Genomic DNA, 110988 nt, shown 5'->3' with positions numbered 1-110988 from the left:
ACGGTACTCCGATGCGGCGGTGGCCCCGGTCTCAGACAACATCGCCCAGGCCCGGGAGCGCCTGAAATTTCTTGACACCGCCGCAACGACGGCACAGCAGAAGCTCACGGAGCCCGACCCGGGCGCCACGGCCGTCGCTATCCGCGCGGCCGAAGAAAGCCTGCACCAGACCAACGTGCTGGTTGACGCCATCGGCAAGCTCTCGCGCGACCTTGACGCAGCCCGGACCAATTTCGACCGCGCGGTGGACGACGCCGCCCAGGACCTTGCCCAGGCCAAGGCCACCATGGCGGCCGGGCAGCACACCGACCTCGCCGGTCCCGTCGCAGGCGTCGAGGCGGTCCTGAACCAGGCGCAACAGCAACTACAGTCAGGAAGGATCGACCCGATCGCCGCGCTGCAGCGCATGGAAGCGGCGCGCGAAGGCCTGGATCGGGCCCTCTCCGGGATCAGGAACCAAAAGGTCCAGGCGCGGCGCGCCGGGCAGGCCCTCCAGCAGGCCGTCATGAATGCACAGGCCCGGACCTCGGCTGCCTCGGACTATATTGCCGCCCGCCGCGCCGGCGTCGGGCCCGAGGCCAGGACGCGCTTGGCTGAGGCGCGACGCAATCTGGACACCGCGCTCTCCATCCAGCAGACGGATCCTGAAACGGCCCTGAACTACGCGCAGCAGGCCGGCGCCCTGGCGTCCCGCGCGGCAGAGCTCGCCCGGTCGGATGTGCAGGGTTTCGGCGGCCTGGACAACCGCGGTTACGGCGGCGGCATGTTCGGTGGCCGCGGGTGCGGAGGCGGTCTCGGCGGGGCCGTTCTGGGCGGGATTCTGATCGGCTCGATCCTGGGCGGCGGACGCGGCGGCGATTCCGGTAACGGCGACGGCCGGGATGGAGACGCCGGGAGCGGCGGCAGTTTCTGATCCGTCATGTCCTGGTTCATTTCGGCCCGTGGACCCCGGTAGCGCCCCGTGCGCGGTCACTGCCAGCCCCGGCGCCGAGGCAGGCGCACGCGGTCACGTGACCCTTTCCGTAGGCATGGCCAGGGTGACCCAGTCGTGCAATCCGCCTCGGTAATACGCCAGCGCGGAGGCCGGATACCCGGTTTCAATCAGCGTCCGGACAGCCTCCGGAGACTGCGGACACTGCGGGCCGTTACAGAAGAACACGCTCAGCCTGGAAGGGTCGAGTTGATCCCTGAATTCCAGGATCCGGTCATGGGGGAAGTTGACTGCGCCTGGAATCGTGATCCCGGCCCTGGAACCAGGTACGCGGCTGTCGACCAGGACCGCGCCGCCGCCGAGCAACTCCAAGATTTCGAGCTCACCGAGAGTGACCACCCCTGGCGCGCATTGCAGCGGCTGCAGCTCTCCCCATGTCGTGTCCACCATCACCAGATCCGGTTCGCCGTCAACCACCCGGGGGACGCTGGCCGGATCCTGAGAACGGATTCTGGAGGTTCGTTTCATCACGGCTGGTTCGAGTCCCATGAGCCCAGCCTAACGCCGCCGGGTCCGCGGAGGCCGCCGCCCTCGATCCGCCGGGCTCCCACTCGGCAGGGAGCTGGCTGGATGCACGAACGAACAGATCAGATGCAGCCCCGGAGCCGCTGTGAGACGGGCGGCCGTACGGACCAGATGCTCCGAAATATCCCAGCCTGCGCCCAGCACAACCGGCCCGTCCGGCCAGCTCTCAGCAGGAGATTCAGGAAGCCCGGATGGTCCATCGACTGCCCCTCGCCGCGGCCGCACACATGCCTGAACGGCGCCCATGGCCATCAGGATAGCCACCCGTGACGGGTGGCTTCGTTCGCGGGTGAATCACAGCTCAAAATGGCTGTTTTGCCGGGGCCTGTACATTTGGCTGAACCGCCACCCTTCGTTCGGCTCCGCCCATGTCTCTGGGCTGTTTCATGAGATTGAGACAGTCCGACGCAACCAACGTGCCTTGCAACGGAGAAGTGCGCTGACCAGCAGAAATGCCAGTGGAGGGAAGATAATCCGCCCTGACACCAATTCCGCCCTCCGGACTGCCACGCTCCGCCGGGACCCGCTCTCCACGTACTGGCTTCTGGAAAACATCAGCGACTCCGACGAAACAACCGAATAAGAGTGAACGGCCGACCCATCAACGATGAAAATTGGGAAGGAATCCGAACGGAATTCACGCTACCCTCCCTGGAACTGGTCCACCGCCGGCTCTCCGAACTAATGGAAGACCCCGAACCTGTCATGCGACAGCTCGTCCGCGTCTTCTTGCGGATGCCACGGACGCGCTCGCGCCATTCCGGCTGCCGACAGGAAGGACCAGGAAGATTTGATCCCCAAGCCGCAGCAGGACATGCCGTTCCAGGCGCTCCCGGCCATGAATAAGTACGCAGCAACACCGCTGCCCGAACCAGGAGGAGGAACAACCCCAACCACAGCAACGGCCACCAACAAAAAAGGCCCCCGAAAATAAGTGGACAGTTTGTGCACACTCAGCTGCCCACAAGCCCCTGACCAGGGAAAACACGTGCCCGAGGTGGGACTCGAACCGGGTTCCAGCCCTTGCAAACACTGGGATCCCGCGGAAACATTGCCAATCCGGCCCGGTCCGGCACCGGTACGGCCCGGTCCCTTACCCAAAGTGTGGACACTGTCCACACCCACTTCTCCCCAGCAAAGGCCTCCCCCAAACAGCCGTACGCCCGCATCGACAGGCGCGGCGCTTCTTTGCCTGAAAACTTGATCCTGCCGGGGAAGATCACCCGCAGCTGCAACCTGGTCCTGGCCGCGCCCGTTACTGACTCCAGGGCACGCGCGCACGGCGCGCTGAGTCTCCAGGGTCCGCATAACGATTCCACCTCCCGTCATCCCCTTTATGGTCCGATCGGCCGACAGCCCCATGACCCGCCGAAAAGCCGGTTATACCCCGTTCAGGCGTGCCGCCCCGGCTATTGCCGAGCTTCCAAGATCGCTCTTCTTCAAAGCCTGCCGGGCTTCAAGGGCATCGGCCCACGCATCGGTCGTGCTGACGGCGGCCCAGTTTGAGTTCAACAGCGTGAGCAGCGTGGTGTGCACCGTTTTCGCGTCGGCGAACCCGGCGTCATTTGCGAGGTTGATGGCCCCGGTGGCATCTGAAAGAACTTCGGTATTGAAGCCGAGGAACTCCGCTTCAACAGCCGAGGCAAGGATGCAGTTGTTGCTCATGTAGCCCACGAGGGTGACAGTGTCGATGTCATGCCCGCGAAGCCACCCGGCGAGGTCTGTGTCAGCGTAAACGGAGCCGTACTGCTTGATGACACCCTTCCATGTATCGGTCCTGCGGCGTTCGACGTCGGGGTGAAGTTCAAATTCCGGTGTGCCCGGAGCGAAGACCGGTGCGCCTTCACCTGCACTGTGTTGTACGGCCGCGACGGGGATGCCCGCAGCGGCCGCAGCGTCCAGAGCCCGCACGATCATCGCTAAAGACTCCTGGTGCGGCGGGTACTGGATCTCGAGAGGTCCAGAGAAGTACTGCTGCTGGACGTCGATGAGGATGAGGGCGCGACGGAGGGTGCTCATGATGTTCTCCCTGATAGTGGATAGCTGGCCGCCTAACGGCGACCCTTCCATCTTCCGCAATCCACAACGGGGCTGGTACTTGATTCGTGCTTCCTTTCGAGGATGCGCCACAATGCTCTGAAAGGACCCGGCCATGACACGATTCGGAATCTCGCAGGCCAAAATTTGGGGTGCGGCGCTGTTCGAATCCGGGCTTAGTGCGCTAGCTGTACTCAGCCAGGACGTTGGTTACAGCTAGCCACGGGCGTCGGTGTCGCCATCCTGATATTTGGCGGCAACGTCGTACGCACGCTGCCTGCGGATCTGCAGGCTAAGGGCCGGATCCTCCAGGTCGCGCTGTTCTGGATTGTAGCGCCTTGGCTAGTACACACGGGGCTGCATATAACCAACGCCGAGGGTGACTTCGGCCGGCTGGCCGCCATTGAATACGGATTCCACGTCACAACGTACTGTGCGGGAATCGTCGCCGCGGTCATGGTCGCACGAATCGTGCATGAGCTTGTCGGTGCGAAGCGGGCCGCCGGCCCCGACCTGACGGTCTCGCCGCACTGAGACTAATTTCCTTGGCGATGGCCAGTGATGGGACAGCACGCGGCGCCACCGCTCCAGACGTCTCATATCTCGAGCTTTTCGAAGCACCTGGGCGGGGGCTATTGTGAAATAAGCCACACCTTCACGCGTCCGGGTAACCTCTGGCAGGCGGGCAGCGGCCGTGTCCTGCAGGTGCCCTACCGGCCCCTCACAGGATATTCCCTTAAACGACTTCGGCACAGGACCCGATCGCTCCGGGCGCCCATGCGGCAGCCCATCCGGGAGGTGGTGCGGGATGGAAAGGCAAGAAGCGAGGGCCGACGACTTGCCTGCATTCCCGGTGCGGGGATTCGGGTTCTGGATTCCGGCACTGGTGTTGCCGCTGCTGCTATTGGGGGCAGCAGTAACAGTTTTCCTGCTGGGTTCGGGGGCAGTCGCCGTCATCCTCGGCGGCACACTGCTCCTAGGGGCGGTCTCGTCAGTCGCGTTCTATTCCGCGGGCGTCCGGCGCCGGCGCAGTGCCCGACGCCGACCCGGCGCGACGGATGCGACTAGCCACCGCAACCATCCCGATTAGTGTGATGTAAATCACTCATGCCTGTGCGTGACGAATTCCCTAACGGCGACGTCTCATTCCTGTAGGCATCCAGCCGGGTGCTGAATAACGATGGTTTTGAATACTTTTCCAGGAGTGATTCTTTTGACTACACAGCCCCAGAGCAAGACGCCTGCTGACCTGCCGACCGCATCGGCGTCCACCCCCGTGAATACCAATTCGGGTAAGGACGGCCGTGGAGCGACCACGATTGCCGACGGTGTGGTCGCGAAGATCGCCGGTATTGCCGCGAAGGACATCCCGGGGGTGCATGCCCTCGGCGGTGGTGCAGCCCGGATGATGGGTTCTCTGCGCGATGCGGTGGGACAGAAGGACCTGACGCAGGGTGTCTCCGTGGAGGTCGGGCAGACTCAGGTCGCTGTCGATATCACTTTGGTAGTGGAGTACCCGCATCCGCTGCAGAAGGTCGCCGATGATGTCCGCGACGCCGTTTTTGGCGCTGTTGAGGATCTGGTGGGCATGGAAGTCACCGAAGTGAACATCACGGTCACCGACATTCACATCCCGTCCGAAGATGAAGATGACTCGGACGCTGAAAAGGCCGCCGCATCCACCCGCGAAGGCCGCGTCTCGTGACCCCAATGTTCGCCGGCATCGCGATCGGGGCAACCCTGGCGATCACGGCTCTGGCCTTCGGTTTTTGGGGCTTACTGCTAGTGGCCCTCTTTATGGCCATCGGCGCGGTCCTGGGCCGCAGCGCGGAAGGCCGGCTGGATCTGGGCGGAGTCCTCGACGCGCTTCGCGGCAATCGCTCCTCCTCATGAGCGCCAGCACCATCGAGCCCCGGCAAAAAGTCCGCGCAGCTCCTCGGGCGGGGCGCCGCGCTGGCCACACTAGAATCACATCGGCCGCCTTGCACCACACGATTGGGGCCATCACGGCGGATGCCTTCGGGATTCCGCCCCGGGCGGTCACAGCCCGTGTCCACGATGACCGGGGACACCTCAGCGTCACGGTCGCAGTGGCATTGCCGATGCCGTCCCTGACTGAGGCTGCCCGGAACCCCCTCGCTGTCACGTCATCCGGCGGGACCTTGTACGAGCGCGCCGAACGTGCAAGGACCGATATTCTGGCCCGGGCGCTGGCCATAGCGGGAACATCTGTCGCTCGGGTCGACATACGCCTCACAGGCCTTCTTCGAGAGAAAAAGGAGGCCACTCTCCGATGAGCACGAACCTGCAGATCCGCCGGATTGCACGCCGGGAGACCCGCCGGTCCCGGGCGCTGGCATCAATAATCACCGCGGCCGCCCTGATTCTCGGCCTGCTCTGGCTAAGCGCCGAAGCCGTCCTCTCGCTGACCGGTAACGCGGCCCTGCTGGCCGCACCGGGACAGATCGGGCAGTGGATGGCAACCCTGGCGGCCAACACCCTCCCGGCCGGGCTCGTCGCCGCCGGGGCGGGTCTGATCCTGACAGGCCTCCTCTACCTGGTTCTGGCGTTGGGCCCGGGCCGCCGGTCCCGCCACATTATGGCCAGTAACCGGGCCGCCGTCGTTGTCGATGACGATGTCATTGCTGCCTCGGTATCCCGCAGCGCGCGTACCGCCGCCGACCTGGCCCCAGAACAGGTCACCACCACCGTCGGCGGGCGCACCGTGGAGGTGGTCATTCACCCGAGTTCCGGCATCAAGGCCGACGCGGCAGCCGCCGACCTTGCGGTCCGTGAGGAAATCGCCCGGTACGGCCTCCCCGCCGCACCCCGGATCACGGTCCGGACCAGCACGGAAGGGGCGCTGGGAATATGAACGCCACGCACCGCGGCATGAACAGGTTACTCCTTGGGCTTCTCGGTCTAGTTCTGGTGGGCGTGGGCGCGCTCATCGGCGCCGCGGGCCTGAACACGTCCATCGCCGAGGGCTGGAACACCACCGGCGCAACACTGCTCGCAGATCTCAGCAACGCGCTTGCCAGCGCACCGATCCCCGGCGCGTCCAGCAGCTGGTGGACCATAGCGGTCCTCGCTCTGGCACTGGTCGTGATGGCACTCCTTCTTGGCTGGATCGCCTCACAAGGCGGCGGGCGTACCAACAGGGCCGGACGACGCGAAGATCCGGAGCACCACGGCACCACCACCGTGGAGACCTCACTTGCCTCCGCGGCGGTCCGAAAAGCAACCGTCGGCGATGACCGGATCATCGCAGCGACCGTCAGCACCTGGAAAGCAAAGCGCGCCGACGGTCTCAAACTGACACTCCAAGCCCGCAAGGGTGTCTCGCCCCGGGACTTGGCCGATGCCGGTGAAGAACTCATCTCCGGGCTCGACAATCTACTTGGGGACCGAGGCCCGGTCCTGATCCGCATAACCACCGGACTGCGCTCCACCCTGTCAGGCACCGACCGCGTCCGTTGAGCCGTTGGGGGAACCAACGTTCTCCTGATCACGGATAACCAGTCCTCCGCACTCACCCAACACATCGAAAGGACACCCCCATGGGCATCGACGACAAAGCAGAAATCAGCGTTCAACACCACCTCGGCGCCGCCAAAGAAGGTACCGGCAAAGTCACTGACGACAGGCAGCTGGAACGGGAGGGCCAAAAGGATCAGGCCGCCGCAGGGATGAAGGAAGCCGGTGAGAAAGCCAAGGATGCCGCCGCCGACGTCGGCGAGAATATCAGGAATGCCGCCCGCAAACTCAAAGACGGCTTCAGCAAGTAACCCGCGGTGCCGAACTCCCGTCCCGGCCCGGCTGTTACCCCAACGACCTGCAGCTCTGACAAGGCAGAGAACTTGACTACTCTCGACACCATCGCCGAAGCCCTCGCCGAAGGCAGCGACGAGCTGTTGGCCCGGCGGGCCGGCGACGGCGACATGGACGCATTCGAGCTCTTGGCACGAAGGCACGGGACAATAATGCGCGCCTACGCCCGCCGAGTCCTGGGCTCGACGACAGAGGCCGATGACGTCGTCCAGGAAGCCCTGATCCAGGCCTGGAACCAGATCGGCGGGCTCCGCGACGCGTCCGCCGCTCGTCCCTGGCTGCTGCGGATCACAGGCAACCTGGCTGTTGACGTCCTCCGCCGCCGCAAATCCCACGCCACAATCGAACACACCCCAGACCTAGCCGACCCCGCGCCGGGGCCCGAGTCCTCCGCCATCACAATAACCGGCACGCAAGCCCTCGAACGCGCGCTGGCCGCGCTGCCGGAAGAGCAACGACGATGTTGGGTGCTGCGCGAACTGGGGGGGCAAACATATGAGGACATCGCCCAAACCCTCAACATCAGCCAAGCCGCCGTCCGCGGACGGCTGGCCAGAGCGCGGACCACACTGGCCCAGAAAATGGAGGACTGGCGATGAACGACACGACCGACACCGGCTGCGGACGCACCATCGAAGACCTCAGCGACTACCTCGACAAAGGCACGTCCGATGATGTTGAACACATCAGCACCTGCCCACAGTGCCAGGCCGGGTTGGCCGGGCTTCGCAGGCTCCAGGCCTTTACCCGGGACCTTCTCGCCGAAGATCTCGCCGAGGCAGCCCGGGACGACTCGCCCTGGCTGGAAAACATCCTCGCCAACCTTGGCCTGGAGATTAAGGCTGGGCGCAGCATCCCCGTCGCACCCGGGCTCGCCGGCGACGTGCTGTTCCAGACAGAAGGAGCCCTGACTGGCCTCGTACGCTCCGTCGGCGACACGGTCGAAGGCGTCATGATCGGCAAATGCCGCTTTGCCGGCGCCGTCACCACCCCTCGAGCGCCGATCATCGTGAACGTCGATGTATCAGCCAGGTATGGCTACCGCCTCCCCGAACTCGCAGCGACCCTGCGCACGGAACTTTCCGCAGCCCTGGCCACACACTCCGAACTGAACATCGCCGCGCTGAACATCACCATCACCGAACTCCGTCCCCCCTCCCCGCCCGGAACGAAAGGACGGGACGATGACCGACACCGCCCGCCTCAGTAAACTGATCATGTCCCTGGAAGGGGTCCACACCCTCTACCCAGCAGACCCGGCCTGGAAATACCTGGCGCGCCGAGTCCAGGAGGCATTGGCCCCGGCACCCGGTGATCCGGCCACGGACCGTGTGTTCGTCAGCACCGAAGGTACCTCGACAACCGCCAGGGTCCGGGTCGGAGCGGACGGCACTGTCCCGGCCACCGACCTCGCCCGCAACATCGCCGAGATCCTCCGCACCAGCCTCGCTGACAACCCGAGGGGAAGCACCGTGAACGTCGTTGTGGAAATCAGTTCCATCCGGTACGTGCCGTGCGGGACAGGACCGACGACGTGACACGCCGGCCAGCGCCCGGCCCTTCCGTCGCCGGGAGCGGCAGACAGCCCACCCCGGCAGCGCGCTGCGCACTCCCTGACGGCACCGTCCACTGGCCACCACATCAGCCCACGGCCTCGACCGATATCCCGTCGAGGCAACGATCCATGGATCGTTGCCTCGACGCGTTTGTCTTTCTAGACACCCCATCGGACACCGTCCACGTCGAGATAGCGGGCAACCTCACCAAAGTCTCCCGGGGAGCGCTGATAAGTATTGCCTGCAGAATCCGGCAGATTCGGCCTACAGCCCACATCCTGGTCCGCTTGGGCCATGCCACGTTCGTGGAGTCAGCGGCCCTTGCCGGACTGCGCACAGACCTGGAAGCCGCATGCAACGACCCCGGAGCATTACCTGTCCGGGGCCGGGGCATCTCTCTGGACATACGCTCCCGGGAACGCAACCCATCATTGTCCGCACGGTCCGCGGTCAGCCCGGGCGGCGGCCACCGCACCCGCCTGAACGACTTCACCGACAATGAACTTCTCACGGCAAGCGACTTTGTCTTCAGTTGGCTTGATGACGAAAGCGGATGCCCCGGCACCAACGTGGCCGACATGCTCGCCCACTATGAGTTCATCGGGCAGGAGATGTCCGGCCGATCCGGGGCCGCCGATCCCGACGTGCCGGAAACGGCGGACCCGGCACGGCACAGGGATGATAGGTGATCGTAGTTGGCCAGCAACGAATTTGACGGCCGACGCGCAAGGACTAGCTGTGTCCGGGCCCGCCCCAACGCGCCAGGGCAACGGCGGCGAGCAGCTGGTGGCGACGAGATCGGCTAGTGGGTCTACCGGGCCGATAAATCCACTTGCCGCAGTGCCAGGACGCGGTGGGGATGCCCCGCCGATCACAGCCGGTGGGCGCAGGATCCTGATTCTTCCTGGGTCGGCAGGTAGTTCTGGGCCGCTTCGGTAACCTGGTCTCTAGCCGGGGGCGCGTTCTGGGCGTGGGCCTTGATCCTAGGCGCTTCTTCTTCGGCCTTGTTCAAGTACTGTTCCCAGCGAGCGGACATCGGTTTGACCAACCCGCCGCCGACGGGTGCCTGAACAACGGGCCATCCCTTCCACCCCCATCATGTCTTCTACCCGCCACGCAGGAGTCTGTCCTGTTGGGATTTCGCGGCGTCGACGGCGGCCTGGGCGACCAGGCCGCCTGACATCACCGCAAGACCGCCCCGCTACGGCCCGCACTAGCCGGTCTCCGGCGCTCCCATCGTCTGCCGGCAGGCGACCCTGACTTTGGCGACGAGGGGCGAGTCTGTCATGTCGTTGCTGTAGATCAGGCTGACGCGGGAGATGGCGCTGGTGTCCTCGATGTCCAGGTAGGCCAGGCCGGGGATGGCGAAGGCACGGAGCGATTCCGGGACGACTGCGATGCCCAGGTGGGCGGCGACGAGCCCGAGGATGGTGGGGAACTGGACGGCTTGCTGGGCGAGATCGAAGTCAACGTCGGCGGCGTGGAGCAAGGCGGCGATGTGGTCGAAAAGCCGCGAGATCCGGTCCCGCGGGAAGGCAATGAACCTCTCCCCCTTCAGTTCTCCGAGCCCGACTGAGGTGCGGGTCGCCAGGGGGTGGTCTGTCGGGACGGCAACTACGAGGCGTTCGTTTTGCAGGAGTGTGGTGCCCAGGCCCGGCACGGTCCGGACTTCCCGGGCGATTCCGGCGTCCAGGGCGCCGGCGGTGATGAGCTCGATCTGGGCGTCGGTGGTTTCCTCGCGGAGCTCGAGGTCGATGCCGGGCCAGTGGGACCGGAGTTCCCGGACCACGGGTGGAAGTGCCGAAATGGCCGCCGAGGAGACGAAGCCGAGACGCAGTTTGCCGATTTCGCCGTCGCGGGCCTGCCGGAGGGCCGCGGTCATGGCGCCGTACTGGCTGAGGACTTTACGAGCGTGCTTCAGGAGCAGTTCGCCGTCGGCGGTGAGCTGCACGTTGCGGGAGTTGCGCACGAACAGCTGGGTCTTGCATTCCTCTTCGAGTTTGCGGATCTGCTGGCTCAGCGGCGGCTGGGCCATGTGCAGCCGCTCGGCGGCTCGGTTGAAGTGCAGTTCTTCGGCCACTGCGACGAAAAGCTCCAGGCGACGAAGGTTCATACGAACAAGACTAAGTGAGTATTGATGGGAGTCAAATAGATACTTCTTTGGGCCGGGTTTCGGGTTTACCGTTGATCGTGAGGACAGTCACAGATCAACAAACACTAAGAGGTTCGAGAATGCCCGTCATGACCAAGCTCGCCAGCAGCTTTATCAACGGTAGTTGGGTTGAAGGGACCGGGGACACGACGTCCCGGTTCAACCCCTCGGCGCCGGAGGAAGCGGTCACAACGTATCACCAGGCCGGTTCCGCGGAGCTCGCGCAGGCGATCCAGGCTGCTGCTGACGCCGCACCGGCATGGGACAGGCTGGGGATTCTGGCCCGGGGCCGGATTCTGTCGGCGGCGGCGGCACTGATCCGGGAACGGGCCGAGGAGATAGCCCGCGTCATGACGGCCGAGCACGGCAAGACCCTGGCGGAGTCCAGGATGGAGGTCGACGCGTCCGCCGACACGTTCGAGTACCACGCAGGCTCTGCCAGGAACCCTGTCGGCACCGAATACCCTTCCAGCCACCCCGAGGAGCGGATCCTGACCGTGCGGCGCCCGCTGGGGATCGTCGGGGTGATCACGCCGTGGAATTTCCCGCTGCAGATCCCGGCCTGGAAGATCGCACCGGCACTGCTGCACGGCAACACGGTGGTCTGGAAGTCCGCCAGCAACACCCCCGGAGTGTCCGTCCTGCTGATGGACATCCTGGCCGCGGCCGGTGTGCCGGCCGGCGTTGCGAACCTGCTCCTTGGCCCGGGTCCGCTGGGCTCTGAACTCGTTTCCCATCCGTCCGTGGCGGGCGTGACGTTTACCGGGTCCGTTCCGGTGGGCCACCACATTCGCGGGATTGTCTGTGGACGCGGCGCGAAACTGCAGATGGAACTCGGCGGACACAACGCCACTCTCGTCCTGCCCGACGCCGACGTCGAACTGGCCGCGTCCAGCGCCGTCAACGCCGCGATGGGCTCCACCGGCCAGAAGTGCACGGCCACCCGGCGGATCATCCTCGTCGGCGACGGACACGAGGCGTTCCTGGCCAGGGTGAAGGAGAAAGTCTCCGCACTTGTCCTGGGCCCGGGCACTGACCCGTCGGTGCAGATCGGCCCCGTAGTTTCCGGCTCCGCCCGCGATGAAATCAACGCCGCGATCGAGACGGCCATCACCGAAGGCGGGGAAATCCTCGCTCAGGCCACCGCTCCCGCCGGGGACGGGCACTACGTCCTGCCCACCGTGCTGACCGGGCCGGAGTCGATGACGATCTGCCACGAAGAGGTCTTCGGCCCCGTGGTCACCATTCTCCGCGCCGCAACACTGGACGAAGCCATCGCCTTGGCCAACAACACCGAGTTCGGCCTCACGGCCGCGGTCTTTACCAGCGATGAGCGCGCCGCCCGGCAGTGCGTGACCTATCTGGACGCCGGCCTCGTCAAGGTCAATGCGCCCTCGACCGGTTCCGAACTGCATGCACCCTTCGGCGGAATGAAGGATTCAACCTTTGCCGGCCCCCGGGAACAGAACAGTACCGTCGCCGCGGCCTTCTTTACCCACGAAAAGACCGCATATCTCCGTCTGGCACCCGCGAAGGCATGATCATGACACTGCAGGACGAACGAACCGCACACGGGCTCCGGACCCCGGAGGAAGTACTCTCCGGCACCGACATGAACGGTGCCTGGTCCACCCGGCACAGCTTTGCCCGCACCATGCTCCGCCGCGCCGCAGCCCGGAAGTGGTCCGTGTCCAGGACCCGCCTGGATCTCGACGCCGACGCCCGGGGCACCGCCGTCTACACCGTGGACGCCGAAGGCCGGCAGCTGACCTTCATCGCTTTCTGCCGCACGCTGGAGGAAAGCGAACGCACCGACCGGGTCATCGCGGCTGCCTGGGACGTGACCGCGGCCCTCATTGAAGGGGACCTCACGCCGGAGCGCGAAGCTGAACTGCGGCGCAATGTTCCCGTCCAGGAACGCGGCCGCGTCGATCCGGACACCATCGTCCTGACCCGGGCGAACCGCAGCGCACGCTTCTTTGACTACGTCAGCGACTGTTTGGCCGCCGGGTCCCAGCCCGACGTCGACGCCATCGGCCCCAGCCCGTACCTAATCCGCAGCACCGCGTTCTACGGGAACGGAAAATTCGGGCTCAAGGAATTCACGGACATCCCCGCCGACCACCCGCTGGCCGTACCCTACCGGTCCCAGATGCTCACCGCCTGGCTGCTGCGAGAACTCAGCATGGACATGGTTGAACACGTCGCCCGCGCCAAAGCCTCGGCGGCTGGCACCACCGCGGTCCCGCTGGACGCGGCGTGGAGCCGTTACCTGGGACTGGGCAACGCCACCGGACTGGGCATGGTCCCATTCGTGATCAACCACCCGGACTATCTGGACGCCTGGTGCCGGCTGCGGGAAATTCCGCTCGCCGCCGGGCTCGGCCGGGACTACGCACCCGGGCATCCCGATCTTGCCCGCGTCGCGGAGCTTCTGGTTAAGGCTGACCGCCACCTGGAAGAGAAACACGCACTGAACACCGCCCCCTTCCTGCCCACCGATGCGATCCGACCCCAGGTCCAGCAGCTCCTGGAAGAGCTGCGGACCCACATGGCCGCCGCGACGGAACCCGCCCCGGTCCTGGCCCGCCTGCACGAGAAAGCCGCAAGCCTCAGCCCGGAAGCCCGGGGGATCTTTGCCTCCATCGTCATCGAACTCCGTACCGACTTCGACGAGGACGCCGAGTCCCTGCTCAGAGTTGACGGCGCCGCACCCTTCGACGCGGCCATGCCCTGCCGGGAACTGAGGCAGTTGCTGGAGACCAATTACGCCTGGGCCCGCGGCTACGACTTCAACGATCCGGAGAGGACGCGTTATTACTGGTTCTCTTCCGCAGCCAACGAAGAGCCCCGCCGGGACCTGCGCGCAGCCCGGCCCGAAGGTGCCGCCGAGCACGGCACGGACATCGCCCGCCGCATCAATGCCCTCACCGCGGACCTGGAACGGTTTCCGGCACATCAGAGCATCGCGGAGTTCCTCCTGGCCCACCCCGGGCACCGGTTCGCCGCGTCCCGGGTCCAGCAGACCCGCCCCTACCTCTACGGGGAGCTGCAGGACAACCTCATCGACGGTGGATTCCTGCCCCTGAGCACCCAGCGCTTTCAGCTGGCCAGCTACGGGATGAACAACTTCAGCCCGCAGTCAACGGACTGGCTGCGCGTGACCTTGTTCAGCGGAGCCCCCCGCGCGGTGGACATCAACCACGGAACGGACGAGGACGACTGGCTCTTCCCGACAGCGCCGAAGGAGCAGGGAAAATGAGCCTGCACCAGCAGCTGACCGTCGTGGACGGCCTGCAGATCAGCAACTGGAGCCGCCCCGTCCTGGAAGAACTGCGCACCGGGGGCGTCAGCGCGGTCAACGCGACCTGCGCCGTCTGGGAAAACGCCGCGGACACCCTCCGGTCCGTCGGCCAGTGGCTGGAGCTCGTCAACCGCAACCCGGACCTGGCATTCCTGGCCTCAACCGGGGCAGACATTGAAACCGCGAAGGAGCAGAACAAGATCGCCGTGTTCCTCGGGTTCCAGAATGCCAGCCCCTTCGAAGATGACTACCGCTACGTTGAACTCTTCCACCGGCTCGGGGTCCGGATTGCGCAGCTGACCTACAACAACCAGAACCTGATCGGCGGCGGATGCTTCGAAGCCGACGACGCCGGCCTGACCCGCTACGGGCGGGTAATTGTGGAAGAAATGAACCGGGTCGGCATGCTCATCGACCTCTCCCACGTCGGATACCGGACCAGCCGCGAGGCCATCGAAGCATCCTCGGTGCCGGTCTCCATCACCCATTCAAACCCGCTCTGGTTTTTTGATACGCCCCGGAACAAACCCCACGACGTCATCCAGCCGCTCGTGGACCGCGGCGGCGTCATCGGCTGCTGCCTCTACCCCACCGTCAGCGGCGGCGAACACGTCACCCTCGAAAGCTTCTGCACGATGGTGGCACGCATGGTGGACCAATACGGGCCCACCAGCATCGGTATCGGCAGCGACTGCACCCGCGGCTGGGACCAGGAATTCGTCGGCTGGCTCCGCAACGGCCGCTGGCAACCGACCGATCCGCAGAACACGCCGACCTGGCCCCAATGGCCGGACTGGTTCACCGGCCCCCTGGACTTTCCCCGGCTCACCGACGGCCTCGCAGCAGCAGGCCTCACCGACCACACCATCACAGCCGTGATGGGCGGGAACTGGGCCCGGCTCTTCACCCAAGTCATGGACACCACAAAGGAACACGCGCATGTCTGACACCATCACCGGTCCAGCCCTGGACGGGCAGCAGACGGACAGAACCACCACCGTCCAGCCCCGCGAAATCAAAGAAGCGGCCTTCCGGTCCCTCTGCGCGGCCGGCGCGGACCCCCTCGAGGCCCAGGAAGGAGCCCTCGCAGTCCTCCGCGCCGAAGCCGAAGCACACGCCGGTCTCCGCCTCCTGAAAGAACTGCTGGACGCGGACTGGAGAACACCCCTCCGGCCGGCGACGGCCCGGGACACGTCCTGGGTGGGAGGCACCCTGCGCGAGCTTGACTGCGCCGGACAGCCTCCCCTGCGGACCGCACTCCAGCTCCTCGACCTCGCCGCGGACGCCCCGGCCGGAGAAGTATCCGTGACCCGCACATCTGATGCCCGCATCCCGGGACTGCTCTGGAATGACCTGGTGCTGAGGCACACCGCCTCCCTGGGCCGCCGGATCATCATCGCCACCGCCCACGCCGGCGCGGCACCGGATGACGGAGACGCCACCGACTACCTCACCGTCACCGAGGGGGAGCTTTCGGCCACCCAGGCCCTGGCATCGGAGGCAGTCGCGGTCCTTATTCCGCAAACCGCCGGGGACAGCACCGTCGTCATGGCGCTACCCGAACGGGTCCACACGAACCCGGAAACAACCTTCATCGCGCCCAAACCGCTGACAATGTGGGAGAAAGAATGGCAGAGCATGTACCAGATGTCCCGGAAGTACCTGGTGCCGGACGCATGAGCGCGATCACCAGGACCCAGTTCACCGATGGTCAACCGCGTCCCTACTCCGCCTCCGCTGCAACTGGCGGCATCATCTACCTGTGCGGGCAGATACCGGCCCGGGAAGACGGCACCGTCCCGGCCGACATCGCAGGCCAGGTCACCCAGGCCTTCGACAACCTCGAAGCCGCCCTGGAACACGCCGGGTCAACCCTGTCCCACCTGCTCAAGCTCACGGTCTTCCTGGCCGACCTTGACGAATTTGATGACTACAACGCCGCCTACCTCACCAGGCTCAGCGGCCACCCCCTGCCTCCCAGGACCACCGTGCAGGTTGCGCGGTTCCGAGGCGAAAAACGCATCGAGATCGATGCGGTCGCAGCCGTAACAGCCTGACCGACCACGGCCACGGATCTGTTGGGTTACCAACGTCGTTTTCCCTCATCCCAGATCGGAACCACCATGCTTTCCCACGCACCAGCACCTGCACCTCAAATGACCATCGATTCAGCGCCGCTGAACTCCTTCCACAAACGCCTCACCCTCTTCAGCTCAGGGGGCCCGTTCCTCGACGGGTACATCCTGGCCATCATCGGCATTGCCCTGGTCCAGATCATCCCGGCCTGGCAGATGAATGACTGGTGGAACGGCCTCATCGGCGCCTCCGCCCTGATCGGGGTCTTCCTCGGCGGCCTGATCTTCGGCAACATCACCGACAAAATCGGCCGCAAGCTTATGTACACGATCGACCTCATGGCCATCATCGTGTTCTCCATCGCCCAGTTCTTCGTCCAGGAACCCTGGCAGCTGTTCCTCCTGCGGCTGCTCATCGGCATCGCCGTCGGCGCCGACTATCCCATCGCGACATCCCTGGTCGCCGAATTCGTGCCCAAGAACTGGCGTGCCCGGCTCCTCGGCGGCCTGAACGCCATGTGGTTCGTCGGCGCCACCGTCGCCGCCTTCGTCGGCTACTGGCTCCTCTCCTTTGACGACGGATGGCGCTGGATGCTTGCCTCCTCCGCCGTGCCCGCCGTCCTAATCCTCATCGCCCGGGCCACCATCCCCGAGTCCCCCCACTGGCTCGTCGGCAAAGGCCGGCACCAGGAAGCGCTGGAGATCCTGAAGAAAACCATCGGCGAGGGCGCCACCCTGGACGGCATCACCGCCCATGACCCCAACGCGGCCAAACTCAGCACCGCCAAGGCCTTCAAACTGGTTCTGACCGGCGGCTACCTGCACCGGGTCATCTTCATCTCCATCTTCTGGACCTGCACCATCGTGACCCTGTTCTCCATCTACGCCTTCGGACCCCAGATCCTGGCCCTGTTCAACCTCCAGTCCGGCGACGAAGCCAACATCGGCTACGGCCTGATCAACCTCTTCTTCCTCGTCGGCAACGTCGCCGCCCTCCTCGTCGTGGACAAGCTCGGCCGCAGGCCCGTCCTGATCTGGGGCTTCATCCTCTCCGGCGTCGGCCTGCTGTTCCTGGCGATCTTCCCCACCGCGCCCTTGGGCCTGATCGCACTGGCCTTCGCCTTCTACGCCATCTTCAACGGCGGCCCCTCGATCCTGGAATGGATCTACCCCAACGAACTCTTCCCCACCAAAGTCCGGGCAACCGCCGTCGGACTGTGCACCGGCACCAGCCGCATCGGCGCCGCCATCGGCACCTTCGCCACCCCGCTGGCCCTGACCCACCTCGGGCTCTCCGGAACGATGTGGATCGCCGCTGGCATCGCGCTGCTCGGCGCGGCCGTCAGCTTCTTCATGGCCCCCGAAACCAAAGGCCAGAACCTCGAACAAGCAGCCGCCCTCCACCCCTGACACCACCTACCAAACACAGCGAGCGGGAGCGACTGTCCATCCGAGGCCATGCCGCTCCCGCCACCGCGTGAGACGACCCCGCCCCCAGCTTTACCCCGGCGTTCCAGGGAAAGGGGCCGGGACTGTTTCGGGCCGCAGAGCCACGCCAGCCCCATCATGGTCATCTCCAGGCAATGTCGAACCGTGACAGGGTCCTCAGTTCCGCAGCGAGTCCGGCATTTTTCCGGAAGTCCTGCCCGAGGTACGGTCCAGTCCCCGGGTCAGGATCAGGTGTTCCCGGAGTACGGCGATGTGGTCATCCGGGTGGACAGTGAGTAGGCTGCGCAGGGTGGCCTTGACAGAGGCGTTTTGGGGGTCGGGGTCGGTCAGGACCGCTTGGATGATGTCCCGGGCCTGGTCGTGCAGCGACATGGCCGTGTCGTTTTCAGGTCCTTGGGGTCGGGGTGCCGTTCCGGTCCTGGGACCCTGGGGCTGTTTAGAGTTCATCGGCTCGTCCTTTGCTTGCGAGCGTTCGTTATCGGGACCTGCTGGCAAGGCCTTGCTTCGTCCAGCACAGACACCCACGGGACCGTGCATGCGCGTGCAGAACGCATCGGCGGCTGCGGGTCTTCGGGATGATTGGTTTCCCAAGATACTGGCTGGCCGGGAGTTTCGCTTTGGAATAGCGGCGCAGCAGGGCCCTCACCGGTTCGGGCTTTGATCCTTTTTCGGACGTACCAGGCTGCCACCGCGGCCGTGAGGACGGCCAGCAGCGCGATGGTTACTGTGGGTCCGAAGGTTTTGGCGGCCGTAAGGTAGGCGTTTCCGGCGAAGTATCCGGCGAGGACCACCGCGGCCCCCCAGATGGTGCCGCCGGCGGTGTTGAAGGCCAGGAAGCGGCGGTAGGGCATGTGGGAGAGCCCGGCGAGGGCGGGCATAACGGCACGGAAGAACGCTGTAAACCGTCCGAGGAACACGGCGGATCCTCCCTTGCGGGCGAGCAGTTCCCGTGCCCGGTCCAGTTGGGTCCGTCGTTTTTGGAGTAAGGGAATCTGCAGGATCCGGGACCCGAAGTGGTGGCCGATCTGGTAGCCGACGGTGTCTCCGATGATGGCTGCGGCTATGACGAGGACCAGGACCAGCCAGAGCTGGAGATGGTTCTGGCTGGCCAGGACCCCGCCGAGGACGGCTGCCGTTTCGCCGGGCAGGATGAAACCGATGAACAGGGCGTCTTCGGCGAAGACCAGGGCAGTAATGATTAGGTAGGCGGGCAGGGGCCCGGCGTTGCGGACAGCGTCGATGATCCAGGTCATGACTTGACCTTCTGCTGCCGGTCCGCCGGGCGCATCGATCCATTACCGGCGGTCGGGCCCGGGCTAATAGGGATCTGCATGGTGGTGCCTCCTGCGGGTTCGTATCGGTACTACCAGCATGGATGCTGACGCCTGAGGGGATCCTGAGGCGTGTCCCTAGACCGGTGCGTGGCCCCGGCGGGCGCCCGTCTTAGTCGATTTTTTCGCCGGTGCCTTTGGCTTTGGTGGCGGTCGCGGTGGCCGGGGCGAGTCCGGGTGCGGCTGCTTCTACGCTGATTTTTACTTCATTGGTGGAGGTGCGGTAGAGGCTGTATTTGTTTTCCGGGTAGTGACCGGGGCCGGTGCCGTTGTCGAAATACACTGTGGCGGAGGTATCCGGTGCCAGGGTCAGTCCGTCGAGTTTCTGGTAGTAGGACTCCGTCTGTCCGGTGCCGGCATCCTTCATGGTGTAGTAAACCTCCAGGCCGCCAAGCGGCGCGGCGGTGGAGTTGCTCAGGGTGAATTGAAGCCGGTCCGGAACTGCTGCGTTGGTCTGCGGGTCGGTGTTGTCTTCGGCCTTGGCCTTGCTGATGGTCAGTCCGGGGGCGGTCCCGGTAGCGGTGATGGGGTTTTTCGTGACGGGCAGCACGGTGGCCGCGGGAGCCGCTGATGAGGGCTGGGCCGATGGTGTGCCGGCCCCGGAGGTCCCCTGCCAGATCAGGATCCCGGCCACGGCGGCGATGACGAACAGTGCCAGGGGGAGAATTTTCTTAAGGGTGAGCGTCTTCATGGTTTTAGACCTTTCGGAGGAGTTTGTCCCGGGTGCCGGCCAGGAGTGCTGCGGTGACTGCCGCGGCGAATCCGGCGAGGAGCCAGAGGGTGTGGTTGAAGGTCCCTGCCCACACAAATGCCGGGGACTGTTGGTTGTATTGGTTTTTGATGCCGAGCCAGGCGAACAGGGGGCGTTCGTATTGTTTGGTCAGGGAGGTTTGTTCGATGAGGTCCCGGGATGTTTCGTAGCCGGTGAAGTTGGCCATGACGGCGTGTTCGTGGGCTTTGTCGATTTGGAGGCTGGCGAACAGGCCGCCGGGGATCTGGTTATCCGGGTCCATGGTGTCGCCGATTTGCGGGATGATCAGGACCACGACGAGCCAGAGGACCAGGGCAAGGATCAGCCCTGTACCCGGGGCCCGGGTGAGGGCGGCCAAGGCCAGCGCCGCGAGCGACCACAGGGTGAGGTAGATGGTGGTGTGCGCTGCGGCAATGATCAGCCGGATCAAGTCTGTTCCTGTCAGGGGTGCGTTGCCGGCAATCAGCAGGGTCGCGGTGATGACGGCGAACAGGGCTGTGGTGACGGCGGTCCAGATGATGAGGGCGGCCAGGATTTTTCCGGCGGCGAAGCTGTACCGGCCTAGCGGACGGGTGAAGAGCAGTTCCAGGGTCCCGTTGTTCTTTTCCTTAGCGATCAGTCCATAACCGAGGATCACGGCGAAGAGGCTCCCGACGATTTCCAGGTACTCCATGCCCGCCCGGAGCATCTGCAGCGGGAAGAGATCCGGCGGGGGGGCATTGACGGCACCGCCGCTGGCTTTGAGGGCCTGAAGGTAGCTGGTGTAGTCGGCAGTTTTGGTCCGGAAGTCTGCGGCCGCGACCAGGACGGAGAGCACGACGACAACGGCCAGGAAGGCGATGAGCAGCTGCACGGAGCGGTTGCGGGAGAGGTCCCGGAGTTCCTTCCCGCAGAGCGTGATAAGGCTAGTCATGAAGTTCCTTTCGCATACTGGTCCGCCCGGTCAGGACGACCGCGCTGATACCGGCCGCGAGGAAGGCCAGGATCACCGTGATCCCGCCGGCCATGGTGCCGGTGGCCTGGGGGTCCTTCAGCAGGATTGCGGCGACGTGTTTGAATTGCTCCCCGAGGGACAAGGGACCGGTGAGGGATCCGGTGAGTGCGAAGATCCCGGACTGCGGGGCTGCGGGCGGTGTCACGGGGTTCAGCAGCGAGACGGGGTGCGCGGCGGTACCGAGCAGCGGCAACACAAAGATGATGACACTCCAGATCACGATGGGGACCAGCAGTGCGGAGGTGTAGCTGGATGCGTGGATCCCGCTGAGCATGCCCAGTGCCACGAAGAAGAGCAGGAAAAGCCATGCCACGCCGAAAAGCGCGAGGAGTCGGAGCAGCTGATCGAATGCGGGGATGGTTCCGGTGACTGCGCTGATGCAGGCCGCGCTGATCAGGGCCGAGGACCCCAGCACCGCGAGGAGCCCCAGACTGATGCCGGTCATTTTCGCCGACAGGTACCCGGCCGGGGACAGGCGCCGGGTAAGGACCAGATCGACCGTCCGGGCACGCCGGTCACGCATCGCGGACTGGACGCCGGTCACGATGGCCAGCAGAGCCCCAATCAGGAGGATGTAAATGACGGTGTTGCGGGCGTAGTAGAGCGGCGGGACATTTCCGAACGGATTAGGGGCACTCGTGAGGCCCTGGCCGGCCGCTGAGTTATAGACCTCGGTAACGGTTGCTTTCGCGGCCGAGCCGATAAACGCAGCGGATGCGGTCATGCCGATGAAGATGACGAGGAGCAGTTGGGGCAGGCGTTCACGGCCGGCGCTGCGCAGTTCATGCCCGACGGTGGCAGCCCACGGGCTCATGAGGGGGTGCCTGCTTCGATGTGGAGGTAAATGTCTTCCAGCGACGCCTGGTCCGGGAAAGCCCCCAGCGTGGCCGCGACGGAGTTCTGGTAGATCAGCCGTCCTGAGCTAAGGATCCCGATGCTGGTACAGGTCTTGGTCACTTCTGCCAGGAGGTGGGTATTCATAAACACGGTCATCCCCAGCGACTGGTTGAGACTGATGATGATCTCCCGCAGTTTGGCCACACCCTGCGGGTCCAGCCCGGAGGTCGGTTCGTCCAGGAACAGCACCTTCGGTTCGTGCAGGATGGCCTGAGCGATCCCGGCCCGTTGACGCATCCCTTTGCTAAACGTGGACATCCGCTCCTGGCCGTGGCCGGTGAAGTCCACGGCCTCCAGTGCCGCCGCGATCCGGGCAGCGGGATCAGGAACCCCGGAGAGCCGGGCGAAGAACATCAGGTTCTCCGCCAGCGTGAGGTTGTCGTAGAACTGGACATTCTCCGGAAGGTATCCGATCGACCGGCGCACCAGATCTGCGCCGGTGGTGACGTCATGGCCCGCTATCCGTGCCGTGCCGGATGAGGCCGGAAGCAGCGTGGTCAGGATGTTCACGGTGGTGGTTTTTCCCGCCCCGTTGTGTCCGAGCAGGCCGAAGATCTCACCGCGGGGAACCTCGAGGCTCAGGGCCTCAAGGGCCTGTTTCGATCCGTAGGTCTTAGCCAGCATGCTGGTTTGAATTGCCATGTCCGTCATGCTTTGAAACCTATGCTCCAGTCGATAAGAGAACCCTGAGGATGCGTCGGTCATCGGATTCCCGGTCTTAGCCGCTCAGCCCCAGGATCGGCGCGAGCCAGTCCATGGCCGGGGCCAGAGACTGCCGCGGTACCTCCCAGGAGTGTCCCTGACCGGGCACCAGTGCGGTCGTGACGTCCATGCCGGCCTTGGCCGCCGCGTCAGCGACCCGGGCCTGGTAGCCAGAGAACGTCCCGTCCTGCGCCCCGGCGGCAAGGTAAATCCTGCTGTGGGCGTAGTGCCGGGCCGCCAGCACCTTCAGGGGCACCACCGCGTCAAAGGCGGCCGTGTTGCCGCCGAACGCCTGCCCGATGGTCGCTGCCCGGTCGGGACCCAGGGCCGGCTCCGCTTCGCCGCTGAGGTCGATCGCTGATGGGTAGACATTCGCGTGCAGGGACGCCATCTGCAGGGCGCAGGTCCCACCAAACGAGAAACCGCCGATCGCCCACCGGGCGGGGTCCGGATCCACCCTCAGAGTGGCCTTGATCCAAGCCGGGACATCGGTAGAGAGGTACGTGTCGGCCTTGGCGATCCGGGAATCCATGCACATGGTGTTGCCGTTCGCCGAGCCGTTGACATCGGGGATGACCACGACGGGCGCGAGCCCGTCGTGTGTTGCGGCAAAAGCATCCATGGCCGTTGCTACCGCGCCGGCGGTGATCCAGTCGGCCGGGGAGCCGGGCTGGCCTGCGACCAGGACCAGGACAGGCAGCGCCGGCCGGGACGCGTCCTGGTAAGCCGGCGGGAGGTAGACGTAGGCATTGCCGGCGGCGAAGCCGGACACCGCACCCGGGATCTGCACCGAGTTGACCGTCCCGGCCGCCGGGAGTCCCGCGGGTTTCACCCACGTCCTCGCCAACGGCCCCGCCTTCGGGCCGGGCGCAGGCTGGAGCGCGGTCTGGGGCCCCACTCGGGCGCCTTCCGGAAGCGTCTGGATGGCTGCGGTACTGGCCCCGGTCAGGTCCCTGAGAGTCCGGTAGGCGCCGAAGTAGGCATTCACCTGCAACGCGGCACCCAGAATCAGCACTGCCATGGCCACCGGTGCCAGTGCTCTGCGGCGCCAGCCGGTTCCGGCCAGGTTCAAACCCGCCAACAGCACAGCCAGGCACGCGATGCCGATCCACGCGGTAACGGGCCACGGCAGCTCCTGGGCTGATACGGCGGCCACGTGGACCAGAAACCAGCCTGTCCCCAATGCCAGCAGGGCCGCGGCGGCGACCGCCGCGGCTATCTTCATCCACCAACTCCGCCCGCGGCGGATGAGGAGGTATAGTCCTGCCGCCGCTGCCGCGGACCCGACACTGAGGGGAACAACCCCGGTGAGCAGATCCAACCCGGAAAGAGCGTTCATGCCTTAATCCTTCGAACTGCCGGGGCTCCCGGACGCTGGAGTTGATAACGGACGCTGGTGCTGTTGCCCGGGCGCCGGAAAACCCGCGAAGCGGGGTGCTTCGCGGGTCCCGGTACGTCGGCGGCGCTGTGTTGTCGGCCGGTCCTTTCCTCAGGTCCGCCTGCGCGGCGGCGCTACGGGGAACCCGGGGCGTCGCCGGGATCGGTGTGGTCACCGGTCTGTTCGACGTTCGGGCCGGTGTCACCGGGGGCTTCGGGGGCGTCTGTCGTTTCGGTACCCTCGACAGCCCCCGGGGCATCCGCAGCGTCACCGGCTGTGGGGGTGTCGACAGCACCTGGTACGTCGGCCGTGTCGCCCGGAGTGGGCGTGTCCGCCGTGACGGACTGGGTGGTGGTCGGCGTCGGGGTTGCAGCGTTAGCGGCCCCAAGCCCCAGCCCGGCCATGCCGAGGACTCCTGCACTGACGATGACGATCTTGGTCTTGGTTTTCAGGTCTTTGACGTTCATGTCCGGCTCCTTTCCTAGCGGACTCTTGGGTCCGCCGGCGCCTCCCGGTGCGGGTGGCTCTGGATCCAGTGTGGTCCGTGGAGGCTGAGAGGAGACTTAGCGTGCTTGAGGCCTGGCTGAGACAGGCCCCGGGGGCGGGGTTTGTTTTCTGCCCGTTGCCGGGCCCATCCTTGGAACATGGATGCTGCTCAGGGTTTGGCGCGCTGGCGCCGTGCACGATGGGGTGTGCGCAAGCGCGCGACCGCGACCGCGGTACTGGTCGTCGCGGCGGCACTGGCAGTGGGCGGGATCGTCCTGCTCGTCCTGCTCCAGAGCTCCCTTGTGGCGTCAACGGAAACGACGGCACGGCAGCAAAGCTTGGACGTCATCGCACAGATTTCCGGCCAGGACGTCGGTGAGGCCGGCCAGTACATCGCCTCGACCGCCCACACCGGACAGTACGTCCAAATCCTCGCGCCGGGAGGTTCTGTTTTCGCCTCATCGATACCTGCAGCGGCCGCGGCCCCGTTAACTTCCCTTCGTCCCGGGGCCGGACAGACCCTGACCCAGGACGTTTCCGGGCTGCCGAGCCTGCGTGACGATGATGATTTCCTGATCGTGGCGACCGGCGTCGATGTCGGCGGCAGGCTCTACACGGTGGTCGTCGCTGCGACCGTCCAAGTCCAGGCCGACACCGTTTCCACAGTGGCCTGGTTCATCCTCGGCGCCACCCCGGCGCTGCTGGCGGTTGTGGGCATTTCCGTCTGGGTGCTGGTGGGACGGTCACTGCGGCAAGTGGAACGCATCCGTGGCCAGGTCGCGGGGATCAGTGCCCGGAGCCTGGACGGGCGCGTGGACGTGCCGCCGACCGCCGATGAGATCCAGGCCCTAGCCGAGACGATGAACATGATGCTGGGTAGGCTGCAGGCCTCGGACCAGGAACAACGCCGCTTCGTTTCCGACGCCAGCCACGAACTGCGCAGCCCGCTGGCGACCCTCAGCGCCGGGGTGGAGATCGCCGCCGCAGACACCTCCGGGGCCACCTGGGAGCAAATGAAAAACATCCTGGCAGGGGAAACAGCCCGCATGCGTTACCTGGTGGAGGATCTGCTGACCCTGGCCAAAACCAACGACGGCGGCCTCCGGATTGAGACCACAGACGTAGATCTTGATGATGTCCTGAATGAGGAAGTCCGCCGGCTGCGTTCCACCACTACCCGCCTGATCGAGGTCACCCTTGAGCCCGTCAGGGTCGCCGGAGACCCGCGGCGGCTGGGCCAGGTCATTCGCAACGTCCTGGACAACGCCGACCGGCACGCCGTCTCCCGGATCAGCATTAGGCTGCTCAACACTACCGACGGGGCGCTCGTCACGATCGATAACGACGGGCCGCCGGTGCCGGTGGGGGAACGGACGCGGATCTTCGAGCGGTTTGTCCGGCTTGATCAAAGCCGGTCCCGTGAAAGCGGCGGCAGCGGCCTCGGCTTGGCCATCGCCGCGGGAATCATGGCAGCCCACCACGGCTGGATCCGCACAGGTGAAACCCCCGACGGCGGATGCCGGTTCGAGTTGGGCTTCACGCCGGCCCCCGCCACAGCCCGCCAACCAGGGGCGCCGAACCATGCAGTGGACCCGCGCCTGGCCGAAGCGCCGTAAAGACGCCGCGCCCGGCTGCTCAAGGCGTCGAAAACCTGGCACAGGTCAGTTGCTGCCTCATCGGATGCAGCGGATGCGGCCTTCCGGCGCGGGAAGCCACAGTGGTTCCTCAGTTCACCTACGGAAAGGTGGTCCGTTTGAACTGTCGTAGCGCATCCAGCACCACACTGGCGATCATCCTCGCTTTGACCCTCGGCTTGGGTTCGGCGTCAGCGGCGGAGCACGGCAAAACGACGGGAACCGCCGCCAGCGCAGCCAGGCCCCGGGACCGGGCACGGCGGGCAGAGGTAAGGTCGGCCCGGATCTGGATTTTCTCACCGGGTACCCCCAGGAACTCCACACTGACGAGCGAAAGATCGAAGCGGAACGCGAATTCGGGGAAGCCGTTCCGCGCACGCTATGGCGATTCCACACCGGCAGCGCTTAATGTTCCGGCCGAACACCACTGGCCGCCGGGTGCCCGAAGCAGGAGCCGGTCGCGGACGTTCTTTATGCGGGCGGCCGGTCGGCGGTAAGTTTGTAGCCCATTCCCCGCATGGTGGTAAGGGTCTGCAGCCCGAACGGGGTATCAATTTTCCGCCGCAGATAGCCAATATAGACCTCTACGACGTTCTCACCGCCCTCGAACGCCGGGTCCCAGACGTTGTCGAGGATCTGGGACTTTGACACGACCTGGTCGTGGCTGCGCATCAGGTAGTGCAACAGACCGTACTCCCGGGCGGTCAGTTCGATGGTGGAGCCGCGACGGCGCACATTGCGGCTGCCCGGATCCAGGGTGAGGGACCCGAGAGTCAGTGTGACGGGCCGTACCGGGGCGCCGCGGCGGACCAGGGCACGGATCCTGGCGACCAGGACGATGAAGCTGAAGGGTTTAGTCAGGTAGTCATCGGCTCCCAGATCGAATGCGTCCGTCTGGTCGTATTCGCCGTCTTTGGCCGTCAGCATCAGAACAGGGGTCCAGATCAGGCGTTCACGCAGTTCCTTGAGGACGTCGTACCCGTTTTTGAGCGGAAGCATAAGATCCAGCAGGATCACGTCGTACGGGTTCTCCGTCGCTGCCCACAGGCCGCTGACCCCGTCGGCGGTGACGTCGACGACGAAGCCCTCATTAGTGAGTCCGCGTCGAATGGTCTCCGCCAGTGTCGTTTCATCCTCGACCAGCAAGATCCGCATGATGGTCCCCTTTCGTTGATAACCGCAGTATCCCCGACGCAGCTTGAGCGGCGCCTGAGAAACGGCGGTGATCCTCTCAGCTTTCTCTCAGAGCCGCTGCTCCATGCTGGTGGGCATAAGGCCCGCAACGACCAGCTCACTGTCAGGACAACATGATGGATTCATCCTCCGAACACCCGAACACGATCTTCCCCGGGCTGCGGTCCTGGTGGTGGGCGACGGCCGCGCTCTCCATTTTCGCGACCACGACCGCGGCCGGGATGGCCGCGAAGTCCTTCGGGCCCCTGGCCCCGGAGCTGGGCCTGGACATCTTCCTGAGTCATGGGAGGAACAGTGCCTTGACTGCGCTCAGTGAGGCCATTCACTACGGACTTGGACCGGCCGGTGCCCTGGCGCTGGTGCTGATGATCTGCGGGTACCTGCTCTGGTACCGCCGTCGACCGGTTCAGGCGCTGGCCTTCGGCTCCGTTGTTGCTGTCGGGTGGCTGGCCGCAACAGCCGGAAAGATCTTGGTCAGCCGTTCCCGGCCGCCTGCCGACGCGACCGGAGCGCTGATCGCCGAAACGGGCAACAACAGCTTCCCTTCCGGACACACGGCCTTCGCAGTCTCCCTGGCGCTGGCCGCCGTGCTGGTCCTCGCCCACGGAACCGGGCAGCGCCTGACAGTACTTGCCGCAGGCTCCCTTTTCGCAACCGTTGTGGCGTTCTCCCGGATGTACCTCGGGGTGCATTACCTTAGCGACGTCATCGGATCCGTCCTGATCAGCAGTGCGGCGATCCTGGCTTGGCTGCCGGTCTGGAACAAAGTCATCGCGCCGCGGATCTCCGGAATTGGCCTGATTCGCGGATTCGATGCAAAGACGCTGGATCGGCGGCGACGCCACAGGACCAGCAACCATGCGGGATAGCCTCGGGCAATTTCCGTTCCCTCCGCATCTGCTCAAAGGAATTCCCGTGCCAGTGCCACCGCCGGATCCCGGAACCGTGCCCCACCAAGGGCGTTGGCTGTCCCGGATCGAAATTCTGCGCCGTGCCCCGGTTACAGCGGGTTTTGTCCTGGTCTTTTGGGCCGCCGGAGCTCTGACATCCACCATCATCACCGGCCCGGCCGGCACCTTGCGTCCCAACGTGGCAGCAACAGCGCACTCACTGCCCGGCCGCTGGTGGGCGCTTCTGAGTTCCGGGCTGTGGGCGCAGAACCTGACCGGGTACCTGCTGGGAAGCGCAGTTGTGCTCGTAGTCGGGCTGGCACTCGAATACCGGATGGGAAGCCTCAGGTTCGCCGTAGCGGCCCTGGGCAGCCAGATACTCGGAATTAGTGCAGCTCTCGCGTTCCTCACGGTTGCACATCAGATCATGGGGACCTGGACTCAGGAAATGAGCGGGCACCTCTTCCTTGGTCCCACTGCACTCATGACCGGGGCCATTATGGCGGGGACGGCGATGATGCCGACCCTGTGGCGGCGGCGGGTCCGCCTCGTCGTCTTCGCCCTGCTGGTACTCCTGGCCCTCTACAGCGGCGGGTTCGCGGACCTGGTCCGCCTCAGCGCCGCAGGTGCCGGGGCGCTCCTGGGCCCGGTCCTGTGTGGGAGGGCGCCCCGTTTCGTCCGCCCCGTCAGCTCCCGGCATGAGGGCCGGGTCCTCATCGCGCTGCTGGTGGCCGTGTCGGCCGTCGGGCCCGTCGTCGCCGGCCTGACGCCGCACGCCGCGGGACCGCTATCGGTGCTGCGTTTCCTGTTCACCAACATTCAGCCCGTGGACCCGGCGACACTCCAAGTCCTGTGCGCCGACCCGGGACAAGCGAAGGAATGCGCCGGCGCGCAACTGCAGCTGCGCGCCGGCGCCGGCGCAATTTTCATGGCGGTCCTGCCATCTTTTCTCTTACTGATCCTCGCAGACGGTTTACGCCGAGGACGCCGCTTCGCCTGGGCCGCCGCCGTGCTGGTTCAGCTGGGTTTGTCCGTGCTGGCCGGAATCACCATCGCAGGGGTGCTGTATCCGGGAGCACCGGGCACCGTGGCGCCCGAAGGGATCGGCGCCATCGAAACTGCCGGGTACACGCACCCTCTCGCGCTGGTGCTGCCGCTACTCCTGCCCGCGGTGCTGACGCTGGTGCTGCTGATCTTCCGCGGGCTTTTTCCGGTGTCGGCCCCTGCCGGAACCTACCGACGGCTCGCGGTCAGCACCGGGAAGACAGCAGCCGTCCTTGCCTCCGTCTACCTGTTGGCCGGAATCCTCCTGGCTCCCAGCATCACACCCGTCCCGGGACCCAGGGAACTGCTCGCAGATATACCGGATAGGTTTCTGCCGCTGGGATACATGCTCGATCTTGCCCCGGCGTTCGTTCCCCAGGGCGCCGCTGCAACCGTTCTCTATGAAGGAGTCGGCATTGTCTTCTGGGCTGTCACCGCAATCATGACCTTAAAAACCTTCCTGCGCCCGGCCCCAACACAGCACCACTCCGGTACCGGACTCGCACGAGAAATACTGAAAGCCAACCACGGTGGCAACTTGTCCTGGATGACGACCTGGCCAGGGAATATGTACTGGTTCTCCTCCACCGGTGAAAGTTTCATCGCCTATCGTGTCATCGCTGGGGTTGCCCTGGCCCTGGGCGGCCCGGTCGGACCCGTGACCCCTCGCCATGCCACGTTCGAGGAGTTCACCCGTTTTTGCAGTGGGCAAGGCTGGACCCCGTGCTTCTACTCCGTCCCCCTGGATCTGCGCGACCACGCCGCGTCCCTGGGCTGGGGCTCAGTGCAGGTCGCCCAGGAAACGATCCTGCCGCTTGATGCGGTGTCCTTTAAAGGAAAGAAATTCCAGGACGTCCGAACCGCGATGAATAACGCCGCCAAAGCCGGGATCAGTGCCGAATGGACCACATACCGGACCGCATCGTTCTCGGTACTGGCACAGATCCAGGAGATCTCGGAAGAATGGGTCGCCGACAAGAAAATGCCCGAAATGGGATTCACCCTCGGAAGCCTGGACGAACTCAACGACCCCGAGGTCCGACTGCTGGTTGCCGTCGGCACTGACCACATGGTCCACGCCGTCGCCTCTTGGCTGCCCGTCTACAACAACGGCACCATCGAAGGCTGGACCCTGGACTTCATGCGGCGCCGCACCAACGGATTCCGTGCCGGCATCGAATTCCTTATCGCTTCCGCCTCACTCAGCCTCAAAAACGAAGGATACGGGTTCATCAGCCTCTCTGGAGCGCCGCTGGCCCGGCACAACGAACCACCACAGCGCGGACCAGCTTCGGCAAGCAACCAGAGCTCCGGCAGCCTGGACCGGCTCCTCGACCGGCTCGGCGCGACCCTGGAACCTGTCTACGGGTTCAGGTCCCTGCTGGCATTCAAAGCAAAATTCCAGCCCCGCTACGAACCCCTCTACATGCTCTACCCTGACGCAGCCGCACTGCCCGCCATTGCCAACGCCATCACCCGCGCCTACCTCCCCACTGTCAACCTCGCAGAAACCCTAACCCTGGCCCGGCGCCTGCTAAGTGCACCCAAACAACCCCGCACCCGAGTCAGTAGACCGTACCGTCACCCGCCATCCCAGCCCGAAACGCCGGTGAAGAAAAGCGAATAACAACTTGACCCTGCCCATCACGGTCTCGGAGGTTGCCCGCCGCGCCGACGTCAACCCCGGGCTGGTCCGGTCGGAACTACTCATGCAAGAAATCAGAAACTCCAAAGCCCTACTCACCAGCGGGGCGCATCCAAGGAGACGGACTCAACCGGCGATTCGCTCAGCGGACGTGAGCTCCTGCGCCAGTAAGACCACCACCTCCGCCCCGAGATTCGTCAATACCGGGCGGATCGCGAACTCATGGTCGAGCAGATCGACGGGACGGACGCCGACTCACAGCCCTCCCCGCCGACCCTGTCGAACAGATCTCTAGTTCCGGATCGGGGCAGGACCGGCGCCGGAGTGCCGGCGCTGCCCGAACCCGCTCCTCGTTCCTAGCTCCCGGGCACGACGGGTTCGGGGAGGTAGACCTTCCCGCCGGATTCGCGGAACTCGTCGGATTTAGCGTTCATTCCGGCGATGGCTTCCTGTTCGGACATGCCTCCGAACTGGTCGCGGATGTCCTGGGAGAGCCGCATGGAGCAGAACTTGGGTCCGCACATGGAGCAGAAGTGCGCGGTCTTCGCCGGCTCGGCGGGCAACGTCTCGTCATGGAAGGATTCGGCTGTTTCCGGGTCCAGGGAAAGTGCGAACTGGTCCCGCCAGCGGAACTCGAACCGTGCTTTTGACAGGGCGTCGTCGCGTTCGTGGGCTCCTGGGTGTCCTTTGGCGAGGTCGGCGGCGTGGGCCGCGATTTTGTAGGTGATGACGCCGGTCTTGACGTCATCCTTGTTCGGCAACCCGAGGTGTTCCTTGGGCGTGACGTAGCAGAGCATTGCGGTGCCGTAGCGGGCGATTTCGGTGGCGCCGATGGCCGAGGTGATGTGGTCATAGCCTGGGGCGATGTCGGTCACCAACGGGCCGAGGGTGTAGAAGGGGGCGCCGTCGCAGAGTTCCTGCTGTCGCTCGACGTTTTCGCGGACGAGGTGGAAGGGGATGTGCCCGGGGCCTTCGACCATGACCTGCACGTCGTACTTCCAGGCCCGCTTGGTGAGTTCGGCGAGGGTGTCCAGTTCGGCGAACTGGGCGGCGTCGTTGGCATCCGCGGTCGCGCCGGGCCGCAGGCCATCACCCAGGGAAAAGGCGACGTCGTACTTGGCGAAGATCTCGCACAGTTCGTCGAAGTGTGTGTAGAGGAAGTTCTCCTGGTGGTGGGCCAGGCACCAGCCGGCCATGATCGACCCGCCGCGGGAGACGATACCGGTCACCCGGTTGGCGGTCAGGGGGACGTACCGCAGCAGCACCCCGGCGTGGACGGTCATATAGTCCACGCCCTGCTCGCATTGTTCGATCACGGTGTCCCGATAGATTTCCCAGGTCAGGTCATTGGCCTCACCGTTGACCTTCTCCAGTGCCTGATAGATCGGTACTGTCCCAATCGGGACCGGAGCGTTGCGGATGATCCATTCACGGGTGGTGTGGATGTCATCGCCGGTGGAGAGGTCCATCACGGTGTCGGCGCCCCATCGGGCGGCCCACTGCAGTTTGTCCACTTCCTCAGCGATGGAGGAGGTGACCGCGGAGTTGCCGATGTTGGCGTTGATCTTCACGAGGAAGGCCTTGCCGATGATCATCGGTTCGGATTCGGGGTGGTTGATGTTGTTGGGAATGATGGCCCGACCTGCGGCAACTTCGCCGCGCACCAGCTCAACGTCGCAGTTTTCCCGCACTGCCACAAACCGCATCTCGGGAGTGATGACGCCCTGGCGGGCGTAGCGCATCTGGGTAACGGTCTTACCCTCGAGGGCGCGGCGGGGAACCGGCTGCGCGCCTTTCCATTCAGCAGAAGCGGCACCCCGTCGCACGGCGGATTTACCGTCGTCGAGCAGGTTCCGTTCCCGGCCGCCGTAGGGCTCGGTGTCGCCCCTGGATTCTATCCATTCGGACCGGAACGGCTCCAGGCCGATCACAGGATCGCTTCCGGGCCCGGCCGTCCGGTAGACCGTGAACGGTGGATTCTTCGTCCCGTTCGGAGAGTCCTCCAGAGCAATCTCCGTGACAGGGACCCTAATGCCATTTTCGGGGTCTCGGGCGTACGCGAGCGAATGTGAATTCATGGAGCTCATCAGTGGTTTCCTACTTCCTTCGCCGGCATGACCCGGACAGGTTCAACGGTCGCAGACTGCATCAGCCCGATCTCAGCCCTTGCAAGGGCACCCGTGTGGATGGAAAAATCGTAGCACCCCAGCGTGCCCGTTCTACCGCTCTGGATGATCCCGGGTATCCCCCGGACGGCAGCCATTATCGGAAGCAGGCCCTCCAGCAACGCAGTGCACGCCGAATCACCGGAAGCTGAGACTCCTGTCGGCAGCTGCCGAGGATGATGCGCTCCTCTGGCCAGCCGGCAGTCCTCCGAACGCACAGCATTCGAAATGATGCAGACGCCTGCACTGTTGATCCGTGCCGGGGCAGCGAGGGCGAGAGGGTGCGAGGACGATGTCGGTAACCTGTGAGGACGGAGGTCGGCTGGATCGATGAAGTCGTACTCAACGAGGCCTGCTGCATCCGTGTGGAGGCCTAGCTGGTCACGAGGCGCAGCATGAGAGTTTGGAGACATCGGTGGTGAAGGACTGGGCGGCGATCTTGATTCCTTCGGCCATTGTGAGGTACGCGCTCCATAGGTTCGCCACCTGCTCCACAGTCATTCCAGCTTCCATGATGAAGACCCCGGCCGCGGCCAGGTCACCGGCGTCCTTGGCGACGGCGGTCATTCCCACGATCCGTCCGTTGTCCGCGTCGGCGACAATTTGGATGAAGCCTCGGGTGTCCCTGTTCACCAAGGCTCTGGGGACGAATGCCAGGGGAAGCACCCGGCATTCGCACCGGATACCGGCTGCGTCGACCTCACGGCCGGCGTTGTTGAAGGCGTTCTCCACCAACAGGGAGCCGTGGGCGGCTGCGACGTAGACGAATTCGGGGTGTCCGGTCCCTTCCCCGGCGGCCCAGATCCGTTCGTGGGAGCTGGCTAGGATGTTCTGCAAGAGGATTTCGCCCCGGTGCCCGGTTTTGCCGCCGACCGTGGCCAGGTTCAGTCCGTTCGTGACCGGCCGGCGTCCGGTGGCGACGAGCAGTCTGGCGGCCCGGAATTCCTGCTGCCCGCCTGAGACGATCGCGGTCGCGATGATCCCGCCGGTGGCCGGGTCCGTGCGCACCGAGGACACGGCCGCCCGGCGGACGACCCGGATACCTTCGTCGGCGAAGACGCCCATCAGGGCCTGGGAGGCGTCGGGTTCCTCGGCCGAGGCCAGACTCTGCTGCGTCGACAGTATGGAGGGACTCGTCTGCATACATGAGGACGGCAAATTGCGGCATTGACCTCGAAGCCGCCGCCGGTATCCTCGCTGTCGAGGCTTATCACGCCGGAATCATCAGAACCACCCTCTACGCTCGTGATCTGCAGGTACCAGCCCAAGCGATCTCCGACGCCCGGGACAGCCTCGATGGATCAACTGATCTCGATCAGGGTATTGGCACTAAAGACACCGCCAACCTTGTCCCGACCGACGCAAACGGCATCGCTTTCAGCCGCAGCCCGGGGCAGGTCCTGAACATCGCCTACCTCACCGCCAAAGCAGAAAGAGAAGGCGGGTTCTTCCCCAAGGGGGTAAACGGCGAGATCAACCGGAGCGCAGCCAGCGCCTGACCCACCCCACACCCATACAGAAACGGATGGACCACGGCAAGCGGGCACCCCGGGGGCTGCCCGCCGGCCGTGGTCGGGGCAGAAAGGCCCATGCGCCGGCGGGCCTCACCGGGCTGATCCGCTTCCCGCCAGGCACATGGTGCGCGGCTGACCCGTTGCGCCAAGGGCTAGAGATTCCCCAGTTCGGAGCCGGGCGTTGCCAGGTCCGCGCGGGCTTCGGTCTCCGCGGCAAGCTTGACCGTCCGCCGTTCCCGGCGGCGATCATTAAGCAGGCAGAGCCCGATGGCCGTGAAGAACAACACCAGCATGGGCACGGCAAGATAGAACATACTCGTGGCATCCGCGCCCGGCGCGGCCATGGCGGCAAACAGACACACGAGGAACACAGTGATCCGCCAGCTCTTGAGGAGTTGGGCGCCCTTGACCAGCCCGGCCAGGTTCAGGCCGAACAGGACCACAGGGAGCAGGAACGCGATGCCGAACGCGAGGAGCAGGCGCAGGACGAAGGACAGGTAGATCTGGGCGCTGATGAAGTTGGAGCCCCCGGCGGGAGTGAAATCCGTCAACACCCGCACGGCGTTCGGCAGCACGAGCCAGGCCAGGGCCACGCCGCCGAGGAACAGCGGCACGGCTGCCGCGACGAACGACAAGGCGAGCCGGCGTTCCTTCTTATGCAGGCCCGGGACGATGAACGCCCAGAGCTGGTAGAGCCAGACCGGACTGGCGAGGATCAGGCCCAGGAACACGGATACTTGGATCAACAGGTCGAAGGAGCTCGCCACGCCGTCGAAGTTCAGCGTGGCCTGCCGGCCCTCATGTTCGTTCAGATCCCGGATCGGCTTGATGAGCGCCGTAAGAAAGGGCTGGTATACGAGGAAGCCGACGACGGTCCCCAGCACGACGGCGACCGCAGCCTTGAAAAGCCGGTTCCGCAACTCCTTGAGGTGGTCCAAGAGCGCCATCCGCCCCTCAGGGTTGGATCGGCTGCTCTTACCGGCTGCCATGGTGTCTTAGGCGCGGGTCGGCGGCGGTACGTCGGTTCCGTCTCCGGTACGGCTTTCGACCCCCGTGGACTTCGGGTGGTTCACGGTCCGGCCCTCGACGGGTTCGGCGTCCGCGGCGTTCTTCTCAGGAGGGCCCTCCTCCTTCATCTCGCGGACTTCGGACTTGAAGATACGCATCGATTGGCCCAGGCTCCTGGCCATTCCCGGCAGCTTCGGTGCAGCAAAAAGCACCAGAACTAGAACGATGATGATGATCAGATGCCAGCCCTCAAGCCTCATGACGGAAGTCCTTTCCTGTCACTGAATTCTACGTCGAACTGAGTTCGGTGTCGCGTCGATACCGGACCGCCCGGCCCCCGGTCATGCGCACTCCTCAGACGGTGCAATCCCCGAGTTTCTGGCATCTGCTGTCGGTCATGGAGCCCGGGCACGGCGATACTTTGCTGCCGATCGGACGCTTAGCGATCCCCAAGACGGCCCAGCAATTCGTTAGCCCATCGTTGAACAGCCCTATAACAAGCGAGCGCATCCCAACAGAACTGTCCGAATGCGCGTTCCTGCCCTTGTTGTTGATGCTGGCCCCCATGAGGACACAGCCGTAGCATGCTCCCGGATCAGCCGCTTAATATGCCTCCCCATGGAGAAACCAAAAACCCGAGGCAGTTCAATTAGCCGGGACAGGTGATCTCCGATCTTGGCGCCAAGAGGCCATCATCCAGATCCTCCTCCAAGAATGACAACCCGGTGAGCGGAGCCCGAATTCGAGCAACCCGGCAAACTGGCTCGCGCAGCGAGTCCCTACGCGAAATTAATCATGGCCCCTGCGTGGACCTTTTGTGTGACCCCCCGATCATCATTGCGGCATACGCGGCAGCGTCCAATTGTTCATCGCTCAAGCCACGCCCTCTGGGCGAACTAGACCCCCTGCATGCCGCCTAGGCGGCATGCGCCCCCGAACACCCCGGCAGCTCCGGAACCAAAGACGAAGTCGCTCCGGACGTCACCCATTTCGGTCCGGCTCCCAGACCCCTGCTCCGAACTTGCGCCGAGTCCTGTGGACCGCCCCGGCCAACATCTGCCCCTGTACCCTGAAGACGGCTGATCTCCCCCGAACCCGGCGCGCAGGCCGTTCGGCGGCGGCTGACCAAGCTGTCGGATGTCGAGAAATGCCCGTGACGCCGCCGGGATCATCCACGATCCGACCCTGGTCCGGCTTCCCCGCCTGCGCATGCTCTGCGCGGACTGCTTGGTGACGCCCTGCGCGCTGAGAACGAGAACCCCTGACCCATCCCAGCCGCACCCGAAGCCAGACCACGTTTAGCGAGCTCTCCCGGATGATGGGGGCACGCCATTTCGCGAGCACTATTCGTGAGTCTCGACGGGCTCTGGCGTAGAGGCCGGTCGGAGCGCATAATCGTCACGTGCTGACCTTGACCCTCGTCAGCACGGGATGGGTATGCGAGGGCGCTTCGTGGGCGGACAGGGTGAGTGGATTGTCAACAAGCCAGGCACTGGACGATGTGGTCAAGGTCGCGAGGGAGCACGCCGAGAGGGTGGACACCGACGGGGTATATCCTCTTGAAGCGGTCGCAGAGTTGCGGGCCGGCGGACTCCTGGGACTGGTGCTGCCGGTCGAGGTTGGCGGTGCCGGTGCCGGGCCGGAGGTATTCACCGAGACGGTCAGTGCTCTGGCAGAGGCGTGCGGTTCAACAGCCATGATCTATCTGATGCATGCCGCCGCCGCAGTTACGATTGCGGCCGCGCCGCCCCCTGATCTGCCGGACCTGCTTGCAGGGATGGCGCGCGGGACGACGCTGGGCACCCTCGCCTTCAGTGAGCGGGGATCCCGGTCGCATTTTTGGGCCCCCGTGTCGATCGCTACCGCCAGCGGGTCGACTGTCGTGTTGCGCGCTGACAAGAGTTGGGTGACTTCGGCCGCTCACGCCGATGTCTATGTGGTCTCGACCGGCACGCCCTCGGGCGTGCCGGGTGAGGTGGATCTGTACGCCCTTCCCGCCGGCACGCAGGGTGTGGACGTCGCCGGTCCCTGGCGGGGGCTCGGGCTGCGCGGCAACGACTCCGCACCGATGACTATCAACGCTGGCATTCCGGTCGGGTACCGACTGGGCGGGCCGGCGACGGGCTTCGCGCGCATGATGGAGACGGTGCTGCCGTGGTTCAACCTCGGCAACGCGGCGGTCTCGCTGGGTCTGGCATCTGCCGCTACCCGGGCCGCTGTCGAACACGTTGGAGTTTCCCGACTCGAACATCTGGGCCATTCACTGGCTGGGTTGCCAACGATCCGGGCCCAGATCGCCCGAATGGCCATCAGCCTGGCAGTGCAGCGTGCTTATTTGGCCCAAGCAGCCGGCACCGTCGCGTCTCCCGGGGAAGACACGCTGCTGCATGTCCTTGGGGTCAAAGCCTCGGCCAATGATGCTGCACTCGAAATCACCGACGCGGCAATGCGGGTCTGCGGGGGTGCGGCGTTCTCCAAGCACCTGCCCATCGAGCGGGCCTTCCGTGATGCGCGGGCGGGCTCGGTCATGGCGCCGACGGCGGATGCGCTCTACGACTTCTATGGTAGGGCCCTCACTGGCCTGCCGCTGTTCTCAGGAGGCTGAACCATGTCCGAGCAGTTACTGGTGGGCGCTGTGGCCTACACCCCGAACGTAGTGCCCATCTGGGAAGGCATCCGCGAATACTTCAAGGACTCGCCGGCACCGATGGACTTTGTCTTGTTCTCCAACTATGGACGCCAGGTCCAGGCGCTGCGCGCCGGACAGGTCGACATCATCTGGAACACCAATCTGGCCTATGTGCGTACGGTCATGCAGACCGGGGGGCGGGCCCGCGCCCTGGCGATGCGCGACACCGACACACGGTTCGCGACCGTGTTCGTCGCCCGCGCCGGTAGCGGACTCTCCGGCCCGGACGCCCTCGCCGGTCAGCGGCTGGCCTTGGGGTCCGCGGACTCGGCCCAGGCCGCCATTCTGCCGCTGTACTATCTGGCCCGGGCAGGCCTGGACCTCACCTTGCTGGAGGTGACGCGGTTCAATAGTGACATCGGCAAGCACGGTGACACCGGGCGCAGCGAGCTGGACGCCATCGACGCCGTGCTCGCCGGCGAAGCCGACGTCGCGGCCATCGGAATCACCACCTGGGAAGGCATCGGCGGCGCTGAACTGATGCCGGAGGCACTGGAGGCGGTCTGGCAGACCGAACCGTATTGCCATTGCATGTTCACCGCCTTAGACACCCTGCCCGCAGAACGCCACGAGCCATGGGTCAGCACGTTGCTGGCTATGGACTGGGAGCGGCCCGAACACCGACGGATCCTCGAGCTTGAGGGGTTGAGGCGCTGGGTCCGGCCCGAACTGGACGGCTACGCCGGGCTGTTCGCCGCCGTCGAGGAACAGGGGGTGACCAAGTGGTGGTGATCTTGGACCTGGTGCGTGTAGTGGGGTCCCTGGCCGAGGGCGCCACCGGCGCGGTGGCTGTTGGCTCCGCAAGCGAGTTTGACGTGGTCCAACGCTGGTGTGAACGAACGGGCAACACCCTCATCACGACGTCGTGGACTGACGTCGGGCCCGGCACCGTCATCGTGCGTCGCGGTCGGCTGCCCGACCCGGCATTGACGCTGGGACCGGACCGACTTCCCGGGGCCCGGCTCTGGCTGTATACGAATTTCCACTGCAACCTGGCCTGTGACTACTGCTGTGTCGCATCTTCACCCAAGGCCGAGCGCCGGGAGCTCGGCGTCGAACGGATCGCCCGCCTGGTCCGGGAGGGCGCAGACTGGGGCGTCCAGGAGGTCTATCTCACCGGCGGCGAACCGTTTCTGCTGCCTGACATTGCCCGGATAGTCACAGACTGCGTCCGGCTGCTTCCAACCACCTTGCTGACAAACGGCATGCTGTTCCGCGGGCCCGGGCTTCGTTCCTTGCAGGCGATGCCGAGGGAGCACTTCGCCCTGCAGATCAGCCTGGACTCCCCCACCCCGGAGATCCACGACGGTCACCGCGGCGCCGGCAGCTGGGCCCGCGCGGTGGCCGGCGTCGGCGTCGCGCTTAGCGAAGGTTTCCGAGTCCGGGTGGCTGCCACGATCGCTTCGCCCCACGCGACCGATCTCGCCGCCCTGCACGATTTTCTCGACGGGCTCGGCATCCCGCTGACCGACCAGGTCATTCGACCGGTCGCGCAGCAGGGTGCCGCCGACACCGGAGTGCAGTTCAGCCGCGAAACACTGGTCCCCGAAGTCACCGTCACCGCGGACGGGGTGTACTGGCATCCGGTCGCAGCGACAGATGACCACGCCCTGGTCAGCACACAGATCGAACCCCTGGGACCGGCGCTCAGCGAGGTCTACCGGCTCTTCGCCGAACACTGGGTTGCAGCAGGCGCCGCCGCCAAACTTTTCCCCTGCGCGTAGGACGGCCGCCAGTGTCCGAACCTGCTCAGCTGACCGAACTCAATCCGCGCGCGCTCGTGCACCCCGCGACCCACCCAACGCACGCCGACCGAAATGCTTTTCGGCTCGCCCAGGACACTCCTGAGGTCTAACATGAATCCATGAAGCCCAACGACGAGGTGCTTGTCGTTTATCTGTACGTCAGTTGCGGGGAATCGCCCGGCGGCCCCGTCCCCTTCAGCGGCACCCACATGAGGGAAAACAGTAAGGTCTCCGACCGTGTCTGATCTACCCGCGACCACAACGCCGGCCGGCCAGACCGCCGCCGAAGGAATCGACTCCGGGCGTTCCGCCCGAGCCGTCATCGCCGGACTGCGAATCGCCGTAGCCCTGTTGTGGATCCAAAACGTCAGTTGGAAGATCCCCCCCGACTTCGGCCGCAACGACCACACTGGTCTCTTCCAATTCACCAGCTACGCCCTCGAGCACCCGGTCTTCCCGCCTTTCTCCTGGCTGATCCAGTACGTTGTCTTACCGAACTTCACATTGTTCGGCTACGCCACACTGCTGGTCGAGTTCAGCCTCGGCGCGTTCCTCATCGTCGGCCTTCTCACCCGCTTCTGGGCAGCGATTGGCATCATCCAGACCCTGGCGATTACCCTGTCCGTCCTGAACGCACCCAACGAATGGCACTGGTCCTACTACCTCATGCTCGCCGTGCACGCCGTGCTGCTCGCCACGGCCGCCGGCAGATCCGCAGGGCTCGACGGCCTGCTCCGTCCGCACTGGCGCACCTCGTCAAACCGCCTGGCCAAGTGGGCGCTGAGGGCATCATGACCGGTCACCGCGATATCTCCCGGGCCCGGCTGGAACCGGAAACCCGACGACGTTCAGTGGCGCTCAGTGCCGTTACCGCGGCAAGTGCCGTCTTCGCACTCATCGACTACGACCCGCTCAAACTGGTGCCTGTCAATCCGGCACAGGCCGTGACCCTTCTCGTTCTTGCCCTCATCGCTTTAACCGGCACCTTGCTCCGGCTGCGCGCCCTGCTGTTCGGCGTCGGTGCAGTAATGATCGTCGTAGGTCTCCTCCGCCTCATCACGTACGGAGAGTGGTTCGAGCAGACAGCCGGCAGCGTCGGGACTGCAGCACTGCTGACCGGACTCGGCATGGCCTTCATCGGTATCATGCTCGCCGGTGACCAAACACCACCTGAGCGACGAGCAACGCCCACCGGGCCGGACTAGTAGCTGTGGCCGGCGGAGCCTTGAAAGTCCCGACGCGAGTCCCGCCATACGTGGACCGGCCAGGGACCGAACCACTTCGGCGTACCTGGACCCCGGGCCCCCCGGAGTCATCGACATGACCGGCCTCTACAGGTGCCGGGCCATCGAGCTTCCGGTGGTGTGCGCCCCATGGACGGTCAAGTCCACGGTGGCCGGGCCAGCTCTGGGCACAAGCAAGGTTTTGCTCGAAATGTCGGCACAGCTAGGGGCAGCAGCGGCCGCAGCTGCTGCCCGGCCCGTCAGCACTCTTCCCGGCTTCGAGGAACAGCAATGAGGCCAACGCTGCAGCTGCGGGTGGCGGTCTTCGCCAAGGAGTGCCGGCCTGGCCGGGTGAAGACCCGGTTGTCTCCGCCGTTGACGCCTGATCAGGCCGCCGACCTGGCACAACGCAGCCTCAGCAGGACCCTCGATACCATCAGGGTCTTGCCTGTAAGCGAACGGCTGCTGGTGATGGACGGGACACCGAGCGCCCGGGATGCCGCAGGATTCGCGGTTATGGCCCAGACCGGCGGCCCGCTAGATGAACGGCTCGCTGCAATCTGCGACGAAACCACCGGCCCGTTGCTGATAGTTGGCATGGACACACCCCAGATTTCAGCGGCGCATCTTGCCCCGCTACTCATGGACTGGTCTGCCGCGACTCCCCAACACGATGCCTGGCTGGGACCGGCCGAGGACGGCGGCTTCTGGGCGCTGGCCCTCCGCCGGCCTGAGGGCGCGCTGGTCCGTGGAGTGCCGATGTCCACGGATAAGACCGGATCGGAACAGCTCTCCCGGCTGGCGGCGGGCGGACTCTCAGTGGGGCTGCTAGCTGTTCTGAGGGACATGGACCGCATCAATGATGCACGGGAGATCGCCGCGGAAATCCCGGGCACCGAGTTCGCAGCCGCGGTGGCGGCCGCGATCAAAAAAATACTAGTCATGGGCCGCCGTGACAAGCCCGCGGACCGGGTTACATTCCCCGGGCCGGCCCAAGTGCAGCATCGAACGCCGGCGCCGGGTTCAGGCTCGCGGACACTTTGACGGCGAAGCAGGTACGCAGGAGAGCCCGCGTCCCTGCGGGGGTCGCGGAACGCTCCGGGCGTGTTGACCTTGCGCATCGGGTCGTGCGACTTATTCCGTGCCGTTGTCCTGCGCTTCGAGATGCATGGCCATGGCTTCAGCGGCCTGGTTCCAGCGTGCTGTCAGGGCCTGTCTGCTGAGCGGTTCGAACAGGCTGGTCAGTACTTTTTCGACTGCATCGTATGCGGCGTCTTTGGCCCGTTCCTGCGCCGCCGGGCTGTAGTATTTCATGCCCTTTGTTCGACGCCGCAGCCCAAAAGGATGCCCGGCTTGGTCACCCCAGGTCAATCCCCGGGAGTCCCTACCCTGCGCATCCCCGGTCCCTTACAGGGTTGTCCGGCGGGGCCGAGTTCAGCGCCCCCGACTTTGAAGCCCAGGGCAGGGCCGGCGAACCACTCATCGCTCCCAGCTCGCACCTGCGCCTGGCGCATCCCTCGCACAACAACGGGGTGCGGATGCTCCGCCGCGGGTACAACTACACGGACGACTCCGACGGGCCGGGTCACCTGGACGCCGGCCTCTTCTTCATCGCCTTCGTCAAGGATCCCCGCACCCACTACGTGCCCATGCAGCTCGCGATGGCCCGGAATGACACCTTGGCGGTGGAATACCTGGAACACACCGGCTCCGGGCTGTTCGCTGTCCCGCCGGGAGTCCAGCCCGGCGGGTAAGTCGGTGGGGGTCTCTTCGCGATCTGACGCAGCACCGCCTTCACCGATGCGCCTGCCTGACAACGCCCCGGCCCACTCCGCCCGGGCGCCGGGTCGCGGGTTCAACGCCGCCGGCAACGCGGAACCAGGAAGCGGAGGCGCGGATTCCACGCCGCCGGCAACGCGGAACCAGGAAGCGGAGGCGCGGCGACGAGCAGCCGTCCGGCTGTTTCGGGGGCTTCCCCGGCGGGAGCAGGGTCTGGTTCGCCGCAGCCGGGGTCTCCTTCTGCTGTTTCGGGTGCGGGCACGGCGGGTTCCCCGTCGGCTGCGGCGTTGATGGTGTGCGGGGAGGAAACCCGGGCAAATATCGTCCGGATCCTGGCGATGTCATCCGCCCCCGGCACGACCGATTCCTGGGTCGACAATCTGTATACCTGCACCTATGCCCTGACTCAAGGGTCCTTCGTGCTGTCTGTGAAGGAAGCCGCGGACCCGGATGCTGCACACGCGTATGTTCGGGATCTGCAGCGGAGCACGGATGCGGCCGCCCCGATCGAGGGGCTGGCGAATCTGGGGTTCCCGGCCTTCCAAACGCCAACGTCCGCAGCCTTCGTTAAGGACAACTTCGTCCTGACGGTGGACGCGGCGGCCCTGCCGGAAACGCTGGGACCAAACCAGGTCACCCGCGCCGCATTCGCTTACCAGGTCGCCACCACGGTACTGGCCTGCTGGTCCGAATATGTCCTACACAACTGGCAGAAACAGAACCCCAGGGGTTTCCGGAGGTGTGTTTGAGCTGGTGGGTGCCCTGTTCCGAGGCGGAAAAGTATTTCTTTATCCCTCCCATCCGTGACGTGGAGCACAACGAACCGTTAGAGTCACCACCATGGGCGTGACCATCAGGGGAGCGTCCATTTCCGATGGAGGAAAAAGTCATGAAGAAATCCGCTTTCCTGATCGCCCCGGCCCTGGCCTTGGGCGCCCTCGCACTCTCCACCAGCCCGGCCCTCGCCGCGGACAACACGAACTATCAGGCGAACCTTGCCGCGATCAACGGCAGCAACGCCACAGGCACGGTGATGATCACCGTCAGTGGCGACCAGGCCACAGTGACCGAAAAAGTCTCCGGGCTAGCTGCCATGTTCAACGGCAGCCCCTACCCGCACGTCCAGCACATCCATATCGGTGCGAAGGGTACCTGCCCTGACATGTCCGCTGACACCAACAAAGACGGAGTGATTAGCACCACCGAAGGCGCCCCCGCTTACGGTGGCATCGGCACGACCCTGTCCACCAGCGGAGACACGAGCCCCGCAGCCGGTACCGACCTGAAGGTTGCCGGGATGGGTGCCTCCTACACCTATAACAGGACCTTCACCCTGGACGCCAAAACCGCTGATGCCCTCAAGGCCGGCACCGCCGTCGTCGTCGTCCACGGCCTGGACCCGGCCACCTTGTCCGACGCAGCGCAGAAGGCCCCCAGCGACCTCGTGCCCTCCCTGCCCCTGGCCGCCACGTCACCTGCCCTGTGCGGAACCCTGAAAGCCATGCCCGCAGGGGCCCCCGGCACCGGCATCACCACGCCCGCCCCTGCCGGCCCTGATCTCGGTCTGCTGGCCGCAGGTGGCGGCCTCGTCATGGCCGCCGGCGGCGCGTACGCAATCCGCCGCAAAATGGCAGCCTAGGGTCTGGGAAGACTCGGGGAACAAGCAGGGAACTGATGGGATCTGAAAACAGCCGCCGCCGTGGACGCTTCAGCGCGTCCGCGGTGGCCGCGCTGCTCCTGGCCGGCGGCATCACCACCATCGGGCTGGGACTCCACGCCGAACCACCCGCACCGGGGCCAACGACCAGCGTGTCCTTGCCGTCGCCGTCACCTGGCGCTGCCACTGCTGCGGCAGCACCCATTCCGGACCCGCTGACCGCACCGGCCCCGCCTAACCCGTCTTCCGTGGCTGTTCCGTCCGCGCCGGACACGGCTCTGCCCGCGTCCGCGCCGGATCGGGTTGAGGTCCCCTCCATCGGCGTGAACGCGGCCCTGACCCCTGTGGGCAAGCAGGCCAACGGGGAAGTTCAGACCCCGTCCGGGGAACCGGGCTCACCCGGTGGCTGGTACCAGGACTCGCCCACCCCGGGCCAGACGGGGTCCGCGGTCATCCTCGGCCACGTCAACACCACCAGCAGCGATGTGGGGCTGTTCTACCGGCTCCATGAGCTCACCCCGGGCCAGACCATCACCGTCACCCGCGCGGACCACACCGCCGCGGTCTTCACGGTGGACAAAGTCGATGTCTACCACAAATCAACTTTCCCGACCGTGGAGGTCTACCAGAACGCGGACCGGCCCGAAGTCCGGCTGATCACCTGCGGCGGGTACGACCCCACCACGCGGGAGTACCTGGACAACACCGTCGTCTACGCCCACCTGACCTCCAGCCACCCCGCCTGAATCCGGAACCACTGCCCCTGCTTCCACCAGGAGCGCCCGTCAGCTCCCTGAAAGGGAACAATCATGAAGGCGACAAAAATCCCTCAACGTCTTACCGTTGCCCTGATCGGCGCGGCCACCGTCATCGGTGCCAGCGCCTGCGGGACCACCCAAGGAGCGCCCAGCTCATCACCTGGGTCTCCGACGTCAATGCCTTCCTCGTCCGCTTCCATGGACCCCGGAATGGGAGCTTCGCCGATGACACCGTCAACGGGAGCCCCAAACGCGTCCACCGGGACGGCGGCTGACGTGACGATCCATATCAAGTCCTTTGCCTATACCGGCCCGGACAGCGTCCCGGCCGGGGCGAGCGTGACGGTGATGAACATGGACTCTCAAGCCCACACCGTCACCGCTGAGGACGGTTCCTTCGACGCGGTCGTCAAAGCCGGGACCAGCACCACTTTCACCGCCCCCGCCAAGGCAGGCACCTACGCCTACCACTGCACCTACCACTCCAACATGCAAGGAACCCTGACCGTCAAATGAGCCAGGACCACACCCCAACCCACGGCGCCCGAGCCCCGGAGCCGGGCCGCCGCGGCCTTGGCAGCGTTGCGGGTCTCGTCCTGCGGGTCCTTGCAGCGGCCGCTCTCTTTGTGGACGCCATCGTGCACGCCCGCCTAGCAACGGGCTACCAGTCCGCCGCCCCGGAAGGCTTCGGGGAGGGCAACCTCTTCCTCGCCGAAGCCGGCGCTGCGGCAGCAGCCGGACTCTACGTCCTGGCCCGTGGCAGCCGCCCCGCCTGGCTCCTTGCCCTACTCACTGCCGGCGGAGGGCTGGCCGTCCTGCTGCTCTACCGCTACATCGATGTTCCGGCGTTCGGGCCGTTCCCGGCCATGTATGAACCCGTCTGGTTTTTCGATAAGACCCTCACCGCCCTCGCCCAGGGCGCCGCGGCCCTCCTCGCCGCCACCGCCCTGATCCTGGACCGGCGATCCCGGCCGAAAACTGTCTCCGGTACGTCCGCCACCACCGGCAGAGACACTCCCTGACCCCGACAATTCCTGTTTAGTGGAGCACGTGGAGATAGAAAGTGCCATGCACTCCCTGGACCAATGTCCTGGAGGTTACCGACATCCTCCTCAGCTTCCTTGCCAAGTACCTCGACAGAAAACGGAGAAGAAAAATGACCGGATCGAACACGTCAGAGCGCGCGCAGCAGTTGAAAGCGCTGCATGAGGCCCCGGAGATCCTGCGGGTTGTCAACGTCTGGGATGCCATCAGCGCGTCCACGGTCGCGGCGCTGCCGGAGACCAAGGCAATCGCGACCGCCGGCCACTCCATCGCCGCCGCGTACGGCTACGCGGACGGGACGATGCCCCTGGAGATGGCGCTGGCAGGGGTCAAAACAATCGTGGACGCCGTTGATCTTCCCGTCACGGCCGATCTTGATGATGGTTACGAGAACCCGGCCGAGACGATTCGCAGGGCTATCGCGCTCGGCGTCGTCGGCGCCAACGTGGAAGACCGGCTTCGGCCCTTCGATGAAGCCGTCGCCCGCGTGCACGCCGTCATGGCAGCTGCCCAGGCCGAGGGCATAGCCTTTCAGCTGAACGCCCGCACCGACGCGATCGCGAGGGGCGGTGACCGGCCTATCAAAGACAGCATCGATGACGCCATCACCCGGGGCCGCGCATACCTGGACGCCGGTGCCGCGCTGGTGTTCGTCCCGGGAGCACTGACCCGCGAGGTCATCGAGCCGCTGGTCGAGGGACTCGGGCGCGGAAAGCTATCAGTGATCGGCGCACCCGGTGCCCTGCCGGCAGCCGAGCTGCAGTTACTTGGGGTGGCCCGTGTCTCCTATGGCCCCTTCACCCAGCGTGTCGCCCTGCGCGCAATCCGCGACCTCGCCACCGATCTGTACTCGACCGGTGTCATTCCCGCCGACACCCCGCCCCTGAATTAGCTACACGACCACCCATCGGCTCGGCCGCATGAATCTGGTGCGTGTCATCGCAGCGCTTCATGCGGTCTACGCCGACCAAAGACCCGGTCATTCTGTGTCTCATGAACCCGCAACATACCCCGGTGTATCCCCGTGCCCGTCCCGGACCGGAAGTGCAAAGGCGAGTGGTTTTTCGGTCTGCGGTGAGCAGTCCTTAATTGGGCAAGAAGAACTCCAACGCGATACCGTCCGGGTCTTTGAAGTTCAGTGCCGTGCCATACGGGGCATCTACGGGTCCGCTGTGGATCACGCCGATGTTATCCAGATGCGCGGCCCATTCGAGGAGTTCCTCTGCGCTGGCCACGGAAAAACCCGCATGGTCCAGACCTGGATTGCGCTCATTGAAGCGGCCCTCCCCGGAAGCTGCGCGATGCTCTGTGAGTCCCAGTGACGCCCCTCCACCAAGATCGAATTTACTTCGAACAAACGGCCCATCGAGCATCGTCCCGGTGGGCGATGTACCCCATAGGCGGGAGTAGAAGGCGACGCTGACCTCGAGGTCGGTCACGGTAAGAGCGAGGTGGTCAATGGCAGGCGACGCGGGCATCAGGACTCCTAGTGGGGAAGGCGGGGAAGAGTCCGCCGAGGTATAAGCCCACATCGTCTCACAGGTCCTGCGGACGCCGCTTTCAACCCGGCGGACACAAATCCCCGCGACGCACCCCCGCCGCAACGGCTGCAGGTCGCTGATTTATGAGCGTCGGCCTTTGATGGGGCGCAGGTATCCAGCGAGTACGGATCTATCCTCTATTTCGTAGCCCCGATGGCCCCAGACAGAAGCGACCCTAACGCGGGATACTTTACATTTTCACATTCCCCGAACTTCAAGTCACACGTCCCCTAACGATCGCCCAAGTTCAGTGGGACCGTGCAGGCTTTCGCCACTCGTGGTTAGCGCCTGGGACGACATCGGCGGCCACTGCCTCTGCGGCCACCGCCGCCTGCGGCTCTGGATCGATCCTGCGGCCGAATTTCTCTTCCGCTGCAGTCTCGGTGCCGGGGCTTTCAGTCGACTACTAACGAATTTCTTCTGGATCGAATTGAGCCTGGCTTCGTTTCTTGCGGCGGGACTGGTGGAGATAACGGTATATCTCGCTCGACACGCTGGGCGGTGAGCGTGGCGGGGTGGAAGCTCGATATGGCCGCGAGACGGGAGGCTGTGCCGAGTAAAAAACCGGTGACAGGTAAACAGAAACAACGAGGCCGACACCGCACGCGAACTGGTCAGGATGGCGAAGAAACGGGGCTTAATTTGAACGTGTGCGACTGAGGGTGGGCCTGTGGGGCCTAGGTGCTCCTGGAGGTGGCCGCTACCCGGTTGCTGTCGGTTTCGAAGCGGGAGAGCAGCCGCAATAGGTCGTGGCGGTCTTCCTCGTTCCAGTCGCTGAAATTACATCGATCAGGGTGTTGCCCGAATGCCGTAGCGCGGCGCCGGCCCGTTTCTCGGCCGTGGCGAGCCTGATCAGCGAGGCGCGCATATCCCTTGGGTCGTCTGATCTTTCAACCAGTCCTGCTTCTTGGAGGCGTGCGGTGCTTGTGGAGATGTTGGAGGCGCCTGTGACCATTCGCTCTGCCAGGGCCGACGGGCGTTGGGGGTCGGAGTTGTTCAGCATGCTGAGCCGTGTCAGGGCTCCGGCGTCCAGTGCCGCGTATCGCAGGATGCCGTGTCGGCATTCCTTCATCGCGTGTTCGCGGGCGATCTCCACGGCGGCGTTCAGGTCCTTCTCGACGGCGTCCGGGTGGTGGGCAGTGACTTCCAGGACGACGTCCGAGTGGCTCTTGATCATCATGGTCTCTTTCTCGGCGGATGTGCCGGGGCTCTCAATGGGCACAGGTTCCGGGATCCGGGCACGGCAGGGAAAGCGGAAAGCGGTGACTCCAGAGGGGTTGCCCAGCATTCTCTGATGGGGCGGGGCCGGCCGCAGTATTCGGCGGGCTGGATCGGCGGAAGCAATCTCCTTCGGATCCGCTGCCACAGTCACCTCGTCAAGCGTTTCGGGAACGAAGGCGCAGGACGCTCCGGCGTCCAGGAAAGCCTTACAGCGTTCGATGGCGTCAGCACGGCCGACGGGCGCGTGTCCTGTCAGGAGGAACGCGTCCGTTCGGGCATGGAGGAGAGGACGAAATCGATCTCCTCGCGCTGCTTGGCCAGGAGGGGATCGCCCATCTGCTTCACGGCCTGCGCCAGCGGGCGCTCCTGGTCCTCAATGTTGGACCCGTCGACCCCTGCACCGATGGCCCACCGCAGGGTATCCCCCAGGTTGCCGTAGCCCGCTTCCAGATCGGGACTGACCGCCCCGGACCCTGGGCAGCATCTGCCAGGACATAGCATAACGGATTGGTCACGGTATCTGGTGAACCCATCCGGGGTGGGGGGGTGTTCCCGAAGTACTCCTGACAGACCAAGCCGGACCCGCTGGATTCATTGTCAGGACCGCACCGCTTACGGTGTGGCCGCGGGAACGGATACATCCACTGAACTACTTTCAAGGAGCATTCCCATGCGCACATCGATCAAGACTTTCGCCGGTATCGCCGCGGCCGGTTCGCTGATGTTCTCCCTGGCTGCCTGCAGCCCGGCCAGTAACACCTCCGCCGCTCCGGCGTCCTCCTCGGCCTCGATGTCCGCCGAGGCGCCCAAGGCGCTGGCCTCCATCCCGGCCCTGACCGGGACCTCCACCGCCGTGAAGCTCGATGCCTCCTTCGCCAAGGCCCTTGAGACCCTGAAGCTGACCCCGGGCACCGTCGGGACCGCGGCACTGACCGATGGTTCGCTGATCTTCCCGATCACCGGCGGCAAGGTCGATTACTACGACCCGGCCAAGGACTACCGCCCGTTCGTCCAGGGCCTGATCAGCCACGCCGGTTCCGGGTTCTCCCTGACCGCCGGAGACACCAAGGTCGACCTGACCAACTTCACCATCGACCCGGGCACCTCCAAGCTCTACGGCGACGTCGCGGTCAACGGCACCACCGCCGCGAAGCAGGCCTACATCTTCAACCTCGACGGCTCCACCCTCAAGCCCCTCGCCAAGGCCGGCGACACCGCCGTCCTGGAAGGCACCCGGGTGCTGATCTCCGACACCGCCGCCGGCCTGCTGAACAAAACCTTCAAGACCGACGCAGTGAAAGCCGACATGCTCGTCGGCATCGCCAAAATCACCGTCAACACCAAGTAACACCCACCCGAAAAAGCCGCCGGATGCATGGTTCGGCGGGAAGTGCCATGGATCCTCACCAGGGGGTCCGTGGCACTTTTCTGTTCTCACACCCTGGCCCGGATCTTCTCAAGGGGTCGCGTGGAAACCGCCGGCGGCCCAGGAGCAGCGATGCAGCCGGCGTTAACGGTATGCGTTGAGCACAGTGGAGGAATGCGACGTTGAAATTGAGCCCCGGCTTCCGCCCCTGGGCTCTCTACCGGTCCGAAAGCGGCTCTTCCCGCCGCCTTTCGGTGTTTCGGGGGTCCAAGCCCCTGCCTGATCCTGAATGGTGGTGTGATGTGAGCAAGCAAAACCTGACCCGCAGAGGCTAACCGAGGCCCTCGCAGCCCGGTTCGCATCCCCGACGCGGAGCACCCGGCTCACGGTCGTCCTGGGCCGCTGGCTCGGGCTGAGTTTCACGGTGTGCTTCCTGACCGGGCTGTTCAGCCACGGCCTGCAGAACCCGCCCTCCTGGATGCTCTTCCCCACCAGCCCCGTCTGGATTTACCAGCTCACCCAGGGGATCCATGTCACCGCCGGGATCGCCTCGATTCCGCTGCTGCTGGCCAAGCTGTGGTCCGTCTATCTGGAGCTGCTCACGTGCCTCAATCGCCCTGTTCATCGCCTCCTCGCTCCTTCAGCTGACCACCGGCCTGATCAATACCTACAAGTGGTATCCTCGGCCCTTCCCGTTCCGCGAGACCCACAGACGGGTCGGTATGTGCGCCTCCTGCAGCAGCGGGACCAGGTCCAGGGTGGTCCGGGGATCGGCGGCCGCGGCCATGGCCATCCACGACCTGTGGCAGGCCGGTTCGTTGCAGGGCGACAGGTAATCGGTGAGTTCCTCGTCGTTAAGTGTGCGTTTGACGGCACGCTGCATGGATACCGCACGGGCGTCCAGAAGCTGCGGGGCCGTCGTGGCAGCCCGTACCTCCGGGTCCCGGAACCGTTCCACCGCAGGCACCGGCCACGAATCGAACACCACGGAGTTCATCAGCACGAGTCTGTTCACGCGCCCGCTGGGTGCCGCAATGTGCTGGGCTATTCCCCCGCCGATGGCATGCCCGGCCATATCGAAACTGTCCAGTCCGAGGCATCGGCGGCGGCCAGAGCTGTTTCGGCCAAGGCCGGGACAGTGGCGTGGCTGACGTCGAGTTCTCCGCCGCTGCGGCCGAACTCGGGCAAGTCCAGGGCAATGCACCGACTCGAAGTCCCCAGTGCGGGCAGGACCGGCAGCCTCACGCGGCTCCAGAAAGTCCCGTGCAGCAACAGCAGCGGAGGTGTCTGGTCACTGCCGCTGCCCAGATACGAAAGGGATGTCCCGGCGACCTCGATCTGGTCGCGCAGGACCGGGGCCAGAGGAGTGTTCAAGGTTTTAGTACCTCTCTTTTCAGCGCTTACCACTGTTGACCCCGGCTCAGGGGCGGTTCCGCCCATCCGCCGGACTCCGCCTGTACCCGAGGTCTCAGGCGGCCCCGCGGGCCGGGTAGTCATGGTCCTGGGCGTAGCGGACCCCTGCGATGACGTCGTCCAGGGATGGCCTGCCAAAGGGCATGGTGGCGGTGCTGGACCAGAACAAAGTCCCGTCCTCGTCCAGGATAAAGATGCCCGGTTCGTTGAAGAGGTCCGGCTCGCCGTCCTTGATTGCGTGGGACAGGTTCAAACCCCAGGACCGGGCGGATTCCTCCCTCAAGCCATAGGCCACGGGGAGGTTGGCGAGGTGCCACTGATCCACGATCCGGGTGCTTCGGCCCGATGTTTCCATGCTCACCGCGACGGCCCGGCCGATGCCGGCTGCCTTCAGGTCCTCGATCCGCTTATCGATCTCGGCCAGCTGTTTGCGGCAGATCGGGCAGTGCAGGCCGCGGTAGAAGACCACCAGGCTAAACCTCCCGTCAGTTCCGGTACCAATCTTAAGATCATCGGTAGTTCCCCCACCAACCAGGGCGAGGGCGAGATCGGGCGCTGTCTGTGTAGGAAGAAGTGTCATGGCCTCGGCAACAAAGCCCGGCTCCCGCTAATTCCCTACGGTTCCGGTCATGCCCAGACGTCACCGTCCGGAAGAAAGCGTTAAGAGGCTCCCGGAACCGGGCGTTTGACACAGGGTGAGGCGCTCTCGCTGTCGCCTCACCCTGTTCTCGCCGCCGAGATGTTTAGCTGCTGCGCTGGGCCGCTATTTCTGCAGGAAGGTCAGCAGTGCCTGGTTGAACTCCTCGGGGTGGCTCACGTTGCAGCCGTGTGGTGCGCCGTGGAGGACGTGCAGGTCGCTGCCCGGCAGGGCTGCGTGGGTCCGTGCACCGGATCCTTCGAAGGGCACGGTTCCGTCGCCGTCCCCGTGCAGGATCAGGGCCGGGACTCTGATGTTGGGCAGGTCGTCGCGGAAGTCGGTGGTTCCGAAAGCTTCCATGCAGGCCAGTGCCGCCTTTTTGTCAGCCTGCTTGCAGAGCTGGAGGGCTTCCTGACGCTGCTGCTCGGTCACTTTAAGCTCGCCGTTGACGGAGAAGAACTGCCGGGTAAAATCGTCGTAGAAGGAGTCTTCGTCCTTCGCCAGGCCTGCCGTCATCTCCGCTGCTGTGTCCTTAGTCAGTGGCCCGTCCGGGTTGTCCTGGCCTTGCATCAAGTACGGCGGGACGGCGGCCGCGAAAACCACGCTGCGCACCCGGTCGGTCCCGAATTTGGTGAAGTAGCGGGCTACTTCACCGCCGCCCATGGAGAAGCCGACGAGGGTAGTGTCGTAAAGCTCGAGTGCCTCGAGAAGGGCGTTCAGGTCTTCGGTGAGGGTGTCATAGGTGTAGCCGGTGTTGGGCTTGTCGCTGCGTCCGAAACCCCGCCGGTCATAGGTAATAACCCTGTAGCCGGCAGCCCGCAGGGCAGGGACCTGGGCTGCGAAGGATTCCCCGGACAGGGGCCAGCCATGAATGAGGACGACCGGCCGGCCCGTTCCCCCCGTGTCGTCCACGTGCAGGTTCGTGTCCTTGAACAGTCCGTGATGGGCAATAACTTCAGTCATGAAAAGCCTCCAACTCTGAGATGGGATCGGCGCACGAAGCCGACTCCAACCCATTCGTAAGCAGGCTGTGTATTGGATGGGTCTTCGTTGGCTACGATCACCATCGAGTCAGCAGCGTCGCGGGTGGTCCTGAGTCAGGTCGTCTCAGGAAACCCCAGCGACGCCACCCCGCAGAGCGCCCCGGCTTGCCGGGTGCTAGAAGGCAGACTTCGACAATGGATGTGAAAGGTTGCCCGGCCACCCGTCCGTGATATGGATCACTACGAACTGTAAGTGTCAGCATCATGGGTTCTCCCATTCGCAGGGGTTTTGCGCTGCGTCTTCCGGCCGGGGGGCCGGAGGGAGTACTCTCCGGATTGTCATGGTCTCAAAATCGCACTCATGACAGGAGCACACCAATGTTCGATCAGAAATTCGTCACCGATGCTATGAGCCGCAGCGCGGAAAACCCCATGGACCGGCGCATTTTGTTCCGCGCCGCCGGAATTGCAGGGATCGGCGGCGCAGCTGCTTTGATCGCCGCCTCACCGTCCCGTGCGGACGGCGACGCAGAGCATTCCGATAAGAAGCCAAGCGACGGGGCGATCCTAAACTTCGCCCTCAACCTGGAGTACCTCGAAGCGGAGTTCTACCTGCGGGCCGTCACAGGCCGGGGCCTGAGTGAGGGACTCACGGACGGCAAAGGACGCAAGGGCGGTGTGACCGGCGGGGCGAAGGTACCATTCAAGGCCGGCAGCCTGATCGAAAAATACGCCAAGGAAATCGCCGCGGACGAAGAATCGCACGTCAAATTCCTCCGCACCGCGCTCGGCAAAGCCGCAGTTTCCCGGCCGCAAATCGATCTGGAGGCCAGCTTCACCGCCGCTGCCATGGCGGCGGGGCTGATCAAGGCAGGCCAGACGTTCAACCCCTTTGCGGACGAAACAAGCTTCCTCCTGGGCGCGTTCATTTTCGAAGACGTCGGCGTCACCGCCTACAAGGGCGCGGCACCGCTGATCGATAACAAGACCTACCTCGAAGCCGCCGCCGGTATCCTCGCTGTCGAGGCTTATCACGCCGGAATCATCAGAACCACCCTCTACGCTCGTGATCTGCAGGTACCAGCCCAAGCGATCTCCGACGCCCGGGACAGCCTCGATGGATCAACTGATCTCGATCAGGGTATTGGCACTAAAGACACCGCCAACCTTGTCCCGACCGACGCAAACGGCATCGCTTTCAGCCGCAGCCCGGGGCAGGTCCTGAACATCGCCTACCTCACCGCCAAAGCAGAAAGAGAAGGCGGGTTCTTCCCCAAGGGGGTAAACGGCGAGATCAACCGGAGCGCAGCCAGCGCCTGACCCACCCCACACCCATACAGAAACGGATGGACCACGGCAAGCGGGCACCCCGGGGGCTGCCCGCCGGCCGTGGTCGGGGCAGAAAGGCCCATGCGCCGGCGGGCCTCACCGGGCTGATCCGCTTCCCGCCAGGCACATGGTGCGCGGCTGACCCGTTGCACCAAGGGCTAGAGATTCCCCAGTTCGGAGCCGGGCGTTGCCAGGTCCGCGCGGGCTTCGGTCTCCGCGGCAAGCTTGACCGTCCGCCGTTCCCGGCGGCGATCACTAAGCATGCAGAACTGCGTCCCCGGCGGATTTGAGGAGCCGGTCGACCGTGGCCCCGGAGACTGTTATCAGCTGCGCCGCCACGGCCGGGATCAGCAGCTTGGCGTCGAGCTCCCCGAAGGCTTCCAGCTTAGGCAGCCACAGGTCCATAGTCGCCGCCAAGTATTTGGCTGAGGGCATTCCGGCGAGCCGCCACGCATCGACCAGGACCATGGGGCCGTCATATCCTTGGGTCCTCCGTCCACGAGTCTTCGTTGTGACCGTTTTTTGCCGGACCTCTGCGTTTCCGCGCCGTGAACAACGCCCGGCGGGCGTTAGCCCTGACCACCCCTGTCCATTGACGGCGGCCGAAAATCGTGGCCGGCGCCGATCGACGTCGAAGCGTACCGAGGCGGACACTGTGGATCGTAGTCGGCATCCTGATGGGCATTGTGGCCGGGCAGGTTCTGAGATGGCAGATCGCGGGCGCCTTCGTCCTGATATATCTCGGTCTTGGCTGAGCTGCAAAACAAGACCAGACTGCCCCGGGTTCCGCTAATAGTCCGGCTGGGAAGCAAGAGCTGCAGCCCGAAGTCAGATTCTCTTCAAATCCAACCTTCGGGCTGCAGTTCTAGGTCTCAGGCACCCGCCCCCAGCTCACCCTCATTGTGTGAGGGCCCCTTGGGCGAGAACACGGCGGCAGGCCGCGCATCCGCATCCTCGGCGCGGGCACAGCGTTTGGGAACTTAAACGCGTGACCTGCCGCGGACGAAGTGAAAAACCAAGACGACTACTGCAACAACCAGAAGCAGGTGAATGAACCCGCCGCCGATGCTGCCGAGCAGGCCGAGAAGCCAAAGAACAGCGAGAATGATGGCTATCCAAAGCAACATATTTTGTCTCCCTTGTTTGTCTGCGGATGGAAATGCTGGTCCAGCAGGAATCAGTCGCCGTCCAACGGACCACTCCCAAAGAAATACTAAGTGTACTGTCAAATGGAACCAGCCGGCGCGGGCCATCGTAGTGAGATAGAACAGCAGCGAAAGCCAGCCTGCATGGTTCATCGGATGAGACACGCAGAGTGCAGCTTAGGGCGGTCCCGGATATCGATCAATCAGAGTGTGAATTCTGGTGTGTTTGAGCCCTTGATTCGGTAAGCCTTTTCGCGGGGCCATGAATTCTGACTGCAGTGACAGGCGCCCGCGGCGGGCTGAAGGCGCACCAGGGTCCCATTCGGCTGACCGACGACGTACTGGTCCGGGACGTAAAGGACCCGCTGGGCGAGACGCTGGTCGCCTACATCGGTTCCGTGAAGGAAACCCGGGGCCGTCCGGCTGTGGGCCGATGGGGAACGGAAACCTTCCGCCGACGTGATGCACCGGTTGAGGACCACCTACCACGTGGTCGCCCTGCTCGCGGAGCGGGATTCCCGCGCCGTAGTGCTTCTAGGGCATGAAACCGCAGCTGGGTGGTGTCCCGCCGGCGCGCCTGTTCCGCGAAGGCCAGCTGGACGTCGTCGGCCCGCAGGTGTGGCCGCTGCACGCGCGTTCGCGGCCGCAGTCTGATCGGTGGTTTCTGCAGAACTGACGACTGCCGCGGCCGCCGGCAGGGGCCGGCGCGCCTGCTTCCGGCCGGAACCGTGGGCCTGGAGCGGCTGGGAATGGACCCCCGACGGCCGGTTCCCGGGCCGGTGGGACGACCTGCACAGCAACTTCCGCACCTGAATCGCCAAATGGTCGGTTTTTCGCGGCTCTTTAGTACACGCTTCGCGCAATCGAGGCTTCGTGTCGGTCCGCCGGTGGTTGTGCGATGATCTGGCAGACGTCCGCATCGGAACAGTCGGCTGGATCGAGGTCGCGGCTCACCTCGATGAGTCGGCCAAGTTCAGCGGCCAGACCGGCCAGTTCTTGTTGTCGGCCGCGGACCTCAGCCAGCTTTTCCTTGAGGAGACCGGCCACGTGGGCGCAGGGCGCTTCGCCGGAATCGCGCTGGGAGAGGACTCCCTTGATCTCGTTCAGCGCGAGTCCTGCTGACTGGGCGGCGCGGACAAACCGCAGCCGACCGACGACCATACCATCGTAGACTCGGTACCCGTTGGGCGCCCGGGTGGGTGCGGGCAAAAGCCCCTGACGTTCGTAGAAACGAATGGTTTGAGTGTCGATGCCGGTAACGGCGCTGACTTTCCCGATGAGCATGGTTCCAGTCTAACGCTTGACCTTGTACCCGACTACAAGGTTTACGGTAGTTCGTATGGAGATCACCCTGCAATATTTTGACGGTTGCCCGAACTGGAAAGTCGCCGAGGAGCGGCTCATGACACTGGCCGCGGAACGGTCCGGCGTTGTCCTTGTCCGGCAGCTCGTGAATACGGTGGAGGAAGCCGAGCGGGTAGGGTTCCATGGCTCCCCGAGCATCCTCATCAATGGTGTCGACGTGTTCGCTGCTGCCGGTGCCTCCGTGGGATTGGCGTGCCGCCGCTACCTGACCCCTGACGGAGCGGCCGGCGCCCCCAGCCTCGGGCAGCTCAAGGCAGCGATCGACGCCGGCTGATCGGCGGGCATCCAACGCCGGAGCACCAACGGGTCCGTGTCCGTGTCGAGGACCTTGGTGCGTGCCATGGCCAATTAACACCGACCGCCAATGCGGCCGCCCGAGATGATCCAACGGAAGGTTTGAAATGAGCGAGAACTACGATCTGGTCGTCATTGGTGCCGGCATGGCCGGGATCGCTGCGGCGACAAAATGCTCTTCGGCGGGATGGCGGGTGGCAATCGTCGATTCGCTTCCCTATGGCGGCACCTGTGCATTGCGCGGGTGCGACCCGAAGAAAATCCTGCGGCGCGGCGCAGAGGTTATCGACAGTGCCCGACTGCTGCAGGGCAAGGGCATCGACGGCAACGGCCTGTCGATAAACTGGGCCGAGCTGATGAAGCACAAGCACGGATTCACCGACCCGGTGCCGCAGAGCATGGAAGAGGACCTGCGCCATATCGGCGTGGAGACCCTGAATGGGACCGCAAGCTTTACCGGACCGTCCCGGATCCAGGTCTCCGGGACGACGCTCAGGACATCCAAGGTCCTGATCGCTACCGGCGCCACACCTCGGCCCCTGGATTTCCCGGGCCAGGAACACCTCATTGATAGCACCGACTTCCTGAATCTTAGGTCCCTTCCTGCCCGCATTGTATTCGTGGGCGGTGGTTTCGTCTCCTTCGAGTTCGCCCACATCGCCGCCCGCGCGGGAAGCTCCGCGGTGATCGTGGACCGGGGCGCACGCCCCCTGAAATCATTCGACGCGGACCTGGTCGAGCTGCTGATCGACCGCGGCGCGGAGGCCGGGGTCCAGGTGCGGCGCGGCACCAGCATCACCGGTGTGGAAAAAACGCGCGAGGGCTACAGGCTGCGCCTGCAGCAGGCCGGCCGCGAGGCAACGCTTGATGCGGATTTGGTAGTGCACGGTGCCGGCCGGATCCCGGATTTGTCGCGGTTGAATCTTGAAGCAGCCCACGTGGCCTACGGCAAAAGGGGTATTGAGGTGGCCGGCCACCTGCAGAGCACCACAAACCCCGCCGTCTACGCGGCCGGTGATGCGGCGGACACCGCGGGCCCGCCACTGACTCCGGTGGCCGTTTTCGAAGCCAAGGTCGCCGCGTCCAACATGTTGAAGTCGGGTTCCACGGTCCCGGACTACGCGGCCACGCCGACAGCGGTCTTCACGATCCCCGAGCTGGTCCGCATCGGTATGCTGGAGCACGAGGCCCGCGACAGCGGACTAAACATCGACGTTCGGCATTCGGACACCAGCCGGTGGTACTCGAACTACCGAATCGGTGAAACCGCCGGCGCTGCCAAAATCATCATTGACAGAAAAACCGGACACCTCCTCGGTGTGCACCTGTTCGGATCCGGATACGCGGAACTGGCCAACACATTCAGCCTGGCCATGAAACACGGATTAACCACCCGCGAACTCAAATCCATGACACCCACCTATCCGTCGGTCGGCTCCGACCTTGACTCAATGCTCTAGACGATATGAAGTGTGGTGGGGCGCGCCGGACGTAGCGACTGGAACCTCGGGTTCAAAGAGGTTCGTGGGTTGTCGGTCCGGGTCCTTCCGCACGTGGGTGCGGGGGGTGTGGACTGGCAGAGCCACATTTGAACGTCTGGAGGTTCCAACCATGAATAAGCGTACTTACGTCGGTTTGGATGTCCATGCACGCAGCGTCAAAGGCTGCGCGATCGACCGTGAAACGGGCGAGATCCTGAGGCAGAGCCTTGCCGCGAACGATGCGGGGATCGCCGAGTGGGTTTCCGGGCTGCCGGAGCCGGTCCTCGTTGTCTATGAGGCAGGCCCCACCGGATTCGGGTTGGCCCGGCTACTGGTCAGTGCAGGGGTCGAATGCCTGGTCGCGGCGCCGTCCAAGCTCCAGCGGCCGTCCGGGGACCGGGTGAAGACCGATGCCCGCGATGCCGAACATCTGGCCCGGTTGGCCCTGCTCGGACAGATCACGCCCGTGCGGGTTCCTGGCCGTGCGGATGAAGCGGCGCGGGACCTGGTCCGGGCCCGCGAGGACGTCCGTACGGATCTGATGAGGGCCAGGCACCGGATCTCGAAGCTCCTGTTGCGCCACGGTCTGGTCTACTCCGGCGGCCATGCCTGGACCGATGCCCACCACACCTGGCTGCACCGGCAACGATTCGATGATCCGTCCCTGCAGGCCGCTTACGAGGCCAGCCTGGAGGCCGCGGAGCTGACGCTGGACCGCAGGAACCGTTTGGATGCGAAGATCACGGCCCTCGCGGCCACCGACCGCTATGCACCCGTGGTCCGTGCGCTGATGTGTCTGCGCGGGATCTCGGTGCTCACCGCCTTCGGCCTGGCAGTGGAGATCGGTGATTGGACCCGCTTCACTGGCAGCACCATCGGCGCCTATCTGGGCCTGGTGCCCTCCGAACATTCCTCTGGTGCTTCACGGTCCCAAGGCGGCATCACTAAAACAGGAAACACCCATGCCCGCCGCCTGCTCGTCGAGGCCGCTTGGCATCACCGCCGTCCATATGCCAACGCAAGCCGTGACATGCGTGCCCGCTGGGACGCAGCCGATGAGGCCTCCCGGGTCCGCGGACATCAAGGCAACCACCGCCTGCACCGCAAGTGGGACCAGTTCGAAGCCCGTCACAAACGGCGCGTCATCGCCAACGTCGCTGTCGCACGGGAACTGGCTGGCTGGTGCTGGTCTCTCGCGGCCGCGGTCCAACAGGAGCAGCCATGGACGGATGAATAGACGTGTGCCGTTCCCGGCTCCGTCCGGAGGCTCGGCAGCGTGGAGGAGACCCGCGATACACCTATGGGCAACCGGTAAATTACGGTGACGCCCGACATTGCTAGACCAGCGGCACCCCTCCAGCCGAACACCTCGTCCTGCGGTAGCCAACCCGCGAATATCAGTCTGACAGCGCCGTCGACCACGACGCGCCGGCCGCCGGACCAAGCAGGGGAACGAACACAAAAGAGCGGTCCAAGACATCCAATCTTGGACCGCTCACCCTTGCCCTCTTGACATGGACTACCTACATATCAGGTGTACTCAGCCAGCAGGTTGGTTACATCTGCTGATGGGTGGTCGTCCTCCGAGGGCTGCGTGGTTTCGGCGGTGGTTGTAGAAGTCTAGCCAGCCGGTGAGGGCCTGGGTGCGATGGTTGCTGGAGTCGAAGGCGTCCTTGTAGGCCCAGCCTTCCTGGAGGGTGCGGTTGAACCGTTCGGCTTTGCCGTTTTGCCAGGGGCTGCGGGGTTTGGTGCGCCGGTGTTTGGCGCCGAGGTCAGCCATTACCTTGGCAAAGGCAGCGGACCGGATGTAGGCCAGGGCGTTGTCCGTCATGACCTCTTGCACGGGGGCTCCGTTGGCGGCCATGAACGCTGCGGCGTTGGCCAGGAACGCCGCGCAGGTGGGGCCCTTCTCATCCGGGAGAACCTCGACGTACGCCAGGCGGGAGTGGTCATCGACGGCCACGTGGACGTAGTCATAGCCCAGGCCGCGGCCTCTGACGGCTTCGGATCGGCCGTGGACCCTCCAGCCGCCGCCGTCCGGGATTTTCCCGAGCTTCTTCACGTCGATATGCAGCAGTTCTCCGGCGGTGTCGCGTTCGTAGCGGTGGTCGGTGGCCCGGCCGGCGCGGATGCGTTCGCCGCTGATCGGGTCCAGTTCCCATAACCGGGGCAGCCCGGCCCGGGCGATGATCCGGGAGACCGTGCGGGCCGGGACCTGGCACCGTTCACCCAGCTCGACCGGACCCTCGCGGTGCTTTACCCGCGCCTCGAGGACCTCGTCGATTTTCGCCGCGGGGGTGGCGTGCGGGCAGGAACGCGGGCGTGACGAGCGATCCTCCATCCCGTCCGAGCCGTGCTCCAGATATCGCCGGAACCACCGGTGGGCGCAGGTCCGCGAAACACCCATTTCCTTCGCCACGTGGGCCACGGGACGGCCCTGAAGAACACGCTGGACAAGGATGCTTCTACCGGCAGGAGTCAGACGGGCATTACGGTGGACCATGAAGACCTCTTAGTCGTTCGGTGAGTGTGGTAACCACCAACCTAAGAGGTCTTCACCCTTTCACCGTGTAACCAACGTCCTGGCTGAGTACATCTAGGAGCAGAGCCGACGTTCGGGCACGGGGTTCAACCCCGCGTGACCCGGCGGTGTTCGGCGGTCAGGCGAGTCAACGAGCAGCGAGCCACCTGATGAACCCACCATCTAGAAAATCCACGCTTTTCGCGGTCCGGACTTCATACCCTAGAGCATCGAAGCGATCGGCGGCGTCGTCCGCACGGAACCTCCACGCTCATCTGCAGGGCCCGCTCCGTGACCGTATGGGGAAGTGCGGATTCAGGCGGGTACGAGGGCATCGACGAGGCCGCGGCGGAACTGGGCTATTCGACATTTGTGATGAACTCGCGCGATGACCCGGAGGAACAACGACGCAAGACCGACACCATGCTCGCCCGGCGGGTGGACGGGCTGATCATCGGTGACGCCCATTTGGACACTGGGCTGCTGGTGGAACTGACCGACCGGAAGGTGCCGTTTGTGCTGATGAACCGCCGCGTCCCGGGCTACCCGGCGGCCACCTGCGACGACGTCCTGGGCGGGGAGCTTGTGGCCGAGCACCTGTGGAACACCGGGCACCGGAATGTCGCGGTGATCGCCGGGGAGCCGTACGCCAGCACGGCTGTGGACCGGACGGCCGGTTTCGTCGACCGCTGGCGTTCGCTGGGGGGAAAGCTGCCCGGGAACGCCGTGGTGTGGTCCCGGTTCGATACTGCCGGGGGCCGTGAAGCGGCCGAGACCATCCTGACGCACTGCCGTCCCCGCCCGACGGCGCTTTTCGCCGTCAATGCCTTCGCCGCGATCGGGGCCATGGGAGCGCTGCGGTCCCATGGGCTCACCGTCGGTACCGATGTGGCAGTGGTCGGCTTCAATGACACGTCACTGGCCGCGGAGCTGCCCATTCCGCTGTCCTCCGTCCGCTCGCCCATGCTGGATATCGGACGTACGGCGGTGCAGCTGCTAAAGGGCGTGCTCGACGGCGCACACGTCGAATCGATCAGGTTGGAACCGACCCTGTACGTGCGGGAAAGCAGCGCCCGGACAGAGCCCGCCAGCGCGTCCCGGGCTGCGTCTGAAATATAAAAACCGTGTCTGTCGTTTGCACTACCGGGGAGCACGCTTAACTGCGGCTCTCTTTTTTCTTTCCCCGAAACACCTCTAGGAGATATTCGTGCCGGATTTCGCACCCCTCTGGTCCCCTGTTCAGATCGGCCCAACCGGGCTGAGCAATCGTGTTGCTCTAGCTCCCATGACGCGCATCAGCGCCACCGAGGACGGGCATGCGACACAGAAAATGGCCGCCTACTATGAGGCCTATGCCCGCGGCGGCTTCGGACTCCTGATCACCGAAGGCATCTACCCCGACACCGCCTACAGCCAGGGCTACCTGTTCCAGCCGGGCATCGCCACCAAAGAACAAGCACACTCCTGGATAAAGGTCGTCGAGGCGGTCCACTCCGCCGGCGCCCGGATCTTCGCCCAGCTCATGCATGCAGGGGCCCAGACCCAGGGGAACCGGTTCGTGGACTCCACCATTGGTCCCTCCGCGATCGCCCCCAAGGGTGAACAATTGGCCTTCTACCGCGGAGAAGGCCCCTACCCCGTTCCCGGGCAGATCACCGCGACCCAGATGGACGAGGTCCGCGACGGCTTCGTCACGGCTGCACTGCACGCTAAGGCAGCCGGATTCGACGGCGTAGAAATCCACGGCGCGAACGGGTATCTGCTTGACCAGTTCCTCACCGACTACCTCAACACCAGGACCGACAACTACGGCGGCTCACCCGAGAACAGGGTGCGTTTCGCTGCCGAAATCTGCCGCGCCGTCCGCGAGGCCGTGGGTCCGGACATGAGCGTGGGAATCCGTATTTCCCAGGCCAAGGTCAGTGACAATGACCACCGGTGGAGCGGTGGCGCCGAAGAAGCACGAATCATCTTTGAAACCCTCGGTGCTATCGGGATCGATTTTATCCACACCACCGAATACAGGGCCGCGGCCCCGGCCTTCGAAAACGGCACGGAGTCCCTTGCCGCCCTGGCCAAGAAGTACTCGGGAATAACGATCATCGCCAACGGCAACCTCGACGACCCCGAAACCGCCGTCTCCTTGCTCCGTGACGGGGACGCCGATGTCGTCGCCCTGGGCAGAGCAGCCCTCGCGAACCGGAACTGGCCCCACCGGGTACGCAACAACCTCGCCTTCGACGAGCTCGACACCAGGCTCTTCGCTCCGGTAGCGGACGTCAAGGACTGGGAACTGGAACTTCCCGCATAAAGGCATCCACCCGACCCCGCGCGGGCCAGGCCCAGACCGCCTGGCCCGCCCGGCTCCGTGAGAAAAACCATGTTTCAGCTCCTTCCGCAACCAAAAAAGCCGAGCGGGTCAAGCCTCTCTAGCCCCTACAAGCACCGACTTTTGCCTCCCGACACGCGCTCGACCTTGCGGCCCTTGTGGCGCCCTTACCCATGGTGGGCGCCGCCCCGGAGTGTGTGCCCTCGCTGCGTACCGCTGCGAGGCGCCCGCGGAGCCGGGCTTCGTTCGCGCCGGTTTTTGCCAGGGATTCCGCGAATTTCTCGTGGTATCCGGCCGATCCATAGCCGACGGCCGACGCACTCTCCGCTTTGCCACCCTGGTCTTTGATCCGGCTGCGGTCGTTGCCGGTGACGCAGTTCTCGATCTCGCGCCCGACGCCCTCCACGCGGGCGAAGAGTTCCTTCTCGACCCGTCGGTACCGCTGACCCACTGATATCCGCTCCGAGCCTTTGAACCCGCCTTCCGCCAGGAGCTAGACGATATGAAGTGTGGTGGGGCGCGCCGGACGTAGCGACTGGAACCTCGGGTTCAAAGAGGTTCGTGGGTTGTCGGTCCGGGTCCTTCCGCACGTGGGTGCGGGGGGTGTGGACTGGCAGAGCCACATTTGAACGTCTGGAGGTTCCAACCATGAATAAGCGTACTTACGTCGGTTTGGATGTCCATGCACGCAGCGTCAAAGGCTGCGCGATCGACCGTGAAACGGGCGAGATCCTGAGGCAGAGCCTTGCCGCGAACGATGCGGGGATCGCCGAGTGGGTTTCCGGGCTGCCGGAGCCGGTCCTCGTTGTCTATGAGGCAGGCCCCACCGGATTCGGGTTGGCCCGGCTACTGGTCAGTGCAGGGGTCGAATGCCTGGTCGCGGCGCCGTCCAAGCTCCAGCGGCCGTCCGGGGACCGGGTGAAGACCGATGCCCGCGATGCCGAACATCTGGCCCGGTTGGCCCTGCTCGGACAGATCACGCCCGTGCGGGTTCCTGGCCGTGCGGATGAAGCGGCGCGGGACCTGGTCCGGGCCCGCGAGGACGTCCGTACGGATCTGATGAGGGCCAGGCACCGGATCTCGAAGCTCCTGTTGCGCCACGGTCTGGTCTACTCCGGCGGCCATGCCTGGACCGATGCCCACCACACCTGGCTGCACCGGCAACGATTCGATGATCCGTCCCTGCAGGCCGCTTACGAGGCCAGCCTGGAGGCCGCGGAGCTGACGCTGGACCGCAGGAACCGTTTGGATGCGAAGATCACGGCCCTCGCGGCCACCGACCGCTATGCACCCGTGGTCCGTGCGCTGATGTGTCTGCGCGGGATCTCGGTGCTCACCGCCTTCGGCCTGGCAGTGGAGATCGGTGATTGGACCCGCTTCACTGGCAGCACCATCGGCGCCTATCTGGGCCTGGTGCCCTCCGAACATTCCTCTGGTGCTTCACGGTCCCAAGGCGGCATCACTAAAACAGGAAACACCCATGCCCGCCGCCTGCTCGTCGAGGCCGCTTGGCATCACCGCCGTCCATATGCCAACGCAAGCCGTGACATGCGTGCCCGCTGGGACGCAGCCGATGAGGCCTCCCGGGTCCGCGGACATCAAGGCAACCACCGCCTGCACCGCAAGTGGGACCAGTTCGAAGCCCGTCACAAACGGCGCGTCATCGCCAACGTCGCTGTCGCACGGGAACTGGCTGGCTGGTGCTGGTCTCTCGCGGCCGCGGTCCAACAGGAGCAGCCATGGACGGATGAATAGACGTGTGCCGTTCCCGGCTCCGTCCGGAGGCTCGGCAGCGTGGAGGAGACCCGCGATACACCTATGGGCAACCGGTAAATTACGGTGACGCCCGACATTGCTAGACCAGCGGCACCCCTCCAGCCGAACACCTCGTCCTGCGGTAGCCAACCCGCGAATATCAGTCTGACAGCGCCGTCGACCACGACGCGCCGGCCGCCGGACCAAGCAGGGGAACGAACACAAAAGAGCGGTCCAAGACATCCAATCTTGGACCGCTCACCCTTGCCCTCTTGACATGGACTACCTACATATCAGGTGTACTCAGCCAGGACGTTGGTTACACGGTGAAAGGGTGAAGACCTCTTAGGTTGGTGGTTACCACACTCACCGAACGACTAAGAGGTCTTCATGGTCCACCGTAATGCCCGTCTGACTCCTGCCGGTAGAAGCATCCTTGTCCAGCGTGTTCTTCAGGGCCGTCCCGTGGCCCACGTGGCGAAGGAAATGGGTGTTTCGCGGACCTGCGCCCACCGGTGGTTCCGGCGATATCTGGAGCACGGCTCGGACGGTATGGAGGATCGCTCGTCCCGCCCGCGTTCCTGCCCGCACGCCACCCCCTCGGCGAAAATCGACGAGGTCCTCGAGGCGCGGGTAAAGCACCGCGAGGGTCCGGTCGAGCTGGGTGAACGGTGCCAGGTCCCGGCCCGCACGGTCTCCCGGATCATCGCCCGGGCCGGGCTGCCCCGGTTATGGGAACTGGACCCGATCAGCGGCGAACGCATCCGCGCCGGCCGGGCAACCGACCACCGCTACGAACGCGACACCGCCGGAGAACTGCTGCATATCGACGTGAAGAAGCTCGGGAAAATCCCGGACGGCGGAGGCTGGAGGGTCCACGGCCGATCCGAAGCCGTCAGAGGCCGCGGTATCGGCTATGACTACGTCCACGTGGCCGTCGATGACCACTCACGCCTGGCCTACGTCGAGGTTCTCCCGGATGAGAAGGGCCCCACCTGCGCGGCGTTCCTGGCCAACGCCGCAGCGTTCACGGCCGCCAACGGAGCCCCCGTGCAAGAGGTCATGACGGACAACGCCCTGGCCTACATCCGGTCCGCTGCCTTCTCCAAAGTCATGGAGGACCTCGGCGCCAAACACCGGCGCACAAAACCCCGCAGCCCCTGGCAAAACGGCAAAGCCGAACGGTTCAACCGCACCCTCCAGGAAGGCTGGGCCTACAAGAACGCCTACGACTCCAGCAACCACCGCGCACAAGCCCTCACCGGCTGGCTAGACTTCTACAACCACCGCCGAAACCACGCAGCCCTCGGAGGACGACCACCCATCAGCAGATGTAACCAACCTGCTGGCTGAGTACAGCTAGGCTGCGAGAATTTCCTTGGCGACTTTCACGAACGAGGGATCCTCGAAATGCGAGGTGCCGGCGCCGTTGACGATCACGGTCGTTTCCTTGCGCAGCTGATCAATGTCGGGCCCGTTGATCCCGTTCCTACCGATAAGGAACAGTCGTTCCTCCACGGGAGTGCCCGCTGCTTCCAGAGCCATGGGGGTCTTTGCTGTGTGGCGGTCTGCAATGCATGGGCCAGCTCGGGATTGGCCAGGGACTCGACAGGCAACTGGTGCCGTCCCTTCTCCGGGGCAAGTGTCCCTGCCTGGGAGTGGAGTTCTTCGGCGCGGACTGCGTAGAGCGGGCCCCTGCCTTTCCATGTTCGGCGGCAGCTTTACGCGCCCCTCCGTGGCTGCGCGCTAAGTCGTCCTGGCGGGCCTTTCCCGTGGTGATGCGCCGGATCCCTGGCTCAACATACGCGGTGTCCGCTCCGGTACCGCGTTGTCGGTCGTGACCGTCCTGGTCATGGATTTTGTGTTCATGAGGTGATGTTCAGTTTCGTTGGGGCGGGGCGGGCGCCGGAAATACTTGGTGTCCTCTCCCCCACCATGTGGTTTGCGTGCTGGCGGAGCATCGCGTAGCTGTGCCCGGCAGAACCGGGGCAAGCCGAAGGGCAAGCGATTGATGGTTCGTGGGAGGAAATCAGCGCAGCGCCGAGCACAGGCGATCGGCTGGGCGGCCGTGCGCAGGCCCGTTGCGCCGGTGGAGCGGGCACGTATGATCCAACGGACCTCAGAAGAAAGGAAAAAGAATGCTTGTGTCGACCGAGCGCAGCGAGGCCCGTATCGTCCCCTGGCTGGCGCCCGGTCATGCCAGCTTCCGGCCATCCGGGCGGGAACACTGCAGCGCGCGGCGGCCCGATGAAAAGACAATGGCCGCTGTACGGGCAAAGTTGTAGCCTAATGAGAGACCGCAGGAATGCTTGTCCTGCGACCAAGCAACGGCCTTCATCCCGCCCTTCTGCGAAGTTCGGGAGGGCAGGGGGTGTGGGTTCTGATGGATAACAACCAGCAGGAACTGACGCATATTGCGTTCCTGCACACAGGCCTCGAGGTCCCTGAAGCATGGTTGGCGTACTTCGCGTACGGGGGCAACCAGGGCCTGTGGGTCGTCGATGCATATCTGAACGGACTGGCTCCGCTGCCAGCCCACGACTGCGACCTGCTGGCGGTGGTCCTCAATGAACGCCTGGCCGAACTCCACTTGCCGCACCTCGCCTCCTACAGCGGCTAAGGAGGCATCACGCAGCCTGCAGTCCAGCAACAACAGGAGTGCAGGGGTGCCGTCCCGGGCATTACCCAAGTCGACGAGGCGGCGCCGGGCCAGAGAGAGCATCGCCTCAAATGCGTTGTGCCCTCGACGCATTGCGATCGTGGCAGGTCCTGCGGGCTTGACGGGTGGTTAGGCCTCGAAGTGGGTTGTCGTTCCGGTGGTGCCGGAGAAGCGCGCGACGATCTCCGTGGCAACGGAGTGCAACTTCTGGTTGCGGCTGGTCGAGGCCCGCAGGAGGATACCGAAGGCTTCCTCCTGCGAACACCGGCTCTGCGCAATGATCACCCCGCAGGCCATGTTGATCGCTGTCCTGCCCTCCATTGCGGCCTTCAGATTACGGCTGAGCAGATCCGCCGCGGCGATCCTGATGCTCAGGCGTAGGGCATCACTGGCCGCGTCCGCAAAGTCGACTGCCACGCCAACGGCACCCCCGATAAACAGACCCGTGGCGGGGGCGTAAAAGTTCAGAACTGCAGTCGCGTCCTGGCGCAGCTGAAGAGGCACGGCCAACGCGGCAGCGTTTCCCGCTGCGACGGGTTCGCCGCTGTATCGGGCCCATCTTCTCTCTGCTGCCGCGTCGCTGCTGCCGGTGACGGTAGGGCTGAGCTTGTGCAGCCGCAGGGTCAGCACGCACCCGATCCGCGCCCCAGTCGCCCGGCCCATTGTCGCCGCAGCCAACGCGGCCATCCTGTCCAGTAAATCCGTGATGTCCCCCGCGCCGTCGACCAGGCCGAGTAGCCGCCGAAAATCGTTGGCTTGCCCGTCTTTTTCCATACCGGTGATAGTAGCCTCCGCGGCCGCGTGAGTGTCGTCATGGCTGCGATGTCCGCTCCGCGGACCATCGTTCAGTCAGAGTTACCGGGTCATACGTACCTGGCTGACCGATCCGGGTTGATTTCGCCAATCCAGAAGATCCCACGTCGCAGTCGGCAGTTGTGATGCTCGCACTCTTCGGCCAAATGGTACGAACCTACGCGATCGAACGCGCAGCTCACGCGCGTGCCGTTGCTGTCACTAAAGGCAAAAGGATCGACCGGCCCAGCGCGATCGATCCAGCGAAGCTAGCCTATGCCGCTCACCTTCGCGATTAGGAAAATCAGCCCATCTCCGAGATCGTCGAAGCCACCGGTATCACCCGCTACAGCCTCTACCGTTTCCTGCCGCCCCGTCCGCCGGCGACGCTGACCGCCGAGACCCAGCCCAACGGCCGAAAGTCCCGGACGTCGGTGGCGGTTCGTGCAGGCGACTTCGGACAGAACGACGGTTCGTGCAGGCGACCTCGGACAGAATGACAGTTGGTGCACGCGGCTTCAGACGAAACGACGGTTGGTGCAGACGGCTTCGAACACTTCCGTGTCAGGAGTCGGCTGCATAAGCCCCGTAGTTCCGCGGGATCCAGTGCAGGCGACTTCTGAAACTGACACTTTTGGACGCGCCTGGTTGTTTGTAGCAGATACGGTCGTTTTAGGCAGCCGAACTTCCCTGCTTCGCGAGGTCGCTGGTTTCATACTTGTGGATCGTGCTGGGCCCGCAGGGCCAGTCCATCTGCTCCGGGCCCCTATTGGTGGACCGGCTATATGTGAGAGGTGCATCGAACCAAGGGCCGTTCTGCGATTTGACGAACACCGCAGCCAGAATCACCGTCAGAAAAGCCGAGCCAGCGGCCAGGAGATGCTGGTCCGAGGAATCACAGATTTAAGATCAGCGTTCCTTCAACACCACTCTCGACGCCATCACCATCACCTCACTCGTACGGTGTTGCCACGACCCCTTGAAGCCGAAGCCGCCCATGGGTTTTGAGGCAGATAGGTTGCGAGACACGCGGACCACTCAGGGAGCACCACGCGGGTGCCCGCTCAGCGGCCGTTGAGTGCCCGTCAGGCGATCGTCGATCGGGAAGACCCGCAGACCGGGTCGCCGAGTAGAATCCGGGGATGACCGTCGCGTACTTCTCGTTCGTAGCCATCGCCGTCGTCCTGACCGTGATCCCGGGGGTTACGTCCCGCTGAGTGGTGGAGTTTTCTCGACACCGTGCAGGTCAGTTATTTGATTATGCTGCCGTGAGTTCAGGGAGCAAAATCGTCTCCTCGATCGGCGTGGCGGGTGCCGTGTTCATTGCTTTGAGTTCGTCCATGGAGGCCTCGGAGAGGTAGCGGCGGTCGCCGGCTTCCCATTCGTCGTGTTGCTCGACGAGGACCGCGCCGGCGAGCCGGAGAAGGGCCGCCGGGTTGGGGAAGACCCCGACGACGTCGGTCCGTCTTTTGATTTCTTTGTTGACTCGTTCCATGGGATTCGTGGACCAGATCTGACGCCAGTGTCTGGCCGGGAACCCGGTGAACGCGAGCACGTCATCCCGGGCGTCGCCGAGCATCGCGGCGACCTTCGGGTGGGATTTGAGGAGCATCCGGGTGACTTCGTCGAACTGGGTGTTCACGTGCCCGGCGTCGGGCTGGGCGAAGGCGGTGCGGATGATCGAGGCGACCATGTCCTGGGATCCCTTCGGCACCGTTGAGAGTACGTTTCTCATGAAATGCACGCGGCAACGCTGCCACGCCGCGCCCTGGAACACCGTGCCGATGGCCTTCTTCAGGCCGCTGTGCGCGTCGGAGATCACCAGCTTCACCCCGTCCAGGCCGCGGGCTTTCAGCGACCGCAGGAACGCGGTCCAGAAGCCCTCGTTCTCACTGTCGCCGACGTCGAAGCCCAGGACTTCCCGGCGTCCGTCCGCAGCGACGCCGAAGGCGACCACCATCGCCTGGGACACGACGCGGTGCCCGACGCGGGCCTTGCAGTAGGTCGCGTCCAGGAACACATACGGGTAATCCATGGCGGAGAGGTCCCGGTCCCGGAACGCACCGACTTCGTGGTCCAGGTCCTCGCAGATCCGGGACACCTCGGACTTGGAGATCCCGGTATCGGCCCCGAGCGCTTTGACCAGATCATCGACCTTCCGCGTGGAGACACCGTGCAGGTAGGCCTCCATCACCACGGCATAGAGGGCCTGGTCCACGCGGCGGCGGCGTTCGAGCAGGGCCGGGAAGAACGACCCGTTCCGCAGCTTGGGGATCTTCAGGTTCAGGTCCCCGGCGGTCGTCGTCAGCGTCCTGGGCCGGGACCCGTTGCGCTGGGTGGTCCGTGTCTCGGAGCGTTCGAACGGGGCGGCGCCGATAAACGCGGTCGCCTCGGCCTCGATGAGCTGCTGGTACAGGGTTTCGGTCGCGGCACGGATCCGATCGGAGACATCGGTGAGTTTCAGTTGGCCAAGAAGGTCAAACAGGGCAGACTGGTCTAGAGCCATCGTGTGTTTGTGTCCTTTGTGAGTTCTTTGATCGGTACTCACTGACCATCGCACGATGGCTCACTACGTCGCCGGAGCAACGCGCAACTACGGAGATCTACACCACTCCACGGGACGTAACCATCCCGGGGCCGGCGATCGTGCTCACCGACATCAAGAACCGTGGTGTGAAAGACAGCTTTTTCTTGGTCCGCGACGGGCTTAAGGGCCTTCCGGAAGTGGTGGGCAATGTCTGGCCGCTGACGACGGTGCAGACGTGAATCATCCACCGGATCCGCAACACCTTCCGGCTGGCCTCGAAAAAGGACTGGGACGCACTCAAGCGGGACGTCAAACCGATCTACACGGCGCCGAATGCTGCGGCGGCCAGGATGGCGTTGGAGGACCTCACGGAGCCTTGGGTCAAGTACTATGGCGCGATCGTGCGGCTATGGGAGAAAGCGTGGGAGGAATTCATCCCGTTCCTGGATTACGACGTGGAACTACGGCGGGTGATCTGCTCGACCAACGCCATCGAATCGCTCAACGCCCGGTACCGGCAAGCGGTGAAGGCACGGGGTCATTTCCCGACAGAGCAGGCCCCGCTAAAGTGCCTGTATCTGGTCACCCGGTCACTCGATCCGACCGGTGCCGGCAGATCCCGATAGGCCGTGCGCTGGAAGCCCGCTTTGAACGCCTTCGCCATCACCTTCAGCGACCGAATCCCGGCAGCTGAAAACCACAAAAGAAAACTGCCGGATACACCGTTTATGAGATAGTCCCGCTGGCCAACCAGGCCTACGTGACCCGTCGTGCTCCCCGGCTCCGGAACCGATATCGCAGCGCCCATTGCCCGGCGCGTCATGGACGCCATCGCCGCGCCGGTCCATGTCGCCGGGGCCGCACTGCAGGTCCCCGCCAGCATAGGGATAGCCATCGGTACCGGACTGGAAGACCGCGAAGAGCTGCTCGAGCGGGCCGACAAGGCAATGTACTCGACCAAACACGCCGGCCGCGAACGGTACGTAATCTACGGAGCCGCAATGAGGCCCGGCCATCAGGGCGGTATGAGGGTCCGTCCCCACCCATCACAGGCCCCAGACGGCAACCCAGTTCTGGACCGAACTGCGCCAAACCCTCACCTCACCACGCCCCGGGCCCGACACGGGAAACAAGCCAGCCAACGACACTCTCCCCATCAGCTAACCCTCACCCGGCGGGGTTTCCCCGCAGCCCCGGCCAGCCCGGGTCTCCATCCCTGTACCGGTATTCGGTACGGAGACCACACCCGGACAACCGCAACCAGGGCACATCGGAAAGGCTGGAGAATACCTTCCTGGGCAGTCTCCGGTTTGACGGGCACCCCGGGATTGGCCAAGGTGTACCAGTGCCCCCGAAATTTGAAGAACCCGTCCCCGCCCAGCCGACGCCGGCCAGGGCCGGCACCGGCCTTCAGATCGCAGCGCTGCTGGGCTTCATGGCCCTGGCCCACGCGGTGTCATTCCTGGGTTCGCTAGCCATCATCGCCAACGCCCACGGCTGGTACGCCGCCGCGAACAAGGCACCCTGGACACCCCCGGACTGGGTCTTCGGGACCGTCTGGACGGTGCTGTATACGACCATGGCCGTAGCCGCCTGGCTCATCTGGCGCCAACAGGCGGCCCGCCGCGGCGCCATGGTCGCCTACGGCGCCCAGTTGGCCCTGAACCTTGCCTGGGCCCCCACGTTTTTCGGCATGTACCCCATGATCGGAACCGCCGCCCTGTGGCTCGCGCTCCTCATCATCACCGCACTGTTCGTGGGAGTAAGCGTGACGGTTCTCCGGTTCGGCCCCCTCAGCCGGACCGCCGGGGCCCTGATGCTCCCCTACATTTCCTGGATCATCTTCTCAGCCAGCCTGAACCTCTACGCCGCAACCACCAACTAGCCGGAACTCCCCCTGGCCCGGTGCCCGCGGTCGATCACGGCCACAGACGCGCAAGTGACTGTGCAATATCCGCCACGCCCGCGCCTGACCCAATGAGCAGACCTCTGAAGGTCACACGGACCGGTCTCGCCCCCCGGAAGTTACGAGCCCTGAGCTGGCCCGATCGCGGGACGCCCGGCGGAATCGAAGCACGCCCACTCCCCGGCACGCCCTGGCAGTCATCCGAGCAGCCGTCACCAGCGTCGCCACCAACGGGGCCGGCCAGCTCGTCCAAATCCTGCCTGGTGCCTGGTGCCTGGTTAATTATCGATTACCTCGCCAACAAAACATGAAGCAGGCATCGGCGCAGATCCATCTAGCACCCGTCGGCCAGCCAGAGCAGCGGCGCAGCCAACGAATCGGTAGGGTCGGATCATGACCCATGCTTCCGCCGTGTCAGCGATTTCGTCCTATCACTGGCTCGGTATCCCGATCGCCGTCGCCGGGGCTGTACTGCTGGCCCTCGGCACGCTGTTTCAACACAAAGCCGTGGAAGACCAGGGGGCCGCCCCGGGGCGGACCGCCGGGAGCATGGGCGGGGGACGCCTCCAGGCCCTAATGCGCAAACCGGTCTGGCTGGGCGGGACAGCGATGCTCGCCGCTGCAATACTCCTGCAGCTTACGAGCCTGAGATTTTCACCCCTGATCGTGGTGCAGCCCATCGGCGCGGTCGCCCTGGTTGTGACCACGTTGGCCACGGCACGGATGACCCGCCGGTCCCCGGGGCGCCGGGCCCTCACATCCGTGGCTTTGTGTGTCGGTGGGGTGGGCGCGTTCGTTGCTGTCGCTGCCGTGTCCGCCCAGGACGTTCTAATCAGCGACGGGCACCTCATCACTATCTTGGTTATTCTCGGTATCGTCCTCGCCGCATTTGGAACGGGTTACGGTCTCTGGCGGCGGCGATGGGGGGCCATCATCTTTACCGGTGGTGCCGGTGTCCTGTTCGGATTCGTCGCGGCCTTGGCAAAGACCGTCATCGCCCGGCTCTTCCAGGGCGATTTCGAATGGCTGTCCCTTAGCTGCCTGGCCGGGCTGGTGATTGCCGCCGTGTCCGGGACGTTCCTAGTCCAGAACGCACACACCCGGGGCACTCCCGAACTCGTCGTGGCCGGGCTGACAGTCATCGACCCCCTCGTCGCCGTCACCATCGGCATCACCATCCTCGGCGAAGCCGACACCGCCCCGCCCCAAGCGTTCATCGCCTACCTCCTTGCAGGCGCCGTAGCGGTCACCGGAGTCCTCCTCCTCGCAACAGTCAAAAAGGTGCCGACGCTTCCAGCACGTGAATAGGCCAACCTGCCCCTAACAAGGCCGGGACTCCACCTGTATGTGGCCGGAATGGAGTTCTGTGATGGCTCTTCTGGCGTGATGCTCAGCTGCCGGGAGTTCCCGGGGCGGGACGGGGCGGGAGAAGAGGTAGCCCTGGAGGGAGTCACATCCGAGGCCGAGCAAGTATCGGGCCTGTTCGGGGGTTTCGACTCCCTCGGCGGTGATTTTGAGTCCGAGGTTGTGGGCCATTGCGGTCATGGAATCGAGGATCGGGAGCCCCTCGTCCCCGATGATGATCACGGAGACGAAGGACTGGTCGATCTTGAGGATGTCCACGGGAAGATCCTGGAGCCGGCCGAGGGATGAATACCCGGAGCCGAAGTCATCCAGGGCGACCTTGATGCCTTGGCGGCGCAGCAGCCCCAGCTGGGTGGTGATAAGCGGAGTTGGGTCCATGAAGACGCTTTCGGTGACTTCCAGGATCAATTGGTCGCAGCGGATCCCGGCGACGGCCAGGGTGTCCTTAACGGTGCGCGCGTATCCTGGCGCCCGCAGTTGCTCGGCTGAGACGTTCACGGCCACGGAGTGTTCCCGGTCCTGTCCCCGCCCGGATTTGAGCTGGACGCAGGTCTGGGCCAGGATCTCCTGGCCGATAGCGCTGATCAGCCCGGTGCTTTCTTGTCAGCGATGGTCGAAAACTGAGCCATTTCGCGGGTGCAAAAGTGAGCCACGTTGATGTTGGTTGTTCTGCCTGATTTTCCGGTCTTGTCGAGGGCAGGGAGTCTGTCTGTGCATGTTTGAGTCGGTAGCTGGAGCCTTTGAGGGTGATGACTACGGCGTGGTGGACGATGCGAGGGCAGCAAGTACGAGGAGCCCGATGAACAGGGCAATGAGGTACGGCCAGAAGTGCTTCAGGCTGTTTTCCACGGTTTCGGGGGCGGTGGCACAGACGACGTAGAAGACGACGCCGGCCGGGGGCGCGAACTAGCCGATGCCCATGGAGATGATGAGCACCATGGCGCTGACATTGGAAATGCCGCCGAGGTAGAGGTAGATTCCCGACGCGAGGGCCAGGACGAAGGCGATGGGGAGGCCAAGGAAGAGCAACAGGAACAGGACCGCGAGCACCAGGGCCAGGAGGACGTTCGGCGAAGCGTAGTAGAACAGCGGCGGGGCCAATAGGACGACGGCGACCATCGCCGCGGCGATCCCTGCGGCGGCCACGACCGGCCGGCGTTCCTGCCGCCAAAGCTTGACGACGGCGAACCACGTGATGAGCACCATGCCGCAAGAGAACGCCAGGGAAACCCAGAACACCGGCAGCTGCAGGATGGGCGTCTTTTCCTCGATCTGCTGGGCAAGCGTCGGCACGAAGAGCGCGAAGGCCCCCGCGCTCATGATAAAGACGAGCCAGTCAACTAGGGCGGCCAGATAGGGCTTCCACGTTGCGGGCAGGCGAATGATCAGTGCCTGCACCGACATGTTCGCTCCCTTCGGATACGCGACGGCTCCACCAATGAAGGCAATGGTCAGGAGCGCAATTTCTGACACCTCCTGAGTCCAGAGCACAGAATCTCCGGTGACGACCCGGACCATTATGTTCAGCAGGATGACGACGAGCTCGGCGAGGATCGCCGCGCCCACGGCCCATTCAAAGGTCTTGTCGAGCCAGACGGCGCCGCTCCTGCCAGGGGGAACGTGACCGTGATGCAGGATCTCTTCCGCGTCAGACGGAATGACTTCCTCGAGTTCCTCGGGAGCGAGGGTGCGTTTCATATTCTGACAGACTGTCGACGTTGATAGCGGGATGTTGGTGGGAGGGCCGGGGCGCCGTGCGGGGTTTAGTTAGTTGGAGTTGGTGAAAGCGATGGCCTGGTCGAAGAATTCCTTGCCGATCAGCTGGGAGAACTGCGGGTAAAGGCTCTTGGACGTGGCCTTGAATCCTTCAAGTTTCTGAACCTCGGAGAACTTATTGGTCCACGGCACTTCAATCGGATTTTCCTGTCCCTTGATCGTTCCGGTCTGGAGGCCCGTGAAGACCTCGGAGAAGGCCATGGTGGTCGGGCTCGCACCCAGATTCTCGAAAAAGTCGATCCAGAGCGGGTTGCCGGGGGACACGGATTTTCAGGCCTTTGAGGTCCGAGGGCTGTTGGATGGGGCGCACGGAGTTGGTGATCTCGCGGCCGGTCCGGGTGAGGAACGATAGCGCGACGGTGTCTTTGGTCGCGAGCTTTTCCTTCAGTGCCTGGCCCGGCTTCCCGGCCAGGAACGCCGCTTCCTCCGTTGTGTCCTTGAAGAGGTAGGGGATGCTGATGCCGTTCATTTCCGGCACCACCGCGGCGTAGATGGACCTCGCGAGGATGAGGGCATCCAGCGAGCCGCCCTGCAGGCGGGTGACGGCGGCATTCTGGTCCCCGATGAAACTCGTTCCGTTCGGAACTACCGGGCGATTAACGGCCGGCTTGAACACCTTCGTGGCTCCGCACTCGGCTTCCCGAATCTCACCAACTATGTCGCCAGATCACTGCTGGAATCCGGCGGATTCAGACCGAAACTGCACTCTCAATTCTGAAGAGCCCAATTACGTCGTAGAGTGTCCCGACTCGGAGCATGGCGTGGATGACGTCGCAGCGGCGCCGTGCCAGACAGATGAAGGCGGCATTGTGCTTCTTGCCTTCGGCGCGTTTGCGGACGGAGTACGCCCTGGACCCGGGGGGCGTGGCACGAGGCGATCCACGCGGATCTGAAAAGAGCGTTCTTGAGTTGTTTTTTCCCGGAGCGTGCAGGTAATTCGCCGCGGATGGAGGTCCCGGAACGCTGCGTGACCGGGGGGATGCCGGCGTAGGCAGCGAGGTGGCCGGCGGTCCGGAAGCTGCCGACAGGGTCAACGTCCTTCCACGAGCCCTTGCTCGCTAAGTCAAGGAGTCAACAAAACCGGGGGCAGTCCCCGCGGTAAGGCACTAGCCAGGGAGTCCAAGCGATCACCCGACGGATCTGGCCTAGGTTGCACGAAGGCTGCGGTCTCGAGCACAACGACGGTCCCGGACCACAAAGCCAACTGCCACGACCGACCGTCTTACTGATTGGCTCTACACGCCGGTTCACACGCCACGGAGCAGCCAGTCATTGTCAGGGTTTCTGCCGCCCTCAGGATCCGGTGCATCCGAAACCGGCACGGACGTGCTCTGGTCCTCCACTCGCACCCGCGTCGGCAAGGCTCGCCAGCGGTCCATAGGAACCGCGACAACTGGACCAGATTCGTCCTCCTGAACGCTCTCGTCCGCGTCCCAGACCATGTTGCCCACCTTCTGCTTGTCATCCCATGGCTGCCGCGCCAGTCCGAGTTGGGTGAGCATGCCGAGTTGGTCGCTGCTTCCCCAGCGTTCGATGAGTTTGCCGTCTTCGAAGCGTCCGATCTGCATGCCCCGGATTTTGAAGCTCTTGCCGGTGGGCGGGTGGCCCATCAGCGGCCCCTGATGTGTCCCGGTGATCGTGTAGGCGAACGCGACGTCGTCGTCGGTGGCTGTGAGGTGTTCGACGTCGAGGTGCAGATCGGGAAAATGAGAGCGCAACCCTGCGAACAGGTCTTTGAATCCCTGCGGTCCCGGTCCTTGTCCGGGTGCCGGGTCGTGGTCGACGCAGTCGGCCGCGACGACGTCGTCGAATTGATCGAGGTTGCCGTTGTTTACGGCGGCGCCGAAGCGCTCCTGGGCGTGGATGTTGGCGTTCCTGGTCATGGATCCTCCGTTTATAGTTGTCAGGCCGGTCCGTGCGGAGCGGTCCTGGTTGTTATCTGTCTGATTCTGTCATCGTGCGCGCTGGTCTGCCCGGGAGCAAGGGCAAGGGCAGCGGGAGCGGGTTCGGCCCGGGCCTGCCTGCGGCCGGAACTTCAGGCGGATTCGGATACGCCTGAGCACTAACTCAATCGCCGGTGTCATTCCGAGCGTGTCTCTGACCCCGGAGGACGTTCATGTCATCTCGCGAGGTTGCTGCATCATTCAGGAACACTAGTGTCCTGCGCCTAAAGTCCGGTTCAGAAGTCGGCCGATGGATTCGAGGATGGCGCCTTCTAAGTCGATCGCGGTAAAGTCCAGCGATGGTGCGGTTTCCCATGGAACCCCATGTGTGGAAGGCCGTCTAGGTGGCCCCCTGGCAGCGGAAAGCCCGCAGTACCACCACGGGACGATTGCTCATGGCAATATCCACCGCTGTAGGTGATGGACGTGGCCGAGAGAATCATTCGCCGTAGTCGTCAGAATGGTTGAGAAGTACTACTGATGCGAGACACCTCAGCTCAGCGTCCTCATGATCAGTTCCGGATCAGTGGCCATGTCATGCCGTTCTCCCCGCATTCCTGCATGAACAGGTATCAGAGCGGAAATTCCGGACCGGCCGCAACCCCAGGTCGATGTAAAGAATATTCAGCAAGTCAGGTTGTACGCGGCCCTAGACACCATGAAGTAGCGAACGCCGAAACCCGACGGAAGGACGAACGAGGATGAACACCCAGAAGAGACCCCACAGGGCGGTACACGGTCCGCCGTAGGCAGCCGCTCCCCTACACAACCGAATAGGCCGTTCCGGGACCCCACACACCCGGAACATCAGATCAGGGCCGAGAGTGTGGACACTGTCCACACGAAAAAAGCACCAAAAACCCCTCTGACCTGCGGAAACACTGTGCCCGAGGTGGGACTCGAACCGGGTTCCAGACCCTGCAAACACTGGACTCCCGCCGAAACATGCGGAATCCGGCCGAGTCCGGCACCAGTACGACACGATCCGAAGCCCAGGGTGTGCACATTGTGCACACCCACATTCTTGCGCACTTCGGCGCCGATTTCATTCCAATATGGAGAGCAGGCCCGCGGAACGCGCCTGACACCGGATAAGCACCTCACTACGCGGCATCCCTCCTGCCGAAAATCTGCGAACATCATGGTGGCGGGCCCCTCCTCTTCTAACGTCCCATGGAGAAGCGAAAGGCGACCGGCATGCCCAACCGACAGGCTGGCCTCCAGGAAGTGAGCACGGACCAAAACGGCGCAGCGGAGCCGACCGCAACGCCGCCTTTTCCCCGGCCAAGAGGTGCTCGACTGGCTGGCGGCAGGCAACTGATAGCCATGATTATGACAAGCCGGCCCCTGGAAAGGGCTGATTGGCGAGGCGGAGGGGGCGGTCTTCCGGGAAACTGGGAGTGTCTGAATAACGGTGGATCCGTGGTTGGCCTGACATGCCGGGCCGTGCCTGGCGGGGAGGACCGATTATGAGCGAAACACTGGATCCCATGGCGACTGATGTGGATCAGCAAGAGTTGGCGCAGCAGCTCCTGGCGCAGGCCAGAGAACAGGGTATCGACCTCGTGGGCCCGGGCGGGTTGTTGAACCGACTCACGCAGAACGTTTTGGAGACCGCCCTGGAAGCCGAGATGGACGAGCACCTCGGTTACGGAAAACACGACGTGTCCGGGCGCGGAAGCGGGAACTCCCGTAACGGCATCCGCACGAAGACCGTGCTGACGGAGATCGGGCCGGTGGAGATCGATGTGCCGCGGGACACCGGCTCCACGTTCGACCCGCAGACGGTCAAGAAACGTCAGCGGCGCCTGACGGGCGTGGATGAGATTGTGCTGTCGCTGAGCGCGAAGGGCCTTACGACCGGCGAGATCGCGGCCCATTTCGGGGAGGTGTTCGGTGCCACGGTATCGAAAGACACGATCTCCCGGATCACTGAAAAGGTGATCGGTGAAATGACTGAGTGGCAGAACCGGCCGGTCTACGTTGCGATCGGCGTCAGCGTCAACGGCGAACGGGACATCCTCGGGCTGTGGGCGGGGGACGGCGGGGAAGGTGCGAAGTTCTGGCTCTCCGTCCTGACGGAAATCAAGAACCGCGGCGTGGAGGACGTGTGCATCACCGTCTGCGACGGGCTCAAAGGCCTGCCCGAGGCCATCAACACCGTGTGGGAGTTCGCTGTAGTCCAGACCTGCATCGTCCACCTGATCAGGAACACCTTCCGGTTCGCGGCCCGGCAATACTGGGACGCAATGTCCCGTGATCTGCGCCCGGTCTACACTGCTCCGTCCGAGGCCGCGGCGAAGGAACGCTTCGTCGATTTCTCCGGCAAATGGGGCCAACGGTATCCGGCGATCACCCGGCTGTGCGACAACGCGTGGAGCGAGTTCGTGCCGTTCCTGGACTACGACGTGGAAATCCGGCGGGTCATCTGCAGTACGAACGCCATCGAGTCCGTCAACGCCCGCTACCGGCGCGCGATCCGAGCCCGGGGACATTTCCCTACCGACCAAGCCGCACTGAAATGCCTCTACCTGGCCACTCGGGCACTGGACCCGACTGGCAAAGGCAGGGCACGATGGGCGACGAGGTGGAAGCCGGCCCTGAACGCGTTCGCCATCACCTTCGAAGGAAGAATCAATTAAATGCCCGCCACGGTTCCACCGCTAAACGGACACTCCCAGGAAACTTCATGGATTTGAAATCGCGGCTTGACCGGCCGGGATGGAACTCCCTCGATGTTCCGGTGAGGGCCGGCTTTGTGGAATACACCGTGCGTCCCGGCTCGGGAAGCGAGAATGTTTACAATCGTACGCAAGCCGAGAATGGTGTGGGCGCTGCACCCCCTTGCGAATCATCTTAGGAGACGCCCGGGCCCGCTTCAGCCGGCAGATTCGACGTTTCTTCAGTGACTTTTTGGTAGCGTCTTAGCCGTCTTCGCCTCACATATTCTCTAACTGAATCAGGAGTTGCAGGCCATGGACTGGATGTTCACCGTTCTCGGGATCGCCCTCATTGTGCTGGGTGCGAACGACGTGTTCCACACCCTTTTGCATCCCAGTGGCCAGGGCCGGGTCAGCCGCCTGTGTATTGATTCGACTTGGCGCGTCGCTCACGCTCTGGGCAGCAGGGCCCTTTCTGTGGCGGGGCCCGTGGCGGTCGTCGCTGTGATTGTGCTTTGGGCGGCTTTGCAGGCGCTGGGTTGGGCTTTGATCTACTTCCCGCATGTTCCAGGGGGATTTGTCTATGCCGCAGGGGTGGACCAGTCCCGCTACGGGAACTTCCTGGAGGCCCTGTATTTTTCCGTGGTTACGCTCAGCACCGTTGGTTTTGGCGACGTGGTCGCTATAGATCCTTGGATCCGGATGGCGTCTCCGCTTGAATCACTCATTGGCTTTGGCCTGCTGACGGCGGCCGTGACGTGGTTCATGCAGATTTATCCGGCCCTCGGGCGCCGTCGGGCGTTGGCTATCCGCCTGACGCTTCTGGCCCGGGCCGGTTACGCCAGAAGCATCGGCGACGCTGACCCGGGCGCCATTGCATGGGCGCTGGAGTCGCTGGCAGTCGACCTTGTTCAGGTCCGGGTCGACCTGTTGCAGACGCCCGAGTCGTATTATTTCCGCGAAGCCACAGCCGTAACATCGCTTGGCGCCTGCATCGCCCAGGCCGTGGCCTTGAGCGAGGAGGCCGGAGGGGCCGTGGGCCCCAGTGTCCGGTTGAGCGGCAGCGTGCTCCGCGAAGCACTCGAAGACCTCGCCGAGCTTCTACGCACCGGCTTCCGGCTCTCCGGGTCCACGCCGGAAGCAATTTTTCGTGCCTATGCGGCCGATCACAACTATGACTACACCTGGCCCGATACCCGCGGCCGTAAGCACCCGTAAAACTGCGCAGCGGGTATGGTAAGTCTACTGATGAACCGGGTCATCAGTCGCCGGCAGGAGAGAAATCTAAGGAGACGAATATGATGATGCACCTGCGTCACCGGGCAGGGATGGCGGGAATGGCCCTAGCGCTTACCGCCGTCCTGACCGGCTGCCAAGCCGCAAGCGCCACCAACAGCCAGCAAAACGAGGAAAACGCCCGACCGGTAGCAGCCACGGTACCGGTCACACCCAGCGTCGACACGGATATGGGCGATCTCCAAAATGGCACGAGGATCTTCCGGCTCACCGCCGTGGAAATCACCCAGCAGATCTCCACGTTCCCCACCAAATCGGTCAAGGTCCTCGCGTGGAAGCAAACCGGGGCAGATGACAGCAAGGCTTCCACCCCCGGCCCGACCCTCGTGTCATATGAGGGCGAGAAAATACAGTTCATCGTCACCAACAACCTTGACCAGCCCACCAGCCTTCATCCTCATGGAACCCATGAACCCAACCAGGCCGATGGCGTCGCCGGCGTCGACTTCACCCCCGTCCGGCCCGGCGCCACCACCGAATACCCCGCCTACGAACCCGGTCACGCAGGAACTTTCGCCTATCACACACACACACCAAAACCGCCGAACAGGAACCACGCGGGCTGGTCGGGCTGATCACTATCCTTCCCAAGCAGGTCCCCGCAAAGAACAACCCGCAAGTAGACCTGGCCATGACCCTGCAACAGTTCAACCCCTCCAACGACGACGGCAAAACCGTCAGCGAAGGCGCCCCGGCGGTACCTAAACCCGACGAGCGCGGTATGTTTCCGTTCAGTACCATTAACGGCAAAACAGGAGACGCCTCCGGCGGTCCGATCAACATCAATCAGGGAGACCTGGTCCGGATCCGCCTCTACAACGCCTCAGGCATGTCCCATTCGATGCATCTCCACGGAATGGACATGACTCTCGTGGACATCAACGGCCACCCAACCAATCCGACACTCGTGACAACCCAGGCAATAGCCCCGGGCGAGTTCTTCACGCTCGAATTCCGGGCCGATAATCCCGGTAACTGGGTGTTCCACTGCAGTTTTCCCGGACACCAAGCCAATGCCGGCGCTTCGGGCTATCAGGGAGCGCCGGTCGGTATGCTCCGGATCTTCCACTACAACGGGGCAGCGCCTGTCCCCCGGCAGTACTTCGCGCCAGCCACCAGCTGAGCGCACAGGAACCATCTACGGTCGGCGGATATGAACGCCCTGATCTGCCTTACCCGGTCGTCGCCGGTTCAAGGGATCGGGCATCGGCTCTGATCCAGGCAGAACACGTGTGTCGCCGACCGTGAGTGCTTCCATCGCAGTGCAGAGTTCCACCATCAGCGCCGGCGAGGTCGGTGGTCGTCCCCGATCGCGCCGGCGCCGATAACTCAGGTGCGGGAGTGTTGCCCGTCTTTGACCTCTTCGTCCTGATCCCTGCGACGGACGGCCCACCATTGTGCACCAAAGATTGCCAGGGACACTGCGGCGGCCACGGCCAGCATGAGCAGATCCTGTCCTGCTTTGACGATAATGAAAGCGGTCATCACCGCAACGTCGAGGACGATCGCTGCCACGGGAACCCACCTCTTTGCGCCGATGTCCTGGTGCAAGCGGCGGATGATGCCAAGGTGGACGGCGATGTCCATGCTGAGATACAACAGCGCACCGAGGGACGCGATCTGGGTGAGGTCAAAGAAGACGGTGACGAGGATCGCCAGTCCGGCCGTGATCAGCAAAGGCTGGTGCTTGATTTTATCGGGGAGCCCGGGCGCCTGCTTCATGTCCTGCAGCATTGCGTAGAGCCTGGACACCGAGTAGATACTGGCCAGAAGACCCGATAACGTCGCCACAACTGCGGGGGCGATCGTCAGCCCCACGCCCCACGCGCCGAACAGTGGCTCGGCGGCCCGTGCCAAAGCGTAGTCCCTGGACTCGATGATCTGCGGGACGCTCAGGCTTCCGACAACAGATACCGTGAGCAGTAGATAAATCACCGTGCAAATGGCGAGTGAAATGATGATGGACCGGCCGATGTTTTTCTTCGGCTCCCTGATGTCACCGCCCTGATTGGTGATTGTGGTGAAACCCTTGTAGGCCAAAATGCACAGCGTTGTGCCTGCCAGGAACCCGATGATGCCCTGCTGCGGCGGTTCACCCGAACCGCCGCTGAGGGTGGTCCCCAGCGAGGACCACCCTGCGGCCAGAAGCCCAGCGATCGCCAGCGCCGCGATGCCGGCGATTTTGGCTACAGCCGTGACGGTAGCGGAGCGCTCCACAAGCGTATTGCCGAAGATATTTACCACAGCGGCCAGAGCTATCGCCGCGACACCCAACGCCGGCACTAAGAACGCCGATCCCTGGAGTCCGAAGGGACGAAGCATGTAGGTGCCGAAGGTCCGTGCCAGCAGACTTTCCGCGACCACCATGGAAACGTACATAAAGAGCGAGAACGACCCTGCAACCACGCCTGGGCCGTAGGCATCCTTGAGCAGCATGGCGATGCCTCCGGAGGATGGATTGGCCCCGGAATACTTCACATACGAGTACGAACTGAAGGCAACGACCACTGCGCCGGCAAGAAACGCCGCGGGAACCAACCCTCCCGCGAGACCGGCAACCTGGCCGACCAAGGCAAAAATCCCGGCCCCGACCATGACCCCCGTCCCAAGCGAGACAGAACCGGCAAGGGACAACTTCGCGGAATCATCGGCCATGACAGCGAGTCTAACTGCTACGCCGAAGCCACTTCCCCGTGACCGGCGCCCAGCGGTTTTTCCTTAGCGGTATGTTTCCCCGTTAAACAAGGGGGTCCGTGCCCGCCGCCCAGATTTGATGTGCAGAGACGGACCGGCGGGCTGGCTGACTCACGGGTCCGGCGCGGCGACCTTTGGTGCGTCCAGATCCGATCGTCGGGCCACCCAGAAGGCGCCCGGAGGCAACACGGAATCCGAAGAACAATTGTCAGCTGCCGGTCGGTCCACCCATTTTTGTGCCACAGGAAGAGGACCAGAAGTATGAAGGCGACGAACAGGGCACCGTGGATCGGACCTAAAACCTGAACGCCGCCCGTCAGGCCCGTCATAGACGTCACGATCGTTGCCGGAATGAGCAGCGGCCATGACGCTGCTTCAGGAACGCACGCAGGAAGGCCACCGGCCGAAGTTGGCGGCCTACGCTGAACGGAGAGCGGAGGAACCTCTCAATCGTCGGCAACGAGACGTCGCCTGCTACTACGTCCGCCCGCTCGGGGCGGGCAGGCCCGCAGCCGGCGAAGCCCCGGTCAAATAGCGGTTGACCGGGGCTCCGATCCATTATGCCTTGCTGAACCTTCGAGTCGGCTCGGAATGCGGCGACAGGACGACCTGCTCCGGCTCCGATGGCCATCCCGGTGGTCCGGTGAGCATGGCGGCGAAGGCAACCGGGAGATTCGCGGTCCCCATCAACCGTTTTGACGTCTCCGGTTCCACCTAGTTATCACGGCCGTGAGCATTCCGGCGAGCATGACCAGAAGCGCCCCGGCCCCCAGGTTGATGGCCAGGGACGCGTTTTCGACGGGTCCAGACGCCTCGTTTGCCGCCGCGTCCATCAACCACCAATACCATGCAGTTGTCGTCGTCCACAGGGTCCCGGCGGCTGCGACGAGCCAAGTCAAGCGGGAGAACCAGGGTTTACCTGCCTGATACGAGAGCGCCATGGCCAGCAAGGTGATTCCGGCGGAGGCGAGAATCAGTCCGCCAAAGTAGTACCGTCCTGCAAGAACACCAGCGAGGATGCCGAGGCTTCCGATGAGGATCAGGCGCCGGGCGCCGAGCGGCATCCGTGCGCGGTCAACAGCGTTGGCTGCGGCGCACTGGGGGCCGCCCGTTGTGGAGTCGTCGGTCATTATGTTCTGTGATCCTCTGAAATGGTGTTTTCTGGCCAGGGGCCGGGTTTTGAATGGCAGAACGGGGGTACCGGCATCCAAACAGTACAGACAAGGGGCCGTCCCTCGCGTATTGGAGTCCACGGCAATGTGCACACCCCTGCCTGCACCCGGTGGAAGGCCTATGACTCTGCCCGTCCGCGGGGAAGGTGGGTCATTTAGATTGAAGCATTCCGCGCACCCAAGCCCGACCAGGTATGGCCGAGGGTACCTAAGCACCCTTGGTATATATACCCCGTGGGGGTATATATTGGTTTTATGCGCGTTGCGAAGGAGCTGTTGTGAACCACACCGTCGAAGAAGCCGCTGTTGCGGAGGCTGCCCCGCCTCACGGGTATACCGCGGACAAGGATGCGTACTTGCGGCGGCTCAAGCGCATTGAGGGCCAAGTGCGCGGAATTGCCCGCATGGTTGATGAAGACTCGTACTGCATCGATATCCTGACCCAGGTCGCGGCCGTCAATAAGGCCCTACACGCGGTCAGCATCGGGCTGCTCGCGGAGCATATCGGTCATTGCGTCGTCAGTGCCGCGGCCGAATCGGCAGAAGCCGGGGACGCGAAAGTCAAAGAAGCATCGGACGCCATCGCCCGTCTGCTGCGCTAGGAACGAAGGAGAAAAGCATCATGAGCGTCACGACTACCGTCAATATTTCCGGGATGGACTGCAGCCACTGCGTCGTCTCCGTCACCGAGGAACTCCACGAACTGGATGGGGTCCAGGAGGTCACCGTGGAGCTGAACAAGGACGGCATCTCCGTAGCCACCATCACCTCGGCGGGCGAGCTCGATTCGAAGCAAATCAGCGAAGCCGTCGCAGAAGCCGGCTACGCTGTCGCGGCCGCGGGAGTCTGAGGATGGACTCCGGCACCTTGACCAGTACACGCATCATTGAACTGGACATCCAGGGGATGACCTGCGCTTCGTGTGTTGCCCGGGTGGAACGAAAACTCGGAAAAATCGACGGAGTCCAGGCCAGCGTCAACCTGCCCCTTGAATCCGCCCAGGTCACTGCGCCGGAGGCCATCACCGACCAGCAGATCCTCGACACCATCACGGCGACCGGATACACGGCCCGGCTCAAGTCCGCACCCGCCGCCCGCGCCAATGGAGTGGAAGAGGATAGGGTCCGGACGGCGCCGGAACCATCCCACGACACGCCCGCCGCTTCGGCGGTACTGCGCCCGCGGCTGCTGCTTGCCGCCGTTCTCAGTCTGCCGGTGGTCATCATTTCCATGATCCCCGCCGCCCAATTTCCGCACTGGGGCTGGTGGGCTTTCGCGCTCAGCCTGCCTGTGGTCACCTGGGCGGCATGGCCCTTCCACCGCGCCGCCGCCATCAACGCCAGGCACCTGGCCTCAACGATGGACACACTGGTCTCCATCGGCGTCGGGGCAGCTTTCCTGTTCTCCAGCTGGCAGCTGATCGACGACCCGTCACTGACGGAACACACCGGCATGGAGATGAGCACCCATACGCTGTACTTCGAAGTCGCCGCCGTCGTCACGACATTCCTGCTGCTGGGAAGGTACCTTGAAGCCAACGCCAAGCAGCGCGCGGGAAACGCCTTGAAGGCACTATTGACTCTCGGGGCCAAGGAAGCCACCGTGCTCCGCGACGGCGTCGAGTCCCTGATACCCGCCGACCGTCTTCAGCCAGGAGATGTCTTCCTCGTCCACCCGGGCGAGAAGATTGCGACCGACGGGTTTGTCGTCGACGGTCACAGCGCGGTCGACACATCGCTCATCACCGGAGAGTCGCTCCCGGTCGAGGTCGGCGTCGACGACACAGTGACCGGGGCGACGATCAACGCCAACGGCCGGCTGCTGGTGAAGGCGACCCGTGTCGGCAGCGACACAACGCTGGCCCAGATGGGCCGGCTGGTCAGCCAGGCCCAAAACGGCAAGGCCCCGATTGCCCGCCTGGCGGACCGGATCAGTGCAGTCTTCGTTCCGATCGTCCTCGCCATCGCCGCGGCCACGTTCACCGTGTGGATGCTCTTCGGAGGCGACCCGCAGGCCGCCTTCACGGCCGCCGTCGCGGTCCTGGTCATCGCCTGCCCCTGCGCGCTCGGCCTGGCGACACCGACGGCACTGCTGACCGGAACGGGCCGCGGCGCCCAGCTGGGCATCCTCATCAAGGGCCCGCAGGTTCTCGAAGACACCCGGACCGTGGACACCATCGTGCTGGACAAAACCGGCACCGTGACAACCGGACAGCTCTCCGTCGCGGGAATCCACAGCTTCTCCGGTGCCAGCCGGGAAGAAATCCTGGCCTTGGCCGGCGCCGTTGAAGCCGCCAGCGAGCATCCCATCGCGCGTGCCATCGTTCGCGCGGCCAAGGGCGAAGGGCCGCTGGTGCCAGTCACCGACTTTGAGAGCGCTCCCGGCGGAGGCGTGCGGGGAATGGTGGACGGCCGTCGGGTGGTCGCCGGGAGGGCCGGGTGGCTTCAGGAAAACGGGATCATCCCGGCGGACCACCATCAAACCGCCCTGCAGGCCCAGGAGGGAACCGGCGCCACCGTCATCTGGGTCGGCGTCGACGGGCAGGCCGCGGGAATCATGAGCCTCACCGACACGGTCAAGAACGGCTCCCCGGCAGCCATTGCCCGACTCAAAGCCCTGGGGCTCCGGCCCATCCTGCTGACCGGCGACAATGCCGCAGTCGCAGCGATCGTTGCCGACGAGGTGGGAATCCCGGCCCAGGATGTCATGGCCAACGTCTTGCCGGAAGAAAAGGTAGACGCGGTTCGGAAGCTTCAGGCGTCCGGGGCCACCGTCGCCATGGCAGGGGACGGCGTCAACGACGCCGCGGCCCTGGCACAAGCTGACCTGGGCATTGCCATGGGAAGTGGAACAGACGTCGCGATCGCCGCAGCGGACCTGACCGTCATGGGCAACGACCTTGGCCAGGTGGCCCAGGCAATTGAGCTGTCCCGCAGGACGCTGGCCACCATCAAGACCAACCTGTTCTGGGCGTTCTTCTACAACGCCATCGGGATCCCGGTTGCCGCATTGGGGTTGCTGAATCCGATGATCGCCGGCGCCGCGATGGCTGCCAGTTCGGTCCTGGTCGTCAGTAACTCGCTGCGCCTTCGCCGCTTCGCCGGGACGACGGTTCAGGATTCCTCCCCACACCATCGGGCTGCGCTGCCGGTTCTCGCCCGGCAGGCCTGACCAACCGGCACCGGATGTCAGAACCCGACACCTCGTTGATAGGCGGTAGCGCCCGTTCCGGGCTGCTGGCATTCAGGGGGAACTCGCCAAGGGCCGGCGATCCGCTGCCACCAAAGGCAGCAATTCACCGGCCCTTGACGGGTGTGCGCTAGGCGCCCGCGCGGACGAACGTGACGGGACCGGTGGCGGTCAGCCACGACAGCGGATGCACAACGGTTTGGTTCTTGCTGTTCATGCCGAAGCTAAGAACCTGGCCGTTACCGACGTACATGCCGATGTGGCCCGGCTTGATGACCACGTCGCCCGGCTGCGCGTCAGCGACTGCCTTTCCGTAGCTCATGGACTGCATCGGGCCAGGTCCCCGACAGGGATACCCGCAGCCCCCAGGGCCTTTTCTACCAGGGCTGTGCAGTCCTGGACCAGGCTAAGTTGGACGTAAGCGGCGGAAACCATCGCGGCGTTGACCCCTCCTGCCGCCGGAGCGGAAAGAGGTGCGGTCGCGGCCTGGGGCTGGACAGTGATGGTGGCCTGCCCCGGAGCCTGGGCGGCTTCGGCGGCAGGAGCCGGCGCTTGGACAGCAGGCTTGGGCGCCTCAATGACCGGGGCGGAGGCGGTGGTGACGGCGGGGCCTTCAAAGGAAATCCGGACGCTGGAGTCCGCGCTGAGCTGAGCCGGCGCCTGGTTGGACACCTCAAGGTTCGAGACAGGGGCCGAGTCCCGCTGCGCCGGGGCGTCGGCAGCCTGGGCGGCGATCCCGCTGGTCAGAACAAGTCCCGACGCGGCGGCGATGACGGCGGCCTGCCGGCCCACCCCGCCGGCGTTGCCGGTAGCGGTCCTGGAGATTGTCGCAAGGGTGCTGGTCTTGGCGGTCACAGCGCGGTGGCGGCCCGGATTTTTGCGTGCGGACATGAAGTAGCCTCTCCCCATGCCTGCGGGGTGAGGTGTCGGATTCGGATGGGAGACACCCGGCCGCGACCTGCATAAGTGCAGGGGCGCGGCTTCACCCCAAGGCCTGAGAACAGGCCAACATGTGGTTTCCTCGTCTCTGCCGGACGATTTCTGCGAACGGATCCCGGGCAGCGGCAGAGTTAGGCAATCGGCCAGGGAGTCCCTTTCTCGGAGAAAACCGGCACGAATTCGACGGTACGGTAATACTAAGGGGATGTCACATTCAGGTAACGAATGCTGCCGCATGGGTTCGACGGGCGGCCCCGCCATGATCCGCGGTGAGCGGGCGCCCCTATGGCGACAGCGCAGGGCGGCGGGACCCGGCAGGTGCCGCGTGCGGGAGGCTCCCCCCGTTCCTGAGTCCGTCAGAGGCATCCCGGGCACTTTGTAAAATATACCCCTTGGGGGTATATTTGACCTGTTGTCAGTGAAGTGGTTTGTCCAGGCCCGAGGAATTGCCGGCCGTTACAGCCGTTCAACCCCAGCATCCTCGTTACGGCTCTTTGCAAAGGAACGAACTGACATGTGCGGAACTAACAACCGGACCGAACTTCCCCTTGCCGCTCCGGAACCGTCCGGCTGCAGCTGCTGCTCACCCGGCGCCCGGACGCAGACACAGACCCCGGCTGAGGGCTTCGAATACCTGGTCGAAGGACTTACCTGCGGACACTGCGTTCAAACGGTAGAACAGGCAGTCAGTGCCGTGGCCGGGGTCGAGTCGGCGATCGTGGAGCTCGTCGTCGGAGGAGAGTCCCGCCTCACCGTGGCCGGTGCGGCGGACGTCTCCGCGGTTCGCAACGCAGTGACCGGCGCCGGCTACAGCCTTACCGCCGGCGAGTAGTCCAGCCGTTCTCCGATACAGACAAGCCGTCGGCCCTGGCCGCCACCAGAGATAATTCCTGAGGAGCGCACCAAATGGACCACGACCACCACAACGGACCTTCCGCCCGGCAGGACGAGCCAGGCGCTCCCCGCAGCGGGGCGGCCGTGGCGCATGCACCTGATGCCCACGCCGTCCATTCCCAAGGCATGGATGATGAGCACATGGTGCACACCCAGGGCCAACACGCCGGACACAGCGTCGCGATGTTCAAGAACAGGTTCTGGCTGACGCTGGCCATGTCCGTGCCTGTCGTGTTCTTCAGCCCCATGTTCGGCGGGCTGCTGGGCTATACACCCCCGGTTTTCCTGGGCTCGGCCTGGATCCCGCCGGCGCTGGGCACCGTGATCTTCTTCTACGGCGGGCAGCCCTTCCTCAAAGGTGGCCTGGAGGAACTGAAGAGCCGAAAACCGGCCATGATGCTGCTGATCGCCATGGCGATCAGCGTCGCATTCATCGCCTCCTGGATCACCAGCCTCGGGATCGGCGGGTTCGACCTGGACTTCTGGTGGGAGCTGGCCCTGTTGGTGGCGATCATGCTGCTGGGGCACTGGATCGAGATGCGCGCCCTCGGCTCCGCACGGGGTGCCCTGGACGCTCTTGCGGCTCTGTTGCCCGACGAGGCAGACAGGATTACCGCTGAGGGCACCGAAACCATCAAAGTCAGCGAGCTTGCGGCGGGGGACACCGTCCTGGTCCGCTCCGGAGCCCGAATGCCGGCCGACGGCACCATTGTTGACGGCCAGGCAGAGTTCGACGAATCGATGATCACCGGGGAATCCAGGACCGTCCTCCGCTCATCCGGGGATAAGGTCATCGCCGGAACCATCGCCACAGACAACACCGTCCGCGTGCAGGTCACCGCTGTCGGGGACGACACCGCCCTGGCCGGAATCCAGCGCCTCGTCGCCGAGGCGCAGGCCTCCTCCTCCAAAGCCCAGGCCCTCGCCGACCGGGCCGCCGGTTTCCTGTTCTACTTCGCCGCCGGCGCCGGGGTCCTCACGTTCATCGTCTGGTCACTGCTGGGCAGCGTCCCCGACGCCGTGACCCGCACCGTCACCGTCCTCGTAATCGCCTGCCCCCATGCCCTTGGCCTGGCCATCCCCTTGGTCATCGCCATCTCCACCGAGCAGGCGGCACGGGCCGGTGTCCTGATCAAGAACCGGATGGCACTGGAGCGCATGCGCACCATCGACGTTGTGCTCTTCGACAAGACCGGGACCCTCACCAAGGGCGAACCGGCACTCAAAGACGTCGCGACCGCCCAAGGCGTGGACCGGAACGATCTCCTGGCACTGGCAGCAGCCGTGGAAGCAGACAGTGAGCACCCGGTGGCACGGGCCATCGTCCGCGCCGCACGGGAGCAGAACCTGACGATTCCAGCGGCGTCCGGATTTTCGTCCATGACCGGCCGCGGTGTCCGCGCCACGGTCGACGGCAGGACCATCCACGTCGGCGGCCCGGCACTGCTCCGTGACCTCGAAGCCCACGAACCGAAATCATTGGCCGCCGCCACCGGGGCGTGGATGGACCGAGGCGCAGCCGTCCTGCACATCATTGACGGGCAAAGGATCCTCGGGGCCGTGAGCCTCGAGGACGCCGTCCGCACCGAATCCCGCCAGGCCGTCAAAGCCCTGCAGGACCGCGGCATCAAGGTCGCTATGATCACCGGCGACGCCCAACAGGTCGCATCCGCCGTCGCCGAAGAACTCAATATCGAAGAGGTGTTCGCCGAAGTCCTCCCGGCAGACAAAGACAAGAAAGTCGCCGAACTGCAGGCCCGCGGACTCAAAGTCGCCATGGTCGGCGACGGCGTCAACGACTCCCCCGCGCTGGCCCGGGCCGAAGTGGGCATCGCAATCGGCACCGGCACCGACGTCGCGATGGAATCCGCCGGCGTCGTCCTAGCCGGCAACGACCCCCGCGCCGTCCTGTCCATGCTGGACCTCTCACGGGCAAGCTACCGGAAAATGTGGCAGAACCTCATCTGGGCCACCGGCTACAACATCATCTCCGTCCCGCTCGCCGCCGGCGTACTCGCCTTCGCCGGAGTCGTCCTCTCCCCTGCCACGGGAGCCGTACTGATGTCCATCTCCACAGTGGTCGTAGCCCTGAACGCGCAGCTGCTGCGCCGGCTAAAACTCAACCCCGCCCAGATCCGTTAGTCCAGATCCGTTAATCCCGGCGGCCGCCGGGCCGGTACCCTTAAGCGAAACATGATCCGCTGGAAAGGAGGAACACCATGGCTACAGCTTTGAGCGGTCGCGCCGCGGCCTTCCTCCGCCGTGCGTGCCTGCTGGCAGGAATGCTGGCGGTCATCGCCGGGATTCTCGGCATGCACATCATGATCGGCACTCATGTCATGCCAGCGCCTTCCGCCGTCCCGGGTACGACAATGGCCATGGCCGCGCAGACTTCTGCCGCTGTCGCTCCCGTACCGGTTGGTGCCGCGGCCCAGGACACCCCGGCCTTCCAGGACGCGGCGTTCATATCGGGGCCTCCGTGTGCGGACGCGGGCGCCTGCGCGATGATGTCCGCCATGGATGCGGCGTGTATTTCTTTCCCGGGCAACCCGCCGCTGGCGGCCCCGGTACCGGGGACCAACCCGTTCGCGGCGACCGTCCCGGCCGCGTGGAGTGACGGTTTTGCCACCTACCCATACCTGCCCGGAAGTCCTTCCCCGGACCAACTCTCCATCAGCCGGACGTAGTCGGCTGAGCTGCGCCGTGACCTCACCGGCGCATGAGCCCTCAACCTGACGCGCCCTGCCGGAACTCCGGCCTCATGATGGTGCCCGTCACTAGCCACCGGCCCGTGGGCCGGGTGATGTCTTGAAGGACCCTGATTTCCATGAAAAATATCCTGCCCCTCTCCGCCGCTGCCGTCGCCGCAGCGATTGCTTTGGCCGGCTGCTCCACCGGATCCGGCGGCAGCATGCCCGGCATGACCGCATCTGCCCCGCCCTCCCCTTCCACAAGTGACGCGGCGACGGGTCTGCCGAGTGCCCACGTCCATGGTCTGAGCGTCAACGGCGAAACCGGTCAGGTGCTCCTGGCTACACACGAAGGACTCTACGACGTGTCCAAAAAGCCGGCCGTCAAAATCGGCCCCGCCAACGACCTGATGGGATTCACCGCCGGGATGGACCAGGGCGTGTTCTATGCCTCGGGTCACCCTGGACCGGGCTCGGCCCTCTCGAGCCCGGTGGGCCTGATCAGGACCGGGGATGGCGGCAAAACCTGGGAGCAGCTTTCGCGGCAGGGTGAGTCCGACTTCCATGCGCTCACGACGACCAAGTCGGGGATTGTGGCCTTCGACGGGGCACTGCGCACCAGTACCGACGGGAAAACCTGGAAAACAGTGGACGCCGGTTTCGTGCCGGCCGTCCTGGCCGGGAACCCCTACAGCGATACCGTTCTCGCCACCACCCAGGAGGGCGTGCAGCGCTCGAGTGACGGCGGCGCCACCTGGGTACGGGACAAATCGTCCCCGCTCATCCCGTTCGCCGCCTTCGCCAGCGCCAGGGAAGCCGTCGGTATCGCACCCGACGGGACCGTCTACTATTCCGCGGACGCCGGCGCCACCTGGAAACAGACCGGCAAAATCACCGGCGAGATCCATGCCGTAGCGGCCACCGAAGGCGCGGACGGGAACCCCTGGATTTGGGTTGCCTCGGCCACCGGGCTGATGGTGTCCACCGACGGCGGGGCCACGTTCCGGCCCTCCGACGCGGACTGAACCGGTGGATATCGGCGGGTACTTCGCATCCACGGTGACCTCCGGGGCCCTGCTTATCGCCATTCCCTTGGCCATGGCGGCAGGGCTGGTGTCATTCCTCTCGCCCTGTATCCTGCCGCTGGTGCCTGGCTACCTGGGCTTCGTGTCCGGACTGACCGACCCGACCCAGCCGCGCAACCGCCGGCGGGTCCTGGCCGGGGTCGGGCTCTTTGTGCTCGGCTTCGCGGTCGTGTTCACCCTTTACGGGGCCGCGTTCGGCGCGATCGGTTCTTGGCTGCTGCGTTTCCAGGATCTGCTGATGCGCGGCCTCGGTGTCGTGGTGATCGTGATGGGACTGGCTCTCTTGGGTATGGTCCCTTGGCTGCAGCAGACCCGCAAGCTCACCCTCGGCCGCAGGACGGGGCTGGCCGGCGCCCCCCTGTTGGGCGTCGTCTTCGGACTCGGCTGGACCCCCTGCATGGGTCCAACGCTCAGTGCTGTTCTGTCCCTGAGCGTCACGACCGCCAGCGCCGGCCGCGGGGCGCTGCTGGCCTTTGCCTACTGCCTGGGCCTGGGCATACCTTTCGCACTTGCCGCCCTGGGCCTGAACTGGGTCAGTACCGCCCTGGCCTTCGTCCGCCGGCACATCCGGGTCGTCAATATAGCCGGTGCCGCCATGCTCATCATCCTGGGCATACTCATGGTGACCGGGCTCTGGGTGAAGTGGATCTATCAGCTCCAGAACCTCTCCGGCACCTTCCTCACCCCCATCTGAAAACTTCAGCCGGCTCACGGCCACTCATTAAGGAATCCAACATGACCACCTACACCCGCCACCACCTTGACCGTCGCCGCTTCCTGGGCCTGTCCATAGCAACAGCCGCCGCCGCGGCCCTTGCCGCGTGTTCGAACACCCAGAGCGCCCCCGCCATGCCCAACAGGATCATGCCCACCGACCCGCTCGTCGCCGAGCACGAAGCCCGCAGGGCGTTCACCGGAAAAACCGTCTCCCAGGCCCTGACCGCCGGATCCGTCCAGGCAACTGTCGCCGGGAAGCCCGTCGCCACATGGGGTTACAACGGAGGAATCAGCGCACCCACCATCCGTGCCACCGCAGGTGACCGGCTCCAGGTTGCGCTGGCCAACCAGCTCAAGGACCCGACGAGTATCCACTGGCACGGACTCGCGCTGCGCAACGACCAGGACGGCGTCCCGGGCGTTACCCAGGACGCCGTCGCGGCCGGCGCCGGGTTCAGCTACGATTTCCGTCTCCCCCACCCCGGCACCTACTGGTACCACTCCCACGTGGAAATGCAGCGCGAACGTGCCCTCTACGGGGCACTGATCATCGAGGACCCGGCAGAAAAACTCGTCTACGACCGGGACTGGGTCATCGTGCTCGACGACTGGATGGACGGCATCACCGGCACCCCGGATGAAGTCCTGAAAGAGCTCTCCGGCGGCATGTCGATGTCTGGGACGTCCATGCCCGGCATGGACAACGGGTCCATGTCCGGGTCCGCGGGCTCAGCGTCTCCCTCCCCCTCCGGCGGATCGATGGGGACGGGGATGAAGCACATGCTGATGGGCTCCCGCAGCGACTTCCTCGGCGGCGACGCCGGGGACGTCAGCTACCCGTTCCACCTCTTCAACGCCAAGGCCCCGGACGAAGCGGAGATCCTGACGGCCACGGCGGGGCAGGTCATCCGGCTGCGGATCATCAATGCCGCAGGAGACACCGCCTACCGCGTCGGAATCCCCGGCCAGAAAATCACCCTCACCCACACCGACGGGTTCCCCGTCCAGCACCAGGACGTCGACGCCGTCGTGCTCGGCATGGGTGAACGCATCGACGCCCTCCTCACCGTCAAAGAAGGGTTCACCCCCGTGATGGCGCTCCCCGAAGGCAAAGCCGGGCAGGGACTGGGCTTCATCAGCACCGGTACCGGCAAACAGCCCCTTCCCGCCACCCTGCCGGGCACGTTGGAGGGCACCGTCGTGGACGGCGGGCAGCTCAAAGCTGACCCCGCCGTCACCCTGGCGGCTAAAACCCCGGACCGCACCCACGAACTCCACCTCACCGGCGGCATGATGAAGTACGACTGGGGCATCAACGGGGCCCGCTTCAACATAGACAAGCCGTTCGAGAACGCTTTTGAGATCAAAGCCGGCGAACGCGTCGCGGTGAAATTTATCAACGACACCGACATGTGGCACCCCATGCACGTCCACGGCCACACGTTCCAGGTCGGGGACGGCGGGGCACGCAAAGACACCGTCATCGTCCGTGCCAAACAGGCCGTCACGGTGATCTTCGACGCCGACAACCCCGGCCAGTGGCTCACCCACTGCCACAACGCTTACCATGCCGAGCGCGGCATGATGGGCGTCTTCTCGTACATCAAATAAGGGACACCGACCATGAACACCCCTGCCGCGACAGAACTATTCTTCCCCTCCCCCGCCGTCAGTGCCTTCCAGCTAGGTCCGCTGACCATACGCTTCTACGCCCTCGCCATCCTGGCCGGCATCGTAGTCGGCGTCTGGCTTACCGCCCGCCGGCTCCGGGCCCGCGGCGGCACCACGTCCCAGACCCTGGACATCGTGGCCTGGGCGGTCCCCTTCGGCATCGTCGGCGGCCGGCTCTACCACGTCATCACCGACAACCAGCTCTACTTCGGACCCGGTAAAGACCCCTGGGGTGCGCTGCGAATCTGGGAAGGCGGCCTCGGAATCTGGGGAGCCGTCGCCCTCGGGCTCGTCGGCGCCGGGATAGGCGCCCGCCGTGCCGGTGTCCCCTTCGCCGCGTTCGCGGACGCGGCCGCCCCGGGGCTGCTCCTGGCCCAGGGTCTGGGCCGCTGGGGCAATTGGTTCAACAACGAACTCTACGGCGGGCCCACGGACCTGCCGTGGAAACTCCAGATCCACGCCATGGACCAAGCCACCGGCCAGGCGCTGACCGGAGCCGACGGCGCTCCGCAGGTCTTGGGATTTTTTGAGCCGACGTTTCTTTACGAATCGCTGTGGTGCCTGGCCGCAGCGTCGCTGCTGATGTTCCTGGACCGGCGCTACACACTCGGTGCCGGATCCGTGTTCGCCCTCTACACCGCCCTCTACACCGCCGGGCGCTTCGCCTTCGAACTGATGCGCTCCGACCCCGCCAACCTGATCCTGGGCCTGCGCGTGAACACGTGGGTCTCCGGGCTGCTCTTCCTCGCCGGCCTGGCACTCTTCCAGAGACTCAGGACCCCTCCCCGCTCCGCCGTCCCACCCGCACCCGTCCTCAGGCAGGACTCTGAGGCGCCCGGCAAAGGAATCCCTGCATGAGTAACGCCAGCAAACGGCCCTCAGAACACCAGGCAATCGTCGCCGCCATCCGCGGCCGGCAGCAAGCTAAACAGCGTCGGTTCAATATCCTCGTCTACGGCGGTTTCGGCCTGGTCCTCGCCGCCATCATCACCGCGGTCGCCGTCGTCGTTGCCGGGTCAGTGCAGCAGCGGAACGCGGCCGCCGAAGCGGCCAAAAGACCCATCGACGGGATCCAGGCCTTCGCCAATCTCTCCCGTAACCACGTCCAGGAGGCCGTCGACTACCCGCAGCAGCCCGGCGTCGGAGGAGACCACTCCTCCGTCTGGACGAACTGCGGCATCTACACCGATCCGGTCAACGAACAGCGCGCCGTCCATTCCCTGGAACACGGGGCCGTCTGGATCACCTACAAGCCCGGGCTGCCGGCGGCCGACGTCGCGAAACTCACCGACCTTGCCAAGGCCAAGCCGTATGTCCTGCTCAGCCCGGACAAAGCCCAGAGCGCCCCGGTCACAGCGACCGCCTGGGGCGCCCAGGTGGTGGTCCAGGACGCCGGGGACCCGCGCATCCCCGCGTTCATTGGCGCGTACGCCCAATCCCCGAAAGCACCGGAACCCGGCGCCGCCTGCACCGGCGGAACCAACGGCTAAGCACGACGCCCGGCACGCAAAGGAAACTCCATGAAGAAGCACCACAAGCCCGAACCCGCGGCGGACCCCGCGTCCTGCTATCGCCGGCACCGGCGGCTCGTCCGGATCGGACAGGTCCTCATGGCCGCCGGCGCACTGGTCGCCATCAGCCACTGGATCGCCCACCTCGCACCCACAGGGCAGGGGCCGGGCATCACCGAGGACATATTCGTTGGCTACCCCACCGGCGGGGTGCTGATCCTCATCGGCGCCGTCATCGCCGGACGCACCGAACCCAAGAAGCGCTGAGCATGCCTCCGTGGGACGTTGTCCTGTCATCGTGGACCCTGAACTGGCCGGCCCTGGCACTCCTGGTCCCCGCCGCCGGGCTGTATGCCCGCGGCCTCCGCGCAGCCAGGCGCCGCGGGATCCACTGGCCGAGGCGGCGGACACTGACCTTCTACGTCCTGGGTCTGGGCAGCTTCGCGGCGCTCAGTTTCGGGTTCACCGGCGTCTACAGCCACGACCTGCGCTGGGTCTTCACCCTTAAGATCACCTCATACCTGTTCATCGTCCCGCTCCTGGTCACCGCGGGCAAACCACTGACCCTTGCCAGGGAAACGCTGGGACCGGCCGGGGCGCGACGGCTCCGGATATTCCTGGGGCACCCGGTGATGCGTTCGCTGAGCAACACCGTCGTGGCCGCGCTGCTGGGTCTGGGAATGTTCGCCCTCTTCCTGACCCCCCTGTTCCATCCCCTAAGAACCGAACCCCTCTGGGACCTCGTCCTGACCGTTCTGGTGCCCCTAACAGGGATGCTGATGGTGGTGCCGATCATCGAAGACCAGTCGGCCAAGGCCGTCAGCGCGCTGATCATCGTCGAATTCATCTACGTGTTCATCGAACTCGTCGCCGATGCCGTGCCCGGGATCCTGATGAGGATCAGTCCACAAATCCTGGACGGGGCAACCCAGGCCCTCACCGGGCATCAGGGCTGGCTTCCCGGACCGCTGCGGGACCAGCAGCTCGCCGGAGACCTGCTGTGGTTCCTGGCCGAAATCGTCGATGTGCCCCTGATCATCCTGATGTTCGTCAGGTTCGCCCGCAGCGACCGGAACGAGGCGACCTCCTTCGACAGCCTCACCAACGAACAGCTCGAGGCGCTGAACCGCGAACACCTCAGTGGTCCGCACGCACCCCGCAGCTGGCGCGATGCGTAGGGCCCTCTGCGCCCCGATTGTCCGGGGAACCGCGGAAAGCCCGCTCAGATGAACGCGGCGGGATTGACCGTCTGGCCGTTGACCATAACCTCGAAATGGAGGTGGCATCCGGTGGAGTTCCCGGTCGTCCCCACACCGGCGATCAGCGCGCCCGCGGTTACGACCTGCCCGACGGAGACACCGATGCTCGCCAGGTGGTTATACGTGGATTTCAAGCCGTTGCCGTGGTCCACAACGATCCTGTTTCCGCCGCCGTACTGGCTCCAACCCGCCTCGAGCACCGTTCCAGCACCGGCGGCGAAGACCGCGGTGGAACACGGCCCGGTTAAGTCGATCCCGGTATGCCACTCACCGGATGCCCCGGTCAGCGGGTTGACCCTGAGACCAAAGGGGGAACTGACATTCACGGAGGACAACGGAGCCCGCAACCCCGTGCCTGGAACGGACGCCGGAGCCGGGCCAGCCCCCGGACCGGTCGTTATCGGAGCCCCGGCCGACTGGGCGATTGGTGCAGGTGAAGCCTTCGGTGCTGGTAAGGAGCGGACGGCGGGCCGTTCAAAGGCGAGGCCGGCGCCTGCGGCCGCCGTGACCGCTGGCTGTTCAGCTGCCGTTGCCGAGGCGGCCGGGCGTTCCCGGGCGGCGTTCAGGCGGTCCGGATCGGCCTGCGCTGCGGAGAGCACCGTCATGGCAATCAGCCCCGTGACTGTCGCGGCGGCGCCAAATCGCTGCCCACGACTTCCCCAGACGGCGGGCGGAAGGACGGCTGCCCTGCGGCGGCGCTTGGCGGGTGAGGACGCGGCAACAGCGCGGCGGCGACCGTGTATACGGTGGGAAGGCAAAACGCGAGTCCTCTCGGCGCCGGCGAAGTTAGCTGTCGGATTCGGACGAGTGTGCTGTCCGGCCCGCTCCGCCAGCCGCCGCCGCACAGGCGTGTACTCACAGAGCCGGCTCAACCCCAAGGCGCACGATGGCGCCGTTGGTGAGTCCTCCGCCCCCGCCAGAAGACTGAAAGTTCATGGACCGCCGGCGGGGCGTGGCGAAGCGGCCTCACGCATACCCGTGAGGGGTATGTATTGCGTCAACCCTATCCGACCTGGCCTCGAAGTTACAATTCCGTTATCAAAGGATAGTCATGCATAAACCAAGCCGCCGGACACCGCCGGCCCCCGCTCCCCGGGCCCTTGAGGCATTGCCGGGTTTCTCCCGGCGCCGCCTTCTTTCATCAGCTCTTCTGGGCGCACTGGCCGCCCCGGTGCTCGTAGGATGCGCCTCCGGGGACCCCCTCGCCCAGCAGGCCAAAGCCGGTGACAACAAAAACTACATCGCCGGGGACGGCTCCGTGACCGAATACGCCGACGCCGAGCGGAAACCACCGGTGGTAGTAACCGGCGAACAGTACGACGGAACGGTCGTTAACTCCGGTGACTGGGCCGGAAAAGTGATCGTCCTGAACTTCTGGTACGCCGCGTGCGCCCCGTGCCGGCTCGAAGCTCCCCGGCTGGAAGCACTCTGGAACGAGTTCCAACCACAGAATGTCCTCTTCTACGGCGTGAACGTCCGCGACGAGGAAGCCGCCGCTGTCGCCTTCGAGCGGACCTTCGGAATCACCTACCCCAGCATGCAGGACAAAAACGGGGGCATCCTGCTGGCCATGACCCAGTACGTACCGCCGCAGGCCGTCCCGACCACCCTCGTCCTCGACAAACAGGGACGGGTCGCCGCCAGGATCCTCGGCCTGGCCGATCAAAGCATCCTCAAATCCCTCATCGCCGCCGCCGTGGCCGGCGGCTAGCCCGGAATCGTTTGCTCCAGGAATGCGGGGGAAGGAAGCGCGTGGGAGATCGGCAGGTCCTGGTGAAGATGTCCGAGTTAGCGGGTCGTTGGCCTCCAAGTGCCGCAGAGTTATTGTGGAGGCGGCGGCCGGCCCCAGCCCGCCGCTCACGTCACCACCAGCGACAGGAGAAGCACAATGAGCCATCACATCAGTGCGATGCTTGAGGCCCACCCGACGGAGCCGGGCTCCATCGAGAGGAACAAACTCGCCGAATGCATCACTGCATGCTTTCAATGTGCCCAGGCCTGTACGGCCTGCGCTGACGCCTGCCTGGGCGAGCACATGGTCGCGGATCTGATCACTTGCATCCGCACGGATCTGGACTGCGCTGACATCTGTGGCGCGACCGGCAGCGTCCTGTCCCGCCAGACAGGAACCAACGAGGGCATCCTCCGAGCGGTTCTTGAGGCCTGCCGTGCTGCCTGCGGCGCCTGCGCCGACGAATGCGAGCGGCACGCGGACATGCACGAGCACTGCAGGATCTGCGCCGAGGCGTGCCGTCGGTGCGAAGCCGCCTGCACAGAACTCCTGGCAGCCCTGGCCTGAGCATCACCGATACGCGCAGAAGTCCGAAAGCATGGCAACCCGCGGGTCTGAACTTTGCGCCCACGACAGATCCGGTCGGAACTTCACCTTCAGCCCGGACAAGGCCAGCGATGCCCGGACAGGGCCGGAGATGAACAAGACTAGCCAGTTCCGGTGTCCCGGTGGTGTTTCCGTGGCCAAATTCGGCTGCCCAAACGTTGGTCTGGAGTAACGCCTGCGCTGGCGGCGTTCACCGGGTGAAGCCCTTAGTCTGCGGTGTCGCCGGCATCTCCGGCGTCACTGAGCTGCCCGCGGTAGCGAACACGCCGGATCCGCCGTGTCATGGACACCATAAGCAGAATGACGGCGGTGACCATGAAGGCCGTCATCACGAAGCCAAGAAGCCCGGGCGTAATCTGGTCAGCAGTCAAGCCAGCACGAAGGCCCCCATCGCCCGGGGACGGCGACGGCGACACAGTCAGGACCGTGAGTCCGCGGGCCAGGAACACGGCCATCAATCTCGACCCCACAGCAGATTGTCTCCCGATGCCGGGTCATGCCAAAAAGCAGGAGCGGGTTGGCGGCGTGTGCGGGTACTTCCAGAGCCGGTGCTCATGACGGAGTGTCCTTGTCGGTTGTAGAGACGTGAATCAGGATCCTGGCTTGTCCCGCTGTCGCCTCCCGGAGAGCCAGCTGGGTTGGGCTCCGGGCATACGGAAACAATACCGGTCAGCCGGCGTGAGCGAGGACGACACAGACAGCGCTACTTCGTTACTGCATCGTAGATGCGCGCCCGCGGGTTCAAAACGGATATGTAGCCTGTCGGCTTACCGCCCGTTCCATGTAGCACTGCCGACCGGAAACGATGGAAGACTCCCCTAGCAACCCCCCGGCGTGTCAGCAGGCACCATTTGCCGGACTGACGCAAAGGTCCCGTATTCTGGGTCGGGTCCCCTGCTGCGAAGGTCATCAAGCATGCGTTCCATCTCCGGAGTTACACCGGGTCCGTCTTCCCTTCCGTCGCTCGGCCCCCGCCGCGTCAGGTTCGCCGTCCGCGTCTTGGCGGCCGGCCTCCTGTTCAGTGCTTTGGGTGGCACGGGGGCGCAGGCTGAAAATCTGCAGGACACGCAGTCTCAGCTGGAGGATCAGGCGGCACAAGTCCAGGAATCGTTGGAGTTCGTGGACTCCTCGCTCGTTGCCACCGCTTCGCAGCTTGCCACCTACCAAGCCCGGAGGCCCGCGGCAGAACAGACGGTCGCCGAAGCGCAGTCCCGGGTGGCAGCCGCGGCCCGTGAAGTCGATGCATATACCCTGCGCATATCCGCCGCCGAACAGACACTGGCCGACATAGACCGCGAACTGGGACAAAGCCGGAAGGCGATGGCGGAGAGTCATAAGATGGTAGGACAGATAGCCACCGATGCCTACAAGCGCGGAGGGGTACCCCAAGACCTCAGCCTCTTCTTCGGCACCGGCGACCTGGCAGAAGCCGCGGACAGTATCAGCCACACCGAACAGGCCCTGAAGGCCCAGAATGCTGCTGTCTCCGAAATCCGGGACAAGAGATCGGTGGATGAGAACTCCCAGAACAGGCTCTCAGCAGTGCGCCAGGAAATTGCGAACCTGAAGCAGCAAGCCGAGACGGCCCTGAAAGCTGAGCAGGCCGCCCGGGCCAAAGCCACCGCCGCCAAAGAAGACCTCGATCAGCTGATTACATCGTCAACGGCATCGGCACAGGATCTAGCCGCCAAGAAACCTCAGATCATGGCCGAACTGGCGTCCGTCAAAGCCCAGCAGCAGGTCATCGCGGCTCAAATTGCCGAAAACCAACGCCGCGAACGCGAAGCCTGGCTGGCCGAACAGGCAGCGCAGGCGCAGGCGCTAGCCCAGGCCCCGAAGGGCCAGAACCCCGCCCAGCCGCAGGCTCCAGCTCCAGGGAATGCTTCATCGTTCGGAATCAGCCGCCCTTTTGGCGCGGGAGTTCCGATCACGTCCGGCTTTGGCTGGCGTGCCACTCCTCCGGGGACGATCGATTTCCTGGGCACGGGCAGTTATCTCCACTCCGGTATTGATTTCGGTGTGGGTTGCGGCACGCCGGTCTATGCTGCGGCCGCCGGAACCGTCACGACTGCCGGCTGGACCAACGGCGGCGGCGGCTTCACCGTCATGGTTTCCCACGGCGTAGTCCAAGGCAACGCACTCACCACGATCCTGTACCACAACAGCAGCGTCACTGTATCGGCCGGGCAGAGGGTGGACAAGGGCCAACTCATTGCCTACTCGGGCAGCAGCGGAAATTCCACGGGATGCCACGCTCACTTCGAAACGTGGCTCAATGGATCGCCTGTGGACCCGCTGGGCCTTCTCTGACCCGTCCCGTGCCCAAAAGCAGCGTTGGCCGGAGACAGCCGGTGACTCACATGCGTGGAGGCCCGGCCGGGCGCTGAAGCGGTGTGCAGGAGCGGCTTGTAAACTGAGGAACATGCCGCTGCCGAAAACCCCGCTCTTCGACCGAGCGGCGACGTCCGGCGGAATCCCGAAGTTCATGGCAGTCAGCATCACAGCCGGCGTCCTCGCCGGGCTGTTCATCGTGGAGGCGGCGATGTGCCGCGTCGAACGGCGGGGGAATGTGGGTGCGGGCCTGACCTGATGTCGGCAGACCCGGACGCGTCATAGGCTATATCTGTGAAAACCGGAGACATCTGGGTCACGGATCCGGCGACCCTGCGCGACGTGGTCCTGGACCGGGGAGCGGTGCACGCGCTGCTCGGAGATTGTACCCCTCTGGAACAGGTGTGGATCCTTTCCCTGCTGGGGCGGGACGAGGAAGCAGTTGCCGCCGGCCTGGCCCTGCTGGCCGCCTCCCCGGACCGGCTCCGGCCGCTGCTCGTACTCGCCAAGACTTATCAGCGCCAGTACCGCTGGCACGATGCGGCGAGACTGCAGGAAGGGGCCCTGCGGCTGACCCGCACGCCTGCTGCAGAAGCCCTCGTCCGCCACCACATCGGCAGACGGCTCTTCGATGAAGCCCGGTACCGTGATGCCGCGGCCGAATTTGAGTGGGCCCAGGATCTCTACCGGGCCGCCGGCCGGGAGCGCCTCGCACGCGACTCCGCGCGGGCCATGGACCGCGCACGCGAAGTTTATGCGCAAGCCGCATTTCCGGACGGCCAGCAAGTGTGAGGATCCGCGGGGGGGGCTGCACCCGGTAAGGCTACCCACGCCGGTAAAGCCCACCCCTGCACGGCCTTTTGCTAAGTTCCAGTCCTCTGATTCACCGGTGGATCCGGGCCCGACAATCCACGCTGTCACGTCGCAACTTCCACTGTCGATTCTTTGCGCGGAACTGAGTTACGCAACGTTCTGAGTATGTAAATCTGATCGGGACCCACTAGGACCGGCTTCAACTGTCGTATTTGCATCTTATGGGCCCGGTCCACGGTGCCCTGTTCGTCGCCTACGTTCTTCTGACCCTATTCCTGTGGCGCAAAAATGGGTGGACCGGCCAGCTGCTGGCCATTGTTCTTATCGATTCGGTGCTGCCGACGGGCGGTTTTTGGGTTGCCAGACGAGCGGATCTGGACGCACGGAGGGTCCCCGTACCGATCCCGTGACTCAGCCAACCCCTGGGTCGTTCGGCAGGCCTCAGCGGGGAAACGTGCACGCTCAGGTCTCTGGCAGGCCGCCCAGGGCGATGTAGATCGGCGGTTGAAATGGCTTGTTCTCTCGCCGGTTTTCGTTAAGGTCGTCTGTAGTGCAGGTATCGAGCGTGCAAATCAGGGATCGGCCGAGTGCCGGTTGCCGGCCGGGCCGAAAATCGTTTCGCAGGCATCCGTAGGCCATCCCGGGAGCGGGATGGCCTACGGGTTCCCCAGACGAAGACGTGTGGGCGGGCGTGCTAACTAAATCCTTCGGCACTTCACCACTGGCTGGAGGCTGGAGGATTCCGCGGGGTGAAGGTCAACGCCGGGACGCACACTCGTGTGACGCCTACAGTAGTCAGCGGGACGTGCGCGCCGGACGCCCGTACCCCGTGATCGACCTGATTCACAACTCCACAAAGGAAATTGAAAATGTCAACACTCACTGAATTCACGAAGACCAACCTGGATAAGCAAGGATTCGGAAATCTGGATGAGGCCGCCAAGTCTTGCTACGCGGGACCCTTACGATTCACACCGGCAGTGGGGACAGCTTTGATCATGGTCGGGTTGGCGTTGCAGTCGCCCGCTTTTCTTGGAGTGGGGGCAATCGTTCCGCTCACGGGGGCGATATTTCCCCGCGGCATGATTCTGGACCTGGTCTACAACCTCGGTGTTCGCCACCTGTTTCATGCGCCGGCTCTTCCGCCCACTCCGAGACCGCGACAGTTTTCGTACCTACTGTCCACCGTGCTCATTGCAGGTTCAGCCTTGTCTTTCTTCAACGGATTGTCAGTGTTGGGATTTGTGCTCGGAGGAATGGTCGCCCTCGGAGGCACAATCCTCACCACCACCCATTGGTGTCTCGGATCGTGGTTCTACAGACTATTCTTCAGTCGCGCGGCCGTTTGAGCTGCTGACCGGGCAGGTTCCGGGACGGGATGCCTGAAGCGCTCAAGGTGATGAACAGGTCGGTAGAAACGCCGAGGGTCACGTGCCTTCGCTGCCCGCCGCATTGGATTCGATGCTGTTCAGCGCTGCCCGCAGCCGGGAATCGGCGTCTGTGGCAACCTCGCGAATTGCCGGGCTGTCACTGAGTTGGACCATAGTCATCGGGTCGATGGCTTGAACGATTGGCTCGCTAACATTGGGGCCGCGGTCGATGAGATGCTCCCGTGGAAGCGGATGGACAACCGCGCGATCGCCATCGCCATTGCGCTGGCCGTGAAATTGCGTGGGCGTCCGTCCTCGCACTCTGATGATGGGGCTGCAAAGCTCCTATCAAGCACCTGGTCCAGCTTCCGAATCGCACGATCTGCCCAGCTCCCGACTGCGGCCGGGCCGAGGCCGTTGTCCTCTTCGCCATTCCTAGACCCCTCGTTCCGGTGTTTCAGTCGAGCCTTCGTGCGCTTTCCGCGGAACGTACGAGCTTCCCGCACGGGGCTAACTGACGGTGAGTTGGGTGTACATGCCGGCGGCGTAGTGGCCCGGGAGGTTGCAGACCAGTTCATAGCGTCCTGGCGGTAGTGTGAGGGTGACCCAGCCTGACGCGCCGGGAAGGATCCCCTGCCCGGTCCCCTCGGCGCAGGTGTTGGACGCTTCCCCGAGGCTGCCGGTCTCATCGATTTTGGCGTCCGCGCCGATCGGGCGGGTGCCGGGGATCTGGCTTTCGGGAAGGGGAAGGATGACGAGTTCGTGGCTGATGGTGCCTGCGTTGGTGGCCAGGAAGGACACCGTGCCGTGGGCCACGGTGTTTCGGTCTGCCGTCATCCGCATGGCGCCGCCCAACATGCCGTTTCGTGGGCCCATCATGGGCCCGCCCATGTTGGTTAGTGAAACGCTGATGACCGGCCCGGGAAGATTCGGCGCCACGCACCGGGCCCGGGACAGAAAACCGGTGCCCCCGGGATTCACAAGACCGCCCACGAGGCCCACCGCCACGAGGGACAGTGCGGTCAGAAGAATCACGGATGCGATTCCGAGGATGATCTGCCGCGGCGGCTCAACGAGTTCAATCCTGGTGCCTGAGCGCCGTGCGCCGGGCAGTGAACTCCTGCTCGTCGATTTCCCCGCGGGCGAAGCGCTCATTGAGAAGACGTTCGGCGTCGTGGTGCGGCGGCCGCTGTGCGGCCGGTCCCTCACCCGGATGGGGACGCCGGAGCAGGAGCACAACGACTGTCACCACCCCGCCCCAGAAAATCAGCATCAACACGGCCATGGCCACCCATGCGCCGATACCCCAGCCATTTCCGTCCCAGCCATACATCATGATCGAACCTCCTGTTGTGAAAACTACGTTGGGCCCGCTTCCCGGAACAGTGCCCAAAGGCCCGGCGGGTGTATGGCGGGTGTATACAGAATGCTTCAGGGGCCGGCGGCGGCAGCCATGCTCCGATGTGCACGCGGACACAATGATCTCTTTTTCGCGTCCCATGAGGCTCCGGTCCGGAGGGCGGCCGGGTCTCAGGCGGTTTGAAGCTCTTTCAGCGCCGCCCGGAGCCGGTCATCGGCTTCGCCGGCGACCAGGGCGACGGCCGGGGCGTCGCTGAGCTTGACCATTGTCTGCGGGTCGATCGTTTGGATGACGGTCTCGTCGGCGTCGCTGCCGCGCCGGATGACGACGTTGCACGGAAGGAGCAGGCCCATGTCCGGTTCCGCGGTGAGAGCGCGCTGGGCCAAGGCGGGATTGCAGACGCCCAGGATGAGGTAGTCGCCCAGGGCCTGTCCGCTCTCCTCCCCGAGCTTGGCCTCCAAGGTTGAGCGGACATCGATCTCGGAGAGGACCCCGAAGCCCTGGCCCTGGAGTGCCTCCCTGGTCCGGCGCACCGCTTCCTCGTACGGCAGGGCGACGGTGATGGTGTGTGCGTAGCTCATGGTTATGCTCCTTCATTGGGTTTCACGGTGAGTCAATGACGCCGAATCGCGGTGTCACCGGGATTCGATGAGGCCCATCATGCCGCTGTCCTCGTGGTCGAGGATATGGCAGTGGTAGACGGTCTTGCCGGTGAAATCATCGAACGCGATTCTGACGCGGACGCTGCTGCGGGCCGGGACGTTGACCACATCCTGCCACTCGGGATCGGCCACGGGCCCGCTGGCCGTTTCGATGATTTGCATGGGCCATACGTGCAGGTGGAAAGGGTGGTCCATGGGGCTGGTGTTCGTCAGCGTCCACTCCTCGAGGGCCCCGGCCGGGACGGTGGTGTCAATCCGGGCCGGGTCGAAAGGTTTGCCGTTAAAGGTGAACCTCATTCCCGACCCCATGCCCATTCCCATTCCCATTGCGAAGGTCAGTTCCCGCCGTGCCGTGACCGCAGCGGACCGCAGGTCCCGGGGTGCAGCCTGGGCTGGGAGCGGCTCCGCGGACGGGGCCGGTTCGCCGCTGACCGAGTAAGTGGCCAGGACGGTCCCGTTGGGGTCGGCCTGGGCCTGTTGGCCTCCGGTGCTGGCGCCCATCATGGATCCTGCGGTTCCCCTGTCCACCGCAAGGGTGCGCAGCACGGCCGTGCCGGAGGCCGCGGTCACGAGGAGGTCGGCCCGGTTCCCGGGAGCCAGCAGCAGCTCCTCAACGTCCCGGGGGTTCTGATAGCGGCCGGAGTCAAGTCCAAGCAGCTGCAGACGCTGACCGTCCAGACGCAGGTTCAGGTACCGGGAGGTGCAGGCGTTGATGATCCTCCACCGCTCGCGTTCTGCCGGGTTGGCCGAAAGTTGCGGGTTTAATTGGCCGTTGACCAGAACCAGGCTGCCTTCCCGGCCCATCATTTTCTCCATCGCCGACACCGCCGCGATGCTTCCGTCGCTGTTCAGCGAGATGTCCGAGATGACCATGACCCGGTCCCGTGAGGTCGGGACAGGGTGCGGGTCCTCGACGATTATGGCACCGTACAGTCCGCCGAATACTTGGTCAGCGACCATGCCATGGTGGTGGGGGTGGTACCAGTACACGCCAGGAGGGTGGTCCTCGGGAAGCCGGTATTCGTAGTCGAAGGACGTCCCGGGGTCAACGGAGAGGAGCACGTTGTCGCTGTTGCCCTGCGGGGAGACGTGCAGGCCGTGGACGTGCACGTTGGTCGGATCCCGCAGGCCGTTCTCCAAGGTCACGTTCACCCGGTCACCGGGCCTCAGGAACATGGTCGGGCCGGGCAGCGACCCGTTGTAGGTCAACGCGGTCGCATTTGTACCGGCGATCCTTGCCTGACCCTGCGCCGCTCTTAGGTGCACCTGGAGCATCCCGTTGCTGCTGCGGAGGACCTCGGGTTCACCGAGGTCCTGCCCGCCCGCCGGCTGGAACCCGGATCCGGAGCCCCACAACAGGCCTGCCGCGCCCGTCAGTGCGGCTGTGGTTCCGGCGCCCCCCAGAATGAGGGCAGTGCGTCGGCGGACAGGCCGCATCAGCTGTCGCCCTTGAGGATTTTGAGACGTTCCTGGTATTCCTCCGCGGTCAGCTCGCCCCTGGCGAAGCGTTCATCCAGGATCTCCCGGGGTGTGCCTCCACT

General features: G+C 64.6%; 121 protein-coding genes, 6 pseudogenes and 3 riboswitches (2 of these 130 only partly in view). Of the genes and pseudogenes, 73 read left to right on the top strand and 54 right to left on the bottom strand.

Annotation, left to right across the window (positions count from 1 at the left end):
• Positions 1 to 913 carry the 3' portion of a TPM domain-containing protein gene (locus tag QI450_RS06245; protein ID WP_226775952.1) on the top strand. The gene continues 752 nt to the left of window position 1, outside the view, so 913 of the gene's 1665 nt are visible here — the last part of the coding sequence; its start codon lies beyond the left edge, outside the window; it ends in the stop codon at positions 911 to 913.
• A gap of 93 nt (positions 914 to 1006) precedes the next feature.
• Here the strand turns inward: QI450_RS06245 and QI450_RS06240 are convergent, their stop codons facing one another.
• Positions 1007 to 1480: a rhodanese-like domain-containing protein gene (locus QI450_RS06240; protein WP_226775951.1), complete on the bottom strand. Its 474-nt coding sequence runs from the start codon at positions 1478 to 1480 to the stop codon at positions 1007 to 1009.
• Positions 1481 to 2896: 1416 nt separating this feature from the next.
• Positions 2897 to 3535, bottom strand: a complete 639-nt coding sequence (locus tag QI450_RS06235) for an isochorismatase family protein (RefSeq protein WP_226775950.1) — start codon at positions 3533 to 3535, stop codon at positions 2897 to 2899.
• Between the two features lie 826 nt (positions 3536 to 4361).
• Between QI450_RS06235 and QI450_RS06230 the strand changes: the two genes are divergently transcribed.
• The 10 genes from QI450_RS06230 to QI450_RS06185 all read left to right on the top strand — a co-directional run bounded on the left by QI450_RS06230 (position 4362) and on the right by QI450_RS06185 (position 9629).
• Positions 4362 to 4643, top strand: a complete 282-nt coding sequence (locus QI450_RS06230; protein ID WP_226775949.1) for a hypothetical protein — start codon at positions 4362 to 4364, stop codon at positions 4641 to 4643.
• Between the two features lie 159 nt (positions 4644 to 4802).
• Positions 4803 to 5258, top strand: coding sequence for an Asp23/Gls24 family envelope stress response protein (locus QI450_RS06225; protein ID WP_226775966.1), 456 nt, complete (start codon positions 4803 to 4805; stop codon positions 5256 to 5258).
• Positions 5255 to 5446 carry a DUF2273 domain-containing protein gene (locus QI450_RS06220; protein WP_226775948.1) on the top strand — a complete coding sequence of 64 codons (192 nt, stop codon included), beginning with the start codon at positions 5255 to 5257 and terminating at the stop codon, positions 5444 to 5446. Before QI450_RS06225 ends, QI450_RS06220 begins: the two co-directional genes overlap by 4 nt.
• Positions 5447 to 5846: 400 nt before the next feature.
• Entirely contained in the window at positions 5847 to 6428 is a 582-nt protein-coding gene (locus tag QI450_RS06215; RefSeq protein WP_282468129.1) for a hypothetical protein, read from the top strand.
• The gene (locus QI450_RS06210) at positions 6425 to 7033 is read left to right on the top strand and encodes a hypothetical protein (protein ID WP_226775946.1); all 609 of its coding nucleotides are present in this window, start codon (positions 6425 to 6427) and stop codon (positions 7031 to 7033) included. Before QI450_RS06215 ends, QI450_RS06210 begins: the two co-directional genes overlap by 4 nt.
• Positions 7034 to 7113: 80 nt before the next feature.
• Positions 7114 to 7341 carry a CsbD family protein gene (locus QI450_RS06205; RefSeq protein WP_226775945.1) on the top strand — a complete coding sequence of 76 codons (228 nt, stop codon included), beginning with the start codon at positions 7114 to 7116 and terminating at the stop codon, positions 7339 to 7341.
• Between the two features lie 72 nt (positions 7342 to 7413).
• Positions 7414 to 7983, top strand: a complete 570-nt coding sequence (locus tag QI450_RS06200) for an RNA polymerase sigma factor (RefSeq protein ID WP_226775944.1) — start codon at positions 7414 to 7416, stop codon at positions 7981 to 7983.
• The gene (locus QI450_RS06195) at positions 7980 to 8594 is read left to right on the top strand and encodes an Asp23/Gls24 family envelope stress response protein (protein ID WP_226775943.1); all 615 of its coding nucleotides are present in this window, start codon (positions 7980 to 7982) and stop codon (positions 8592 to 8594) included. Before QI450_RS06200 ends, QI450_RS06195 begins: the two co-directional genes overlap by 4 nt.
• Entirely contained in the window at positions 8569 to 8922 is a 354-nt protein-coding gene (locus QI450_RS06190) for a hypothetical protein (RefSeq protein WP_226775942.1), read from the top strand. Before QI450_RS06195 ends, QI450_RS06190 begins: the two co-directional genes overlap by 26 nt.
• A 146-nt stretch (positions 8923 to 9068) precedes the next feature.
• Complete coding sequence (locus QI450_RS06185; protein ID WP_226775941.1) at positions 9069 to 9629, top strand: hypothetical protein; 561 nt, start codon at positions 9069 to 9071, stop codon at positions 9627 to 9629.
• A 182-nt stretch (positions 9630 to 9811) separates the two neighbouring features.
• Here QI450_RS06185 and QI450_RS06180 read toward each other — a convergent pair whose 3' ends face one another.
• Positions 9812 to 9976, bottom strand: coding sequence for a hypothetical protein (locus QI450_RS06180; protein ID WP_226775940.1), 165 nt, complete (start codon positions 9974 to 9976; stop codon positions 9812 to 9814).
• A gap of 177 nt (positions 9977 to 10153) precedes the next feature.
• Positions 10154 to 11053 carry a LysR family transcriptional regulator gene (locus tag QI450_RS06175; RefSeq protein ID WP_226775939.1) on the bottom strand — a complete coding sequence of 300 codons (900 nt, stop codon included), beginning with the start codon at positions 11051 to 11053 and terminating at the stop codon, positions 10154 to 10156.
• 128 nt (positions 11054 to 11181) lie between these two features.
• Between QI450_RS06175 and QI450_RS06170 the strand changes: the two genes are divergently transcribed.
• The 6 genes from QI450_RS06170 to QI450_RS06145 all read left to right on the top strand — a co-directional run bounded on the left by QI450_RS06170 (position 11182) and on the right by QI450_RS06145 (position 17881).
• On the top strand, positions 11182 to 12633 hold the full coding sequence (locus QI450_RS06170) for an aldehyde dehydrogenase family protein (protein ID WP_226775938.1): 1452 nt from the start codon (positions 11182 to 11184) through the stop codon (positions 12631 to 12633).
• A gap of 2 nt (positions 12634 to 12635) precedes the next feature.
• Entirely contained in the window at positions 12636 to 14354 is a 1719-nt protein-coding gene (locus QI450_RS06165) for a hypothetical protein (RefSeq protein WP_226775937.1), read from the top strand.
• A complete protein-coding gene (locus QI450_RS06160; RefSeq protein WP_226775936.1) occupies positions 14351 to 15343 on the top strand; it encodes a membrane dipeptidase in 993 nt (330 codons plus the stop codon). Before QI450_RS06165 ends, QI450_RS06160 begins: the two co-directional genes overlap by 4 nt.
• Positions 15336 to 16076, top strand: coding sequence for a hypothetical protein (locus tag QI450_RS06155; protein WP_226775935.1), 741 nt, complete (start codon positions 15336 to 15338; stop codon positions 16074 to 16076). Before QI450_RS06160 ends, QI450_RS06155 begins: the two co-directional genes overlap by 8 nt.
• On the top strand, positions 16073 to 16453 hold the full coding sequence (locus QI450_RS06150; RefSeq protein WP_226775934.1) for a RidA family protein: 381 nt from the start codon (positions 16073 to 16075) through the stop codon (positions 16451 to 16453). Before QI450_RS06155 ends, QI450_RS06150 begins: the two co-directional genes overlap by 4 nt.
• A gap of 99 nt (positions 16454 to 16552) precedes the next feature.
• Complete coding sequence (locus QI450_RS06145; RefSeq protein ID WP_226775933.1) at positions 16553 to 17881, top strand: MFS transporter; 1329 nt, start codon at positions 16553 to 16555, stop codon at positions 17879 to 17881.
• Positions 17882 to 18076: 195 nt separating this feature from the next.
• Here the strand turns inward: QI450_RS06145 and QI450_RS06140 are convergent, their stop codons facing one another.
• The 8 genes from QI450_RS06140 to QI450_RS06105 form a co-directional block, all read right to left on the bottom strand.
• Positions 18077 to 18367: a hypothetical protein gene (locus QI450_RS06140; protein ID WP_226775932.1), complete on the bottom strand. Its 291-nt coding sequence runs from the start codon at positions 18365 to 18367 to the stop codon at positions 18077 to 18079.
• The gene (locus QI450_RS06135) at positions 18364 to 19173 is read right to left on the bottom strand and encodes a DedA family protein (protein WP_226775931.1); all 810 of its coding nucleotides are present in this window, start codon (positions 19171 to 19173) and stop codon (positions 18364 to 18366) included. Before QI450_RS06135 ends, QI450_RS06140 begins: the two co-directional genes overlap by 4 nt.
• A 190-nt stretch (positions 19174 to 19363) precedes the next feature.
• A complete protein-coding gene (locus QI450_RS06130) occupies positions 19364 to 19942 on the bottom strand; it encodes a hypothetical protein (protein ID WP_226775930.1) in 579 nt (192 codons plus the stop codon).
• Positions 19943 to 19946: 4 nt separating this feature from the next.
• The gene (locus QI450_RS06125) at positions 19947 to 20915 is read right to left on the bottom strand and encodes an ABC transporter permease subunit (protein WP_226775929.1); all 969 of its coding nucleotides are present in this window, start codon (positions 20913 to 20915) and stop codon (positions 19947 to 19949) included.
• Positions 20908 to 21810 (bottom strand): ABC transporter permease subunit, encoded by a 903-nt coding sequence (locus QI450_RS06120; RefSeq protein ID WP_282468128.1) that lies wholly within the window; start codon positions 21808 to 21810, stop codon positions 20908 to 20910. The genes QI450_RS06125 and QI450_RS06120 overlap by 8 nt, the downstream gene beginning before the upstream one ends.
• Positions 21807 to 22535, bottom strand: a complete 729-nt coding sequence (locus QI450_RS06115) for an ABC transporter ATP-binding protein (protein ID WP_226775927.1) — start codon at positions 22533 to 22535, stop codon at positions 21807 to 21809. The genes QI450_RS06120 and QI450_RS06115 overlap by 4 nt, the downstream gene beginning before the upstream one ends.
• Before the next feature lie 76 nt (positions 22536 to 22611).
• Positions 22612 to 23934, bottom strand: coding sequence for an alpha/beta hydrolase-fold protein (locus QI450_RS06110; protein WP_226775926.1), 1323 nt, complete (start codon positions 23932 to 23934; stop codon positions 22612 to 22614).
• A gap of 173 nt (positions 23935 to 24107) precedes the next feature.
• Positions 24108 to 24440, bottom strand: a complete 333-nt coding sequence (locus QI450_RS06105; RefSeq protein WP_226775925.1) for a hypothetical protein — start codon at positions 24438 to 24440, stop codon at positions 24108 to 24110.
• Between the two features lie 177 nt (positions 24441 to 24617).
• Between QI450_RS06105 and QI450_RS06100 the strand changes: the two genes are divergently transcribed.
• Entirely contained in the window at positions 24618 to 26075 is a 1458-nt protein-coding gene (locus tag QI450_RS06100; protein WP_226775924.1) for an ATP-binding protein, read from the top strand.
• Positions 26076 to 26193: 118 nt separating this feature from the next.
• Here the strand turns inward: QI450_RS06100 and QI450_RS06095 are convergent, their stop codons facing one another.
• Both QI450_RS06095 and QI450_RS06090 read right to left on the bottom strand, forming a co-directional pair.
• Positions 26194 to 26415, bottom strand: a complete 222-nt coding sequence (locus QI450_RS06095; protein WP_282468127.1) for a hypothetical protein — start codon at positions 26413 to 26415, stop codon at positions 26194 to 26196.
• 149 nt (positions 26416 to 26564) lie between these two features.
• Positions 26565 to 27248, bottom strand: coding sequence for a response regulator transcription factor (locus QI450_RS06090; RefSeq protein WP_226775923.1), 684 nt, complete (start codon positions 27246 to 27248; stop codon positions 26565 to 26567).
• A 152-nt stretch (positions 27249 to 27400) separates the two neighbouring features.
• Between QI450_RS06090 and QI450_RS06085 the strand changes: the two genes are divergently transcribed.
• Both QI450_RS06085 and QI450_RS06080 read left to right on the top strand, forming a co-directional pair.
• On the top strand, positions 27401 to 28156 hold the full coding sequence (locus QI450_RS06085) for a phosphatase PAP2 family protein (protein ID WP_226775922.1): 756 nt from the start codon (positions 27401 to 27403) through the stop codon (positions 28154 to 28156).
• A gap of 46 nt (positions 28157 to 28202) precedes the next feature.
• Positions 28203 to 30848, top strand: coding sequence for a DUF2156 domain-containing protein (locus QI450_RS06080; RefSeq protein ID WP_226775921.1), 2646 nt, complete (start codon positions 28203 to 28205; stop codon positions 30846 to 30848).
• 374 nt (positions 30849 to 31222) lie between these two features.
• Here the strand turns inward: QI450_RS06080 and thiC are convergent, their stop codons facing one another.
• Positions 31223 to 32953, bottom strand: a complete 1731-nt coding sequence (gene thiC, locus QI450_RS06075; RefSeq protein WP_282360937.1) for a phosphomethylpyrimidine synthase ThiC — start codon at positions 32951 to 32953, stop codon at positions 31223 to 31225.
• Positions 32951 to 33058, bottom strand: a riboswitch (TPP riboswitch). It overlaps the preceding gene by 3 nt.
• Before the next feature lie 354 nt (positions 33059 to 33412).
• Positions 33413 to 34159: pseudogene (locus QI450_RS06070) on the bottom strand (FAD-dependent oxidoreductase); the annotation flags it as partial.
• 17 nt (positions 34160 to 34176) lie between these two features.
• Between QI450_RS06070 and QI450_RS06065 the strand changes: the two are divergent.
• Positions 34177 to 34530 carry a hypothetical protein gene (locus QI450_RS06065; protein ID WP_282468126.1) on the top strand — a complete coding sequence of 118 codons (354 nt, stop codon included), beginning with the start codon at positions 34177 to 34179 and terminating at the stop codon, positions 34528 to 34530.
• 167 nt (positions 34531 to 34697) lie between these two features.
• Here QI450_RS06065 and tatC read toward each other — a convergent pair whose 3' ends face one another.
• Positions 34698 to 35492, bottom strand: a complete 795-nt coding sequence (gene tatC, locus QI450_RS06060) for a twin-arginine translocase subunit TatC (RefSeq protein ID WP_282468164.1) — start codon at positions 35490 to 35492, stop codon at positions 34698 to 34700.
• A 48-nt stretch (positions 35493 to 35540) separates the two neighbouring features.
• Positions 35541 to 35813, bottom strand: a complete 273-nt coding sequence (tatA, locus tag QI450_RS06055; RefSeq protein WP_226774126.1) for a Sec-independent protein translocase subunit TatA — start codon at positions 35811 to 35813, stop codon at positions 35541 to 35543.
• 1214 nt (positions 35814 to 37027) lie between these two features.
• Here tatA and QI450_RS06050 point away from each other — a divergent pair.
• From QI450_RS06050 to QI450_RS06015, 8 genes are all read left to right on the top strand, one after another.
• A complete protein-coding gene (locus QI450_RS06050) occupies positions 37028 to 38158 on the top strand; it encodes an acyl-CoA dehydrogenase family protein (RefSeq protein ID WP_226774125.1) in 1131 nt (376 codons plus the stop codon).
• A 3-nt stretch (positions 38159 to 38161) separates the two neighbouring features.
• Entirely contained in the window at positions 38162 to 38974 is an 813-nt protein-coding gene (locus QI450_RS06045) for a PhnD/SsuA/transferrin family substrate-binding protein (protein WP_226774124.1), read from the top strand.
• Positions 38965 to 39966 (top strand): radical SAM protein, encoded by a 1002-nt coding sequence (locus QI450_RS06040; RefSeq protein WP_226774123.1) that lies wholly within the window; start codon positions 38965 to 38967, stop codon positions 39964 to 39966. The genes QI450_RS06045 and QI450_RS06040 overlap by 10 nt, the downstream gene beginning before the upstream one ends.
• Before the next feature lie 140 nt (positions 39967 to 40106).
• Positions 40107 to 40232 carry a hypothetical protein gene (locus tag QI450_RS06035; RefSeq protein WP_256446664.1) on the top strand — a complete coding sequence of 42 codons (126 nt, stop codon included), beginning with the start codon at positions 40107 to 40109 and terminating at the stop codon, positions 40230 to 40232.
• The gene (locus QI450_RS06030; protein ID WP_226774122.1) at positions 40225 to 40782 is read left to right on the top strand and encodes a TQO small subunit DoxD; all 558 of its coding nucleotides are present in this window, start codon (positions 40225 to 40227) and stop codon (positions 40780 to 40782) included. The genes QI450_RS06035 and QI450_RS06030 overlap by 8 nt, the downstream gene beginning before the upstream one ends.
• Positions 40779 to 41192, top strand: coding sequence for a hypothetical protein (locus QI450_RS06025; RefSeq protein WP_226774121.1), 414 nt, complete (start codon positions 40779 to 40781; stop codon positions 41190 to 41192). The genes QI450_RS06030 and QI450_RS06025 overlap by 4 nt, the downstream gene beginning before the upstream one ends.
• A gap of 115 nt (positions 41193 to 41307) precedes the next feature.
• Positions 41308 to 41505, top strand: a complete 198-nt coding sequence (locus tag QI450_RS06020; RefSeq protein ID WP_282361037.1) for a hypothetical protein — start codon at positions 41308 to 41310, stop codon at positions 41503 to 41505.
• Complete coding sequence (locus QI450_RS06015) at positions 41502 to 42254, top strand: DUF2064 domain-containing protein (RefSeq protein WP_226774120.1); 753 nt, start codon at positions 41502 to 41504, stop codon at positions 42252 to 42254. Before QI450_RS06020 ends, QI450_RS06015 begins: the two co-directional genes overlap by 4 nt.
• Before the next feature lie 90 nt (positions 42255 to 42344).
• On the opposite strand, the gene QI450_RS06010 is transcribed toward QI450_RS06015, so the two are convergent.
• Positions 42345 to 42524 (bottom strand): hypothetical protein, encoded by a 180-nt coding sequence (locus QI450_RS06010; RefSeq protein WP_226774119.1) that lies wholly within the window; start codon positions 42522 to 42524, stop codon positions 42345 to 42347.
• Positions 42525 to 42625: 101 nt separating this feature from the next.
• Between QI450_RS06010 and QI450_RS06005 the strand changes: the two are divergent.
• Positions 42626 to 42964 (top strand): annotated as a pseudogene (locus QI450_RS06005) (deferrochelatase/peroxidase EfeB); the annotation flags it as partial.
• 101 nt (positions 42965 to 43065) lie between these two features.
• Here the strand turns inward: QI450_RS06005 and QI450_RS06000 are convergent.
• Complete coding sequence (locus tag QI450_RS06000; protein ID WP_226774118.1) at positions 43066 to 43368, bottom strand: hypothetical protein; 303 nt, start codon at positions 43366 to 43368, stop codon at positions 43066 to 43068.
• A gap of 40 nt (positions 43369 to 43408) precedes the next feature.
• On the opposite strand from QI450_RS06000, the gene QI450_RS05995 reads away from it, so the two are divergent.
• The 3 genes from QI450_RS05995 (at position 43409) to QI450_RS05985 (ending at position 45392) form a co-directional block, all read left to right on the top strand.
• Positions 43409 to 43738 carry a hypothetical protein gene (locus QI450_RS05995; RefSeq protein ID WP_226774117.1) on the top strand — a complete coding sequence of 110 codons (330 nt, stop codon included), beginning with the start codon at positions 43409 to 43411 and terminating at the stop codon, positions 43736 to 43738.
• 140 nt (positions 43739 to 43878) lie between these two features.
• Positions 43879 to 44628 (top strand): hypothetical protein, encoded by a 750-nt coding sequence (locus tag QI450_RS05990; RefSeq protein ID WP_226774116.1) that lies wholly within the window; start codon positions 43879 to 43881, stop codon positions 44626 to 44628.
• 35 nt (positions 44629 to 44663) lie between these two features.
• A complete protein-coding gene (locus QI450_RS05985) occupies positions 44664 to 45392 on the top strand; it encodes a class F sortase (protein WP_226774115.1) in 729 nt (242 codons plus the stop codon).
• Positions 45393 to 45475: 83 nt separating this feature from the next.
• Here QI450_RS05985 and QI450_RS05980 read toward each other — a convergent pair whose 3' ends face one another.
• Positions 45476 to 45697: a hypothetical protein gene (locus QI450_RS05980; RefSeq protein WP_226774128.1), complete on the bottom strand. Its 222-nt coding sequence runs from the start codon at positions 45695 to 45697 to the stop codon at positions 45476 to 45478.
• Here QI450_RS05980 and QI450_RS05975 point away from each other — a divergent pair.
• The 3 genes from QI450_RS05975 to QI450_RS05965 all read left to right on the top strand — a co-directional run bounded on the left by QI450_RS05975 (position 45681) and on the right by QI450_RS05965 (position 47340).
• Positions 45681 to 45920 carry a cupredoxin domain-containing protein gene (locus tag QI450_RS05975; RefSeq protein ID WP_282361034.1) on the top strand — a complete coding sequence of 80 codons (240 nt, stop codon included), beginning with the start codon at positions 45681 to 45683 and terminating at the stop codon, positions 45918 to 45920. The genes QI450_RS05980 and QI450_RS05975 overlap by 17 nt on opposite strands.
• Complete coding sequence (locus QI450_RS05970) at positions 45917 to 46426, top strand: hypothetical protein (protein WP_226774113.1); 510 nt, start codon at positions 45917 to 45919, stop codon at positions 46424 to 46426. Before QI450_RS05975 ends, QI450_RS05970 begins: the two co-directional genes overlap by 4 nt.
• A gap of 134 nt (positions 46427 to 46560) precedes the next feature.
• Entirely contained in the window at positions 46561 to 47340 is a 780-nt protein-coding gene (locus tag QI450_RS05965; RefSeq protein ID WP_226774112.1) for an isocitrate lyase/phosphoenolpyruvate mutase family protein, read from the top strand.
• Positions 47341 to 47533: 193 nt separating this feature from the next.
• On the opposite strand, the gene QI450_RS05960 is transcribed toward QI450_RS05965, so the two are convergent.
• From QI450_RS05960 to QI450_RS05945, 4 genes and pseudogenes are all read right to left on the bottom strand, one after another.
• Positions 47534 to 47926, bottom strand: a complete 393-nt coding sequence (locus QI450_RS05960; RefSeq protein WP_226774111.1) for a VOC family protein — start codon at positions 47924 to 47926, stop codon at positions 47534 to 47536.
• A 763-nt stretch (positions 47927 to 48689) separates the two neighbouring features.
• Entirely contained in the window at positions 48690 to 49169 is a 480-nt protein-coding gene (locus QI450_RS05955) for a MarR family transcriptional regulator (protein ID WP_226774110.1), read from the bottom strand.
• A 237-nt stretch (positions 49170 to 49406) separates the two neighbouring features.
• A pseudogene (locus QI450_RS05950) lies at positions 49407 to 49466 on the bottom strand (hypothetical protein); the annotation flags it as partial.
• The gene (locus QI450_RS05945; RefSeq protein ID WP_226774109.1) at positions 49463 to 49711 is read right to left on the bottom strand and encodes an isocitrate lyase/phosphoenolpyruvate mutase family protein; all 249 of its coding nucleotides are present in this window, start codon (positions 49709 to 49711) and stop codon (positions 49463 to 49465) included. The pseudogene QI450_RS05950 and the gene QI450_RS05945, both read right to left, overlap by 4 nt.
• 169 nt (positions 49712 to 49880) lie before the next feature.
• On the opposite strand from QI450_RS05945, the gene QI450_RS05940 reads away from it, so the two are divergent.
• Positions 49881 to 50558: a hypothetical protein gene (locus QI450_RS05940; RefSeq protein WP_282468051.1), complete on the top strand. Its 678-nt coding sequence runs from the start codon at positions 49881 to 49883 to the stop codon at positions 50556 to 50558.
• Positions 50559 to 51243: 685 nt separating this feature from the next.
• On the opposite strand, the gene QI450_RS05935 is transcribed toward QI450_RS05940, so the two are convergent.
• From QI450_RS05935 to QI450_RS05920, 4 genes are all read right to left on the bottom strand, one after another.
• Entirely contained in the window at positions 51244 to 51651 is a 408-nt protein-coding gene (locus tag QI450_RS05935) for a hypothetical protein (RefSeq protein WP_226775680.1), read from the bottom strand.
• Positions 51621 to 51950 (bottom strand): hypothetical protein, encoded by a 330-nt coding sequence (locus tag QI450_RS05930; RefSeq protein ID WP_226775679.1) that lies wholly within the window; start codon positions 51948 to 51950, stop codon positions 51621 to 51623. Before QI450_RS05930 ends, QI450_RS05935 begins: the two co-directional genes overlap by 31 nt.
• 94 nt (positions 51951 to 52044) lie before the next feature.
• Complete coding sequence (locus QI450_RS05925; protein WP_226775678.1) at positions 52045 to 52569, bottom strand: redoxin family protein; 525 nt, start codon at positions 52567 to 52569, stop codon at positions 52045 to 52047.
• 183 nt (positions 52570 to 52752) lie between these two features.
• On the bottom strand, positions 52753 to 53589 hold the full coding sequence (locus QI450_RS05920; RefSeq protein WP_226775677.1) for an alpha/beta hydrolase: 837 nt from the start codon (positions 53587 to 53589) through the stop codon (positions 52753 to 52755).
• 398 nt (positions 53590 to 53987) lie between these two features.
• Here QI450_RS05920 and QI450_RS05915 point away from each other — a divergent pair, with 398 nt between their 5' ends.
• Positions 53988 to 54929 carry a ferritin-like domain-containing protein gene (locus QI450_RS05915; RefSeq protein ID WP_282468125.1) on the top strand — a complete coding sequence of 314 codons (942 nt, stop codon included), beginning with the start codon at positions 53988 to 53990 and terminating at the stop codon, positions 54927 to 54929.
• A gap of 264 nt (positions 54930 to 55193) precedes the next feature.
• On the opposite strand, the gene QI450_RS05910 is transcribed toward QI450_RS05915, so the two are convergent.
• From QI450_RS05910 to QI450_RS05900, 3 genes are all read right to left on the bottom strand, one after another.
• Positions 55194 to 55406: a hypothetical protein gene (locus QI450_RS05910; RefSeq protein ID WP_226773935.1), complete on the bottom strand. Its 213-nt coding sequence runs from the start codon at positions 55404 to 55406 to the stop codon at positions 55194 to 55196.
• A gap of 512 nt (positions 55407 to 55918) precedes the next feature.
• Positions 55919 to 56065, bottom strand: coding sequence for a lmo0937 family membrane protein (locus QI450_RS05905; RefSeq protein WP_256446620.1), 147 nt, complete (start codon positions 56063 to 56065; stop codon positions 55919 to 55921).
• Between the two features lie 861 nt (positions 56066 to 56926).
• Complete coding sequence (locus QI450_RS05900; RefSeq protein ID WP_226773933.1) at positions 56927 to 57367, bottom strand: heavy metal-responsive transcriptional regulator; 441 nt, start codon at positions 57365 to 57367, stop codon at positions 56927 to 56929.
• Positions 57368 to 57422: 55 nt separating this feature from the next.
• Here QI450_RS05900 and QI450_RS05895 point away from each other — a divergent pair, with 55 nt between their 5' ends.
• From QI450_RS05895 to QI450_RS05885, 3 genes are all read left to right on the top strand, one after another.
• Positions 57423 to 57722: a thioredoxin family protein gene (locus tag QI450_RS05895; protein ID WP_226773932.1), complete on the top strand. Its 300-nt coding sequence runs from the start codon at positions 57423 to 57425 to the stop codon at positions 57720 to 57722.
• Between the two features lie 127 nt (positions 57723 to 57849).
• Positions 57850 to 59202 carry an NAD(P)/FAD-dependent oxidoreductase gene (locus tag QI450_RS05890; RefSeq protein WP_226773931.1) on the top strand — a complete coding sequence of 451 codons (1353 nt, stop codon included), beginning with the start codon at positions 57850 to 57852 and terminating at the stop codon, positions 59200 to 59202.
• Between the two features lie 151 nt (positions 59203 to 59353).
• Positions 59354 to 60460 (top strand): IS110 family transposase, encoded by a 1107-nt coding sequence (locus QI450_RS05885; protein ID WP_282468062.1) that lies wholly within the window; start codon positions 59354 to 59356, stop codon positions 60458 to 60460.
• Between the two features lie 303 nt (positions 60461 to 60763).
• Here the strand turns inward: QI450_RS05885 and QI450_RS05880 are convergent, their stop codons facing one another.
• The gene (locus QI450_RS05880; RefSeq protein WP_282468063.1) at positions 60764 to 61726 is read right to left on the bottom strand and encodes an IS481 family transposase; all 963 of its coding nucleotides are present in this window, start codon (positions 61724 to 61726) and stop codon (positions 60764 to 60766) included.
• A 309-nt stretch (positions 61727 to 62035) separates the two neighbouring features.
• Here QI450_RS05880 and QI450_RS05875 point away from each other — a divergent pair, with 309 nt between their 5' ends.
• The 5 genes from QI450_RS05875 (at position 62036) to QI450_RS05855 (ending at position 67181) form a co-directional block, all read left to right on the top strand.
• The gene (locus tag QI450_RS05875) at positions 62036 to 62863 is read left to right on the top strand and encodes a substrate-binding domain-containing protein (protein WP_226774620.1); all 828 of its coding nucleotides are present in this window, start codon (positions 62036 to 62038) and stop codon (positions 62861 to 62863) included.
• Between the two features lie 88 nt (positions 62864 to 62951).
• Positions 62952 to 64055 (top strand): NADH:flavin oxidoreductase, encoded by a 1104-nt coding sequence (locus tag QI450_RS05870; protein ID WP_226774621.1) that lies wholly within the window; start codon positions 62952 to 62954, stop codon positions 64053 to 64055.
• Between the two features lie 301 nt (positions 64056 to 64356).
• Positions 64357 to 64527 carry a hypothetical protein gene (locus tag QI450_RS18095; RefSeq protein ID WP_348994528.1) on the top strand — a complete coding sequence of 57 codons (171 nt, stop codon included), beginning with the start codon at positions 64357 to 64359 and terminating at the stop codon, positions 64525 to 64527.
• 194 nt (positions 64528 to 64721) lie between these two features.
• Positions 64722 to 65828 (top strand): IS110 family transposase, encoded by a 1107-nt coding sequence (locus tag QI450_RS05860; RefSeq protein ID WP_282468062.1) that lies wholly within the window; start codon positions 64722 to 64724, stop codon positions 65826 to 65828.
• A 390-nt stretch (positions 65829 to 66218) separates the two neighbouring features.
• Positions 66219 to 67181, top strand: a complete 963-nt coding sequence (locus QI450_RS05855; RefSeq protein ID WP_282468124.1) for an IS481 family transposase — start codon at positions 66219 to 66221, stop codon at positions 67179 to 67181.
• A 6-nt stretch (positions 67182 to 67187) separates the two neighbouring features.
• On the opposite strand, the gene QI450_RS05850 is transcribed toward QI450_RS05855, so the two are convergent.
• Entirely contained in the window at positions 67188 to 67373 is a 186-nt protein-coding gene (locus QI450_RS05850) for a hypothetical protein (protein WP_226776142.1), read from the bottom strand.
• A gap of 838 nt (positions 67374 to 68211) precedes the next feature.
• On the opposite strand from QI450_RS05850, the gene QI450_RS05845 reads away from it, so the two are divergent.
• Positions 68212 to 68448, top strand: a complete 237-nt coding sequence (locus tag QI450_RS05845; protein WP_226776143.1) for a hypothetical protein — start codon at positions 68212 to 68214, stop codon at positions 68446 to 68448.
• A 168-nt stretch (positions 68449 to 68616) separates the two neighbouring features.
• Here QI450_RS05845 and QI450_RS05840 read toward each other — a convergent pair whose 3' ends face one another.
• Together QI450_RS05840 and QI450_RS05835 are read right to left on the bottom strand one after the other, a co-directional pair.
• Complete coding sequence (locus QI450_RS05840) at positions 68617 to 69261, bottom strand: ANTAR domain-containing protein (RefSeq protein ID WP_226776144.1); 645 nt, start codon at positions 69259 to 69261, stop codon at positions 68617 to 68619.
• Positions 69262 to 70537: 1276 nt separating this feature from the next.
• Positions 70538 to 71785: an IS256 family transposase gene (locus QI450_RS05835; protein WP_226776145.1), complete on the bottom strand. Its 1248-nt coding sequence runs from the start codon at positions 71783 to 71785 to the stop codon at positions 70538 to 70540.
• A 140-nt stretch (positions 71786 to 71925) separates the two neighbouring features.
• On the opposite strand from QI450_RS05835, the pseudogene QI450_RS05830 reads away from it, so the two are divergent.
• The 3 genes and pseudogenes from QI450_RS05830 to QI450_RS05820 all read left to right on the top strand — a co-directional run.
• Positions 71926 to 72543: pseudogene (locus tag QI450_RS05830) on the top strand (transposase); the annotation flags it as partial.
• A gap of 608 nt (positions 72544 to 73151) precedes the next feature.
• A complete protein-coding gene (locus QI450_RS05825; RefSeq protein ID WP_226776146.1) occupies positions 73152 to 73691 on the top strand; it encodes a TspO/MBR family protein in 540 nt (179 codons plus the stop codon).
• Positions 73692 to 74105: 414 nt separating this feature from the next.
• Complete coding sequence (locus tag QI450_RS05820; RefSeq protein WP_226776147.1) at positions 74106 to 75020, top strand: multidrug DMT transporter permease; 915 nt, start codon at positions 74106 to 74108, stop codon at positions 75018 to 75020.
• 12 nt (positions 75021 to 75032) lie between these two features.
• Here the strand turns inward: QI450_RS05820 and QI450_RS05815 are convergent, their stop codons facing one another.
• The 7 genes and pseudogenes from QI450_RS05815 to QI450_RS05790 all read right to left on the bottom strand — a co-directional run bounded on the left by QI450_RS05815 (position 75033) and on the right by QI450_RS05790 (position 78736).
• Positions 75033 to 75665, bottom strand: coding sequence for an EAL domain-containing protein (locus tag QI450_RS05815; protein ID WP_282468163.1), 633 nt, complete (start codon positions 75663 to 75665; stop codon positions 75033 to 75035).
• A gap of 165 nt (positions 75666 to 75830) precedes the next feature.
• Positions 75831 to 75926 carry a hypothetical protein gene (locus tag QI450_RS18090; RefSeq protein ID WP_348994527.1) on the bottom strand — a complete coding sequence of 32 codons (96 nt, stop codon included), beginning with the start codon at positions 75924 to 75926 and terminating at the stop codon, positions 75831 to 75833.
• A gap of 57 nt (positions 75927 to 75983) precedes the next feature.
• Positions 75984 to 76775, bottom strand: a complete 792-nt coding sequence (locus tag QI450_RS05810; protein ID WP_226775905.1) for a TRAP transporter small permease — start codon at positions 76773 to 76775, stop codon at positions 75984 to 75986.
• A gap of 69 nt (positions 76776 to 76844) precedes the next feature.
• Positions 76845 to 77117, bottom strand: coding sequence for a hypothetical protein (locus tag QI450_RS05805; protein WP_282468123.1), 273 nt, complete (start codon positions 77115 to 77117; stop codon positions 76845 to 76847).
• Between the two features lie 4 nt (positions 77118 to 77121).
• Positions 77122 to 77469, bottom strand: a pseudogene (gene dctP, locus QI450_RS05800) (TRAP transporter substrate-binding protein DctP); the annotation flags it as partial.
• Between the two features lie 73 nt (positions 77470 to 77542).
• Positions 77543 to 77873: pseudogene (locus QI450_RS05795) on the bottom strand (transposase); the annotation flags it as partial.
• 227 nt (positions 77874 to 78100) lie between these two features.
• Positions 78101 to 78736, bottom strand: coding sequence for an ester cyclase (locus QI450_RS05790; RefSeq protein ID WP_226775906.1), 636 nt, complete (start codon positions 78734 to 78736; stop codon positions 78101 to 78103).
• A 1529-nt stretch (positions 78737 to 80265) separates the two neighbouring features.
• Between QI450_RS05790 and QI450_RS05785 the strand changes: the two genes are divergently transcribed.
• From QI450_RS05785 to QI450_RS05770, 4 genes are all read left to right on the top strand, one after another.
• The gene (locus QI450_RS05785) at positions 80266 to 81438 is read left to right on the top strand and encodes an IS256 family transposase (protein ID WP_226775907.1); all 1173 of its coding nucleotides are present in this window, start codon (positions 80266 to 80268) and stop codon (positions 81436 to 81438) included.
• A 333-nt stretch (positions 81439 to 81771) separates the two neighbouring features.
• Positions 81772 to 82674, top strand: a complete 903-nt coding sequence (locus QI450_RS05780; protein WP_226775908.1) for a potassium channel family protein — start codon at positions 81772 to 81774, stop codon at positions 82672 to 82674.
• Between the two features lie 80 nt (positions 82675 to 82754).
• Complete coding sequence (locus QI450_RS05775; protein WP_226775909.1) at positions 82755 to 83327, top strand: multicopper oxidase domain-containing protein; 573 nt, start codon at positions 82755 to 82757, stop codon at positions 83325 to 83327.
• Between the two features lie 56 nt (positions 83328 to 83383).
• Positions 83384 to 83875: a multicopper oxidase domain-containing protein gene (locus QI450_RS05770; RefSeq protein ID WP_226775910.1), complete on the top strand. Its 492-nt coding sequence runs from the start codon at positions 83384 to 83386 to the stop codon at positions 83873 to 83875.
• Positions 83876 to 84081: 206 nt separating this feature from the next.
• Here QI450_RS05770 and QI450_RS05765 read toward each other — a convergent pair whose 3' ends face one another.
• Both QI450_RS05765 and QI450_RS05760 read right to left on the bottom strand, forming a co-directional pair.
• Positions 84082 to 85407 carry an APC family permease gene (locus QI450_RS05765; RefSeq protein ID WP_226775911.1) on the bottom strand — a complete coding sequence of 442 codons (1326 nt, stop codon included), beginning with the start codon at positions 85405 to 85407 and terminating at the stop codon, positions 84082 to 84084.
• 725 nt (positions 85408 to 86132) lie between these two features.
• Positions 86133 to 86576 (bottom strand): hypothetical protein, encoded by a 444-nt coding sequence (locus QI450_RS05760; protein ID WP_226775912.1) that lies wholly within the window; start codon positions 86574 to 86576, stop codon positions 86133 to 86135.
• Between the two features lie 320 nt (positions 86577 to 86896).
• Between QI450_RS05760 and QI450_RS05755 the strand changes: the two genes are divergently transcribed.
• The 3 genes from QI450_RS05755 to QI450_RS05745 are packed head-to-tail and all read left to right on the top strand — an operon-like array spanning position 86897 to position 89789.
• The gene (locus QI450_RS05755; RefSeq protein ID WP_282468122.1) at positions 86897 to 87220 is read left to right on the top strand and encodes a metal-sensitive transcriptional regulator; all 324 of its coding nucleotides are present in this window, start codon (positions 86897 to 86899) and stop codon (positions 87218 to 87220) included.
• Positions 87221 to 87240: 20 nt separating this feature from the next.
• The gene (locus QI450_RS05750; protein ID WP_226775913.1) at positions 87241 to 87468 is read left to right on the top strand and encodes a heavy-metal-associated domain-containing protein; all 228 of its coding nucleotides are present in this window, start codon (positions 87241 to 87243) and stop codon (positions 87466 to 87468) included.
• A gap of 2 nt (positions 87469 to 87470) precedes the next feature.
• Positions 87471 to 89789, top strand: coding sequence for a heavy metal translocating P-type ATPase (locus QI450_RS05745; protein ID WP_226775914.1), 2319 nt, complete (start codon positions 87471 to 87473; stop codon positions 89787 to 89789).
• Between the two features lie 148 nt (positions 89790 to 89937).
• Here QI450_RS05745 and QI450_RS18085 read toward each other — a convergent pair whose 3' ends face one another.
• Together QI450_RS18085 and QI450_RS05740 are read right to left on the bottom strand one after the other, a co-directional pair.
• Positions 89938 to 90129 (bottom strand): hypothetical protein, encoded by a 192-nt coding sequence (locus QI450_RS18085; RefSeq protein WP_309485706.1) that lies wholly within the window; start codon positions 90127 to 90129, stop codon positions 89938 to 89940.
• Positions 90126 to 90698 carry a hypothetical protein gene (locus QI450_RS05740; RefSeq protein WP_309485707.1) on the bottom strand — a complete coding sequence of 191 codons (573 nt, stop codon included), beginning with the start codon at positions 90696 to 90698 and terminating at the stop codon, positions 90126 to 90128. The genes QI450_RS18085 and QI450_RS05740 overlap by 4 nt, the downstream gene beginning before the upstream one ends.
• Positions 90699 to 90701: 3 nt before the next feature.
• Positions 90702 to 90894: riboswitch (cyclic di-AMP (ydaO/yuaA leader) on the bottom strand.
• A 366-nt stretch (positions 90895 to 91260) separates the two neighbouring features.
• On the opposite strand from QI450_RS05740, the gene QI450_RS05735 reads away from it, so the two are divergent.
• From QI450_RS05735 to QI450_RS05690, 10 genes are all read left to right on the top strand, one after another.
• Complete coding sequence (locus QI450_RS05735) at positions 91261 to 91578, top strand: heavy metal-associated domain-containing protein (protein WP_282468121.1); 318 nt, start codon at positions 91261 to 91263, stop codon at positions 91576 to 91578.
• A gap of 74 nt (positions 91579 to 91652) precedes the next feature.
• Positions 91653 to 93782 (top strand): copper-translocating P-type ATPase, encoded by a 2130-nt coding sequence (locus QI450_RS05730; RefSeq protein WP_282468120.1) that lies wholly within the window; start codon positions 91653 to 91655, stop codon positions 93780 to 93782.
• A 77-nt stretch (positions 93783 to 93859) separates the two neighbouring features.
• Positions 93860 to 94327: a hypothetical protein gene (locus QI450_RS05725; protein WP_226774869.1), complete on the top strand. Its 468-nt coding sequence runs from the start codon at positions 93860 to 93862 to the stop codon at positions 94325 to 94327.
• A 140-nt stretch (positions 94328 to 94467) separates the two neighbouring features.
• The gene (locus QI450_RS05720; RefSeq protein ID WP_226774868.1) at positions 94468 to 95355 is read left to right on the top strand and encodes a F510_1955 family glycosylhydrolase; all 888 of its coding nucleotides are present in this window, start codon (positions 94468 to 94470) and stop codon (positions 95353 to 95355) included.
• A gap of 4 nt (positions 95356 to 95359) precedes the next feature.
• On the top strand, positions 95360 to 96109 hold the full coding sequence (locus QI450_RS05715) for a cytochrome c biogenesis protein CcdA (protein ID WP_282468119.1): 750 nt from the start codon (positions 95360 to 95362) through the stop codon (positions 96107 to 96109).
• Positions 96110 to 96150: 41 nt separating this feature from the next.
• Positions 96151 to 97743, top strand: coding sequence for a multicopper oxidase family protein (locus QI450_RS05710; RefSeq protein WP_226774866.1), 1593 nt, complete (start codon positions 96151 to 96153; stop codon positions 97741 to 97743).
• Positions 97744 to 97755: 12 nt separating this feature from the next.
• Complete coding sequence (gene lgt, locus QI450_RS05705; protein ID WP_226774865.1) at positions 97756 to 98661, top strand: prolipoprotein diacylglyceryl transferase; 906 nt, start codon at positions 97756 to 97758, stop codon at positions 98659 to 98661.
• Positions 98658 to 99293, top strand: coding sequence for a DUF3105 domain-containing protein (locus QI450_RS05700; protein ID WP_282468118.1), 636 nt, complete (start codon positions 98658 to 98660; stop codon positions 99291 to 99293). The genes lgt and QI450_RS05700 overlap by 4 nt, the downstream gene beginning before the upstream one ends.
• Before the next feature lie 30 nt (positions 99294 to 99323).
• Positions 99324 to 99581: a hypothetical protein gene (locus tag QI450_RS05695; protein WP_226774863.1), complete on the top strand. Its 258-nt coding sequence runs from the start codon at positions 99324 to 99326 to the stop codon at positions 99579 to 99581.
• Positions 99582 to 99583: 2 nt separating this feature from the next.
• Complete coding sequence (locus QI450_RS05690) at positions 99584 to 100492, top strand: cytochrome c oxidase assembly protein (protein ID WP_226774862.1); 909 nt, start codon at positions 99584 to 99586, stop codon at positions 100490 to 100492.
• Positions 100493 to 100536: 44 nt separating this feature from the next.
• Here the strand turns inward: QI450_RS05690 and QI450_RS05685 are convergent, their stop codons facing one another.
• Positions 100537 to 101331: a M23 family metallopeptidase gene (locus tag QI450_RS05685; protein WP_282468117.1), complete on the bottom strand. Its 795-nt coding sequence runs from the start codon at positions 101329 to 101331 to the stop codon at positions 100537 to 100539.
• A 5-nt stretch (positions 101332 to 101336) separates the two neighbouring features.
• Positions 101337 to 101513: riboswitch (cyclic di-AMP (ydaO/yuaA leader) on the bottom strand.
• Between the two features lie 111 nt (positions 101514 to 101624).
• Between QI450_RS05685 and QI450_RS05680 the strand changes: the two genes are divergently transcribed.
• Positions 101625 to 102284: a TlpA disulfide reductase family protein gene (locus QI450_RS05680; protein ID WP_226774860.1), complete on the top strand. Its 660-nt coding sequence runs from the start codon at positions 101625 to 101627 to the stop codon at positions 102282 to 102284.
• A gap of 177 nt (positions 102285 to 102461) precedes the next feature.
• The gene (locus tag QI450_RS05675) at positions 102462 to 102872 is read left to right on the top strand and encodes a four-helix bundle copper-binding protein (RefSeq protein WP_226774859.1); all 411 of its coding nucleotides are present in this window, start codon (positions 102462 to 102464) and stop codon (positions 102870 to 102872) included.
• A 245-nt stretch (positions 102873 to 103117) separates the two neighbouring features.
• Here the strand turns inward: QI450_RS05675 and QI450_RS05670 are convergent, their stop codons facing one another.
• A complete protein-coding gene (locus QI450_RS05670) occupies positions 103118 to 103381 on the bottom strand; it encodes a hypothetical protein (RefSeq protein ID WP_226774858.1) in 264 nt (87 codons plus the stop codon).
• 445 nt (positions 103382 to 103826) lie between these two features.
• On the opposite strand from QI450_RS05670, the gene QI450_RS05665 reads away from it, so the two are divergent.
• The 4 genes from QI450_RS05665 (at position 103827) to QI450_RS05650 (ending at position 107404) form a co-directional block, all read left to right on the top strand.
• Positions 103827 to 105221, top strand: coding sequence for a peptidoglycan DD-metalloendopeptidase family protein (locus QI450_RS05665; protein ID WP_226774857.1), 1395 nt, complete (start codon positions 103827 to 103829; stop codon positions 105219 to 105221).
• A gap of 112 nt (positions 105222 to 105333) precedes the next feature.
• Entirely contained in the window at positions 105334 to 105501 is a 168-nt protein-coding gene (locus tag QI450_RS05660; RefSeq protein ID WP_226774856.1) for a hypothetical protein, read from the top strand.
• 35 nt (positions 105502 to 105536) lie between these two features.
• The gene (locus QI450_RS05655; RefSeq protein WP_226774855.1) at positions 105537 to 106034 is read left to right on the top strand and encodes a hypothetical protein; all 498 of its coding nucleotides are present in this window, start codon (positions 105537 to 105539) and stop codon (positions 106032 to 106034) included.
• An 890-nt stretch (positions 106035 to 106924) separates the two neighbouring features.
• The gene (locus QI450_RS05650; RefSeq protein ID WP_226774853.1) at positions 106925 to 107404 is read left to right on the top strand and encodes a DUF4395 family protein; all 480 of its coding nucleotides are present in this window, start codon (positions 106925 to 106927) and stop codon (positions 107402 to 107404) included.
• Between the two features lie 531 nt (positions 107405 to 107935).
• On the opposite strand, the gene QI450_RS05640 is transcribed toward QI450_RS05650, so the two are convergent.
• The 5 genes from QI450_RS05640 to QI450_RS05620 form a co-directional block, all read right to left on the bottom strand.
• Positions 107936 to 108460 carry a sulfocyanin-like copper-binding protein gene (locus QI450_RS05640; RefSeq protein WP_226774852.1) on the bottom strand — a complete coding sequence of 175 codons (525 nt, stop codon included), beginning with the start codon at positions 108458 to 108460 and terminating at the stop codon, positions 107936 to 107938.
• 43 nt (positions 108461 to 108503) lie between these two features.
• Entirely contained in the window at positions 108504 to 108761 is a 258-nt protein-coding gene (locus QI450_RS05635; protein WP_226774851.1) for an SHOCT domain-containing protein, read from the bottom strand.
• Between the two features lie 194 nt (positions 108762 to 108955).
• Positions 108956 to 109366, bottom strand: a complete 411-nt coding sequence (locus QI450_RS05630; RefSeq protein WP_226774850.1) for a DUF302 domain-containing protein — start codon at positions 109364 to 109366, stop codon at positions 108956 to 108958.
• Between the two features lie 54 nt (positions 109367 to 109420).
• Positions 109421 to 110884, bottom strand: a complete 1464-nt coding sequence (locus tag QI450_RS05625; protein ID WP_226774849.1) for a multicopper oxidase family protein — start codon at positions 110882 to 110884, stop codon at positions 109421 to 109423.
• Positions 110884 to 110988, bottom strand: partial view of an SHOCT domain-containing protein gene (locus tag QI450_RS05620; protein WP_226774848.1) — the end only. Its footprint extends 168 nt past the window's final position; the window shows 105 of its 273 coding nt (coding positions 169–273); its start codon lies beyond the right edge, outside the window — the gene reads right to left on this strand; it ends in the stop codon at positions 110884 to 110886. The genes QI450_RS05625 and QI450_RS05620 overlap by 1 nt, the downstream gene beginning before the upstream one ends.

It is taken from the genome of Arthrobacter sp. EM1, from assembly GCF_029964055.1.
GTDB lineage: Bacteria > Actinomycetota > Actinomycetes > Actinomycetales > Micrococcaceae > Arthrobacter.
This window is presented reverse-complemented; position numbering and strand designations above follow the sequence as displayed.

Coding starts and splice junctions, on each gene's coding strand:
- QI450_RS05990 (WP_226774116.1), top strand. CDS start 43,879: ATGAAGAAATCCGCTTTCCTGATCGCCCCGGCCCTGGCCTTGGGCGCC.
- QI450_RS06015 (WP_226774120.1), top strand. CDS start 41,502: ATGAGGCCAACGCTGCAGCTGCGGGTGGCGGTCTTCGCCAAGGAGTGC.
- QI450_RS05900 (WP_226773933.1), bottom strand. CDS start 57,367: ATGCTCATCGGGAAAGTCAGCGCCGTTACCGGCATCGACACTCAAACC.
- QI450_RS06195 (WP_226775943.1), top strand. CDS start 7,980: ATGAACGACACGACCGACACCGGCTGCGGACGCACCATCGAAGACCTC.
- tatA (WP_226774126.1), bottom strand. CDS start 35,813: ATGAGGCTTGAGGGCTGGCATCTGATCATCATCATCGTTCTAGTTCTG.
- QI450_RS06215 (WP_282468129.1), top strand. CDS start 5,847: ATGAGCACGAACCTGCAGATCCGCCGGATTGCACGCCGGGAGACCCGC.
- QI450_RS05810 (WP_226775905.1), bottom strand. CDS start 76,775: ATGAAACGCACCCTCGCTCCCGAGGAACTCGAGGAAGTCATTCCGTCT.
- QI450_RS05695 (WP_226774863.1), top strand. CDS start 99,324: ATGAAGAAGCACCACAAGCCCGAACCCGCGGCGGACCCCGCGTCCTGC.
- QI450_RS05955 (WP_226774110.1), bottom strand. CDS start 49,169: ATGATGATCAAGAGCCACTCGGACGTCGTCCTGGAAGTCACTGCCCAC.
- QI450_RS05855 (WP_282468124.1), top strand. CDS start 66,219: ATGGTCCACCGTAATGCCCGTCTGACTCCTGCCGGTAGAAGCATCCTT.
- QI450_RS05985 (WP_226774115.1), top strand. CDS start 44,664: ATGGGATCTGAAAACAGCCGCCGCCGTGGACGCTTCAGCGCGTCCGCG.
- QI450_RS05895 (WP_226773932.1), top strand. CDS start 57,423: ATGGAGATCACCCTGCAATATTTTGACGGTTGCCCGAACTGGAAAGTC.
- QI450_RS05885 (WP_282468062.1), top strand. CDS start 59,354: ATGAATAAGCGTACTTACGTCGGTTTGGATGTCCATGCACGCAGCGTC.
- QI450_RS05730 (WP_282468120.1), top strand. CDS start 91,653: ATGGACCACGACCACCACAACGGACCTTCCGCCCGGCAGGACGAGCCA.
- QI450_RS06155 (WP_226775935.1), top strand. CDS start 15,336: ATGTCTGACACCATCACCGGTCCAGCCCTGGACGGGCAGCAGACGGAC.
- QI450_RS06175 (WP_226775939.1), bottom strand. CDS start 11,053: ATGAACCTTCGTCGCCTGGAGCTTTTCGTCGCAGTGGCCGAAGAACTG.
- QI450_RS05965 (WP_226774112.1), top strand. CDS start 46,561: ATGACCGGATCGAACACGTCAGAGCGCGCGCAGCAGTTGAAAGCGCTG.
- QI450_RS06105 (WP_226775925.1), bottom strand. CDS start 24,440: ATGAACGTCAAAGACCTGAAAACCAAGACCAAGATCGTCATCGTCAGT.
- QI450_RS05745 (WP_226775914.1), top strand. CDS start 87,471: ATGGACTCCGGCACCTTGACCAGTACACGCATCATTGAACTGGACATC.
- QI450_RS06065 (WP_282468126.1), top strand. CDS start 34,177: ATGAGGACGGCAAATTGCGGCATTGACCTCGAAGCCGCCGCCGGTATC.
- QI450_RS06150 (WP_226775934.1), top strand. CDS start 16,073: ATGAGCGCGATCACCAGGACCCAGTTCACCGATGGTCAACCGCGTCCC.
- QI450_RS06240 (WP_226775951.1), bottom strand. CDS start 1,480: ATGGGACTCGAACCAGCCGTGATGAAACGAACCTCCAGAATCCGTTCT.
- QI450_RS05650 (WP_226774853.1), top strand. CDS start 106,925: ATGTCAACACTCACTGAATTCACGAAGACCAACCTGGATAAGCAAGGA.
- QI450_RS18085 (WP_309485706.1), bottom strand. CDS start 90,129: ATGAGCTACGGAAAGGCAGTCGCTGACGCGCAGCCGGGCGACGTGGTC.
- QI450_RS05680 (WP_226774860.1), top strand. CDS start 101,625: ATGCATAAACCAAGCCGCCGGACACCGCCGGCCCCCGCTCCCCGGGCC.
- QI450_RS05665 (WP_226774857.1), top strand. CDS start 103,827: ATGCGTTCCATCTCCGGAGTTACACCGGGTCCGTCTTCCCTTCCGTCG.
- QI450_RS05720 (WP_226774868.1), top strand. CDS start 94,468: ATGAAAAATATCCTGCCCCTCTCCGCCGCTGCCGTCGCCGCAGCGATT.
- QI450_RS05675 (WP_226774859.1), top strand. CDS start 102,462: ATGAGCCATCACATCAGTGCGATGCTTGAGGCCCACCCGACGGAGCCG.
- QI450_RS06145 (WP_226775933.1), top strand. CDS start 16,553: ATGACCATCGATTCAGCGCCGCTGAACTCCTTCCACAAACGCCTCACC.
- QI450_RS06180 (WP_226775940.1), bottom strand. CDS start 9,976: ATGTCCGCTCGCTGGGAACAGTACTTGAACAAGGCCGAAGAAGAAGCG.
- QI450_RS06165 (WP_226775937.1), top strand. CDS start 12,636: ATGACACTGCAGGACGAACGAACCGCACACGGGCTCCGGACCCCGGAG.
- QI450_RS05945 (WP_226774109.1), bottom strand. CDS start 49,711: ATGCTATGTCCTGGCAGATGCTGCCCAGGGTCCGGGGCGGTCAGTCCC.
- QI450_RS05770 (WP_226775910.1), top strand. CDS start 83,384: ATGACCCTGCAACAGTTCAACCCCTCCAACGACGACGGCAAAACCGTC.
- QI450_RS05910 (WP_226773935.1), bottom strand. CDS start 55,406: ATGGTCCTGGTCGATGCGTGGCGGCTCGCCGGAATGCCCTCAGCCAAA.
- QI450_RS05735 (WP_282468121.1), top strand. CDS start 91,261: ATGTGCGGAACTAACAACCGGACCGAACTTCCCCTTGCCGCTCCGGAA.
- QI450_RS06045 (WP_226774124.1), top strand. CDS start 38,162: ATGTCCGAGCAGTTACTGGTGGGCGCTGTGGCCTACACCCCGAACGTA.
- QI450_RS05860 (WP_282468062.1), top strand. CDS start 64,722: ATGAATAAGCGTACTTACGTCGGTTTGGATGTCCATGCACGCAGCGTC.
- QI450_RS06090 (WP_226775923.1), bottom strand. CDS start 27,248: ATGCGGATCTTGCTGGTCGAGGATGAAACGACACTGGCGGAGACCATT.
- QI450_RS05750 (WP_226775913.1), top strand. CDS start 87,241: ATGAGCGTCACGACTACCGTCAATATTTCCGGGATGGACTGCAGCCAC.
- QI450_RS05740 (WP_309485707.1), bottom strand. CDS start 90,698: ATGTCCGCACGCAAAAATCCGGGCCGCCACCGCGCTGTGACCGCCAAG.
- QI450_RS06100 (WP_226775924.1), top strand. CDS start 24,618: ATGGATGCTGCTCAGGGTTTGGCGCGCTGGCGCCGTGCACGATGGGGT.
- thiC (WP_282360937.1), bottom strand. CDS start 32,953: ATGAGCTCCATGAATTCACATTCGCTCGCGTACGCCCGAGACCCCGAA.
- QI450_RS05880 (WP_282468063.1), bottom strand. CDS start 61,726: ATGGTCCACCGTAATGCCCGTCTGACTCCTGCCGGTAGAAGCATCCTT.
- QI450_RS05835 (WP_226776145.1), bottom strand. CDS start 71,785: ATGGCTCTAGACCAGTCTGCCCTGTTTGACCTTCTTGGCCAACTGAAA.
- QI450_RS05960 (WP_226774111.1), bottom strand. CDS start 47,926: ATGCCCGCGTCGCCTGCCATTGACCACCTCGCTCTTACCGTGACCGAC.
- QI450_RS06170 (WP_226775938.1), top strand. CDS start 11,182: ATGACCAAGCTCGCCAGCAGCTTTATCAACGGTAGTTGGGTTGAAGGG.
- tatC (WP_282468164.1), bottom strand. CDS start 35,492: ATGGCGCTCTTGGACCACCTCAAGGAGTTGCGGAACCGGCTTTTCAAG.
- QI450_RS05790 (WP_226775906.1), bottom strand. CDS start 78,736: ATGACCAGGAACGCCAACATCCACGCCCAGGAGCGCTTCGGCGCCGCC.
- QI450_RS06185 (WP_226775941.1), top strand. CDS start 9,069: ATGGATCGTTGCCTCGACGCGTTTGTCTTTCTAGACACCCCATCGGAC.
- QI450_RS05915 (WP_282468125.1), top strand. CDS start 53,988: ATGTTCGATCAGAAATTCGTCACCGATGCTATGAGCCGCAGCGCGGAA.
- QI450_RS06120 (WP_282468128.1), bottom strand. CDS start 21,810: ATGAGCCCGTGGGCTGCCACCGTCGGGCATGAACTGCGCAGCGCCGGC.
- QI450_RS05935 (WP_226775680.1), bottom strand. CDS start 51,651: ATGGCCGGGCATGCCATCGGCGGGGGAATAGCCCAGCACATTGCGGCA.
- QI450_RS05785 (WP_226775907.1), top strand. CDS start 80,266: ATGAGCGAAACACTGGATCCCATGGCGACTGATGTGGATCAGCAAGAG.
- QI450_RS05840 (WP_226776144.1), bottom strand. CDS start 69,261: ATGGAAAAAGACGGGCAAGCCAACGATTTTCGGCGGCTACTCGGCCTG.
- QI450_RS05625 (WP_226774849.1), bottom strand. CDS start 110,884: ATGCGGCCTGTCCGCCGACGCACTGCCCTCATTCTGGGGGGCGCCGGA.
- QI450_RS05970 (WP_226774113.1), top strand. CDS start 45,917: ATGAGCCAGGACCACACCCCAACCCACGGCGCCCGAGCCCCGGAGCCG.
- QI450_RS05765 (WP_226775911.1), bottom strand. CDS start 85,407: ATGGCCGATGATTCCGCGAAGTTGTCCCTTGCCGGTTCTGTCTCGCTT.
- QI450_RS06115 (WP_226775927.1), bottom strand. CDS start 22,535: ATGGCAATTCAAACCAGCATGCTGGCTAAGACCTACGGATCGAAACAG.
- QI450_RS05905 (WP_256446620.1), bottom strand. CDS start 56,065: ATGTTGCTTTGGATAGCCATCATTCTCGCTGTTCTTTGGCTTCTCGGC.
- QI450_RS05710 (WP_226774866.1), top strand. CDS start 96,151: ATGACCACCTACACCCGCCACCACCTTGACCGTCGCCGCTTCCTGGGC.
- QI450_RS06135 (WP_226775931.1), bottom strand. CDS start 19,173: ATGACCTGGATCATCGACGCTGTCCGCAACGCCGGGCCCCTGCCCGCC.
- QI450_RS05850 (WP_226776142.1), bottom strand. CDS start 67,373: ATGGCTCTGGAAGCAGCGGGCACTCCCGTGGAGGAACGACTGTTCCTT.
- QI450_RS05780 (WP_226775908.1), top strand. CDS start 81,772: ATGGACTGGATGTTCACCGTTCTCGGGATCGCCCTCATTGTGCTGGGT.
- QI450_RS05775 (WP_226775909.1), top strand. CDS start 82,755: ATGATGATGCACCTGCGTCACCGGGCAGGGATGGCGGGAATGGCCCTA.
- QI450_RS05925 (WP_226775678.1), bottom strand. CDS start 52,569: ATGACACTTCTTCCTACACAGACAGCGCCCGATCTCGCCCTCGCCCTG.
- QI450_RS06130 (WP_226775930.1), bottom strand. CDS start 19,942: ATGAAGACGCTCACCCTTAAGAAAATTCTCCCCCTGGCACTGTTCGTC.
- QI450_RS06035 (WP_256446664.1), top strand. CDS start 40,107: ATGAAGCCCAACGACGAGGTGCTTGTCGTTTATCTGTACGTCAGTTGC.
- QI450_RS05690 (WP_226774862.1), top strand. CDS start 99,584: ATGCCTCCGTGGGACGTTGTCCTGTCATCGTGGACCCTGAACTGGCCG.
- QI450_RS06210 (WP_226775946.1), top strand. CDS start 6,425: ATGAACGCCACGCACCGCGGCATGAACAGGTTACTCCTTGGGCTTCTC.
- QI450_RS05920 (WP_226775677.1), bottom strand. CDS start 53,589: ATGACTGAAGTTATTGCCCATCACGGACTGTTCAAGGACACGAACCTG.
- QI450_RS05725 (WP_226774869.1), top strand. CDS start 93,860: ATGGCTACAGCTTTGAGCGGTCGCGCCGCGGCCTTCCTCCGCCGTGCG.
- QI450_RS06230 (WP_226775949.1), top strand. CDS start 4,362: ATGGAAAGGCAAGAAGCGAGGGCCGACGACTTGCCTGCATTCCCGGTG.
- QI450_RS05940 (WP_282468051.1), top strand. CDS start 49,881: ATGCGCACATCGATCAAGACTTTCGCCGGTATCGCCGCGGCCGGTTCG.
- QI450_RS05820 (WP_226776147.1), top strand. CDS start 74,106: ATGACCCATGCTTCCGCCGTGTCAGCGATTTCGTCCTATCACTGGCTC.
- QI450_RS05635 (WP_226774851.1), bottom strand. CDS start 108,761: ATGATGTATGGCTGGGACGGAAATGGCTGGGGTATCGGCGCATGGGTG.
- QI450_RS06025 (WP_226774121.1), top strand. CDS start 40,779: ATGACCGGTCACCGCGATATCTCCCGGGCCCGGCTGGAACCGGAAACC.
- QI450_RS05760 (WP_226775912.1), bottom strand. CDS start 86,576: ATGACCGACGACTCCACAACGGGCGGCCCCCAGTGCGCCGCAGCCAAC.
- QI450_RS06110 (WP_226775926.1), bottom strand. CDS start 23,934: ATGAACGCTCTTTCCGGGTTGGATCTGCTCACCGGGGTTGTTCCCCTC.
- QI450_RS06235 (WP_226775950.1), bottom strand. CDS start 3,535: ATGAGCACCCTCCGTCGCGCCCTCATCCTCATCGACGTCCAGCAGCAG.
- QI450_RS05890 (WP_226773931.1), top strand. CDS start 57,850: ATGAGCGAGAACTACGATCTGGTCGTCATTGGTGCCGGCATGGCCGGG.
- QI450_RS06085 (WP_226775922.1), top strand. CDS start 27,401: ATGATGGATTCATCCTCCGAACACCCGAACACGATCTTCCCCGGGCTG.
- QI450_RS05700 (WP_282468118.1), top strand. CDS start 98,658: ATGAGTAACGCCAGCAAACGGCCCTCAGAACACCAGGCAATCGTCGCC.
- QI450_RS05660 (WP_226774856.1), top strand. CDS start 105,334: ATGCCGCTGCCGAAAACCCCGCTCTTCGACCGAGCGGCGACGTCCGGC.
- QI450_RS06020 (WP_282361037.1), top strand. CDS start 41,308: ATGACCGGCCTCTACAGGTGCCGGGCCATCGAGCTTCCGGTGGTGTGC.
- lgt (WP_226774865.1), top strand. CDS start 97,756: ATGAACACCCCTGCCGCGACAGAACTATTCTTCCCCTCCCCCGCCGTC.
- QI450_RS05845 (WP_226776143.1), top strand. CDS start 68,212: ATGGATAACAACCAGCAGGAACTGACGCATATTGCGTTCCTGCACACA.
- QI450_RS06010 (WP_226774119.1), bottom strand. CDS start 42,524: ATGAAATACTACAGCCCGGCGGCGCAGGAACGGGCCAAAGACGCCGCA.
- QI450_RS06125 (WP_226775929.1), bottom strand. CDS start 20,915: ATGACTAGCCTTATCACGCTCTGCGGGAAGGAACTCCGGGACCTCTCC.
- QI450_RS05630 (WP_226774850.1), bottom strand. CDS start 109,366: ATGAGCTACGCACACACCATCACCGTCGCCCTGCCGTACGAGGAAGCG.
- QI450_RS06140 (WP_226775932.1), bottom strand. CDS start 18,367: ATGAACTCTAAACAGCCCCAGGGTCCCAGGACCGGAACGGCACCCCGA.
- QI450_RS06160 (WP_226775936.1), top strand. CDS start 14,351: ATGAGCCTGCACCAGCAGCTGACCGTCGTGGACGGCCTGCAGATCAGC.
- QI450_RS06205 (WP_226775945.1), top strand. CDS start 7,114: ATGGGCATCGACGACAAAGCAGAAATCAGCGTTCAACACCACCTCGGC.
- QI450_RS06190 (WP_226775942.1), top strand. CDS start 8,569: ATGACCGACACCGCCCGCCTCAGTAAACTGATCATGTCCCTGGAAGGG.